A 112,544-nucleotide genomic window follows, 5' to 3' on the forward strand; every position below is an offset into this window, starting at 1 on the left:
GCCCCGCTCGGTGATCTGAGCGACCGCGTCACGCTTGAAGTCGTCGCTGAAAAAGCCTGTGCCCATCATGGCCTCCTTGCCTCAAAATTAGCAAAAAAGGCGGCCAAAAAACATGGGGCTATTAAAACAGCTATCCCAGCCAACTAGAATATTGTTCTCACCATGCGGCAATTTGCGCCTATTGTCAGAAGATAATCTCATATTTTCACGACCGGAAGAACATTGCTCCGTGGCCTGCCGTGCTCGAGCGAGTTTTCACACAGCCTCGGCCGCTCCTGCCGGATCCGGCCGGGGCGCGGGTTTCGCGCTTGGCGAATGTTCTCTTTTCGTGCTAGTCATGGAAAAAAGAAAAGGGGCAGGACATGCGGGTGATCGGCATAGACCCGGGGTTGCGCAACCTCGGCTGGGGGGTGATCGACGTCCATGGCGCAAGGATCAGCCATGTCGCGAACGGCATCTGCCATTCCGACAGCGGCACCGATCTGGCGCGCCGCCTGGCCGCGCTTCATGCCCAATTGACAGAGGTTTTCCGCCTTCATGCGCCCGAAGCTGCGGCGGTCGAGCATACTTTCGTGAACAAGGACGCGGTGGCGACGCTGAAGCTGGGCCAGGCGCGGGGGATCGCGCTGCTGGTTCCGGCGCAATTCGGGCTCGAGGTCGGGGAATATGCCCCCAATGCGGTGAAGAAGACCGTGGTCGGCGTGGGCCATGCCGCCAAGGTCCAGATCGACCACATGGTGCGGCTGCATCTGCCGGGCGCGCGGATCGCCGGGGCGGATGCCGCCGATGCGCTTGCCATCGCGATCTGCCACGCCCATCACTGCCAGAGCGCGGGCCGGTTGCAGGACGCGCTGCGGCGGGCGGCTGGCTGAGTGCGGCGGTCGAAGAGGACAACGGGGCGGAGGATGCGATGATCGGGCGGATTGCCGGGCGGCTGGACTGGAAGGGCCTCGACCATGTGCTGATCGACTGTCGCGGCGTGGGCTATATCGTCCATGTCAACGACCGCACGCTGGCGGGCCTGCCCCCGGTGGGCGAGGCGGTGGCGCTTTATACCGACCTTCTGGTGCGCGAGGATCTGCTGCAACTCTTCGGCTTTCCGACGCTGCTGGATAAGGAATGGCACCGGCTTTTGATGACGGTGCAGGGGGTGGGGGCCAAGGCCTCGATGGCGATCCTGGGCGCGCTCGGGGCCGAGGGGGTGGCGCGGGCGATCACGCTGGGGGATGCGCGCGCGGTCCAGGCCGCGCCGGGGGTGGGGCCGAAGCTCGCGCAGCGCATCATTCTGGAACTGAAGGCGCGGGCGCCCGCGGTCATGGCGATGGGGGCGGGCCTTGCCGCCGCCGCGCCCCCCGACGAGGTGATCGAACAGGCGCCGCCGCCCGCCCGCGCGCGCGCCGAAAAGGGCGCCGGAAAGGGGGGCCTCGCGCCCTCGCAGGCGCAGAAGCGCGCGGTGGCTTCGGCGGATGCGCTCTCGGCGCTTCTGAACCTGGGTTACGGCCAGGGCGATGCCGCCGAGGCGGTGGCCCGCGTGGCGGGCGAGCAGCCCGAGGCCGAGACCGCGACCCTGATCCGCCTTTCGCTGAAACTGCTCGCGCCGAGGTGAGGCGGGCCCCTTGTCTGGCGGCCTCCCCCTTGCTTGGCGGCACAGGGCCCACCACATCGCAAGGTGGAATCCGGGAAAGGGAGAACGGGCAGCCAGATGGGCCATATGCGCACTTACGTTCTGATGGCGGCGATGACCGCGCTTTTCATGGGGGTTGGCGCGCTGATCGGCGGCAGCGGCGGCGCGTTGGTCGCGCTGGCGATCGCCGGGGGCATGAACCTCTTCGCCTTCTGGAACTCGGACAAGGCGGTGCTGTCGATGGCGGGCGCGCGTGAGGTCGATGCCCGCACCGCCCCCGATCTGGTCGCCATGGTCCATGATCTGGCCGACCGCGCCGCCATGCCGCGCCCGAAGGTCTATATCATCGAGACCGACCAGCCCAATGCCTTCGCCACCGGCCGCAATCCCGAAAACGCCGCCGTCGCGGCGACCACGGGCCTCTTGCGCAGCCTGTCGCGCGAAGAGATCGCCGGGGTGATGGCGCATGAGCTGGCCCATATCCGCCACCGCGACACGCTGACCATGACGCTGACCGCGACCATGGCGGGGGCGATCACCATGCTGGCGAATTTCGGCCTGTTCTTCGGCGGATCCGGCCGCGACCGGCCCGGCGGGCTGATCGGCACGCTGGCGCTGATGGTGCTGGCGCCGATGGCGGCGGGGATCGTGCAGATGGCGGTCTCGCGCTCGCGCGAATATGAGGCCGACCGGCTGGGCGCCGAGATCTGCGGCCAGCCGGGCTGGCTCGCCTCGGCGCTGACCCGGATCGAGGCCCTGGCGAAGGGCCGGGTGAACCATCAGGCCGAGCGCAACCCCGCCATCGCCCATATGTTCATCATCAATCCCTTGAACGGGCAGGGGGCGGACAACCTGTTCTCGACCCATCCCTCCACCGCGAACCGGGTGGCGGCGCTGATGCGGCTGCAACCGGCGCAGGCGCCGCGGCGGGGGCCGCAACCGGCGGCGGGGCGCAGCAGCATCCCGCGCAGCGGCCGGACCTCGGGCCGCGGACCGTGGTAGGCTGATCCTGGCAGGCGGGTTCCGGTAGGCGGGTTCCGGTCACGGGGCCGATTTGGACGCTTCGGGGCGGCGCGCGGCCCGTCTCGGCGGCCCCTTGAACCTTCGTCCAAGGGGCCGCCGCAACGGCGCTTGCAAAGCGGGCCGCGTTCGGGGATTGTTCCGGCCATGATCCAGCCCGACCCCTCGCCCCGGCCCGATGCCTCTCTGAGGCCCGAGCGCCAGCCCGAAGATGCCGACCGCGCGCTGCGCCCGCAGGCGCTTGAGGATTTCGTGGGCCAGGCCGAGGCCCGCGCCAATCTGCGCGTCTTCATCGAGGCGGCGCGGATGCGGGGCGAGGCGATGGACCACACCCTGTTCCACGGCCCTCCCGGGCTGGGCAAGACCACGCTGGCCCAGATCATGTCGCGTGAATTGGGGGTGGGGTTTCGCATGACCTCGGGCCCGGTGCTGGCGCGCCCTGGCGATCTGGCGGCGATCCTGACCAACCTTGAGCCGCGCGACGTGTTGTTCATCGACGAGATCCACCGTCTTTCGCCGGTGGTGGAGGAAGTGCTCTACCCCGCGATGGAGGATTTCGCGCTGGATCTGGTGATCGGCGAGGGGCCGGCCGCGCGCACTGTCAGGATCGACCTTCAGCCCTTCACGCTCGTCGGCGCCACCACCAGGCTGGGCCTGCTGACCACGCCGCTGCGCGACCGTTTCGGCATCCCGACCCGGCTGCAATTCTACACCGAGGACGAGCTGTTCCTGATCGTCTCGCGCGGCGCGCGCCTCTTGGGGGTCGAGGCCGACGAGCCCGGTTGCCGCGAGATCGCCCGCCGCGCGCGTGGCACGCCCCGCATCGCCGGGCGGCTCTTGCGCCGGGTGGTCGATTTCGCCCAGGTCGAGACCGGGGGCAGGATCTCGCGTCAGCTTGCCGACCGCGCGCTGACCCGGCTGGGGGTGGACGGGCTGGGCCTCGACGGCGCCGACCGGCGCTATCTGACGCTGGTGGCCGAGAATTACGCCGGGGGGCCGGTGGGGGTCGAGACCATCGCTGCCGCCCTTTCCGAGCCGCGCGACGCCATCGAGGAGGTGATCGAGCCCTATCTGCTGCAACAGGGGCTGATCCAGCGCACCCCGCGCGGGCGGATGCTGGGGATGAAGGCCTGGCGCCATCTTGGCCTTACGCCCCCGCGCGCGCCCGGGCAGGACGATCTTTTCGCGGGCTGAGCGGGCGCGCGGGCCCTCTGGACGGCCCGCTTTTCACTGCCCCCCGGCTGGGTTGCACGGGCGCAAGGCCTCGGTGCCGGAAGAACCGGGCGCGGGAAGAACCGACAGGCGGGGCGGGCCTTGACAGGAGAAGGCCAGGGATTTTGCCGTCCTCAGCCTCAGCCTCAGCCTCAGCCTCAGCCTCAGCCTCAGCCTCAGCCTCAGCCTCAGCCTCAGCCGGGAGGCGGGGCGCGATGCGTCAGGCTGACCGGGCGGGGCGAAACGCCGCCACCGTCATGCGCCGGAGCCATGCGGAAAGGGCAGGATCCCGCATCTCGGGCAAGAGGCCCGCCCGATGCATCGACCGTCAGGGCATCGACGGCCAGAGCAATGCCGGAAGGGCAGGGGTCACGATCCCCGCCCCGCCGAAGGTTCCCGCATCAGGCGATTTCGGCCAGATCGGGCACGGCGTCGAGCAGCATCCTGGTGTAATCGGCCTGCGGGCGGTCGAAGACCTCGTCCACCGGGCCCGATTCCACCAGCCTGCCCCGATGCAGCACGCCCACATCGTTCGCCATCTGCCGGATCACCGCCAGATTGTGGCTGATCAGCAGATAGGTCAGGCCGAATTCCGCCTGCAATTCCGCCATCAGATCCAGCACCTGTGCCTGGACCGAGACATCTAGCGCCGAGGTTGGCTCGTCGCAGACGATGAACTCCGGCTGGCTCGACAGGGCGCGGGCGATGGCGATGCGCTGGCGCTGGCCGCCCGAGAATTCATGCGGGAACTTGCGCATGACGATGGGGTCGAGCCGCACCTTGCGCAAGAGATCGGCCACGCGGTCCTCGACCTCGGCGCCTTTCGCCAGGCCCAGCACCCGGATCGGCTCGGCGATGATGGAGCCGACGCGCCAGCGCGGGTTGAGGCTGGCATAGGGGTCCTGGAAGATCATCTGCACCGCGCGGCTGCGGGCGCGTTGCGCGGCGCTGACCGCCCAGACATTCATGTCCTTCACCGTCACCCGGCCCGCCGTCGGCCGGATCAGCCCGGCGATCATCCGCGCGCAGGTCGATTTGCCCGAACCGCTTTCGCCGACCAGGCCGTATGTCTCGCCCTTGCGGATGCGGAACGAGACGTCGTCGACGGCATGGACCAGCCGGGCCTCGCGCCCCAGCATCCGGTCGAGGATCGAGCGGGTGCTGCCGAAATCCTTGACCAGCCCCTCGACCCTGACGAAGGCCTCGCCCCCGCTATCGGCGACCGGCGCGCCGTCCTTGCGCGCGATGGTCGGGATCGAGGCGATCAGCTTGATCGTATAGGGCTCGCGCGGCGCGCGGATGACCTGGGCGACCGGGCCGGTCTCGACCACCTTGCCCGCGTTCATCACCATGATCCGGTCGGCGATCTGCGCGATCACCCCCATGTCGTGGGTGATCAGCATGACGGCGGTGCCGCGCCGCTTGCACAGGTCCTTCAGCACCTTGATGATCTGCGCCTGGACCGAGACGTCGAGCGCCGAGGTCGGCTCGTCGGCGATGACCAGCTCGGGGTCGGCGGCGATGGCCAGCGCGATGACCACCCGCTGCCGCATCCCGCCGGAAAACTGGTGCGGATAGGCGTGGATGCGGGCGCGCGCCTGCGGGATCCCGGCCTCTTCCAGAAGTGAGACGGCGCGCTCCAGCGCCTGGTCCTCGGTCAGGTCCATATGCTGGCGGATGGTCTCGACCAGTTGCTGGCCGATGGTGAACAGCGGGTTCAGCGAGGTCAGCGGATCCTGCATCACCATGCCGATCCTCTTGCCGCGCAGCGCCTGCAATTCGGGGCCGGGCAGGTCGTCGATCCTTTTGCCGTCCAGCATGACCTGGCCCGAGGTGATGCGGCCGGGCGGCTCCAGAAGGCCGATCACGGCGGCGCCGGTCATGGATTTTCCGGCGCCGGATTCGCCCACCACGCCCAGCACCTCGCCGGGGGCGATGTCGAAGCTGACCCCGTCGAGCGCGCGGAAATTCCCCCGCCGCAGCGGGAAATCGACCACCAGGTCGCGAACGGAAAGCACGGGATGGGTCATTTGCGCAGCCTCGGGTTCAGGGCGTCGCGCAGCCAGTCGCCCAGAAGGTTGACCGACAGGGCAAGCAGGATGAGCATGAGCGCGGGGAAGGCCAGGATCCACCATTCGCCCGAAAACAGGAAACGCTGGCCGATGCGGATCAGCGTGCCAAGGCTGGGCTGGGTCGGCGGCACGCCGACGCCCAGGAAGGACAGCGTGGCCTCCTCGATGATCGCCAGCGCCAGGCTGATCGTGGCGATGACCAGCACCGGCCCCAGCACGTTCGGCAGCACATGGCGGATCACGATGGCCAGCGGATGCCGCCCCAGAAGCCGCGCGGCCGAGACGTAGTCCTTGTTGCGCTCGACCATGGTGGTGCCGCGCACGGTGCGGGCGAATTGCGCCCAGTTCGACAGGCCGATGGCCAGGATCAGCACCCAGACCGCGGTGCGTTCCTGCTGGTTGGCGGGGATCAGCCCCTGCGCCACGCCGAAGATCAGAAGCGCGATCAGGATCGCCGGGAAGGAAAGCTGCACATCGGCCACCCGCATGATCACCGCGTCCAAGAGCCCGCCGCGATAGCCCGCCGCCAGCCCGAGCGCGATGCCCAGCGTCATGGCGAACAGCGTTGCCGAGAAGCCGACGAAAAGCGACACGCGAGAGCCATACATGATCGTCGACAGCAGGTCGCGGCCCTGGTCGTCGGTGCCCAGCAGATAGGTGTTGCCGGAAAAGCTTTCGCCGCCCGGCGGGGTGAAGCCGTCCATTAGCACGATCGTCGCCGGGTTGAACGGGGTATGCGGCGCCAGGACCGGGGCCAGCACCGCCATCAGGATCAGCACCACCGCCACCACCGAGGCGACCACCGTCACCGGCGAGCGGCTGTAGGAAAACCAGATGTCGCTGTCGAAGACCCGTTGCGCGAAGGTCTTGGGCGGGGTCGCCGGGGCGATCGGGCCAGTCGGTTCGCTCATCTCAATGGCCCCCGCTGCGGCCGTCCGCGCGCAGGCGCGGATCGACAAGGTAGTAAAGCACATCGACCACAAGGTTGATGACGACGAAGACGAAGGCGATGAACATCAGATAGGTCGCCATCACCGGCACATCCACCGCCTGCACCGAATTGATGAACAGCGACCCCACCCCCGGCCATTGGAAGACGGTTTCGGTCACGATGGCGAAGGCGATGACCGAGCCGAGCTGCAACCCGGTGATGGTGATCACCGGCACCAGCGTGTTCTTCAGCGCATGGCGGAAGTTGATGATCCGGTCGGGCAGGCCGCGGGCGCGGGCGAAGCGGATGTAGTCGCTGCGCAGGACCTCCATCATCTCGGCCCGCACCAGGCGCATGATCAGCGTCATCTGGAACAGCGAGAGCGTGATCGCGGGCAGGATCAACGAGCGCAGCCCGCTTTCGGTCAGAAAGCCGGTGCGCCACCAGCCCAGGCTGACCGTGGCGCCCCGCCCGTTCGAGGGCAGCCACTGCAACTCGACCGCGAAGACATAGATCAGCCCGATGCCGATCAGGAAGGTCGGCAGCGAGACGCCAACCAGCGAAAGCGTCATGACGACCCCCGACAGGAAGGAACGCGACTTCAGCGCGGTGAAGATCCCCATCAGCACACCCACGACCAGCGCCAGCGTGGCCGAAACCACCGCAAGCTCCAGCGTGGCGGGCAGGCGTTCGGCGATCAGCCGCAGCACCGGCTGTTGCAGCCGGTAGGAGATCCCGAACTCGCCCCGCAGCGCATTGCTCAGGAAGGTCCAGAACTGGACGTAGAAAGGGTCGTTCAGACCCAGCCGCTCGCGCATGATCTCCTGGTCTTCCAGCCGGGTGTCCACGCCGACCATCGAGACGATGGGGTCGCCGACATAGCGAAAGATCAGAAAGGCGATCAGCGCCACCACCAGCATCACGACAACGGACTGGAGAAGGCGCCTGAGAATGAAGGCTAGCATGGGTCTGTCCCTCGTGGATCCGCCGGATGGGGCCCCTTCTGGCGGAGGCGCCGCATGGCGGTGGCGGTCGGCCCGATCCGTTTCGAAAGGGCCGGGGTCGGATGGCAAAAGGCCTGCCGCCCCGGGGCGGGCGACAGGCCGGATCGCAGGACGCGCGCTTACTCGGCGAGCGAGACGTTTTGCATCAGCGGCTGGTCCTCGGGGTGGACCTCGATGTCGAACCGCTTGCTGGTCGCATAGGCGAGCTGCTGGTTGTGGATCGGCAGCAGCACGCGGTCGGCCTGCACCACCGCCCAGATCTCGGCGATGGTGGCGTTGCGGGCGTCGAGATCGACCTCGGTCTCCAGCGACCGGATCAGGGCGTCCAGCTCCGGGTTGGAATAGAGGCCGCCGTTGTAGGCACCGTAGGCCCCGTCCTTGGTATGGACCAGATCGTTGAAGATATAGGCGGAATCGAAGGTCGGCACGCCCCAGCCCAGCAGGTAGAAATCGGTCTCGTTCGAGGTGACCAGCGGCGAATGCTGCGCCACCGGGCGCGAGGCCAGGGTCACCTGCACGCCGATCCGGGCCAGCATGCCGACCACCGCCTGCGAGATCGCCTCGTCGTTGACATAGCGGTTGTTCGGCGTGTCGAGCGTGACGGTGAAGCCGTCGGGATAGCCCGCCTCGGCCAGAAGGGCCTTGGCGCGGTCGATGTCGACGGCGGGATAGGCGTCAAGCTCTTCGGTCCAGCCGTTCACGAAGGGCGGCATGGCGACGCCCGCCGGGAAGGAATTGCCGCGCATCACCACGCGCTGGATCGCCTCGCGGTCGACGGCCAGATGGATCGCCTCGCGCACCAGCGGATTGTCGAACGGATTGGAATCGGTGACGTTCGACGATTTCAGCGGCGCCTCGCCAAAGCGGTAGCCGAAGTAGATGATGCGGTTTTCCGGGCCGGTGGTGATGGTCACGCCGTCGCTGGTGCGCAGCCGCTCGATATCGGCGACCGGCACGTCCTGCACGAAATCGACTTCGCCCGACAGCAGCGCCGCTACCCGGGTCGCGGCTTCGGCGATGGGGGTGTAGACGATCTCGGTCACGGCGGGCTGATCGGCCCAGTGGCCCTCGTTCCAGGTCAGGACCGAGCGCACGTCGACTTCGCGCTCGGACAGCACATAGGGGCCGGTGCCGTTGGTGTTGCGCACGGCGTAATTGTCCTCGCCCGCCGCGTAATCCTGCACTTCGACGACATTGTTCGCGACCGACCATTCCTCATCCATGATGAAGGTGTTGGTCAGGTTGTTGGGATAAAGCGGCGCCGGGCCGATCATGTGGATCTCGACCGTATGGTCGTCGACCGCGATCACCTCGGCCACGCCCGCGTGAAGCTGGCGCATGTTCGAGGTTTCCGAGCGGGCGCGGTCCAGCGAGAACACCACGTCCGAGGCGGTGAAGGGCGCGCCGTCGTGGAAGGTCACGCCTTCGCGCAGCTTGAAGACCCAGACATTGGGCGCGCCGTCCTTGATGTGCCATTCGGTGGCCAGGCGCGGCGAGAGGCTGCCGTCGACCTCGCGCTCGACCAGGGTCTCGTAGATGTGGTGCAGGAAATTGTGGTTGGTGCCCAGGTTCTGGGAATGCGGGTCGAGCGTGGTCGCATCCGCGGCCTTGGCCCAACGCAGGGTTTCGGCCCCGGCGGTGCCCGCCAGAACGCTGGTGGAAAGCAGGGCCGCCCACATGACGCCGGTGCGATGTCGCATTTCAAACCTCCTAGCAATGTTTCGTGATCCGGCGGGAATCCCCACCGTGGATTGTCCGTTACATTGGAGGGAGTTTGGGCCGAGCGCAACCAGGGCCATGCGCCCGGCGCGGTTGACCCTGCGGAAGCGGCCCCGGCCATGGCGCGCGGCCTGTCCGTCGGGGCGCAAGCGGGCGCGGGTGGCGTCACGCCAGTCGGCGCAGGACCCGGGCCGCCGCGGCCTCGATGCGCGCGCGGTGGCGATGGCGTCCCTCCTGCACGAGATGCACGCCATGGGCCCAGGTGTCGCGGACCTTCAGGTCGCGGCCGAAGATCCAGCGGTCGAGGATCCGGTCGTCCGCCAGGTCCAGCTCCATCGGATCCCAAAGCGCCACCAGATCGGCGGGCGCGCCCGCCGCGATCCCGGGCGCGGGCGCGCCAAGCGCCTGTGCGCCCCCCCGCAGCGCCGCGCCGAACAGTGCCGCGCCCGTCGATCCGCCGGGGGTCATCACATTGCGGGCGCGCTGGCCGAGGCGCTGCGAATATTCAAGCTGCTTCAGCTCGCCCGCTACGGTGATCTCGACATTGCTGTCGGTGCCGATGCCGTAGACGCCGCCCGCGGCGAGGAAATCCGCGCCTGGGAAGATGCCGTCGCCCAGATTGGCCTCGGTCAGCGGGCAGAGCCCGACCACCGCCCCGGACGATGCGATCCCGCGCACCTCATCCGCCGTCAGGTGAGTCGCATGGATCAGGCAGCACGACGGCCCGAGCGGCATGTTCGCGGCCAGATATTCCACCGGACGCGCGCCGCAGAAGGCCAGGCAATCCTCGACCTCCTTCACCTGTTCGGCGATATGGATGTGGAAGGGGCGCCCGGGGAAATCGCGCCGCAACCGGTCGATCTCGGCCATCGTCGCGGCGCGCAGGCTGTGGGGGGCAAGACCCACGCGGTCCTGCGGCCGGGCCATGCGGTCGCAGGCCTCGACCAGCCGGGCGAAGGCGTCGTAGTCATGGGTGAAACGGCGCTGCCCCTCGCCCGGGGGCGTCGGGCCGAAGCCGCCATGGGCGTAGAAGACCGGCAGATGGGTGAGCGCGATCCCGCTGTCCGAGGCCGCCGCGAAGATCCGCGCCGACATTTCGGCGGGATCGGCATGGGGACGGCCATCGGGAGCGTGGTGAAGGTAGTGGAACTCGCCCAGCCGGGTGAAGCCCGCCTCCAGCATCTCGATGCAGGCCAGCGCGGCGATGGCCTGCATCTGGTCCGGCGTCAGGCCAAGGGCGAAGCGATACATCACCTCGCGCCAGGTCCAGAAACTGTCCCGCCCCGGCCCGCGCGATTCGGTCAGTCCCGAAAAGCCGCGCTGAAAGGCGTGGCTGTGCAGGTTGCTCATGCCGGGCAGCAGGATTTCGGCGCGGTGGTCCCCGGCCCGGGGCGCCGCGCCCGCCGAAAGCGCGCCGATCCGCCCGCCCTCCAGCGTGAGCCGGACATCCCGGGCCCAGCCCTCGGCCAGCAGCGCGGTTTTCGCATGGATCGCCATTCAAGCCTCCTGCCGATGGTCGGGAGAAATCACTTCCCATGATGCCTCATTATGTATATACATATTTGACGAGGATGGGAAGTGCCAACCGCCCGCGAAAGGCGGTGGCGCCGCCCCGGCTGGAAGAGAGGGCGCATGCCGACGACGCTTTACACCAATGTTCGCATCGTCACCTGCGACGGGGGCGTCGAGAGCGAGCCCCGGCCCGGCGCGCTTGAGGTCGAGACCCGGGGCGGCCGAATCACCGCCCTCGGCCCCCGGCTGCCGCGGGACGGGGCACGGATCGTCGATTGCGGCGGGCGGCTGATGACGCCCGCGCCGATCGACTGCCACACCCATCTGGTCTTCGGCGGCGACCGCGCCGACGAATTCGAGATGCGGCTGGACGGCATCGCCTATGAAGAGATCGCGCGGCGGGGCGGCGGCATCCGGGCCTCGGTCGCGGCGACGCGGGCGCTGTCGGTCGAGGAACTGGCGGCGGCGGCGCTGCCGCGCCTCGACCATCTGCTGGCCGAGGGGGTGACAACGGTCGAGATCAAATCCGGCTACGGGCTGGCGGTCGAGGCCGAGCTGAACATGCTGCGCGCCGCCCGTCGCCTGGCGCAGATCCGCCCGGTGCGGGTCAAGACCACCTGGCTGGCCGCCCATGCGGTGGCGCCCGAATATGCCGGTCGCGCCGATGACTATCTTCGCGAGGTCGCGATCCGGGGGCTGGAGGCCGCCCATGCCGAGGGGCTGGTGGATGCGGTCGATGCCTTTTGCGAGGGGATCGCCTTCACCCCCGCCCAGCTGGCGCCGCTGTTCGCGCGCGCCCGCGCCCTGGGCCTGCCGGTGAAGATCCATTCCGAACAGCTTTCGCACCTGGGCGGCACCGCCTTCGCCGCCCGCCATGGCGCGCTCTCCGCCGACCATCTGGAACATGCGACCGAGGCCGATGCCGCGCTGATGGCGGCCTCGGGCACCGTCGCCACGCTGCTGCCCGGGGCCTTCTACATGCTGCGCGAAAAGGTGGTGCCGCCGGTCCGGGCCTTCCGCGCCCATGGCGTGCCGATGGCGCTGTCGACCGATTGCAATCCCGGCACCTCGCCGCTGACCTCGATCCTCATGGCGATGAACATGGGCGCGACGCTCTTCGGCCTGACGGTGGCCGAATGCCTGCTGGCGGTCACCGCCCATGCCGCCCGCGCCCTTGGCCTGCAGGACGAGACCGGCCGGATCGCGCCCGGCCTTTCGGCGGATCTGGCGCTGTGGGACGCCGAAAGGCCGGCGCAGCTTGTGGCGCGGATCGGCTTCAATCCGCTTCACGCCCGCATTTTCAACGGAGAATGGCAATGATCGAAACGCTTGTCCCGGGCCGGGTGCCGCTGTCGCTTCTGCGCCGGATCTGGTGGGAGGGGATCGCCCCCGCGCTGGACCCCTCGGCCGATGCGGGCATCGCGCGTTCGGCCGCGCGCATCGCCGAGGTGGCGGCGGGGATGCAGGCGGTCTACGGCGTCAATACCGGCTTCGGCAAGCTGGCCTCGATCCGCATTCCGGCGGGGGATGTGGCGACGCTGCAAAGGAACCTGATCCTTTCGCATTGCTGCGGCGTCGGCGCGGCCCTGCCCGCGCCGGTGGTGCGGCTGGTCATGACGCTGAAGCTGATGTCGCTGGGGCGCGGCGCCTCGGGCACGCGGCCCGAGGTGGTGGCGCTGCTTGGCGCCATGCTGGCCGGGGGGGTGATCCCGGTGATCCCCGAAAAGGGCTCGGTCGGGGCCTCGGGCGATCTGGCGCCGCTGGCGCATATGGCCGCGGTGATGATCGGCGAGGGCGAGGCCTTCCACGGCGAGGCGCGGCTTCCGGGGCGCGAGGCGCTGGCGCGGGCGGGCCTGGCGCCGGTCACGCTGGCCGCCAAGGAGGGGCTGGCGCTGATCAACGGCACCCAGGTCTCGACCGCGCTGGCGCTGGCGGGGCTGTTCCGGGCCGAGCGCGCGCTTCGCGCGGCCATCGTCACCGGCGCGCTGTCGGCCGATGCCGCCATGGGCTCCACCGCGCCTTTCGCGGCCGAGATCCACGACTTGCGCGGCCATCAAGGCCAGATCGACGTGGCGCGCGCCTTGCGCGCCCTGCTGGAGGGCAGCCAGATCCGGCAAAGCCATGTCGAGGGCGACGAGCGCGTGCAGGATCCCTATTGCATCCGCTGCCATCCGCAGGTGACGGGCGCGGCGCTCGACATCCTGCGCCAAAGCGCCCGCACGCTGGAGATCGAGGCCAATGCCGCCACCGACAACCCGCTGATCCTGTCGGACGGCTCGGTGGTGTCGGGCGGCAATTTCCACGCCGAGCCGGTGGCCTTCGCCGCCGATGTGATCGCGCTTGCCGTCGCCGAGATCGGCGCAATCGCGCAGCGCCGGGTGGCGCTTCTGGTCGATCCGGCCCTGTCCTACGGCCTGCCCGGCTTTCTCAGCCCCAGGCCGGGCCTGAATTCGGGCATGATGATCGCCGAGGTGACCGCCGCCGCCTTGATGAGCGAGAACAAGCAGATGGCGCATCCGGCCAGCGTGGATTCCACCCCCACCTCTGCCAATCAGGAGGATCACGTCTCGATGGCCTGCCACGGCGCGCGCCGCCTTCTGGCGATGACGCAGAACCTTTACGGGATCCTGGGCGTCGAGGCGATGATCGCCGCGCAGGGCGTTCATCTGCGCGGCCCGCTGAAATCCTCGCCCCGGCTGGAGGCCGCCATCGGGGCGATCCGCGCCCGCATCCCCGCGCTGGACGGCGACCGCTTCATGGGCGGCGATATGGAGGCCGCGGGGGCGCTGATCGAAACCGGCGCGCTGGAGATCGCGGGCGCGGAGCTGCTGCCGGAGCTGGGCTGATGGCGCCCGCGCCTGTCGCCTCGCGCCCCGCCGGGGCCGCCCGCCACCCCCGTCAGAACTGTCCCCGCGCGGGCAGCAACCACGCCGCGCCCCGCAACATGCCGAGAGGTTTCCAATGGTCATGACCCGCCACAACATCCGCGACATCTACCCGCCCACCGGGCCGGAGATCAGTTGCAAGACCTGGGGCGCCGAGGCCGCGCTTCGGATGCTGATGAACAACCTTCACCCCGACGTGGCCGAGAATCCGCATGAGCTGGTGGTCTATGGCGGCATCGGCCGCGCCGCCCGCTCGTGGGAGGATTTCGACCTGATCACCGAGGCTTTGCGCGATCTGGAACCCGACGAGACGCTGCTGGTCCAGTCCGGCAAGCCGGTTTCCATCGTGCGCACCCATGCGGACGCGCCCCGCGTGCTGATCGCCAATTCCAACCTCGTCCCCCGCTGGGCGACATGGGAGCATTTCAACGCCCTCGATAAGAAGGGCCTGATGATGTATGGCCAGATGACCGCCGGGTCCTGGATCTATATCGGCGCGCAGGGCATCGTTCAGGGCACCTATGAGACCTTCGCCGAACTGGGCCGCCAGCATCACGGTGGCGATCTGACCGGCAAATGGGTGCTGACCGGCGGGCTTGGCGGCATGGGCGGGGCGCAGCCGCTGGCGGCGGTCTTCGCCGGGGCGTCCTGCCTCGCCGTCGAGGTGGACGAGACCCGGATCGACTTCCGCATCCGCACGAAATACCTGGATGCGAAAGCGCGCACGCTCGACGAGGCGCTGGCGCTGATCGCGGAATGGACGGCGAAGGGCGAGGCGAAATCGGTCGGCCTTCTGGGCAATGCGAGCGAGATCTTCCCTGAACTGCTGCGCCGCAAACTGGCGGGCGAGGCGCTGCCGAACAATGGCCCGGATATCGTGACCGACCAGACCTCGGCGCATGATCCGGTGCATGGCTATTGCCCGGCGGGCTGGACGGTGGGCGAATGGCGGGCGCGCCAGGAAATCGATCCGGCGGCGGTGGAGCGTGCCGCGCGGGCCTCGATGCGCGCCCATGTCGAGGCCATGGTCGGCTTCCACGACGCGGGCGTGCCCACGGTCGATTACGGCAACAATATCCGCCAGATGGCGCAGGAAGAGGGGTTCGAACGCGCCTTCGCCTTCCCCGGCTTCGTCCCCGCCTGCATCCGGCCTTTGTTTTGCCAGGGTATCGGCCCCTTCCGCTGGGCCGCCCTGTCGGGCGACCCGGAAGACATCGCCAAGACCGACGCCGCGATGAAACGCCTCTTCCCCGAGAACCGGCACCTGCACCGCTGGCTCGACATGGCGGCCGAGCGGATCGCCTTCCAGGGCCTTCCCGCGCGGATCTGCTGGATCGGTCTCGGCGACCGTCACCGCGCCGGGCTGATGTTCAACGAGATGGTCGCCTCGGGCGAGCTGAAGGCCCCCATCGTGATCGGCCGCGACCATCTCGACAGCGGCTCGGTCGCCAGCCCCAACCGCGAGACCGAGGGCATGATCGACGGCTCGGACGCGGTATCCGACTGGCCGCTCCTGAATGCGCTGACCAATACCGCCTCGGGCGCGACCTGGGTGTCGATCCATCACGGCGGCGGCGTCGGCATGGGCTTTTCGCAGCATGCGGGGGTGGTGATCGTGGCGGACGGCACGCCCGAGGCCGCGCGGCGGCTGGAGCGGGTGTTGTGGAACGACCCCGCCTCCGGCGTGATGCGCCATGCCGATGCGGGCTACCCGCTGGCGAGGGATTGCGCGCGCCTGCACGGGCTGCGCCTGCCCGGCATCCTGAAGTGACAGGGGTCTACCCGGTCCGGGGCCGGGTGTTCCGGCCCTGGAAGAACGGCGGCGGCGAGACGGCGGAGATCGCCGTCTCGCCCGCGGGCACCGGCTTCGATGGCTTCGACTGGCGCGTCTCGACCGCCTGGGTCGCCTCGGACGGGCCGTTTTCCAGCTTCCCGGGCATCGACCGCGTTCTGACCGTGATCGAGGGCGGTCCGATGGTCCTGGAGATCGACGCGAGCCGCATCACGCTCGACGCGGGCAGCCCACCGCTGGCCTTTGCGGGCGAGGCGCCGGTCATGGCGCTGCTCACCGGCCCGCCGCTGCTCGATTTCAACGTGATGTGCCGCAGGCCGATGCGCGCCCGGGTCGAAAAGGGCCCGTTGCGCCCGGATCATGCCGCGCGGCTGATCGGGGCCGAGGTCATCGCGGCGGGCTTTGGCTGAGGGGGGGCGCATCCTCGCCGCGCGGTTCGAACTGCGCGAGAAGCTGGTGGCGGGTGCCGGGATAGGTCTGGCGCACCACCGTCACCCACTGGCCCGAGATTTCGGTGCGCCGGGTCAGCTCAAGACAGGCCTCGCCGCTTGCCAGCCCGAGATCGCGGGCCACCCCCTCGGGCGCGTTCACCGCGCGGATCCGGTTCTCGGCCGAGGTCCAGGGGATCTGTCGGCGCAGCCAGTGGCCCGGCGCCTCCTGCGCGAAGTCCTGCTCCAGCGCGGCGGGGGCGGCGGCGGGGTTGATGATCCGCTCTTCCAGGCAAAACGGCTGGTCGTCCGCGAAATGCAGGCCGCGCAGGGCCAGCACATCCGCCAGAACGCCCGCCTGCGCGCCCTGGATCCGCGCCTCGCGGATGTCGTCGGCCAGGGGCGGCCGCAGGGCGCGCGAGATCAGGCGGAAGCGCCAGGCCAGGCCGAGCGCCCGCACCTCGGCCTCGACATCGGTGATCTCCATGACCGCGGATTGCGCGCGCGGCTGCGCGACGAAAGTGCCCAGCCTGCGGCGGCGGACCAGATAGCCCTCGCGCGTCAACTGGGTCAGCACCTTGTTCATCGTCATGCGCGAGACGCCATGGCTCTCGGCCAGGTCGGTCTCGAACGGCAGGCGCGCGCCCGGCGGCCATTCCTGGCGGGTGATGCGGTCGCGCAGATCGGCCAGGATGCGGTCGTGGTGGGTGCCCGGCGCGGGCGGAGGGGTGGACATGCTGGCTTCCCGCGATGCGTTGCCGGGGATGTTACGGAAACGGCAGGGAAAGGTCCACCGGCGCGCCGGGTGGCCAGGATCGGGCCGCGCTGGCGAGGGGGCCGGGCCGGGGCGCCCGTGTGATCCGGCCGTGTGATCCGGCCCGTGTGATCCGGCCCGTGTGATCTGGCCCGCGTGATCTGGCCCGCGCGGTTCGACCGGGCGCCGACCGCTTGGGGTCCCGGCCCGTGTAATCCGGCCCGCCGCCACCCTCGGGGCGTGTCGGCCTCCGCAGGGCGCGCCGGGAAGGACCGTCATGAAAGCGATGATTTCGCCCCGCTTCGGCCACAATCCTGCGCCATGAACGCATTATCGCCAGCCGCGGGGACAGTCGCATCATGATCGCAGCCAATCGAGCGACCACCTTTGCCGCAACCGGCCCGGCCGCCCGTCCAGTCCTGCGCCCGGTCCTGCTTCCGGTCCTGCTTCCGGCCGAGCGGGTGCTTCTCGCCATGGTCTTCGCCATCGGCGCGGCCGCGCTGGCGCTTGTCGCGGCCATGGGCCGGGTGGTGGAATGGGGCGGGTTCCTGCCCGGTCTTCTCGGCGCCGTCGCGATCATCGCCGTCGGGGTCTATGCGCGCGCCTGGCGGCGAATGAAGCGCCTTGGCGACGTGGCGGTCGGCATCGGGCTGTTCATGGGCTTCACCGCCATCGTCGCCCTGTTCATCTACGCGCTTTTCCCACTGCCTCGGCCGATGATCGACCACGAGCTGCTCGGGCTGGATGCAATGTTGGGCTACGACTGGGTGGCATTCGTCGAGGCGCTGGCGCGATGGCCCGCGATCGGCAGCTTCCTGGGCTGGCTTTACATGAGCTCGCTGGCGCAGATCATCCTTGTCATCGCGCTTTTGGGCGCCATGGGGCGGGAGACCGCCCTGCACCGTTTCCTGATGGTCGGCATGCTGACCATGATCCTCGCGGTCGCGATCTGGTGGACATGGCCCAGCGTCGGCCCCTCGGCCTGGAGGCTGCCCGACCCCGCGGCGGCCGAGCGCATCGGCCTCGTGTTCTCGCCGCGATATGGCGCGATCCTGCTGCATCTGGTGCAGGAGGGACCGGCGGTGATCCGGGTGGAGGAGATCATGGGCATGGTCGCCTTCCCCTCGTATCATATCGTCATGGCCTGGATGGTGCTGTGGTATGCGTGGCGCACCCCGCTTTCCCTGCCCTTCCTTGCCAGCGGCATCGCCATGGTTCCGGCCACGCTGTCGCATGGGGGGCACCACCTGGTCGATCTGATCGCCGGATCGCTGCTGTTCGGGCTTTGCGCCTGGCTTGCGGCGCGTATCGTGACGGAGCGTATCGTGACGGAGCGCGGGCCCGCCCCGTGACGGGCGGGGGGGCGAACCCCCGTCGAAACCCCGGGGGGACCCGACCGGCGGAAGACCCCGCGCCCGCCGCCCGGGTCCGGGCCGAGGCCGGGGTTGCCTCGCGCCCCCTTGGCGGTGTAAGGACCCCCACCACCGCAAATGCAAGGAAATGGGGCCATGGCAGGCCATTCGAAATGGGCGAACATCCAGCACCGCAAGGGCAAGCAGGATGCCATCCGCTCGAAGATGTTCTCGAAACTCTCGAAAGAGATCACCGTCGCCGCCAAGATGGGCGACCCCGATCCCGACAAGAACCCGCGCCTGCGCCTGGCCGTCAAGGCCGCCAAGGCGCAATCCATGCCCAAGGACGTGATCGACCGCGCGATCAAGAAATCGCAGATGGGCGATGCCTCGGACTATTCCGAAATCCGCTATGAGGGTTACGGCGCGGGCGGCATCGCCATCATCGTCGAGGCGCTGACCGACAACCTGAACCGCACCGCCTCGAACGTGCGCAGCTATTTCACCAAGGCGGGCGGCAATCTGGGCCAGACCGGCTCGGTCTCGCACAGTTTCGACCGTCTGGGCGAAATCTCCTATCCTGCGACGGCGGGGGATGCCGACAGCGTGATGATGGCCGCGATCGAGGCCGGGGCCGAGGATGTCGAAAGCGACGAGGACGGCCACTGGATCTATTGCCGGGTCGAGGATCTGTCCGCCGTTTCCGACGCGCTGGAAAAGGCGCTTGGGGAATCCACGGAATCCAAGCTGGTCTGGCGGCCGCAAAGCCGGACCGAGGTCGATCTGGACACCGCGCAGAAGCTGATGCGCCTGATCGACACGCTGGAAGAGGATGACGACGTGCAGACCGTCACCCATAATTTCGACGTGCCCGAGGATGTGGCGGCCAATCTCTGATCCGGGCCTTGCTGCCCGGGCCCGCCGCCGGGTCTTGCCGAATGCCTCACGCCCCCGGAGCCGCGCGTTCCGGGGGCGTTTGCATCGCATAGGGGGGGGCTGCGCATCCATCCGCGTGGCGCAGGCGTTCATCCGCGTGGCGCAGGCGTTCGTCTGGACCGGCCCGGGATCCTGGCGGAGAGGGGGATCCTGGCGGAGAGGGGGATCCTGGCGGAAAGCGGGCGAAAACACCGTGAGGGCGCATGGCGCCCTTTCCCCCTTCACAGCCAGACGAAGATTGCAAGCAGGACCACGGCAAGGGCCGCCAGAACGATCAGGACCGCGGCCCCGGGACCGGGACGGTCATGGTAATCGCCCTCAAGGGCCCGCTGCTCGCGGGCTGCCCGTTCCTCTTCCTCCATCGATCCCCCCAACTCCACTCTACACGTAATTTTAAAGTGGTTTGGTCGGGGCGCAACCCGTCGGGGAACTCCTGGTAAAGTTGACGTAACGGTATTTTGGCGCCTGCGACGTGCCGTAGGGGGCGGTGTCGGAAAAACCGCGCGCTGGCAGGGCGCAGGCGTGCGATCCGGGATCGGCGCGGCGAAGACGGGCATCGCCGGGCCAAGGGAACGGGGGCTCAGCCCTCCGCCTCTTCCGTGCCCGAAAGCTCCAGCTTCGGCGCCGCCACGCGCAGATCGGCGATGCCAAGCGGCGCCTGCGGGCGGCCGAGCCGGTTGCGCACCACCCAGTGCAGCCGGGTTTCCGCCCGGGTGATCGCCACATAGGCCAGCCGTTTCCACAGGGGCAGCCCCGCCTCGGACCGCCCGGTCTGCGCCGCCGCCCACAGGTCGGGCGCGAAGACCTGCACCTCGGGCCATTGCGACCCCTGGGCCTTGTGGATCGTCACCGCCGCGCCATGCAGGAAGGCCGCGCCCATGGTGGCGGCATGGGGGATGAAGGGCTCTTCCTCGCCCGGGCGCTCGATCTTGACGATCGAGGCGGCCGAGAGGCGCGGATCCTCGGCCCCGATCACATGCAGCTTGGCGAAGCCCGGCTTGACGCCCGGGCCGAGGTAGATCACCTGCGCGCCCTTGATCAGCCCGCGCGCCTCAAGGTCGATGCGGCGCTTGCGATGCTTGAGCGGCAGCTCGATCCCGTCGCAGATCAAGGGCTCGCCGGGCATCAGGTCGGTCTCGGGCGCGCCATGGGCCATGCGGAAGGCGGTGATCAGCTTGATCCGCGTCACATTGCGCCAGACCAGCACCGGAGAGCGCGCCATCAGATCGGCATTGACCCGTTCCGACCAGACCACCCGGTCGTCGGCGCGGGCCTTTTCCTGCACCAGCGCCTCGAAATCCTCGAAGCGCAGCCTGTCGTCGGCCAGCGCATGGGCAAGGTCCAGGATCGGATTGTCCTGGGTCTGGCGGTGGATGCGGTGCAGGTTCAGCCGCGCGGGTGCGGGCAGGCCCTCGAACACCATCTTGCCCGACTGGCCCACCGGGGCAAGCTGCGCCGGATCGCCGAACAGCACCAGCCGGGGGAAGATCTCGCGCAGGTCGTCGAACTGGCGCTCGTCCAGCATCGAGGCCTCGTCGACGAAGCCCAGGTCCAGCGGCTCGTCGCGCCGCTTCCAGCCGGTGATGAAATCCGACCCCCGCAGCCCCGCCGCCGCCAGCGCGCCGGGGATCGAGGCCACGCTCTGGTAGAAGGCATGCGCGCGGTCGAGGGCCTGTTCGCTCAGCCCCTCGGCGCCCAGCCCCTCGATCGAGGGGCGCGGCGCCTGGCCCGCCAGCCATTCGGCGATCCGTTCGTATTGCGGGTCGTAGACCGGGGTGTAGAGGATGCGGTGGATGGTGGTCGCGGGCACGCCGCGCATCCGCAGCACGCTTGCGGCCTTGTTGGTGGGGGCCAGGATGGCGAGGGTGCGGCGCTCCTTGCGGCGCTTGCCCTCCCAGTCGGCCGAGACGATCTCGACCCCGGCCTCCTTCAGGGCCTTGTAGAACTGGGCCAGCAGCAGGGTCTTGCCCGACCCGGCCTTGCCGGTGACGGCCAGGACCGAGGTCCGCCCCTCGCCCGGCGGGGTCAGCATGCCCTCGTCGAGGTCGATGCCCTGACCGGCCAGTTCGGCCGCGATCCGGTCCCAGGCCTCGGCCTGGTCGTCTGAGAAGAGGGGGGCGGGCGGCTGCATGGCCCCTGTCTAACCCCGCTTGGCGCCAAGGGCCAGTGCGCCTGCGGGAGGGGCGGGGGGACGGGCGAGGCAGGCAGGGGGTGGCGTGAGCGGTGGGAATGCTTTCCCCTGAAGTGGTTCGGATCCGATGGGGCCCGTATCCTGTCGTTTTGAGCCCAGAGCTGCCGGTGGCATCAGATCGTCCAACATATATGTTTCCATTTTGTTCCTGCCTGCTACAGTGGCCAGCATATCGAATGCGGAGGAAGCATGTCGGATCGGGAAACCAAATTTAGACGCCTCAAGGCCCTCCACGAAGGAGACCGGGCATTTGTCATTCCCAATCCGTGGGATGCTGGTTCCGCACGCCTGCTTACCAGCTTGGGGTTCGAAGCGCTTGCCACGACCAGTGCAGGATACGCCTTTTCGAAGGGCAAGCGGGATTCCTTCGCAGGCCTTGGCCGGAGCGAAATACTTGCGAATGCTGCCGAGATCGTCTTGGCAACAGAGCTTCCGGTTTCTGCCGACCTTGAGGATGGCTTCGGCGCGACACCGGAAATTTGCTCGGAGACCGTCCGTATGGCCTGCCAGACTGGCTTGGCGGGTGGGTCGATCGAGGATGCTACGGGAGATAAAGACGCCCCGATTTATGAGCTTTCACAGGCGATTGATCGCATACACGCGGCTGCGGAAGCGGCTCGGGAGAGCCCGTTTCTGCTGACGGCAAGGGCAGAGAACTACCTCTGGGGCAAACCCGATCTTGATGACACGATCAGGCGCCTTCAGGCTTTCTCCGAGGCGGGCGCAGATGTTCTATATGCTCCCGGTCTTCCGGATATCGAAGCGATCAGAGCGGTATGCCATGCGGTCGACAAGCCGGTGAACGTAGTGATGGGGCTGAAGGGCAAAACCTATACCGTCGCCGAACTGTCCGAGGCAGGAGTTCGTCGCATCAGCGTCGGGGGCTCTTTTGCGCGAGCTGCGTTCGGCGCGTTGATGCGTTCGGCGCAGGAAGTGAAATCGTTCGGAACCTTCTCCTACGCAGAAGACGCGATCCCCGATGCCGTCATGAGCCAGCTTATGTCTCAGGACAAATGCGCTGAACGGCTATGACCGCTTCGTCCGCAAAGCGGACGTCCACCGCCATCGCGCGTGGTATCACCGCTCACGCAGGGGGGCTATATGTCCAAGATGGAAGCTCCCCCGCGCGGGTCGCGGAATGGCCGTTGATTTCACCTGATCTTCAAGGCCGCCACTCAGGCATTTTCGCCTCCGGGCGCGTTCCGGTCGCCGGGGCGGATCGGCGCCTCAATGCGCGCGGCCGCCGCCCGAGGCATTGCCGTTGCCGGGCAGGTCGCGTTGCGCCGCGACCTCGGCCCGGGCGACCGCCAGGGTCTCTTCCGCCTTGGCGGCCACGGCGGGCAGGCCGTTGGCCAGCGCATAGTCGCGCAGGTCGCCCAATACCTCGAAGATCCAGTCGTGGCCCATGCCCGCACCCGCATACAGAATAATACGCAAAATTGTATCATTCTCCGAAGGGTAGAGAGTATCCACCGATCCGGCGACAGAGCCGGGGCATTGTTCGCGGATGCGAAACGCCCGCGCGGGTGTCGCGCGGGCGTCGTCGGCTTGTTGCAGGGGGGCTGGCGCCCAGCGGTCGGGGGTCAGCGGTTGCGGCTGGCCTCAAGCGTGTCCTCGAAGGTGCGCAGGCCGGTGCGCGGCGCCTGGACCAGCACCGACATGTTGCCGGGCTTGTGCTGGTTCTTCCACATCAGCGTATGGGCGCGCGGGATCTGGTCCCAGGGAAAGACCTCGGACATCGAGGGGTCGATCCGCCGCTCCACCATCAGCTTGTTGGCGGCGCTGGCCTGTTTGAGATGGGCGAAATGGCTGCCCTGCAGGCGCTTTTGATGCATCCACATGTAGCGCACGTCGAAGGTGCAGTTGAACCCCGAGGTGCCCGCGCAGATCACCACCATGCCGCCCTTCTTGCACACCAGCGAGGACACGGGGAAGGTCGCCTCGCCGGGATGTTCGAAGACCATGTCCACGTTCACGCCCTTGCCGGTGATGTCCCAGATCGCCTTGCCGAAGCGGCGCGCCTCTTTCAGCCAGTCGTTGTATTCTTGGGAATTCACCGTCGGAAGCTGGCCCCAGCATTTGAAATCGTTGCGGTTGATCACGCCCTTGGCGCCCAGGCCCAGCACGAAATCGCGCTTGCTCTCGTCCGAGATGACGCCGATCGCATTGGCGCCTGCGGTATTGATCAACTGGATCGCGAAGGAGCCGAGCCCGCCCGAGGCCCCCCAGACCAGCACGTTCTGCCCGGGCTTGAGGTCATGCGGCTCATGCCCGAAGAGCATGCGGTAGGCGGTGGCGAGGGTCAGGGTGTAGCAGGCCGATTCCTCCCAGCTCAGATGGCGGGGGCGGGGCATCAACTGCTGGGCCTGGACCTTGGTGAACTGGCTGAAGCTGCCGTCGTTGGTCTCGTAGCCCCAGATCCGTTGGCTGGGCGAGAACATCGGGTCGCCGCCGTTGCATTCCTCGTCGTCGCCGTCGTCCTGGTTGCAGTGGATCACCACCTCGTCGCCGACCTTCCAGCGTTTCACCGCCGATCCCACGGCCCAGACGATGCCCGAGGCGTCCGAGCCCGCGATGTGGTAATCCTGCTTGTGGCCGTCGAAGGGCGAGATCGGCACGCCAAGCCCGGCCCAGACCCCGTTGTAGTTCACCCCCGCCGCCATGACCATCACCAGGACCTCGTTCGAATCGAGCTTCCAGGTGTCGACCACCTCAAGTTGCATGGCCTGTTCGGGGGCGCCGTGACGCTCGCGCCGGATCGCCCAGGCATACATCCTTGCCGGGACATGGCCGAGGGGCGGGATCTCGCCGATCTCGTAGAGGTCTTTCTTCGGGGCGTCATAGGTCATGTTCGGGGCCTGCGTGTCCAATGCCATGGCGGAATCCTCATCCCTGGGGGCGCAATGCGGGAGTCGCCTGCGTCCGGCGGCAGGATTAGAATCCATTGCGCAATAATGCAATCAGAATGTGACTGTATTTATAATTTTATGTCCGCTGCGTTGCAGAAATTCGGATGGATGGGCGGAACGCCGCCTGGCTGGGGGCCTGTCGCCGGGGCAAGGCGGGCGGATTTGACCGAGTGAAACTCTCACCTTTACATTTCCGATGAATCTTGTCATCCATTGCGCCATGGCGCGGGATCCGCAACGACCCCGCAGCACCCCGCTTCTGGAGCAGATGCCGTGACGCTCTTTCCCCCTTGCCCGCTTCCCGCCGCCGACGGCCGCCGTGCCGCCCGGGGGCCGGTCTGCGGGCGGCGGCCCGGCCTCGGGGGGCGGAAATGATCGTCTGTTCCTGTCAGAACATCGCCGATCACGAGATCCGCGCGGCGGTGGACTGGATGCGCGCCTCGGACCCCGAAACCATCATCACCCCCGGCAAGGTCTATCACGCGCTTGGCAAGAAGGCCGATTGCGGGGGCTGCATGCCGCTTTTCCTCGACACGATGCGGGGCTGCGAAAGCTTCGGCGTCGCGGGGGCGCCGGCCCAGGCCCGCCCGCCCGTTCCGATGCTGCGGCGCCTGCGGGAAGCCCGTTTCAAGTAGAGTGTTTTCGTCATATTTAGAATTATTCTAAAAAATTTTCCCACCCCCATGGACAGGGGATTTTCGGGCGCTTACCTTGATGCCATCCGAAGCAGGCAGGTTCATTTTCCTGCGCAACGTATGGGGTTTGCCATGAAGGGCGACGCGAAAGTCATCGAATATCTCAATGCCGGGCTGCGGTCCGAACTGACCGCTGTCAGCCAATACTGGCTGCATTACCGTCTTCTGGACGACTGGGGCTATGGCAAGCTTGCCGCCAAGGCGCGCGCCGAATCCATCGAGGAAATGCAGCACGCCGACAAGTTCATCACCCGCATCATCTTCCTCGAAGGCCATCCGAATCTGCAAAAGCTCGATTCGCTGCGCATCGGCCAGAACGTCAAGGAAGTGCTTGAGGCCGACCTTGCCGCCGAACATGGCGCGCGAGAGCTTTACATCGAGGGCCGCCGCTATTGCGACCAGGTCGGCGATTATGTCAGTCGCGCGCTTTTCGACGAACTGATCGCCGACGAAGAGGGCCATATCGACTTCCTGGAAACCCAGCTTGGCCTTTACGAGGAACTGGGCCAGCAGGGCTATGGCCTGCTGAACGCCTCGCCCGCGAACGAGGCCGAGTGATCCCCGGTCGGCGCACCCGGGGCGGAAAGCGCCCGGCGCCCGGTCCCTCGCGGCGGTCCTTCCAGCCCCATGGCCTTCGACGCGGCGCCCTTCCGGGCGCCGCCTTGCTTTCTGGCGGACCCTGGGATTTCATGCGGGCGGGCGGCCTTGCAGTCACATTGACGCCATGGCGATGGACCATCCTTGGCATCTGCAATAGCTTCATCGTGAACCCGAGACATCAAGGCTTGCATGACCGATCCCATGGCCCAAGACAAAGCGGCAACCGACGACATGGCCTTCGGCCCGGCGCAATCCGCTCCCCCCGGCGCAGGCCCGGGCCTCGGCCCTGCGGCCAGCGGGGTCCGAAAGGCGCGCCGCCCGCTGCTGACCGACCTTTCGGCGGCGCGCTGGCTGCTGCTGGCGATCCTGGCGGCCTCGGTCTATTTCTTTCACGGCTTCCTGGTGCCGGTCCTTGCGGCCGGGGTGATCGCCCTGGCAAGCTGGCCCCTGCGCGAGCGCGCGATCCGGGGCCTGGGGCTGGGCCGCACCACGGCGGCGACGCTTCTGCTGCTGACGCTGGTCTGTTTCCTGGTCATCCCGATCATCCTGGCGCTGCTCTATGCCTTCCGTGAGTTGCGAAGCTGGATCTCCTGGGGGATCATGGTCAACACCACCGGCACCCCCACGCCGCAATGGATGACCGACCTGCCGCAGATCGGCCCCTGGCTGGACGAGCAATGGCTGAGCCATATCGGCCGCCCCGGCGCGATCAGCGAATATGTCCAGATCGTCAGCGGCGAGAATATCGGCGCGATCTATCGCGCGGCGCTGGCGACCGGGACCACGGTCTTCCATCTCGCGCTCAGCCTGGTCTTCATGCTGATCACGCTGTTCGTGCTCTACCGCGACGGCGACCGGCTGACCGCCCAGCTTGACCGGGTCGGCAGCCGGATCCTGCCCGAACGCTGGGACCGGCTGTCCAGGATCGTGCCCACCACCATCTCGGCCACGGTCACCGGCATGACGCTGATCGCCATCGGCGAGGGCGTGGTTCTGGGCGTGGCCTATTGGCTGGCGGGGGTGCCGTCGCCGGTCACCTTCGCGGTGATCACCGGCTTCATGGCGCTGATCCCGGGGGGGGCGCCGCTGTCGTTCACGCTGATCTCGATCTATCTGGTGGCCAGCGGCAGCCCGTTCGAGGGGGTGGCGCTGTTCGTCTGGGGCACGGTCGAGCTGTTCATCGTCGACAAGACCATCCGCCCGGTTCTGGTCGGCGGGCCGGTGCGGCTGCCGTTCCTGCCCACCTTCTTCGGGCTGATCGGGGGGGTGAAGACCATGGGGATCGTCGGCCTGTTCGTCGGGCCGGTGCTGATGGCGATCCTGGTGTCGATCTGGCGTGAATGGCAGCGCGAACTGGCCGAGATCCCGGCGCCGGGGGGGCCTGTCGGTGAGGGGCTCGTGGGTGCTCCCCCGGGATCCGGCTTCGCCCCCGCGCCGCCGCCGCCGGACCCGGTGGCCTGATCGCGCCGGTTTTTCCGTCGGTCTTTTCCGACCCGCGTGGGCCCCGATCGCCACCCGAGGCGCTGTCCTCCGCATGACGTTCCCCGGGGGGGCTGATCGGCGGATCCCGAGCGGCCTTGCAAACCGTCCGGCGTTTGCGTTCCGGGCGGGGTTTCGGCCTTGCGGCCATGGCGGGGCTCGGGCAGGGTCGCGCGCCGGAAACACGTTCGAAAGGTGGGAAGATGGCACCGAAATTCGGAACCTCGGGTCTGCGCGGGCTGGTGGTCGAACTGACGCCCGGGCTGGTCGCCGATTACACCCGCGCCTTTCTTGCGGCGGTGCCGTCGGGCGGCGGGCTGTGGCTGGGCCGCGACCTGCGCGAAAGCTCGCCCGCGATCGCGGATGCGGTGCGCGACGCCGCCCGGGCCGAGGGCGTTCCCGTCACCGATTGCGGCGCGCTTCCGACGCCCGCGCTTGCGCTGGCGGCGCTGCGGGCGGGGCAGGCGGCGGTGATGGTCACCGGCAGCCATATCCCCGCCGACCGCAACGGGCTGAAGTTCTACGCCCCCAGCGGCGAGATCACCAAGGCCGACGAGGCTGCGATCCTTGCCGCCCTTGGCCGCGCGCCCGCAAGGGGCGCGGCGCCGGTCGGCGACGGGACGGCGGCGGCGGCGGAGTATGTCGCCCGCTATGTCCGCGCCTTCGGCCCCGGGGCGCTTTCGGGCCTGCGGATCGGGGTGTGGGAACATTCCTCGGTCGCGCGCGAGGTCCTGGCCCGGGTGCTTGCCGCCACCGGGGCCGAGGTCGTGGCGCTCGGCCGTTCGGACAGCTTCGTCCCGGTCGACACCGAGGCGGTGGGGGCCGGGACCCGCGACCGGCTGGCGGATTGGGCGGCGCGGCACGGGCTCGATGCCGTGGTCTCGACCGATGGCGATGCCGACCGGCCCATGCTCGCCGATGCTTCGGGGCGGATCGTGCCGGGGGATCTGCTCGGCCCGCTGGTGGCCGGGTTCCTGGGCGCCGAGATCGTGGTCACGCCGGTATCGTCCAATACCGCCGTGGACCTGGCCGGGGCCTGCCGCGTGATCCGCACCCGCATCGGCTCGCCCTTCGTGATCGCGGCGATGGAGGAGGTTCTGGCGCAGGACCCCGGCGCGAAAGTGGCGGGATACGAGGCGAACGGCGGCTTTCTGCTGGGGTTCGAGGCCATGGGCCCCGCTGGCCCCCTCGCGCCCCTGATGACGCGCGACAGCCTGCTGCCGATCCTGGCGCCGCTTGCGGCGGCGCGGGCGCAGGGCATCGGGATCGCGGAACTGGCCGCCCGCCTGCCGGGCCGCTTCACCGCCAGCGACCGGCTGCAGGGGATCGAGGCCGGCCGATCCGCCGCCTTCCTGGCCCGGCTGGGCGCGGATCCGGGCGGTTTTCTGGCCCGGCTGGGCCTTGGGGCCGAGGTGGCGCGCGACGAGACCGACGGGCTGCGCCTGCATGTCGCGGGGCAGGAGGGGGCGGGGCAAGAGGGAGCGGGGGATGAGATCGTCCACCTGCGCCCCTCGGGCAATGCGCCCGAGTTCCGCGTCTATGTCGAGGCGGCCAGCCCGGCCCGGGCCGAGGCCCTGCTGGCGCAGGCGCTGGAGCGGGTGGCGCAGGCGCTGGAGGGCTGAGGCCGCGCGGCCCGGCCGGGCGGCTGCCGATTCCGTTCCGTTACCCGGGCGTCACCAATGCGTGATCCCCGCCCGCTAAAAGCCCGCCCAGGCAATCATCGCGTCCGGGGGATTTCGGGATGACGGATATGACCGCGACCATGGGCGGCAGCATGACCGGGACCGAGGCTTTCACCATCGCCGGGCTGGCGCTTGGCGATGTGGTGCCGGACCTGCCCGATTTCGCCGACCTGCGCCTGCCGCCGGTCTTCACCTATTCCCATCCCGGCCAATCCGCCTTTCGCCGCCGCATGATCCGGCTGGCCGAACTGGCCTTCGGCAGCGCGCGGCTTGAGCGGATCTATCGCGACTGGCGGCGGATGCCGCGCGACCCTTCCGCCTCGGTCTTCACCGAGGCGATGCGCATCCTTGAGATCGAGACCGAATACGCCGAGGGCTCGGCCGCGCGGATCCCCGCCACCGGCGGGGTGCTGGTGGTGGCGAACCATCCGTTCGGCATCGCCGACGGGCTGGCGATCGGCGATCTGGTGGCGCGGATGCGCCCGGATGTGAAGCTGATGGTGCATTCGCTGCTCTGCCGCCCGGTCGAGGCCCGCGACGTGCTGCTGCCGGTGGATTTCAGCGGTGCTGCGGGCGCGCGGCGCACCTCGGCCATGACGCGGCGGGCGGCGGTGGCCTGGCTTGAGGCCGGGCATGTGCTGGTGATCTTTCCGGCGGGCGGCGTCGCCACCGCGCCCCGTCCGCTGGCGCGGCGCGCCGCCGATCCGGCCTGGCATCCTTTCGTGGCGCGGCTGGCGGCGTCGAAGGGCGTCCGTGTGGTGCCGGTCTTCGTCCACGGCCAGAATTCGCGGCTGTTCCAGATGGCCAGCCACTTCTCATATCCGCTGCGGGTGGCGCTGCTGTTTCGCGAGACGCTCCGGCGCAGGCGGGGAAAGGTGCGGCTTTCGGTGGGCGAGCCGGTCTCGCTGGCGCCGGGCCGGGGGATGGCGGAGGATGCCCGTCCCGCCGCCGGGGAGGGCGCTGACCGGATTGGCACCCGCGCCATGGCGGGCGGCGCGGTCGAGCAGTTGCGGCGGATGACCTTCGCCATGGCGCCACGTCGCGGCCCGCGCGCCTCGGACGAATTCCGCTATCCCGATCGCCTGAAATGGTAGGTCGCCCGCGCCGCTGACGGGCGCGGGGGCCCCCTTGCCTTTCCCCGGGCAAAGGTATCTGGCTGTCGCCATGATCGGAAAAACGTGGACGGCCCGGAACATGACGCGCAAGCCCCTTCCCGCGGGCGTCCTCGCCGGTATCCTGTGGATGGTCGTCAGCACCCTGGCCATGGTCGGCGTGAACGGCGTCGTCAAGCATCTGGGGACCCAGATCCCCGCCGCGCAATCGGCCTTCATCCGCTTTCTCGTCGGCGTGGTGTTCTTCCTGCCGATGGTCCCGCCGGTCCTGCGCGCGCGCTATCCGGCGCGGATCTGGGGGCTTTTCGGGCTGCGCGGTGTTGGCCATGTGATCGCGGTGCTGCTGTGGTTCTACGCCATGGCCCGGGTGCCGGTGGCCGAGATGTCGGCCATCGGCTTCATCAACCCGGTGCTGGTGCTGGTGATCGGCGGGCTGCTTCTGGGCGAGCGGCTGGGGCCGCGCAGGTTCGCGGTGGCGCTGGTCGCCTTTCTGGGCGCGATGGTGGTGCTGCGCCCGGGGCTGCGCGAATTGTCCCCGGGCCATTGGGCGCAGATCGGGGCCACCTGCATGTTCGCCGTGACCTATATCGTGGCGAAGAGGCTGAGCGCTGAACTGCCCGCCGGGGTGATCGTCGCCACCCTGACCTTCACCGTGACGCTGGGGCTTTTCCCGCTGGCGCTGGCGGTCTGGCAGCCGGTGACCGCGGTGCAGGTTCTGTGGCTGGCGGGGGCGGCGGGCTTTGCCACCCTTGGCCATTACGCGATGACGCGGGCCTTCGCGCTGGCGCCGTTGGCGGCGACGCAGCCGGTGGGCTTTCTCCAGATCATCTGGGCCTCGCTTCTGGGGGCGATCGCCTTTCACGAGGCGGTGGACCCCTGGGTGCTGGCCGGGGGCGCGCTGATCGTGGGGGCGGTCAGCGTCAATACCCTGGCCGAGGCCCGGCTCGCCGCCCGGCCCGGCACCCAGATGGATCCGCCGGGACCCGAGCTTTGAGCCCGCCCGCGCCGAATCCCGGGGCTTTCCGTAAAAACTGGGCTTCCCGTTAAAATTCAATCCAATTCCGGGATAAAAGCCGGATCTTCGCCCTGAATTGTCCCCGCCCGGGAAACGCGCTCCCCCGATCCTGTGCCCCGGGGTCTTTCGGCCCGGGATCTTTCGAGGTGACGGGTCATGGTGACGATCAGGCAGATCGGTGTGCTGACGGGGCGGCAGTTCACGGCGGCGATGGAGCATGTGGGGTTTTCGCTGGACGCTTCGGGTCCGTCGCCGGTGGTGCGGGCGGTCAGCTTCACCACCCGCACCACGGTCTCGCTTTCGCTGGCCGAGGGCGCGCTGGCGGTCGAGGCCGGGGCCGAGGCGCAATCGCGCGGACGGATCGGCCTGACGGTCGACGGCGTCGCGGGGACGGTGGCGGCCGCCGCGGTCGAGGCCGCCCGGCTTGACGGCGCCGAGGGGCGCAGCACCCGGGCCTTCATCGGCGAGGGCGGCTTCCTGTTTCCCGGCGCGGTCGAACTGCTGGTCCTGCCCGGGGCCTCGGGCGACCTTCTGGTCGCCGCCCGCCCCGAGGGCCGGGGGATCGAGGTCTTCCGCCTGCCCGCAAGCGGCGATCCGGTGCGGATCCAGACCGTTGCCGATACGGTCTCGCTGCTGCTTTCGGGGGTGAATGCGCTGGCCTCGGCGCAGGTCGGCGCGGCGCGGCTGGTCTTCGCGGGCTCGCTCGACGAACACGGGATCACGGTGCTGCGGCTGGGATCGGACGGTCGGCTGACGGTGGTCTCGGACCTTGGCCCCGACGACTGGCTGCCGGTCAGCGGCATCACGGCGCTGCGCAGCGTGGAATACGGCGGCGCGACCTGGCTGATCGCCGCGGCCTCTGGCTCGTCCAGCCTGACCGTGTTCCGGGTCGGCGCCGATGGCGGGCTGACGGTGGCCGATCACCTGATCGACAGCCGCGACACCCGCTTTCAGTCCGTCCGCGCCATCGAGGTCATCGAGGCGGCGGGCCGGGTCTTCGTGCTGGCGGCGGGGGCGGACGACGGGCTGAGCCTGTTCTCTCTGCTGCCCGACGGGCGGCTGCTTCACCTGCAGAGCCTCGCCGACAGCGCCGAGACCGCGCTGTCGAACGTGACCGCGCTGCGCGCGGTGCAGCTTGGCGGCGTGATCCAGATCCTTGCCGTTTCCGGCGCCGAACCGGGGCTGAGCGTGCTGGAGATCGACCTTTCCGGCCTTGGGACGGTGGTCCAGGGCGGAGCGGGCCGGATCGTGGGGGGCGCGCGGGCCGACATGCTGATCGCCTCGGCCCAGACCACGGCGCTGGCGGGCGGGGACGGCGCCGATATCCTGATCGACGGCCCCGGCGCGCAGGAGATGAGCGGCGGGCGCGGGCAGGACGTCTTCGTGATGACGGCGGGCGGCGGCGCCAATGTGATCACGGATTTCGAGCCCGGGGTGGACCGTATCGACCTGTCCGGCTGGCGGATGTTCCGGGGGGCGGCGCAACTGACCTTCACCGCCACCGCGACCGGCGGAATCATCGAATTCGGTGCCGAGCGGCTGGTGATCCACACCAGCAACGGTCGCCCGCTGACCTCGGCCCAGGTCATGGCGATGGATTTCGGCGCGGGCGTGCAGCGGATCGAGGTGGTGCTGGCCCATGACTACGAGGAGACGGAAGAGGTCGTGGTGACGCCGCCACCCACCACGCCGACCCCCAGCCCGCCGCCGGCGACCCGCCATGACGGCACCTCGGGGGCGGATCTGCTGCGCGGCACCTCCGCCTCGGAATCCTTCTACGGCATGGCCGGAAACGACACTTTCGTCGGCGGCGGCGGGGCCGACAGCTTCTACGGCGGCGCGGGGTTCGACATCGTCAGCTACGAGGGCCTGGCCCAGGGCCTGGTGATCGACCTTGCCGAGCGGGCGCGAAGCTCGGCCGAGTTCCGTGACGACCTCTTCGACGGCATCGAGGGCTTTCGCGGCACCGCGCATGGCGACCGCTTCACCGGCGCGGCGGCGGGCGGCAACTGGTTCGACGGCGCGGGCGGCAACGACACGATCACCGGGCGCGGCGGGCGCGACACGCTTTACGGCGGCGACGGCAACGACGTGATCGCGGCGGCGGGCGGGGCCAATCTGATCTATGGCGGCGCGGGCAACGACACCATCACCGGCGGCACCGGCAACGACACGATCTACGGCGGGACAGGGCGCGATTCGATCTATGGCGGCGGCGGGAACGACCTGATCTACGGCGGTGGCGGCGGCTCGCGGATCGAGACCGGCGCGGGCAACGACACCATCCACGCGGGCAATGGCGGGGCGCGGGTCCTTGCGGGGACGGGCAACGATTCGGTGATCGGCGGCGATGGAAACGACGAGATCGTCCTTGGCGCGGGTCACGACTATGCCGAGGGCGGCGCAGGCAACGACAATATCGCGGGCGGCGCGGGCAACGACACGATCTATGGCGGCGCCGGCAACGATTCGATCGGCGGGGGCGAGGGTGACGACGTGATCTACGGCGGCGCGGGCAACGACACGATCGGCGCCGGGCCGGGCAACGACCTGGTCTATGCCGGGGCCGGGCGCGACGTGATCTCGACCGGGGCGGGGAACGACACGATCCATGCCGATGGCGGCGACAACCAGATCGGCGCCGGGGACGGGCAGGATCTGGTCCATGGCGGCTCGGGCCGGGACACCATCGGCGGGGGCGAGGGCCGCGACACCATCTATGGCGGCGGCGGCGACGACGAGATCGGCGCGGGTCCGGGGGACGATCTGGTCTATGGCGGATCGGGCAACGATTTCCTGGCCGGCGGGCCGGGCCATGACACGATCTACGGCGGGCCGGGCGACGACCGGATCAACGGCGGGCCCGGCAACGACGTGGTCTATGGCGGCGCTGGCGCCGATATCTTCATCTTCGCCGAGGCGACCCCCGGCGATACCGACCGCATCATGGATTTCGAGAACGGCATCGACCGCATCCGCCTGGGCGGTCTGGCAGGCGCCACCGCCCATGACCGTTTCGCCGCGCTTTCGATCCAGGACATCTCATATGCGGGTGACCGCGGCGCGATGATCCAGTATGGTGGCCAGAGGATCTTCCTGCCCGGAATATCGGCAAGCCTCCTGGATGTGAGCGATTTCATCTTCACCTGAGGCCGGGCATATTGCATCCGCCCGCCGTCGGTGGCCTGACGGGGCGGGTGTGTTTCGAGGTTGGACGTGCCAGGATTTGAATTCGGATTTGCCGGACCGCGGGCGGAATTGGCCCCTGGCGCAAGCCCCTTTGCCGTGACCATCCTGATGGGGGTCTACAACGGCGCCCGCCATATGGCGCTGCAACTGGAAAGCTTCGCGGCGCAGAGCCACCGCGACTGGTGGCTGGTGGCAAGCGACGACGGCTCCTCCGACGCCAGCCGCCGCATCCTTGCGGATTTCGCCGCCGCGCGCCCCGAGGGCCAGGTGAAGCTGGTCGACGGGCCGCGCTGCGGTTTCAGCGGCAATTACCTGTCGATGCTGCGCCATCTGCCCGAGGCGCCGGGCTGGCTGGCCTTTTCGGATCAGGACGACGTCTGGCTGCCCGACCGGCTGGAGCGCGGGATCGCCGCGCTGCGCGGGATCGAGGGGCCCGCGCTTTACTGCGGGCGGACCTGGGTCACCGACGATGCGCTGAACGGGCGGCGGCTGTCGCGGGGCTGTCCGCGCCCGACCGGCTTTCGCCATGCGCTGGTGCAGAATGTGGCGGCGGGGAACACGATCCTTGCCAATGCCGAGGCGGGCCGGATCCTGGCCGCCGCCGCGCGCCGCACCGAGGCGGTGGTGGCACATGACTGGTGGGCCTATCAGCTTATCACCGGCGCGGGCGGGCGGGTGGTTTTCGACGACCGGCCGACGGTGCTTTACCGCCAGCACGGCGGCAATGCCATCGGCGCCAACGACGGCTGGATCTCGAAGCTGCGGCGGCTGCGGCTTCTGGCGCAGGGGGTGATGGCGGAATGGACCGACACCAATATCGCCGCGCTTGAGGCCGCCGCGCCCTGGCTGACCGAGGAATCGCGCGGCCTCGTGCAAGAGCTTGCCGGGTTGCGCCACGCCTCCGGCCCGTTGCGGCGGGTCTCAAGGCTGCGGCGGCTGGGGCTTTATCGCCAGACCCGCTCCAGCACCGCCGCGCTTTGGGTCGCGGCGGCGTTCCGCAGGCTGTAGCGGCTTTTCGCTACCCGCTGCGGCCGGGGACTTTCCCTTGGTCCCCGGGCCTTCGAGCCGGGGCCGTCGCATCAGGGCCTGCGGGGTGCGGCGGCGGCGGATTTCACCCCGGCTGATCGGGGCGGCGTTCCGGGGCGCTGCGGATGTCCAGCCCGAAGACGTTCCCGACCCCCCTGATCGCCTTGACGAAATGCTCTTCGATCATGGCGCGGCGGGCGGGGGTGCGGCCGCCATCGGGCAGGTCGGTCAGCCGGTGGGCGGCGCGCCATTCGCGTGCGATCTCGCGGCGGGGCGCACCCGAGGCGATCAGCGCGGCGAGGCGCTCGCAATCCTCGATCCGCAGCGAGGGATTGGTCAGGTGATGCGGCACCGACCAGTTCAGATCCATCGCGCCGGTCAACTCCTCGAACACGCGGCGGATCTCGCGCGAGGAATGGACATGCAGCCGCGCCTGCGGGTTCTGGTCGCGCCAGAGCAGCAGGTAGACCTCGAAATGGAATTTCTCGGCATTCTGGCGGAAGAAGGCGTCGAAGCCAGGGATCTGCGGCGGCTCTGCCGTCCCGTCTTCTGGCGCCCCGTCTTCCGGCGCCCCGTCGGGCGTCCCATCTGCCGATTCGCGCTCGGTGGCCTCGGCGAAGGGATGCAGTCTTTGCTTCACCGTCTGCGAATAGGCGCCAAAGATCAGTTCCGGCATCGGCCGCAGGAAGGTCAGGAATTCAAGCTCCAGATCCATTTCGCGCGCAAGCCGGGACAGCCGCTCGACCCATCCGGGATGGGTCAGCAGATCCTCATGCGAATAGATCAGGGTATGGGCCTCGCCGAAGTCGCGCTCCAGCCGCGCGCGGTCCAGATCGGGCACCAGCATGCCATTCCCCGGATGGCCGGTCGGAGGCTCGGGATAGGCGATCGAGGCCCGGGCCAGCCGCTCGCGGTTCTGCAGCAGAACCCGCTGAAGGAAGGTCGATCCGCATTTCGGCGCGCCGTTGTGGACGATGACCCGCCGCCGCCCCTCGGGTCGCCGCAGCAGGGGCAGCGCCAGCGGGGCCAGTTCGCGCGCGGTGTCGACCAGCGTGGCACCCAGGGGCGCAAGGTCGATCCGGCGCTCGTCCAGGGTGGCCGGGCCCAGGTTCCAGGCGTTGGAAAGCGCGTTGCAAAGCGCATGGGCCTCGGGCGCGACCGACAGGATCGCGGTGGAAAGCCCCGACAGGTTCTTGCCGCCGAAAGTGTTCGTGACCACCCGCGCGCCCGCCGCCGCCATCTCCAGCGGCGGATGGCTGGGATGGGGCGAGAGCATCAGCGACAGCCCCACATCCACCCCGGCCAGATAGGCGGGATAATCCTCATAGGGCAGCTTGCCCCGGCTGATGACGACATGCCCGCCGTCCAGCCGGACCGGCGCGTGCCGCAGCCCGACCGATTCGATCACCACATCCTCGGGGCGGATCTGGGCGCGCTGGAGAAAGCGGTTGATCGCCTCGATGGCGGTGGGGAAAAGGTTGCGCGCCACTTCGGGGCGGCCGTAGATCGCGATGCGGCGCGGCGTCTGCGGGCTGCGCGCCATCCCGGCATAGCGGTCGATGTCGATCGAGGGGCGGAAGGTCAGGCTGTCGGGCCGGGCGAAGCCATAGCCCTGCGCCGCGAAATAGTCGCGCAGCAGTGAGGTGTTGAAGATCGGAACGAAATCAAGCGCGTAGCTGGCCAGCGCATCGGCGTGTTCGGCGCCCCAGGGGTAGAAGCCCGGCTCGAAATCCTGGATCAGGTAGAGAAAGCGGTGGCGCTGGTAGCCGTGCTCCTGGATCAGCCGCGTCGCGACCATGGCGGTCCACCAGGCGGTGGCAAGGAAGCGGTCGTCGCGATGCGCGGGGATCGTGGGCTCGGTCCGGCCGCAATGCAGCGTGATGCGCGCGGCGGCGCCGGTCGCGGCCTGTTCGGCCGTCAGGCGCGAGGTCAGGAACATCGACGAGACATTGGGCGCCGAGATCGGCAGGTCGGTGGCGATGAAGCGCACCCGCAGCCCCTCGGCCGCCAGCGCGAGGCCAAGGTCCACCGCCGTCGCGATCCCGGCGAAGATCTCGGTCGGGTTCAGCGTCGGCACCAGCACCACGACCGCGGGCGCCTCGGCGCTGAAATCGGGGGCGAAGGAGGGGGTCTTGCGTCCGTCGACCAGTTCCCCGAGGCCCATCGGCACGCGCGGGTCCGCCTCTGGCAGGGCCGAGGTCGGCTGCACCCCCGGCGACAGCGAGAAGAGCCGGGCGTCGAACTGTTCCGAGGCGCGGGTGATGCCATGGGTCAGCGCGTCGCGCAGGCTCCAGACCGCGCGGCCGGTGGCGACCAGCGCCGCGCCGAAGGCCAGCCGCGCCAGATCGGCATGGCCGGTGAACAGGTAGCGCAGCCCGTCGCCGATATGGCTTTCCGCGCCGCGCAGCCGCCGCATGTAGCGCCGCAGCGGGCGCAGTTTCGCGTTTTCCGCCGCCGCCCCATTCGACGCATGGGTCGAATTGAGCCGGTGCCAGGCACTCAGCGCCAGATAGCGCGACCGTCCATAGGCGGCGGCCTCGCGCCGGATCCAGGTCATGTCGGGCAGGCGCAGCCGGGTCTTGAGGCCGCGCCGGGTGCGGTCGACCGCGCCGATGGCATTGCCGCCGTGCTGGCGGTAATCGACCAGCGGCCGGTCGATCAGCGCGATGCCGCCGGTGGCCGAGGCCAGCAGCGCCAACCACAGGTCATGGTAGAAATGCACCCCGCTCTGGCGCGGGAAGGGCAGTGACAGTTCCACCAGCCGCCGCCGCATCAGCACCGCCATTCCCGTCACCGTATTGCGGTAGAGCAGGTCGTGGATCTTCGGATGCCGCAGCCGTCGCTCGAACCGGAAGACGGAAGGGTGGATTTCCCGGCCCGCGCCGTCGATCACCCGGGCGTCGGAATGCACCAGATCGGCGCCGCTGCGCTTCAACTCGGCCGCCCCCGCCGAAAGCCGGTCGGGGTGCCAGATGTCGTCCTGATCGGACAAGGCGAACAGCGCATCCCCCGGCATGAGGCCAAGCGCGGCCTGAAGGCCGAACTGGAAGGCGTTCACCGCCTCCAGCGGCGCGGCGGGCCGGGCGATGTGATGGGCGAGGCCGTGACGCTCCAGCCCCTCGCGCGCCAGCGTATCGCTCATGCAATCGGCGATCACCGCGACGACGAGTCCGGGGCGAAGCTCTTGCGCGGCAATCGAGGCGATCTGTGCGTCGAGAAAGGCGGGGTCCGGGCGGTAGACGGCCAGGACGACGCAGATCGTCGGGGAGGCAGGGAAGGATTGCGGCAAGACGGGCCTTCGGATGCTGAGGAAGCGTGGCGCCCCTGCGCATACTTGTCCGGAGGGGGCATGGCAAGCGGCGGGGGCGGGGGAAAACCGCTCAGGGTCGGGGTCTCGGGGGCGCGGGTGTCAGGGGACAGGACGGGGAAGCCTGCGCCGGAGGGGGCGGCGGGCGATCCGGGTTGCGGGCGGAGCCCGGGCTAGGCGAGTGGCCATCAGCGGGCGGATATCGCGATTAGGTCATCGCGAGGGGGGCTGCCTCTTGCGCCGGTGCGGAGGATGGGCGACCCGATTCTCGGCAGTCTCGGCAGTCTCGGCAGTCTCGGCAGTCTCGGCAGTCTCGGCAGTCTCGGCAGTCTCGGCAGTCTCGGCAGTCTCGGCAGTCTCGGCAGTCTCGGCGCGTTTTCGTGATCCTGAGCGATCGGGCCCGGCATTGCTTTCGCATCGCGCGGGGTGCGCGTGGTTCCGGGGCTGCGACGATCGAGCGGCTCTCATTGTTCCACGGCACGGATTGGGTGGGATCGCAGGGCCGTTCTTTCGGCCCTGTCTTGCCGTTCTCTATCTTGCCCCTGCGCCTTGTTTCCCCGTCCTGCCGCCGCCGGTCTTGCGGGCGGTCTCGCTCTGGTGTTCACTACTGGCCATCGGCCCCGGGAATGGTGCGCGGGACCGCGCGGGCGCGCGCAAGGAGGGAACCGATGCTCCGAAAGATCTTCCGCGCCGTCCCGCGCCTTTGCCCGCGCCCGTGGGGCCGGCGTCTCAGGCGGAGGGTGGTCGGCGGGGGTCTGGAAAACCGTATGGCGGAAAATCGGATGGCCGGGGGCCGGGAGAGCGGCGGGGCTTCGGGACGGGCGCGCGCCTTGTTTTCCGCGCTCTGGTTCGGTGCGCTCGCGGCCTGTATGGGGGCGGGCATGGGCGTGGGGGATGCGATGGGAAACAGGGTGGGAAGCGGAACAGGAGGGGGTGAGATCACCCTGGCCTGTGTCGCCGGGAATGCGAAGCTCCGCCTGCCGGAAGGACTTTGCCCGGTCCTCGCCGCGCGGCTGGTCGCCGCCTATCCGGGGACCGAGGTGCGGCTTGCCGCCGGGGATGCGCCCGCGACGGCGACCCTTGTGGTGACGCAGGCGGGCGGGCGGGCTCTTGCGGCCCGGCTGGACTGGGCGGGGGCACCACCCGGGGCGCCGCTTGCGATGGCACGGATGGACGCACCGCTGGATGCGGCCGCGTTCTCGGGCTTTCTCGACGATCTGATCGCGCAAACTCCGCGGCCCTGAGGGGGCCCTGCGCGCGGCTCCGGCTCTCGCGCAGGTCGCCCCTGGAGCGGGGCGACTTTGCCCTCGCGGGGAGTGCCTGGCCCGCCGCACCGCCTCCGGCCGCGCGCGCCTCTGGCCCGGGCCTTGCGAAGGGCGCCGCCCCCTTGCACCGGCCCGGGCTGGCCCTCCGATGGCTTCCCGGGCATTGAAGGCAATTCCCGTCTTGCCCCATCGCCTCCGGGCGTGTTCATGTGGCCCGGCAATGAAACGGGGCCGAAACCATGGTAATTCAACTGTCGAAGGATGCGTTTGCCGCAGCTACCTCTGCCGAGCCGGAGCTTGATCCGCTGTCGGGCGCCGTGACGGGGGTCGGCCCGCTCCTGCTGTCGCAGACCGTGGTCGAAAGCGGCGATGCGGCCGCCGGAACCTCGACCAACGCGCGGGTGAGCGTGGGCGACAGGTTCGACGGCAACCTGAGCAGCTTCAACGACCGCGACTGGATCGCCATCGACCTCGTGGCCGGGCAAAGCTACGTCTTCACCGCTTTCGGGCGCGGCGGCTCGTCCTCCGGGTTGACCGACCCGGTGCTGCGCGTGGTCGGGCCGAGCGGGCAGCAGGTGGCCTATTCCGACGATGTCTATGCCGCTTCCGGCTATTTACTGAGCTATTTCCCCGAGGTCGGCTTCACCGCCCGGACTACCGGAACCCATTATATCGAGGTCTCGGGCTACAGCGGTTCGGGGCGCTATACCGTCAGCACCGCGACCAATGTCTTCACGCCCGAGCAGATCGCCAGCTATCTGGTGGAATCGAGCTGGGGCGTGCCCTCGCCCCTGACCTTCGGCCGCACCTCGCTGACCTACAACATCGACGGGCTGACCGCCGCCGGGCGGCAGCTTGCCGAATGGGCCTTCGACGTCTGGGGCACGACGACAGGGCTCGTCTTCACCCGCACCAGCTCGGGCAGCGCCGATATCCGGCTGGAGGACAACGAATCCGGCGCCTTCGCCGGCCCGTATAGCTACAATCCGCTGACCGGGCAGATCAACTATTCCACCGTCAATATCGAGTCCGGCTGGCTGAGCGTCTACGGAACCAGTTTCGACAGCTATTCCTATCAGACCTATCTGCATGAGATCGGCCATGCGCTTGGCCTCGGCCATGCCGGGCCCTATGACGGCTCGGCCTCTTTCGCCCGCGACGCGCTTTACCTGAACGACAGCTATCAACTGACGATCATGTCCTATTTCGACGTCGAGTCGAACCCCAATGTCACCGGAGCGAACGGCCTGCCGCTGACGCCGATGATCGCCGATCTTGAGGCGATCGAGATGCTCTACGGCTCGATCGCGGCCAATACCGGCGATACGGTCTGGGGCCGGGGCTCCAATGTCGGGGGCGTGCTGGGGCAGTTGATGGCGGTGATCGCGGGCGAGAGGGCGGCGCCCGCAGGCTTCCTGGCCGGAGACCCGATCCTGCTGACGATCTCGGACACCGGCGGCAACGATCTGCTGGATGTCGGCTTTTCCACCGCGCATCAGCGCATCGACCTGCGCCCGGGCACCCTCTCGGATATCGACGGCGAGCGGAACAATGTCGCGATCTCGCTCGACTCGGTGATCGAGCGGGTGATTTCCGGGCGCGGCAACGACAGCATCACCGCCCATGACTTCGGAGCCCATATCACCGGGGGCGGCGGCAACGACACGATCATCGGCGGCGCTGGAACCGATACGGTGCGGATCGCGTCGCGGCGCGACGCCGCCACGGTGCAGCGCGACGGCGATTGGGTCGTGATCACCTCGGCCGATGGCATCGACCGGATCCGCAATGTCGAGTTCTTCCAATTCAACGACCGGACGCTGGCCCTGACCGATCTGTTCGCGACCACGCCGACTCCGACGCCCGAGCCGACCCCCGGCGGGGTGCGCCTGGACGGCACCTCGGGCAACGATACGCTTCAGGGCGGAGCGGGGCCGGATCTGATCTACGGCCATGGCGGCAACGACCGGCTGGTCGGGAATGCCGGAAACGATACGATCTATGGCGGCGACGGCAATGACAACATCATCGCCGGTGCGGGCGACGATCTGGTCTATGGCGGCGCGGGCAACGACAATATCGCGGGCGCGGCCGGCAACGACACGATCTATGGCGGCGACGGCAACGACAGCCTTGGCGGCGGCGACGGCAACGACCGGCTGTTCGGCGGCGCGGGCCGCGACGTGATCGGCGGCGGCGGCGGCGAGGATCATATCGAAGGCGGCGACGGCGACGACCTGATGTCGGGCGGCGCGGGCCGCGACACGCTCTACGGCGGCGACGGCAATGACCAGATCGGCGGCAGTTTCGACGACGACCTGGTCTATGGCGGCAATGGTCACGACGATCTGGGCGGCGGCGACGGCGCCGATACGATCTATGGCGGGGCGGGCAACGACAGCGTCGGCGGCGGCGGCGGGAATGACCTCATCTACGGCGAAGAGGGCGACGATTTCCTTGCCGGCGGCGCGGGCAACGACACGATCTATGGCGGACCGGGGGCCGACCGCATCAATGGCGGTCCGGGCAATGATGTGCTTTATGGCGGCTTCGGGCCGGACCGCTTCATTTTCAATGCCCTGACCCGGGGCGAAAACGATCGGGTGATGGACTTCCAGGACGGGCTGGACCGGCTTCAGATTAGCGGGTTGACGGGCAACGGGGCCGAGCGGTTCGCCCAGATCAGCATCACCCAGATCGGTGCCGATGTCTTGCTTGACGTGCTGGGCCATCGCATCACCCTTGTCGATATGCGGGTGGGACAGATCGACCAGAGCGATTTCATCTGGGTCTGAGGCGCGACCGGGACTGGGGCGCGGCTGGCCCGGCGATTAACTGCGCCGGGCCGGGCTCTCGCAGGGTGACGCCCGGATCGGGCAGGGCGCGCGGTTGCGAACTCCCACCCGGCGCCTGACCGGGCGGCATGGCGCGCGCGGGCCGGGGGCCGTTGCGCAGGGATCCCGGTCGGGTGGGGATCTCAGGGGTGCAGCCCCGCCGCCCGCAGCGGGCGCACGATCTCCTGGTGATGCAGGATCGCCTGGTTGATGTCGGTGTAATAGCTGATCCGCCCCTCCTCCAGCACGGCGCCGTGCTGGCAGGTGCGCTGGACGTAATGCAGGCTGTGGCTGACGATGATCGCCGCGCTTGCCGCGATCCTCTGGCGGAAGACCCGGTCGCTTTTCTCGCGGAACGAGGCGTCGCCGACCGCGCCCACCTCGTCCACCAGATAGGTGTCGAAGTCGATCGCCATCGAGATCCCGAACGCCAGGCGCGAGCGCATCCCCGAGGAATAGGTCCGCACCGGCAGGTTGAAATGCACCCCCAGTTCGGCGAAATCGCGCACGCTTTCGACCAGCTCGTCGCTGTCCACGCCATAGACCCGGGCCAGAAAACGGGTGTTCTGCACCCCGGTCAGCTCGCCGTGGAAACTGCCCGCGAAGCCCACCGGCCACGAGATCGTGCCGTCCGAGACGACCCGCCCGCGGTCGGGCCGCATGCTGCCCGCGATGATCTTCAGCAGGGTCGACTTCCCCGCCCCGTTGCGGCCCAGCAGCGCGACCGACACGCCGGTGGGAAAGGTCACGTTCAGATTGTCGGCCACCACCTTGTGCTGGCCGCGCAGGATGAAGGTCTTGCTCAGATCCTCCAGCCGGATCATTGCCGGTCCCGCACCGCGTAATAGGTCAGCGTGGCGATGGACCACAGCAGGAAGATCATCCCCGAGACCAGCGCGGTCCAGACGAACCGCTCGGGATATTGCGCCCGTTCCGCCAGCGTCGGCGGCATGTAGGAGGCCAGGAAGCGCGTCGTGCGGCTGGCGCGCGCGATGGCGGCGTCGAGATTGGCCTTGGCGGCAAGATAGGACTGGCGCGCGAATTCGGTTTCCAGCGCGAGCCTTTCATATTCGGCGACCAGCATCGCATAGCCCCCGTCCGAGCCATCGTCGGCGGTGCGGATGCGGGCGCGCTCGGCCTCGATCCGGCCGCCGATCACCTCGATCCGGCGCTCGGCCTGGCGGATGCGGGGATCGTCCTCGGCGGCGCCGTTGGCGATCAGCATGTCGCGCTCGATCATCGCCTCGGCCTGCTGCGCGAGAAGCGAGTTCAAAAGCCCCATCCGCCCGGCCAGGTCGGTGGCGGGATCGACGATCTGGGTGCGCGAGCGGAACGCGGTCAGCGCGGTCTGCGCCGAGGACAGCCGTTCCGAGGCCAGGGCAAGCTCGTCCCGGGCGAAGCGGGTGGCATCCTCGCGCGCCTTGTCGTTGAGTTGGTTCAGAAGCCGCGCGCTTTCCTCTTCGATCAGAAGCGCGATCTGCTGGGCATCCTCGGGGGTGAAGGCCCGCACGCGGATCTCGATCAGGCCGCTGCCGGAATCGAGCACGGCATTCACCATCCGCCGCCAATGCCGCTCGCGGTCCTCGATGGTGGCATCGGAGGCGAGCGAATAGAAGAAATCGCCCGGGCGGGTGAAGGCGCGCGCGGTGTCGATCCGCTCTTCGACCCGGATCAGCATGTCGCGGCTGGTGATGTATTTGTAAAGGATCTGCGGGTCCGAGCCGCTGCCGCCGCCCCCCATCCGCACCAGCCCGCCCAGAAGGTCGCTCGCGCTGCCGCCCTCTTCGGTCTGGACCGAGAATCCCAGTTCCGAGGCATATTGGTCCTCGGCCACGACGAAGAGATAGAAGGCGACCAGGAGCGAGGGCAGCACCACGCAGGCCAGGAAGGACAGCATCAGCATCCGGTGGCGCCGGTGCATCTTCGCCGGTCCCGCGACGCCGTGCTCGATGGGGCCGGGCGGCTCGGGCGCGGGCACCGCGGCGGGGGGCGGGGCGCTCACGGGGGCGCTCCCGGCGGCGGGGGCGGGCGACGGGACGATCTGAGGGGCGTTCGCCAAGATGGCTGCTCTTTCCATTTCTCGCGTAACGGATATGCTTACATCGCCCGAAGCGAAGTGCCAAGCGACCTCTGTCCGCGATGGGACATGCCCGCCCGCCCCTTCGGCGGGGATTGGCGCAGGAAAGACCAGATGAGCGAACAGGCCCGCACCCCGAACACCAACCGGCGCTTTCGCATGGCGCGCACGGTTCTCGCCCTGGTCCTGCGCGAGATCTCGACCAGCTATGGCCGCACCGCCATCGGCTATCTATGGGCCTTCATCGAGCCGGTGGCCGGGATCTTGCTGCTGACCATCGTCTTCATGATCGTCGCGCATTCGCCGCCGATGGGCACCAGCTTTTCCTATTTCTACGCCTCGGGGCTGCTGCCGTTCTTTCTTTACATGGACATTTCGGGAAAGATCGCTTCGGCCCTGCGGTTCTCGCAGCCGCTGCTGTTCTACCCGGGCGTGACCTTCATCGACGCCATCGTCGCGCGGCTTTTGCTGAACGGGCTGACGCAATTGATCGTGATGACGACCATCCTGGCGGGCATCATCCTGATGGAGCGGCTGGATGTCATCCTCGACCTGCCCGCGCTGCTGGTCGCGGTCATGATGGCGATCTGCCTTGGGCTGGGGGTCGGCACGCTGAACAGCTTCCTGACGGCGGTCTTTCCGGTGTGGGAGCGGATCTGGGCCATTCTGAACCGGCCGCTGCTTTTGGTCTCCTGCACCTTCTTCACCTTCGAATCGGTGCCGAGCGACTATGCCAAATGGCTGTGGTTCAACCCGATCGTCCATATCGTCGGCAAGATGCGCCAGGGGCTTTTCCCGTCCTATGACGGGGCCTATGTCTCGCCGCTTTATGTGTTCTGGGTCGGGTTGCTGACCACCTGCATCGGGCTGGTCATGCTGAGCCGCTACCGCAGCTACATCCTCAACGACGGCTGAGCGCCGGGCCTTCCGGTCCTCGAATCCCCGGCCCTCAGATCCCCGACCCTCAGAACCAGGCCCCGACCGCGATCACCCCGCCGCCGCGCGCCGCGGAAGCCTGGCTGGAGATCGCGCTCCAGCTCAGCGTGGCGCCGCTCGCCGTCACCGACCCCGCGAGGAGGCCGAGCGCCCCCGCCCGGACCGATGTGCTGACCACCGGGGCTGCGGCGAAGGCGGCGGCCCAGGTCACCGCCGTTCCCGCCGAGACGAACCCGCCTAGGGGCGCGGCGGTGGCGATGGCCACCGACTGGCTGAAATCGCGGGTGCAGATCTGGGTGCCGTCGGCGAAACGGGTATAGGCGCCATTGGCGTTGGTGCCGCGCTCGATCACCGCGCCCGAAGGGGTGCCGCCCGACTGGCTGACCGGGCCGACGATGTTGGTCCAGTCGAAAAGCCGCTTCCATCCGCCCCAGGCCGCGCCCGAGCGGCGGCGCAGCCAGAGCCCGCGATCGGCTTCGGCCGCGGCCTCCTCGGCCAGAAGGATCTGCATCTCGGCCTCGGGCCCACGGCGGTGGTGGAACAGATAGACCTGCGCCGCGCCCGCCAGCGCGGCGGGCAGGCCCGAGGTGATCGCGCCGCTCGACCCCGCCATCCATGCCCCCGGGGGCAGGCTGCCGTCGGTCGCGCCGATATTGGCCGGGGCGGCCAGCGGCGCGCCCAACAGGCCGCCGTCGCCGGTGCGCGTCAGCCGTCCCGGGGTGGTGTCCTGGGCGCTTTGGGTCACGGCGCTGCCGGTGATCTGGCCGGTGACCTCGGCCCCGTTGGGCAGGCGGGCGCGGCCGGTCGCGGGCAGGGCTTCGAGCGTGGTGTGGAAGCTGGCGCCGTCGGGGCTGACCTTGATCGAGAAGGCATCGCTTCCCGCGAGCCCCATTTCGGCCCGGCCCGACCACTGGCTCTGGAACAGCAGGCTGGCGGTATCGGTGCTGGCGGCCTTGTTCAGCTTGAGCTGGTGCCCGCCGCCGGCATGGTTGAGCAGCGTCGCGGGCGAGGAGACCGCCAGCCGGTTGGTCGCATCCGCCGCCGCATTGACGCCGATCTGCCCGAAGGCGGCGCCGTCCGACCAGCCGCCCGCGCCATAGGTCAGCATCCGCCCCTCAGCGGCGACCCAGGCGCGCCAACCCTCTTGCGGCGCCAGATGCAGCCAGGCTCCGGCCAGGAAGGTGGCGACGCTGTTCTCCTGTCCGACCCAGTCCCCGGTCGCGGTTCCGGTGGTGGCGACGAGATGGCGGTCGCCCTCGGCGGGGGTTTCGGGCGGGGCGTTGCGGTCGCGGTCCAGCACCGAAAGCTGGACCGTGATGTCGAGCATGCGCAAAGCCTCGTTATGGGTGACATGCTTTTGCGCCTGTGCGGGCAGAATCAGCGGCAGGCCGAGAAGCGGGGTGGCGTCAGACATTTCATCCTCCGGGGAGCGGGCTTTGCCGGGGAGGATATTGCGCCGGGGTTAACGGCGGCTGGGGGCGGCGCGCGGTGGGGGTGGGGCCTGATCGCAACGGGCTTGGTGGGTTTTTTTTGGGCTGGCCGGGGACGCTCCGCGGGGGATATTTTTGCAAAGAAGAAATGGGCTTTCCGCGGGGCTTGGCGGAAGGCCGGGGAGGGGGGCGCCTGATGGCACGGGGCCCGGCAGCAGGCGCATGCGGCGGGTCTGGTGGGCGGCGGGGTCAGCCGCGCAGGGTTTTGGCGAAACTGGCGAAGATCTGTTCGTTCGCCGCCAGGACCGAGCCGCTTTCCAGCGGATCCTGGCCTTCGCGCAGGCCCTCGACCAGTCCGCCCGCCTCTTTCACCAGCAAGATGCCTGCGGCGATGTCCCAGGCGTTCAGCTCGCGCTCCCAATAGCCCTCGTAGCGCCCGGCGGCGACCCAGGCGAGGTCGAGCGCCGCCGCCCCCATCCGCCGCACCCCCGCCGTGGCGGGCAGAAGCTGCGAGAAATCCTTCAGCGTGGCGGGGAGCGTGCGTTTCGCGCCGAAGGGCACGCCGGTCGCGAAGATCGATTCGTGCAGGGCGCGACGGCCCGAGACCCGCAGGCGGCGATTGTCGTTCAGCCAGCAGCCCGCGCCCTTTTCGGCGAAGAACATCTCGTCCTTGGCCGGGTCGTAGACCACCGCCGAGACGATTTCGCCCTTGTGCTCCAGCGCGATCGAGATCGCCCAATGCGGGATGCCGTGCAGGAAATTGGTGGTGCCGTCGAGAGGGTCGACGATCCAGCGCCGGGTCGGGTCCTGGCCCTCGGCGGTTCCGGTTTCCTCGCCCAGCCAGCCATAGGTCGGTCGGGCGCCGAGGAGTTCCTCCTTGATGATGCGCTCGGCCTCGCGGTCGGCCTTGGAGACGAAATCGCCCGGGCCCTTGGCCGAGACCTGGAGGTTCTCGACCTCGCGGAAGTCCTTGACCAGCGCGCGCGCGGCCTTGCGCGCGGCCTTGATCATCAGGTTCAGGTTGGCGCTGCCCTGCATGGGACTCTCCCGCGGCTGGTATCGGCTGGAACGGGCGGTTCCTACAGCCAAAGCGCGGGGAAGGGAAGCCTGCGGATCGCGGCGGGGCGATCTGTGCAAGGGGGGGGCTGCCAGTGTATTCCTTCGGAGGGAGCGAACCGCGATGCGCGAGGGCGGCAGATGAAGCGAGACCTGCAGACACCCACCGGGGACGAGCCGCCGACGGCCACGCTCGCCCCCCGGGCGGAGCTGGATTTCTACGACCGCGCGCTGGCGGAACTGTCGGCCGCCCTTACGGCACTGGAGGCCTGGAACCTGATGATGGCGGCGCCGCAGCCCCTGATGCGGCTGGCCTTCCGCATCCGCGACGCGATTTCATCGCGCTTCGGCGTGCGGCGGATCGGCGGCTTTTCGGGGCGGCGGCGCGAGACGGTGGCCGAGGGCGAGCGGCTGGATTTCTTCCTGGTCGAGCGCGCGGCGCCCGATCTTCTGGTGCTGACCGAGCGCGACCGCCATCTCGACGTGATGACGACCATTTCCACGGCGGGGCGGTGGATCGCGATCACCTCCTCGGTGGTGACGCACAACCGCTTCGGGCGGGTCTACATGCTGCCGGTCGGGCCGGCGCATCGCATCATCGTGCGGCGGATGCTGCGGCGGTTGAGGCGGCGGCTGGCCGGGTAGGGGCGGCCGCGGGGCGCCCGGCCCCGCGACCTTGCCGCTTTCGCGCCGGGGCGCGATCTGCCATGTTCCCTCCGCTGGCCGGGCCCCGTCCGGTGCCAGCGCCCTTGATCCCTCGATTCCGAAAGCGTCCCGAAATGCCCCAGGCCGATCTTTACTTCACCACCGACAACGACTTTTCCCGCGCCGAGACCCTGGCCGCGATCGAGGATCTGGTCCGCGCGTTCGACGCCGGGGCCGGGGTCTGCAAGGGCCGCGCCCATCCGGTGGCCGAGTTCCACCACAGCCATATCTTCCTGCGCCTGTCGCTGCTGCCCAAGCCGCACCGCGACGCGGAATATGCCGCCGAGCTTGGCCGCAGGCTGGCCGCGCTGCTGCGCCCCCGGGCGGCGGCGGAGGGGGCGGTCGCGGTGAACGTCAGTTTCGACCTGCTGCATTACACGGCGGCCTGATCTCCGCCCGACCCCCGCGCGGGCCCTAGTCGAGGATCACCGCGCGCATATTCTCCATCCCCCGGTTTGGACCATCGAGAACAGGATTTCCGCATTGGCGCGGCTGAGCCGGAGGCCGCCCGCCGAGGCCGGGCGGCCCAGTTTCGATTCCTGATCGGTGCCGTGGATGACGTAATTGCCGTCGTAGAAGATCGAAAACGGCATCGGCGCATTGTTGCAGAGGCTGGAGCGGTGGTATTCCGACAGGAATTGCGGCGCATATTCCCCGGTCGGCGTGGCATGGCCCGCCCGCGCGGTCGAGACCGGCCAGTCGCAAAGCTTGGCGCCGTCCTGGAAGGCCTCCATCATCTGCGCCGAGATCGAGACCCGGACTCGATCTTCCCGGCCGAGGCCATGCCCGCCGGGGCGAGGGCCAGGAAGGCCGCGAGGATCATCGCCGCGGCAGGGAGCGGACCGGAGGGGGGCTGATGGCCATCTTCTTCCATCCCATCGAGAATCCATCATCCGGGTTGCAGGTTTTCCGCCCGGGCCCCACGGTCAACGCCGCAAGCGTGAACAATCCGTTGCGCCTGTGCGTCATGGCGCCGCGACGGCGGTCCGCCGGTCGCGGATGTTCGACATGTGCAGGAAATCGCTGCGAAAACAGTCGCCCGCCCGCCTGCGGCCGGGGGCGGGCGCGAATCGCTCAGGGGATGCGCTGCAGCTTAACAGCCTCGACCCGGGCCAGGCGCAGGAAATGCGCCATGAAGGGTTTCGCGGCATCCTCGTCGCGGGTGGCGGCATACATCCGCTTTGAGGCGGGCGGATCCCCCAGCGGGCGGGTGACGTAACCGGCGCTGGTCCTGACCTCGCGCATCACCCAGTCGGGCAGGACCGAGACGCCGCGGTTCGATCCGACCAGCATCAGGATCACCGCCGTCAGCTCGGCGGTGCGGTGGCCGCGCGGCTCGACCTTGGCGGGGGTCAGCATCTCGGTGAAGACATCCAGCCGGTCGCGCCCGACCGGATAGGTGATCAGGATCTGGTCGCGGAAATCCTCGGCGGTGATGAAAGCCTTTTCGGACAAGGGGTTCTGGGTCGAGCAGACGAAGGTCGGGTGATAGTCGAAGAGCGGGTTGAAGGTGACCCCCGGCAGGTCCTTGGGATCCGAGGAGATCACCAGATCCACCTCTTCGCGGTTCAGGGCGGGCAGGGCGTCGAAGGCCAGGCCCGCGCGGATGTCGACATCCACCTCGGGCCAGGCGTGGCGGAACATCTCAAGCACCGGAAACAGCCAGTCGTAGCAGGCATGGCATTCCAGCGTGATATGCAGCCGCCCGGTCTTGCCCGAGCGGAGCGCGGCGAATTCCTCTTCCATGGCGTCGATCTCGGGCAGGATGCGCTCGGCGGCGCGCAGCATCCGGTGCCCGGCCGCCGAAAGCCGCATCGGTTTCGAGCGGCGGACGAACAGCTCCATCCCGGCCTGATCCTCAAGCCCCGCCACCTGATGCGACAGCGCGGACTGGGTCATGTTCAGGATCTCGGCCGCGCGCGCGAGCCCCCCCGCCTGGTGGATCGCGCGGATGGTGCGCAGGTGCTTGATCTCGACATACATGAGGTCTGCTCATTAAGATCGTGAGAATTATGAATTGGTCTCACATTCGAAAAGCTGCGACAAGGGGCCTGGAAAAGGAGACGGATCATGTCCAGGGCGCCGCGCATCTCGTTCGAGTTCTTCCCGCCGCAGACGCTGGACGCGTCGTTCCGCCTGTGGGAAACCGTGCAGGCGCTGGCGTCGGTGAAGCCGGAATTCGTCTCGGTCACCTATGGCGCGGGCGGCACCACGCGCAAGCTGACGCATGAGGCGGTGGCGACGATCCATCGCAACTACGGATTGAACGTCGCGGCGCATCTGACCTGCGTCGATGCTTCGCGCGCCGAGACGCTGGAAATCGCGCAATCCTATGCCGAGGTCGGCGTGACCGAGATCGTCGCCCTGCGCGGTGATGCGCCGAAAGGCGCCGCGTGCTGGACCCCGCATCCCGAGGGTTTCGCCTCTTCGGTGGAACTGGTCGAGGCGCTGGCGGCGACGGGGCGGTTCAGGATCCGCGTCGGCGCCTATCCCGAGCCGCATCCCGACAGCCCCACCACCGCCGCCGATGTCGATTTCCTCAAGCGCAAGATCGACGCGGGCGCGACCTCGGCCATCACCCAGTTCTTCTTCGAGGCCGAGACCTTCTTCCGGTTCCGCGACGCCTGCGCGGCCTCGGGGATCGACGCGCCGATCATTCCGGGCATCCTGCCGGTGATCTCGTGGGAGGGTACGAAGAAATTCGCCGCCCGTTGCGGCGCGAAGATCCCGCCCCGGCTGGACGAGGCCTTCACCCGCGCCGTCGGCGACGGTCGCGAGGGGGTTTATGCGCTGGCCCAATGCAGCCAGCTTTGCGAGCGGCTGATCGAGGGCGGGGTGGAGGATCTGCATTTCTACACCCTCAACCGCCCGCATCTGACGCGCGAGGTGGTGCGCGCCCTTGGCCTTCAGCCCGCGCTGGAGCATGTCGCCTGATTTCGGCTGCGGGCCCGCCTCCGGCCGGGGCCGTGTCGAAACGTGACGGGTGGACGCAAGGCCGATAAGCACGTTCTTCGAAGCCCGGGGCATCGCCAGCCTCCCTCCCGGTGCCGGTGAGGATAGCCGCGGGGGGCGCTGTTCGCGGGCGAGGCTCGAAATCCGGGTTTGCGCACAGTCCCGGCCCGCCAACGGTCAAGGAACTGCGCGCATTTCCCCTCCGACCCCCTTGCCCCGCCGCGCGAGGGCTGTTCGCATCGGCGCATCGGCGCATCGGCGCATCGGCGCATCGGCGCATCGGCGCATCGGCGCATCGGCGCATCGGCGCATCGGCGCATCGGCGCATCGGCGCATCGGCGCATCGGCCTGCCGGGCGGCGGCGGGACTTGTCCGCGCCGGGCAATCCTCTATCGTCGCGCCATTCCTTGAGGGACTGCTGCCGATGACCAAGCTGATCACCTTCCTGAACGGCCCCAACCTGAACCTGCTGGGCAGGCGCGAGCCGGAAATCTACGGCGCCGAGACGCTTGACGACGTGGTGGCCGCCGCCTCTGCCCTGGCGGCCGAGCTTGGGCTTGCGCTCGATCCGTTCCAGTCGAACCACGAGGGCGCGCTGGTCGACCGCATCCAGGCCGCGCGCGAGGGGGCGGCGGGGATCATCATCAATCCCGGCGCCTATTCGCATACTTCCGTGGCGATTCTGGACGCGCTGAACGCTTTCGAGGGGCCGGTGCTCGAGGTGCATATCTCGAACATCCACCGGCGCGAGGCCTTCCGCCACCATTCCTTCGTCTCGGCCCGGGCCGAGGGCGTGATCGCGGGCTTCGGCACCCAGGGCTATCTGCTGGCGCTGCGGCGCATGGCGGCGCTGGTGTCGGCATGAGCGCGCCGCACCCCCTGCCGCCGAACGGCTTCAAGCGCGCCCTGGCCGAAGGGCGCAGCCAGATCGGCATCTGGTGCACCCTTCCGGGCGGGGTGACGGCGGAATTGCTGGCCGGGACCGGCTTCGACTGGATCCTGCTCGACACCGAACATGCGCTGACCGATCTGCCCGACATCCATGGCATGCTGCAGGCCGTCGCCGCCTCGCCCGTCGCGCCGGTGGTGCGGGTGCAGGAGAACTCGGCCGTGCTGATCAAGCGCGCGCTGGACATGGGCGCGCTGACCCTTATGGTGCCCTATGTCCAGAGCCCCGAAGAGGCCGAGGCCGCCGTGCGCGCCATGCGCTACGCGCCAAGGGGGATCCGGGGCCTTGCCGGCCTGACGCGGGCCAGCCGCTATGGCGCGGTCGCCGATTACATCGCCCGCGCCGAGGAAGAGCTGTGCCTGATCGTCCAGGTCGAGACCGCCGATGCGGTTGCGCGGATCGAGGAGATCGCCTCGGTCGATGGCGTCGATGCGGTCTTCATCGGGCCCGCCGACCTCTCGGCCTCGATGGGTCTGGCGGGGCAGACCGGGCATCCGGCGGTGGTGGCCAAGATCGAAGAGGCGATCGCGCGGCTGCGCGCCATCGGCAAGCCCTCGGGCATCCTGACGCTGGACCTCGATTTCGCGCGCCGCTGCATCGGCCTGGGCACGCGGTTCACGGCGGTCGGCGTCGACATGGCGCTTTTGCGCCGGGCGGCCCTGGGGCTGGCGGCGGAATTCTCGGGCTTTTCCGGGTCTGCGGGCCCCGCCGGGGAAGATGGCTGAGCCCCGGTTTCGCTGGCACCCCGAGGCCCGGGCTTTCGGCCCCGAGGGCGCGGAGGTGCATCCCCTTGGCGAGGCGCTGCAGCCGCAGCCCTTGCCCGCGCCCGAGCCCGCGCCGCTTGCGCTTTGCCATGCGCTGGCGCTTGGCCGGGGCTTTCGCATCGGTGGAACCGGCGCGGCCCCCGCGCGGGGGTTCGAGACCCTGACCTCCGGCTCCACCGGCCGCCCGCGCCGGATCGCGCGCGGCGTCGAAAGCTGGACGGCGGGTTTCGCGGTCAATGCCGGGCTGTTCGGCCTGGGGCCGGGGCGGCGCGTGGCGGTTCTGGGCGGTCTGGTGCATTCGCTGTCGCTTTACGGCGCGCTGGAGGCGATGCATCTGGGGGCCGAGACCCATCTGCTGGGCGGTCTGCGTCCCGACCGGCAGGGCCGCGCGCTGGCCGCGCGCCGGGTCGATGTGGTCTATGCCACGCCCGCGCAATTGCGCGGGCTGGACCATCCGCTGCCGGACCTGCGGCTGGTGCTGGTCGGGGGATCGAAGCTCGACCCCGGCTTGCGCGCGCATCTGGCGCGGCTGGCCCCGGGGGCGGCTTTGCGCGAATTCTACGGCGCCGCGGAGACGAGCTTCGTCACCCTCGCCGATGCCGCCACCCCGGCGGAATCGGTCGGCCGCCCCTATCCGGGGGTGGAGATCGAGATCCGCGCCGGTGAGGTCTGGGTGAAAAGCCCTTACCTTTTCGACGGATACGCCCTTGATCCGGGTGAGGCGCCGCCGCTCTCGGGCCAGGCGCGGCGCGCGGGCGACTGGCTTTCGGTGGGCGAGATGGGCCGGATCGAGGGGGGCTGCCTCTATCTCTCGGGCCGCAAGGGGCGGATGGTCACCGTGGCCGACCGCAATGTCTTTCCCGAAGAGATCGAGGCTTTCCTTGAAACCCTGCCCGGGCTGGCCCGCGCCGCCGTGCTGGCCGAGCCGGATGCGCGGCGGGGCCAGCGGCTTTATGCCGTGGTGATGGGCGATCCGGGGCAGGAGGGCGCGATTCTGGCCGCCCTGCGCGCGCGCCTGGAGCCGCTGGTGGCGCCGCGCCGCCTGGTGTGGCGGCGGGACTGGCCCGAGACCGCCTCGGGCAAGAGCGATCTTGCCGCGCTGGCGAAGGGGGCGTGAGGATGGTCGCGCGCATCATCGCGGCGCGGCGCAGCGCGGTGGTGCCCCGGGGCGGGGCCTTCGCCGGGCTGCGGATCGAGGACCTGGCCACCCCGGTCGTGACGGCGCTTCTGGCCGATGCCGCGTCGGTCTGCGGGATCGGATCCGCCGATGTCGACGAGCTGATCGTGGCCGAGGCCGTGGGACTGGGCGGCAATCCGGCGCGGCGCATCGCCCTGGCGGCGGGCCTGCCCGGACATGTCGCGGGGCTGTCGATCGACCGGCAATGCGCGGGCGGGCTGGATGCCATCGCGCTTGGCGCCGCGCTGATCGCGGCGGGGCGGGCGCGAGTGGTGATCGCGGGCGGGGTGGAAAGCGCCTCGCGCCGCCCGCAGCGCGCGGCCCCCGACGGGGCGGGGGGCTTCCGGCCCTACGACCAGGCCCCGTTCACGCCTTGGCCCGGGCGTGATCCCGGGATGACCGAGGCCGCCGCTGCCCTGGCCGAGGCCCATGCCGTCTCGCGCGATGCGCAGGATGCCTGGGCGGTGGAAAGCCATGCCCGCGCCCGCGCCGTGCCGGGCGGGCTCAGGTCGGGCGGCCCGAACCCGAGGGAATCGGACCCGAGGGAACCGGACCCGGATTGGCCCGAGATCGTGGTCATCGCGGGCCAGTCGCGGGACCCGTTCACCCGCCGCCTGACCCCCGCCATCGCCGCCCGCGCGCCCTTGCTGCGGGGCAGCGTCAGCGCCGCCAATGCGGCGGTGGCGGCGGATGGCGCGGCCTTCGTGCTGCTGGTCGCCCGGGATCTTCTGCCCCGGGGCCGGGGCGCGCGGGCGTTGCGGGTGGCCGGGGCGGCGACGCGGGGCGCGGCGGATCCCAAATGGCCCGGGCTGGCCGCCATCCCCGCGATGCGGGCGGCCATGGCCGAGGCCGGGATCGCCGCGCGGGATCTGGCGCAGGCCGAGATCATGGAGGCCTATGCGGTGCAGGCGATCCTGACCGCGCGGGCTTTGCTGGAGGGGGAAGCGATGCCGAGCGTCCAGAGCGGGTCTCTGGCCGAGCAAGCCCGGACTGTGCTTGCCTCGGCTCCGCCTGTCCCGATTGAGGGGCCTCTGGCGGCGCGCGCGCTGCCGGAGGGAGAAGGGCCGATCCCCGACTTCGTCAATCCCCGGGGCGGCGGGCTGGCGCGCGGCCATCCGATCGGGGCCTCGGGCGCGGTGCTGGCGGTGCGGCTGTTCCACGACCTGCGGCCAGGCGGGGGCCCCGGCCTTGCCGCCATCGCGGCGGCGGGGGGGATCGGCTCGGCGCTGGTGCTTGCCCCGGCCTGAGGCTGGCGCCAGGGCTTTGGCCCCGAGCCTTGCCGCCCCCGAGAGCCTTGCTGCCCTGAGCCTTGCCGCGCGCCGCGCCCGATCCGTTCCGGCGCCCGGGGCTTGCCCGGGCTGGGATGCGACAGGCTCCGGCATCTTTCCCGGGGGCGGCGAGGCGGGGCCCGGTGATCGGCCCCCGCCGGACCGGGCCTCAGGCCCGCGACAGCACCGCGCCGGGGCGCATCCGGGTCAGCGCATGGGTGACGAAGCCCGCCAGCACCGCCTTGATCATGTCGCCGGGCAGGAAGGCGGCGGCCAGATAGGCGGCCTCGGCGAAGGTCTTGTCCAGCATCACCGACATGCCCAGGATCCCCAGCAGGTTCAGCACGCCGACGCCGCCGATCACCGCGCCCGCCCCGGCGGCGATCCCCACCGGAAGCGTGGTCTTCTCGACGATCCAGCCCGCGACGAAGGCCGCGACCGGGAAGCCGATCAGATAGCCCACCGTGGGCGACAGGAACACCCCGAGCCCACCGCGCCCGCCCGCCAGCAGCGGCAGGCCCGCTGCGACGAGTGCAAGAAACAGCAAGACCGCCAGCGCGCCGCGCCGCGCGCCCAGAACCGTGCCGCACAGCATGATGGCCAGCGACTGCGCCGTGATCGGCACGCCGAAATGCAGGTTGATCGCCGGGATCAGGCCAAGAATGGCGATCAGCGCGGCGAAAAGCGCGATATAGGTGATGTTGCGTTCCATGAGGTGCTCCTGTTTGCGCGGCGGACCTTAGTCCGCGCCACCGCGCGCGCGCAAGGCTTCGGCCGCCTGTTCGGCCCCGTCGAGCGCGGCGAGCACCCCGGGGACGAGGATGCGCCAGCCCGGCCTGCGCGGGCTGCGGGCGCTCCAGGATTCGCGGATCCGGCCCAGGGCCTCGGCCATGGTCGGGATGAAGCGGATCGTCAGCGCGAAGGCCAGCGCGAGGCGGCGCGGCGGGATCAGGGGCGAGAGCGGGCGGCACAGCCGCTCGATCACCGCCAGCATGTCGGAAAGCCGCGTCGTCATGGTGACCAGATTGGCCGCCGCCACCGCCGTCACCATGCGCAGCGCGATGGCGGCGCCGCTGCGGGTCTCGCCCGTCCACAGATGCCACAGGACCACCACGGCGATGAAGGGCCAGATCGGGCGCAGCATGGCCAGCGCATGCCGGGCGAAGCGCATCCCCCCCGGCAGATGCAGCGCGGCCACCGCCGCCAGCGCCGCCGCCAGCAGGCGCGGGTCCTGCAGCGCGAAGAGCCCGATGGTGCCCGCGCAAAGCGCGGCCAGCTTCCAGCCCGCCTTGACGCGGTGGAAGGGCGTCTCAACCGGCGAGGTCAGTGTCAGCATCGCACGCGCCCAGTCGTTCCATTTCCCGGGTGAAGGCGGGCAGGATCTCGCCCGCGGATCCGTCGCCGACGATCCGCCCGGCCTCGATCCACAGCACCCGCTCCATCCCCGCCATGGCGGAAGGGTCGTGGCCGATGGTGACCAGCCGCTGCGGCAGCGCGGCCAGCCGCCGGGTCAGCCGGTGGATCGTCGGCAGGTCGAGCCCGGCGAAGGGCTCGTCCAGCAAGAGCGTGCCGGGCGCCATCGCCAGCAGCGACATCAGGCAAAGGTAGTGCTTCTGCCCGCCCGACAGCGAACTGACCGGCGCGCGCGCCCAATGCGCCCGCCCCTCGGTTTCCAGCAGCGCATTGGCGCGGGCCAGCGCCTGTACCTGGGGCAGGCCCTGCTGGCGCAGGCCGAAGGCCAGCTCCTCCTCGCAGGTGGGGAAAAGGATCTGGTGCTCGGGGTTCTGGAACAGGATGCCGATGCGCGACAGCGCGCCCTTGCGGTCCTTGAACGGGTCGATGCCGTCGATCCGCACCTCGCCCGTCTTCGGCGCGACGAGGCCCGCGAGCAGCCGCAGGAAGGTGGTCTTGCCCGAGCCGTTGCGCCCGACGATGCCGATGCGCCGCTCGGCCAGGGTGAGCGAGATCGGCGCCAGCACCTCGCGCCCGGCGATCACCACCGGGCCGGTCCGCAATTCGAACCCGCTGGGGCGGGCGTCTGGTGAGGGGGTCATGGCAGGGGCCGGGGTGGAGGACACCCGCGCGTCATAAGATGCGAGGGCGGCGCTGCCAAGGTGCAACCGGCAGGGGGCGCGGCTTCGGAGGCGTGGCGTTGGGGCGCCTGCCGTGGCGGAGGGGCGGCCGGAGGGGGCGCTTTCCGTTCGATGCGAGGGAGCGGAAAATGCGCGGGGGCGATGAAAAGGCGTTCGGCGCCGCGCTGGAGAAATCAGTCGCCCAACGGCTGGAAAGGCGCAGATGCACGCCGGGGGTCGTGATGGCGATCAGGGGAGGTGGGTCGTTCAGAAGCTGGAAGTGCGCGGGGTTCGGGCCGAAACTGGGCAATGCAGGCAGGATTTCCGGCTCGGAACCCGCTCAAGCGCCTTTTCCGCAGCCCGGTTGAAGCCACCGAAATCGAGCCCGGGGGACGATGAGGCAAGGTCTAGCCCGCCCTGCCGAACAGGGCCGACGATGGCGTCGGCCCTGCAGGCTCGGGCCCCGGGTCTAAGGTCAACAGCTGGCGATATAGGTGCCGCCGCGGCCGTCGGCATAATAGCACTGGCCGCGGGTGTTGGTCTGGCCGACCATGGTGCCCGCGACGGTGCCGACGACGGCGCCCAGCATCGCGCCCTTGGTGCGGTCGGAATCCGACGAGACGGCGGCGCCGACGGCGGCTCCTCCGAGCGCGCCGATGGCGGCATTCTGTTCGGTCTGGGTGCAAGCCGACAGGCCGAGGGCCGCTGCGGCGAAGAGAACGAGAACGGGTTTCATGATGACCTCACATCTTTCGGGGTTCGGCAGTCAACGCCTCCGGCCGCTTCGGGTTCCACGAAGCGCAGAGCTTCAGGTTCCATGAAGCCAGCGGAGGCGTCAACCTTCCGGCAGGCTCTGGATTTCACCCCTTGCGCGCCGCCGCCACCGATTCCTGAAGGATCGCCAGCGCCTCGGCGAAATGTGGCTCGGGGATCGTGATCGGCGCCAGGAAGCGGATCACGTTGCCGTTGATGCCGCAGGTCAGCAGGATCAGGTTGCGCTTGAGCGCCTCGGCCACGATCCGCTGGGTCAGTGCGGCATCGGGGGCCTTGGTGCCGTCCTTGCCGAATTCCGCCGCGACCATGAAGCCCTGGCCACGGATGTCGATGATCTCGGGCGTGGTGGCGCGGATTTCCTCAAGCTTCTGGCGCAGGCGCGAGCCAAGCTCGGTCGCGCGGGCGCAGAGGTCCTCCTCCTCGACCACGTCGAGGACGGCATTCGCCGCCGCCACCGCCAGCGGATTTCCGGCATAGGTGCCGCCCAGGCCGCCGGGCTGGCTGGCATCCATCAGATCGGCCCGGCCCGTCACCGCCGAGATCGGCAGCCCGCCGCCCAGGCCCTTGGCCATGCAGGTGATGTCGGCGGCGACGCCATGGGCCTCCATCGCGAACAAAGTGCCGGTGCGGGCGATGCCGGTCTGCACCTCGTCCGCGATCAGGACGATGCCGTGATCGTCGCAAAGCTGGCGCAGCGCCTTCACGAAATCGGTGGGGGCGGGGTAGAAGCCGCCCTCGCCCTGCACCGGCTCGAAGATGATCGCGGCGACGCGGTCGGGATCGACATCGTTCTTGAACAGTTTCGCGATGCCTTCCAGCGCATCCTCGGTGGCGATCTCGTGAATGGCCTGCGGATAGGGCACATGGAAGACCTCGGGCATCATCGCGCCGAAGCCCTTCTTGTAGGGCATGACCTTGCCGGTCAGCGTCATCCCCATGAAGGTGCGGCCGTGGAAGGCGCCGCCGAAGGCGATGATGGCGTTGCGGCCGGTGGCGACGCGGGCGATCTTGACGGCGTTTTCAACGGCTTCGGCGCCGGTGGTGGCGAAGATCGTCTTCTTCGCGAAATCGCCCGGCACCTTTTCGTTCAGCCGCTCGGCCAGACGGATGTAATTCTCGTAGGGCATGACCTGGTGGCAGGTATGGGTGAAGCGGTCCAGTTGCGCCTTCACCGCCTCCATCACCTTGGGATGGCGGTGGCCGGTGTTCACCACCGCGATTCCGGCGGCGAAATCGAGATAGCGGTTGCCCTCGACGTCCCAGACCTCGGCGTTCAGCGCGCGGTCGGCATAGATCTGGGTGGTCATCCCCACCCCGCGCGAGACCGCTTCCACCCGCCGGTTGGCGATATCGGAATTCTTCATCACTGGCTCCATCAGCTTTGCGGGGCGCGCCCTGTCGCGCCGCGTCGAGACGGCCTTAGCATCCTTGGGCCAGGGGCGGGTAAATCCAGAAGGGGCGGCTCGCTATGTCCAGTTGCGACGGCGGCGGACCTTCCGGCGGCGGTCGCGGCGTTTTCCGGGATTGGGGCAGGGATTGGGGCCGGGGCGATTCAGATTCTGTTAACCAGCGCCGTGCAATAACCGACTCGCGAATGAGGCGAGGGCGGTATGGCGGACGGTCAGCTTTCGAACACCCCACACCCCACCCCACCCCGTGCGGAGGAAGACCGGCTGGACTGGCTTCGTCTCATTCGTTCCCGCCGCGTCGGCGCGGTGACCTTCCACCGGCTGCGGGCTGAACATGGATCGGTCCGGGCTGCGCTGTGCGCCCTGCCCGGGATCGCGGCGGCGGCGGGTCTGCGCGACTATCACCCCTGTTCGACGGCGGCCGCGCGCGATGAGATGGCAAGGGCCCGCGCGCTCGGGGCGCGGCTGGTCTGTTTCGACGATGCCGATTATCCGGCGCCGCTGCGCGAATTGCCCGATGCGCCGCCGCTTTTCTGGGCAAGGGGCGAGCTTGGCCTGCTCCGGCGCCCGATGGTGGCGCTGGTGGGGGCGCGCAACGCCTCGTCGCTGGGGCTGCGGATGGCGCGCAGGCTGGCCCTGGGACTGGGCGAGGCCGGGTTCGTCGTGGTCTCGGGCCTTGCGCGCGGGATCGATGCGGCGGCGCATCGGTCGGCGCTCGACAGCGGCACGGTGGCGGTGCAGGCGGGCGGCGTCGATGTGGTCTATCCCGACGAGAATGCCGCGCTGGCGGGCGAGATCGCGGCGCGCGGCCTGTGCCTTTCCGAACATCCCCCCGGCACCGCCCCGCAGGCGCGCCATTTCCCGCTGCGCAACCGCATCGTCTCGGGCCTGTCGCGGGCGGTCGTCGTGGTCGAGGCCGCGGCGCGGTCTGGCAGTCTTCTGACGGCGCGGATGGCGCTTGACCAGGGGCGCGAGGTGCTGGCGGTGCCCGGCCATCCGTTCGACGCCCGCGCGGCGGGTTGCAACATGCTGATCCGCGACGGCGCGACGCTGGCCCGCGACGCGGCGGATGTGCTGGAGGCGATCGGCGGTGCGGGCCATGTGGTTCACGGACCCGGATACGGCGGGGAAGGGGCTCGGCCCGATCCCTTGCCGGGCGACCGGCCCGCCGCGATGGTCCGGGCCCCGGAAAGCGCCTCCGAGGATGCTTCGGGGGGTAACGGGTCGGGCTCCGCTCCGGGCTGCCGGGGGATCGCGCCCCGGGGGGTGCCGGAGCGGAGGGTTCGGGAAGGAGTCGGCGTAGATTCCGCCGTTTCCGCGCAGAATGTCGCCGCCGCAGGCCAGGATGCCTCCGCAGGTCGGCTTTCCGCCGCGGCACGGCCCGCCGCGCCATCGTCCGCCGCGCTGGCGCCCCGGGCCGCGTTACCGGCGGCACCCTTTCCAGCGGCCGAGTCGCCTGCCGCAGTGCAGCCCGTCCCCTCGCCCTCCATCCCCTCCCCATCCGCCCGTCCGATGATCGAGACGGCTGCGCTTCATCGGCTGATTCTGGACCGGCTCGGCCCCAGCCCACTGGCCGAGGATCAATTGATCCGCGACCTCGACCTGCCGGCGGCGCGATTGTCCTGCGAGCTTCTGATGCTCGAGCTGGAGGGCCTGATTCAGCGCCAGCCCGGCGGGCTGCTGTCGCGGCTTTAGCGGATCGCTGAAAACGTGGTGGGGCCAGCAAGCCTAGTGATGAAGACCGGGAAGTCGCTGCGGCAGCGACCGGAAATGTGCAGGAACTCGGCAAATTCAGGCAGAATCCCGGCCCTGATGCAGGCTCGGATCCTTTTTCGGCGACCGGCTCAGGGGGCTTTCAAGGGGGCTTGCGGAAAAGGCACCGGGGCGGCTTGGGCGGTCCGGTGCCTGTGCGGCCGAGCCGATGCTACCCGAGGCGCTGCGACACGGGCCGATACGACCCGAGCCGATGGGGCACTGCGACACGGGGCACTGCGACACGGGGCACTGCGACACGGGGCACTGCGACACGGGGCACTGCGACACGGCCTTGTGTGCCCCGGATCCGGGCGCACAGATCCGGGTAAAGGGTGATCTTTTCAGGCCCGATCGCGGCTCGGCGCGCCTTGGGTGGTCGGGTCGGCCTTCCGCCTTTCGGAACCGGGTCGAGGCGGTTCGGCACGTTCGCGGCCGCCTGTCGGGCCCGCCCCAACCGGCGCCGGATCCCCGGCGGTTGCCCGAAAAACGCAAGCGTGAGCGGTCGCGCAACCGCTTCGGCCTTGCCCATGGTTGACAAGCCCCCGCCTTCGCCCACATCTAGCCCCGCCAGTTGATCGTGGTCCGGGAAGGGATTTCATGCCTGTCGTCGTTGTGGAGTCGCCCGCCAAGGCCAAGACAATCAACAAATATCTCGGCCCGGGCTTTACCGTGCTGGCCTCATACGGCCATGTCCGAGATCTGCCCGCCAAGGATGGTTCCGTCGATCCCGAGCATGATTTTTCCATGAAATGGGAGGTCGCCGCCGAATCCCGGAAACATGTCAAGGCCATCGCCGAGGCGCTGAAATCCGATGACACGCTGATCCTTGCCACCGACCCCGATCGCGAGGGCGAGGCGATCTCTTGGCATCTCAAGGAGGCGCTGGCGCCTTCGCTGAAAAAGGGCAAGACCGTCGCGCGGGTCACCTTCAACGCCATCACCCGCGATGCGGTGACCAAGGCGATGAAGGAACCGCGCGAGGTCGATGGCGCCCTGGTCGACGCCTATCTGGCGCGGCGCGCGCTGGATTACCTGGTGGGGTTCACCCTGTCTCCCGTGCTCTGGCGCAAGCTGCCGGGCGCGCGCAGTGCGGGCCGGGTGCAATCGGTCTGCCTGCGCCTGATCGTCGAGCGCGAGATGGAGATCGAGGCTTTCAAGGCGCGCGAATACTGGACGGTGAAAGCTGTCTTCACCACGCCGCGCGGCCAGGAATTCGAAGCGCAACTGGTCACCCTCGGTGGCACGAAATTGCAGAAATTCGATATTCCAACCGTTGAGGCGGCGGAAATTGCCGTCAAGGCTGTCACTTCTCGCAGCTTCTCGGTCGCGGCGGTGGAATCGAAGCCCGCCAGCCGCAACCCCTGGCCGCCCTTCATGACCTCGACCCTGCAGCAAGAGGCCAGCCGCAAGTTCGGCATGGGCGCGAAACAGTGCATGAACGCGGCGCAGCGTCTCTACGAGGCGGGCCATATCACCTATATGCGGACCGACGGCATCGACATGGCGCCCGAGGCGGTCATGGCCACCCGCGCCGAGATCGAGCGCCGCTTCGGCAAGGATTACGTCCCGCAAAGCCCGCGCATCTACAAGAACAAGGCCAAGAACGCCCAGGAAGCGCATGAATGCATCCGTCCGACCGACATGGCGCTGGACCCCGGCCGGATCCGCGTCGAGGAGGACCAGCGCCGCCTTTACGACCTGATCTGGAAGCGCACCATCTCCAGCCAGATGGCGGCGGCGCGGCTGGAGCGCACGGCGGTCGATGTCGCCAGCCCCGACGGCCAGGTCGCGTTGCGCGCCAACGGCCAGGTGGTGCTGTTCGACGGTTTCCTCAAGGTCTATGATCAGGGCCGCGACGACCAGGGCGCCGAGGGCGAGGACGAGGGCCGCCTGCCGCAGATCCATCAGGGCGAGGCGATCAGCCCGGCCCGGGGCGCGCTGAACGAGGCTTTCGCCAAGATCGCCGCGCGCGCGCCGGGCGATTCGTCGGCCGGAGAGCGCATCGCCGCGGCGGTTCTGGGCGAGGGCGGGGGCGTCCTGGCCAGCCAGAGCTTCACCCAGCCGCCGCCGCGCTATACCGAGGCCACGCTGGTCAAGAGGATGGAGGAGCTGGGGATCGGCCGACCTTCGACCTATGCCTCGATCCTGACCACCATCGTCGACCGCGAATATGTCAGGAAGGACAAGAACCGCCTGATCCCCGAGGACAAGGGGCGGCTTGTCACGGCCTTTCTGGCCAATTTCTTCCACCGCTATGTCGAATACGATTTCACCGCCGATCTGGAGGGGGAACTCGACGACGTCTCGGCCGGAGAGCGCGACTACAAGGAGGTTCTGGCCCGGTTCTGGCGCGACTTCTCGGCCGCCGTGGCCGAAACCGCGGATCTGCGGATCGGCGAAGTGCTTGACAAGCTGGACAATTTTCTGGCGCCGCATCTTTACCCGCCCCGGGCCGACGGTGGCGATCCGCGCGTTTGCCCGGTCTGCGGCGCGGGTCGGCTGCATCTGAAGACCGCGCGCTCGGGCGGGGCCTTCATCGGCTGCGGCAATTACCCCGAATGCCGCTACACCCGCCCCATCGCGGGCGATGCCGAGGCGGCGGGCTCGGACGGGCGGATCCTGGGCCAGGACGAGGCGGGCAACGAAATCTCGCTTCGGGTGGGGCGGTTCGGCCCCTATGTCCAGCGCGGCGAGGCGAGCGAGGCCCAGCCCAAGCCCGACCGCGCCAGCCTGCCCAAGGGCTGGTCGCCCGACATGCTGACGCTGGAGCGCGCGCTGGACCTGCTGTCCCTGCCGCGCCAGATCGGTCCGCATCCCGAGGATGGCGCGCCGGTGGAAACCGCGATCGGGCGCTTTGGCCCCTTCGTGAAATGGAACAAGACCTATGCCAATCTGGCCGATGCCGAAGAGGTGTTCAGCCTTGGCATGAACCGGGCGGTGGAACTGCTGGCGCAGAAGCTGGCGCGGGGGCCGGGCCGGGGTGCGGCGGCCGAGCCGTTGAAAACCCTGGGCGAGCATCCCGATGGCGGCGAGATCCAGGTCATGCCGGGCCGCTACGGGCCCTATGTGAAATGGGGCAAGGTGAATGCGACCCTGCCCAAGGAGATCGCGCCCGAGGCCGTGACGGCGGAACAGGCGCTCGCGCTGCTGGCCGAGAAGGCGGGCAAGGCGCCGAAAGGCCGCAAAGCGGCGGCGAAGAAGGCGCCCGCGAAGAAGGCCGCCAAGGCGGAGGCGGATGCCTCGGCCACGAAAGCGCCCGCCCCTAAAGCAACCGCCAAGAAGGCTTCGGTCAAGAAGGTGGCGGCGAAGCCGAAGGCGGCTGCGAAGAAGGCGCCCGCAAAGGCCGCGCCAGCCGAGGATTGACAGAACAGGCAGGCGCCCGTTCCGGCCTGCGGTGTGCAGGTGCAGGCTTGACCGGCGCGGCGGTCCTTGCTGGTCGAGGGTCGAGGGTCGAGGGTCGAGGGTCGAGGGTCGAGGGTCGAGGGTCGAGGGTCGAGGGTCGAGGGTCGAGTTGCGCCCCGGCCCGGCCCGCATCCCCTCGGGACACGCGCCGCTCAGCCGCCGCGCGGGTTCAGCAGCCGCGCCAGCACGCCGTCGGCGCGGATCGTGCCGATCCGGCGCCCGGCTTCGACCACCGCCAGCGCGCCGGTGCCGCTCGCCAGCGCCTCCATCACCGCGCGGACCGGGGTTTGCGGCGCGATCTCGCGACCGGCGGGGGTGGCGATCTCGCCCGCGGCCATCACGTCGCGCGCGGTCAGCACGCCCAGCGGGTTCATCTGCGCCACGAAATCGGCAACGTAATCCGAGACCGGATTGGCGATGATCTCGCGCGCGGTGCCGCATTGCACGATGCGCCCGCCCTCCATCAGCGCGATGCGGTTGCCGATCTTGAAGGCCTCGTCGAGGTCGTGGCTGACGAAGACGATGGTGCGCCGGAGCCGGGATTGCAGTTCCAGCAACTCGTCTTGCAGGCGGCTGCGGATCAGCGGGTCGAGCGCCGAGAACGGCTCGTCCATCAGAAGGATCGGCGCCTCGGTGACGAAGGCGCGGGCCAGGCCCACGCGCTGCTGCATGCCGCCGGACAATTCGCCGACCTTGTGCTCGGCCCATTGGGTCAGGTTCACCAGTTCGAGCTGGCGGTCCACCCGGGGGCGGCGCGCCTCGGCCGGAACCCCGGCGAGTTCGAGGCCGAGGCCGACATTCTCGCGCACGCTGCGCCAGGGCAGCAGGCCGAATTGCTGGAAGACCATGGCGACGCGTTCGGCCCGCAGCCGCCGCAGGGTGGCGGGATCGGCATGGGTCACCGAGACCATCCGCGCGCCGTCGTGCAGCCGCACCTCGCCCCGCACCACCGGGTTCAGCGCATTGACCCCGCGCAGAAGCGTCGACTTGCCCGAGCCCGAAAGCCCCATCAGCACCAGGATCTCGCCCCTCGCGACCGTGAGCGAGCAGTCGTGAACCCCCAGCACCTGGCCGGTGGCCTCCTGCACGCGGGCGCGCGAGGCGCCCTGGTCCATCAGCGGCAGGGCGCGCTCGGGATCGTCGCCGAAGACGATCGAGACGCGGTCGAATTCGACCGCGATGTCGTCGGGGGCGATGCTGGCGGGCGTGATGTCGGTTGCGGCCGTGGTCATTTCTTTCTCACCCGCAGCATGCGGTCCAGGATGATGGCGACGACGACGATGACGAAGCCCGATTCGAAGCCGAGGGCGGTGTTGCCCTGGCCAAGAGCGCGCACGACCGGGATCCCCAGCCCGTTCGCCCCCACCATCGCCGCGATCACCACCATGGAAAGCGAAAGCATGATGGTCTGGTTCAGCCCGACCATGATCTGTGGCAGCGCCCAGGGCAGTTCCACCTTGACCAGCCTTTGCCAGCCGGTGGCACCGAAGGCGGTGGCGGCCTCGGTCAGCGCGGTCGGGGTCGAGGCGATCCCCAGCGTGGTCAGCCGGATCGGCGCGGGCAGCACGAAGACCACGGTGGCGATCAGCCCCGGCACCATGCCCAGCCCGAAGAACACCACCGCCGGGATCAGATAGACGAAGGTCGGCAAGGTCTGCATCAGGTCCAGCACCGGCGCCAGCGCGGCGCGCAGCCGGGGCCGATGGGCGCAGGCGATGCCGATGGGCACGCCAAGCGCCATGCAGATCATGCAGGAATAGAACAGCAGCACCAGGCTTTCGGTGGTGGCCTTCCAATAGCCCTGGTTGATGATGAAGAGAAAGCCCAGGAAGACCAGCAGGCAGATCTTCCACGACCTTTGCAGCCACCAGGTCAGCGCGACGAGGATCAGCACCACCACGATCTCGGGCGGGGCCTGCAAGAGTTTCAGCGTCTGGCCGATCAACCCGCCCAGGCCCTCGCTCAGCGTGTCGAAGACCCCGCCGAGATGGCGCTTCAGCCAGTCGACCACGGTCCTTGCCGTGGCGCCGACCGGGATCTTGGGAATGTCGAGCCAGTCCATACCTGCCTGCCTTGGGTGGGGGCGGGGCTTGGTGCCCCCGCTGCGCGCGGCGGGGCGCGCACCCCGCCGCAGCATGTCCGGGGCGGGGGCGCCCGGCCGCGCGGATCAGTTCAGCGCGGCGGCGACGGCGGCCACGGGATCCGCGCCATCCTTGGTGGTCACGCCCTCAAGCCAGCCCGCCCAGGCCTCGGGATTGGCGGCGAGCCAGGCCTTCGCCGCCTCGGCCGGGTCGGTCTCGTCGTTCAGGATCGCGCCCATGATCTCGTTCTCCATCGCCAGGCTGAATTCCAGGTTTTCCAGGAATTTCCCGGTGTTGGGGCATTCGGCGACATAGCCCTGGCGGGTGTTGGTCGCCACGATCGCGCCGCCGAAATCGGGGCCGAAGACCTCGTCCCCGCCCGCCAGATAGGTGATCTCGAAATTCGCATTCATCGGATGCGGCTCCCATGCCAGAAAGACGATGGGCTTCCCGGACCCGGTGTTGCGCGCGACCTGCGCCAGCATCCCCTGTTCCGAGCTTTCGACGATCTCGAACCCGCCAAGGCCGAACTGGTCGCCCTCGATCATGTCGAGGATCAGCCGGTTGCCGTCGTTTCCGGCCTCGATGCCGTAGATCTTGCCCTCCAGCGGGCCCGATTGCGCGGCGATGTCGGCGAAATCCGCGATGCCGAGCGCGGCGCCCGGCGCATTGGTCGCCAGCGTGTATTTGGCGCCGGTCAGGTTGGTGCGGACGGTTTCGACCGTGCCCGCCTCGCGGTAGGGGGCGATGTCGGCCTCCATCGTCGGCATCCAGTTGCCAAGGAAGATGTCGATATCGCCGTTCGCCAGCCCGGCATAGGTCACCGGCACCGACAGCACCTTGGTCTCGGTCTCGTAGCCAAGCGCCTCAAGCACCAGCACGGTCGCGGCGGTGGTGGCGGTGATGTCGGTCCAGCCGACATCCGAGAAGATGATCGTGTCGCAACCGGCGGCAAGCGCGCCGCCCGCGCAGCCAAGGGTCAGGGTGGTGGCGAGGAGGGGGGCGCGAAGGGTCATGGAGAGCTTCCTGTCGGCTGTGGCGGTTTTTGTTGATTGACGAGTCAGTAAACTTCGTGCTTCGTCGGGTTTGCAAGAAAAATGAGTCCGACAGATGCCGAAGCTCGGGATGGAGCCTATAAGAAAGGCGGCGCTGGTCAAAGCCACGATCGTCGAGATCGGGCGCACCGGCACGCTTGACGTGACCGTCAGCCAGATCGCGAAGCGCGCGGGCATGTCTTCGGCGCTGGCGCATCACTATTTCGGCAGCAAGGAGGGGATGTTCGTGGCCGCCATGCGCCATGTGCTGACGCTTTACGGCGCCGAGGTGCGCGGCGCGCTGGCGGCGCTGCATGGCCGGGACGATCCCCTGGCACGGCTGCGGGCGGTGGTCACGGCCTCGTTCGGGCCGGGCAATTTCCGGCGCGAGGCGGTGGGGGCCTGGCTGAACTTCTGGGTCATGGCCCAGACCCAGCCCGAGGCGCGGCGCCTGCTTGCGATCTATCAGCGGCGGCTGCGCTCGAACCTGCTGGCGGGGCTGCGGCCGTTGGCGGGGGCGCGGGCCGAAAGGATCGCCGAGGGGCTGGGCGCGCTGATCGACGGGCTTTACCTGCGCGAGGTGCTGAAATCCGGCCCACCCGATGGCGTGGCCGCGGCGGCGATGGCGCTGGATCATCTGGATTCCGAATTGAAGGGGGGCGGGCCATGAAGGCGCAGCCGAAGGCAAGCCATTTCGTCGACGGCGCATGGCTGGAGGACGAGGCCGGGGCCACGGTCGAGGTGCTCTACCCCGGCACCGGCGAGGTGATCGCCCGCCTGCACGAGGCGACGCCCGGGGTGATCGAGGCCGCGCTGGCCTCGGCCGCGCGCGCCCAGGCGGAATGGGCGGCGCTGCGCCCGGTGGAACGGGGCCGGGTGCTCGCCCGCGCCGCCGCGATCATCCGCGAGCGGGGCGAGGCTCTGGCGCGGCTCGAAACCCTCGACACCGGCAAGCCGATCCAGGAGACCCGGGTCGCCGACTGGCCCTCGGGCGCGGATGCGCTGGAATATTTCGCGGGGCTCGCCCCGACGGTGACGGGCGAGACGATCCCGCTGGGCACCGACATGGTCTATACGATCCGCACGGCCCTGGGGGTCTGCCTGGGGCTTGGCGCCTGGAACTATCCCAGCCAGATCGCCTGCTGGAAATCCGCCCCCGCGCTGGCCATGGGCAATGCGATGGTCTTCAAGCCCTCGGAACTGACGCCGCTCGGCGCGCTGGAACTGGCCGCGATCTATGTCGAGGCCGGTCTGCCGCCGGGGCTTTTCAACGTGGTGCAGGGGCGCGGCGCGGTGGGGGGGGCGCTGGTCGCGGACCCGAGGGTGGCGAAGGTCTCGCTGACCGGATCGGTGCCGACCGGGCGGCGGGTCTATCAGGCGGCGGCGGCGGGCATCCGCCATGTCACCATGGAACTGGGCGGCAAGTCGCCGCTGATCGTCTTCGACGACGCCAGCCTTGAGGATGCGGTCGGCGCGGCCATGCTGGGGAACTTCTATTCCGCCGGCCAGGTCTGCTCCAACGGGACGCGGGTCTTCGTGCAAAAGGGGCTGAAAGCGCGTTTCCTCGCCCGGCTGGCCGAGCGGGCGGCGGCGATCCGGCTTGGGGATCCCCTGGACGAGGGCGTGCAGATGGGCCCGCTGGTCTCTGCCGCGCAGGCCGAGAAGGTGCGGGGCTTCATCGAACGCGCCCGCGCCGAGGGCGCGCGGCTGGTCACCGGCGGCGGCCCGGAGGGCGCGCGCCCGGGCGGCTGGTTCGTCGCCCCCACGGTCTTCGCCGACGTGAGCGACGGGATGGAGATCGCCCGCGAGGAAGTGTTCGGCCCGGTCATGGCGGTGCTGGATTTCGAGACCGAGGAAGAGGTCGTCGCCCGCGCCAATGCCAGCGCGTTCGGGCTGGCGGCGGGGGTGTTCACCCGCGATCTGGCGCGCGCGCATCGGGTGATCGCGCGGCTGGAGGCGGGAACCTGCTGGATCAACGCCTATAACCTGACGCCGGTCGAGGCGCCCTTCGGGGGCGTCAAGGCCTCGGGTGTGGGGCGCGAGAACGGCCGCGCGGCCATCGAGCATTATAGCCAGGTGAAATCGGTCTATCTGGGCCTCGGCCCGGTCGATTCGCCTTACTGAGACCCGCCCCGGCCTGCCTCCCGCCCACCCACCCCGGGGCGCTGCGTCGCGCGGAGGGCTGGTCGTGGTTTGGCGGGCAGGACGGGTTCTTGCCGGTTTCCGGGGGCGGCGCGCCCATCAACAGATACAGGGATGCAAGGCATGCAGGCGGATTACGTCATCGTCGGTGCGGGTTCGGCGGGCTGCGCGCTGGCCTATCGGCTGGCCGAGGCCGGAAAGCGGGTGACGGTGGTCGAGTTCGGGGGCTCGGACATCGGGCCCTTCGTCCAGATGCCGGGCGCGCTGTCCTATCCGATGAACATGCCCCTCTACGACTGGGGCCTGAAGTCCGAGCCGGAGCCCGGTCTTGGCGGGCGCGTCCTTGCCACGCCGCGCGGCAAGGTGATCGGCGGGTCTTCCTCGATCAACGGCATGGTCTATGTCCGGGGCCATGCCCGCGACTTCGACACCTGGGCCGAGATGGGCGCCACCGGCTGGTCGGCGGCGGATGTGCTGCCCTATTTCCGGCGGATGGAGCATGCGCATGGCGGATCGGGGCCGGAGTATCGCGGCACCGACGGGCCTTTGCATGTCACCCGGGGGCCGCGCGACAATCCGCTGTTCGATGCCTTCATCGCGGCGGGCCGCGCGGCGGGCTATCCGGTGACCGAGGATTACAACGGCCACCGGCAAGAGGGTTTCGGCCCGATGGAGGCCACGATCTGGAAGGGGCGGCGCTGGTCGGCGGCCAATGCCTATCTGCGGCCCGCGCTGGCCACCGGGCGGGTGCGGCTGGTGCGGGGCCTGGCCCGGCGCGTGGTGATCGAGGGCGGCCGCGCCACCGGGGTCGAGCTGCAGACCCGCCGGGGGATCGAGGTGATCGGGGCGGGGGCCGAGGTGGTGCTCGCCGCCTCGTCGATCAACACGCCGAAGCTCTTGATGCTGTCGGGGATCGGCCCGGCGCGGCATCTGCGCGACCACGGCATCGAGGTGGTCGCCGACCGGCCCGGAGTGGGGGAAAATCTCCAGGACCACCTTGAGATCTACATGCAGTTCGCCGCCCGCCAGCCGGTCACGCTCTACCGCTACTGGAATCTCTTCGGCAAGGCCTGGGTGGGGGCGCAATGGCTGTTCCTGCGGCGCGGTCCGGGCATGTCGAACCAGTTCGAATCCTGCGGCTTCATCCGCTCGCGCGCCGGGATCGAATATCCCGACATCCAGTATCATTTCCTGCCGATCGCGGTGCGCTACGACGGCCGCGCGGTGGCCGAGGGGCACGGCTTCCAGGTCCATGTCGGGCCGATGCGGTCGAAATCGCGCGGCACGGTGCGGCTGCGCGGCCCCCGGCCCGAAGAGGCGCCCGAGATCCGCTTCAACTACATGTCGCAGCCCGAGGACTGGGCCGAATTCCGCGCCTGCGTCCGGCTCACGCGCGAGATCTTCGCCCAAAGCCCGATGGCGCCCTTCGTGAAGCACGAGATCCAGCCCGGCGCCGGGGTCGAGACGGACGACCAGATCGACGCCTTCATCCGCGAACATGCCGAAAGCGCCTATCATCCCTGCGGCACCGCGCGGATGGGTCGCGCCGACGACCCGATGGCCGTGGTTGATCCCGAATGCCGCGTGATCGGGGTCGAGGGGTTGCGGGTGGCCGATTCCTCGATCTTCCCGCGCATCACCAACGGCAATCTCAACGCGCCCTCGATCATGACCGGCGAAAAGGCCGCCGATCACATCCTTGGCCGGACCCTTCTGCCGCCGTCCAATCTTCCGGCATGGATCAACCCGGAATGGCGCGAAAATCAGCGGTGAATTGATAGAGGTCAAAGCGGTATCTGAAACCTGCTTTAACCTCTCACGGGTAACGTGGAAGGAGAACCCCGATGTCGAACACGCCGCATACGCTGCAAGAGGAATTCCCGGGTGAGGCCGACGCCATCACTGCGCTGAAAACCTCGAATGCGCGCTTTGCCAAGCTGCTCGAGGAATATGACGAGGTGAATGACAAGGTTCACCGGGCCGAAAGCCGCATCGACGCCGTCTCGAACGAGCATGAAGAGGGGCTGCGCCGCCAGCGCAGCCGGTTGAAGGACCAGATCTGGTCGATGATCAAGGTGGGCTGACGCCCTGACTGTCGGGTTGTGCGCTTAACGAGTGCGGGGCGGGCCTTTGGGTCCGCCCGTTTCGTTTGTCGGGGGCGGGGTCAGCCCGAGATCGCATAGGGCAGCAGGTCGCGTTGATTCGGATCGACCCGCAGCCGCCGTTCCAGCGGCGGGACCGAGCGTTGATGGCAGTTCGGGCGTTCGCAGATGCGGCAGGAAATCCCGATCGGCTCGAACCGGCCGCGGGCGTCCAGCCCGTCGGAATAGACCAGATCGCTTGCGTGCTGCACCTCGCATCCCAGCCCGATGGCATAGCGGCGGACCGGCGCGAGGAAGGCGCCAGCGGGCTTCGAGACCTCGCGCGCCAGGCACAGGTAGCGCACGCCGTCGGGGGTCTCGACGAACTGGCGCAGGAACTGGCCCGGGGTCTCGAAGGCGCGATGCACGACCCAGAGCGGGCAGGCCCCGCCGAAGCGCGCGAATTGCAGCCTGGTGGCGGAATGGCGCTTGGTGATCGTGCCGGCCTGGTCGACGCGGACGAAAAAGAACGGAATGCCCTTGGCGCCCGGCCTTTGCAGGGTGGAGAGGCGATGCGCCACCTGTTCGATCGAGGCGCCGAAGCGGTCGGCCAGCCGCTCGAGGTCGTGGCGGGTCTCGCGCGCGGCCTCCAGAAAGCTGCGGTAGGGCAGCAGCGCCGCCCCGGCGAAATAGTTCGCCAGCCCGATCTTGGCGATGCCGCGTGCCTCGGGGGTCGAGAAGCGGGCAAGGTCGAGCGTGGCCTCCAGCAGGTCGTTCTGGGTCAGCAGCGCAAGCTGGTGCAAAAGCTGGAACCGCTTCGTCGGCCCCTGCAGCCGAGACGAGATCACCAGCCGCCGCTGGCCCGGATCGAACTGGCGGATGCCATCGATATCGCTTTGGACCAGGGTTATCCCGGAGCGGCGCAGGACCTCTTCGGCCAGCGCGCCGATATCGCGGGCGCCGCCGACAGGGCTGGCGAAGCGTTCCGCCGCCCGGTCGATGGCATCGAGGTAATTGTCGCAATAGTGAAAGAAATCGCGCACTTCTTCCCAGGGAGAGGGCTTCAATGTCGTATCTTCACGACCCAACGCCTCATCCAGCGAGGCAAGCCTTTCGTGGCTCTGGCGATAGGCGCGGTGCAGATCCAGGAAGGCGCGCGCCAGCGCGGGCGCGTTCGAGGCCGCCAGCCGCAGGTCCGCCAGCGGCGGCGCCGAGGCGGTGAAGACCGGATCGGCCAGCGCCTCGCGCATGTCCGAGACCAGGCGCTCGCTTTCGCCCACGGTCAGCTCGGTCACGTCCAGCCCGAATTCCTGCGCCAGCGCCAGCACCACCGCCGCCGAAACCGGCCGGTGGTTGTTCTCCATCTGGTTCAGATAGGGCAGCGAGACGCCCAGCTTCTCGGCGAAGCTCTTCTGGGTCAGGACCAGCCGGGTGCGGATCTCGCGCAGCTTGACCCCGGCGTAGAGCTTTTGCGTGGGCATGGCGGCCTCCGTTTTTGCAAAGCCAGAAGATTGCTTTGCATAGCCGAGGTCAAGGGGCTGGAGAAGGGCGCCGGGCTTGTGTCGCGCAGGATCGGAAGGCGGGCGATGGCGATCGGGTGGCACCACGGCGAAGGTGCCGCCGCCCGCATGCCCGGCCGCAGACGCACGGCCCGGCCCCCGGGCGCGGCCCGTCCCGGGTGGCAAGGGAAACGGCGCCTCTCCGGCGCCGCCTGATTGTGCTTGAGGGGGCCTTGCGCGGGCCCCTCCTGCCCTTCGTCATGGACATCCCGGGCCGGATCCGGCCGTTCCGCCCTCGATGCGGCGCGAGCCCGCCGAACCGTGGCGGACCCGGCTCAGGTGCCGATCCGCCAGCCCGCCACCTTAGCGCGGTGGTTCCCGAGGCGTGCGTGAAGACCGCCCTCGGCCAGAAGCTCCCCGTGGTGGCCGCGTTCGGTGATGCGCCACTGGTCCAGCAGTGGCCTTGTTGCGCAATTCGGATTGAGGCGGCAGGTCTCCCTTTCCCGGCTGTCTTCAGCGCATTCGGACAGTCTCGGGCGTGCCGAGGGATGTGAAGCGGTTCATGTGGAGCAGGTGAACGCCATTGGTTCGAGAGAACCCGCGACCCGATGCGGATCTGAGCCTCTGCATGCTGCCTGTCGAAGTCTCTGGCCATGATGCGCTCGCCGAGGAATTCGAGGCATCTCATCCTGGCCTCCACGCGGGGCTTCGTCGGTGATATCCGGACCATTTCTTCCAGCTCGCCCGGCCGAAGCGCTTGCAGGCGCGCAGGGCCTCGTTGCGGGCCTGCAGGCCGGGATCGTGGCCCTTCCAGGCCCTGGCATTGCGTCGTGGTGGCATGATGGCATCGGCACCCCGGGCCGCGATGGCGGCATGGCAGCCCGGGGTGTCATAGATGGCATCGGCGGTGACACTGCCGATCCGCTCTTGCATCGGGATCTGCGCCAGCAGGCCGGGCGGAACGGGCGCATCGCCGATGCGGTTGCTGGTCATCTCGACGGCGCGCACCTCGAGCGTTTCAGCATCGATACCGATGTGGATCTTGCGCCATTGCCTGCGGCGGCTGGCTCCATGCTTGCGGACTGGCCACTCGCCTTCGCCCGAGAACTTGATGTCGGCGCTGTCCACCAGCAGATGCAGCGGCCCGGATGCGGCACGATACGGGATCTGCACCTTCAGGTGCTTCTGCCGGCGGCAGAGCATCCGTGTCGTCCGGCACGGACCAATCGAGCCCGCTCAGAGCCAGCAGGCTCTCCACGAACCCTGTCGTCTGCCGCAGTGGCAGCCCGAACAGAACCTTGATCGAGAGGCAGAACTGGATGGCCGCCGTCGAAAACCCCTCTGGATGACCTGCCTTGCCGCTCGGGGCCGCGAACCATGACATCTGCGGGTCAAGCCATACCAGCAGCAAGCCGCGGCGCTTCAGAGCCTGGCCGTAGCTGGACCAGTTCGTCGTGCGGAAAAGGAGGACGGGCTTGCTCATGCAGTCAATCTAACCCGCTGACTCACAGACATGAATCCGCCACTCAGAGGGATAGCGCAACAAAGCCCCCATGGTGTATGCACCGAGGGAATATCTGGCAACATGGCGGACGGGGACCGATGGCGCATTCCGGAGGATTTCGAGAGTCGCGCCGCCGCCTATGATGTCGGCCGCACGAGGCAGGCCTGCGTCGGCGTCCTCTCGACCTTCGATCTGGAAAAGCAGGTTGGCGCGGACGGGGTGACTTGGCTGGACCGTCCATGACGGTTTGCTGTTCGAGATCTCGGAAATGCAGGAGCGCAGGATCACAAGGATCCTGGTGCAGGACCAGACAACTGATTTTGGTCAACACTCCGCAATGAGCGGGCGATGAACGGCGCTCAACAGGGTTGTTCATGCTCTGTCGATCACTATTTCGACGACGGCACCAGCATCCGACGACTGGTCGAGCAGAGCCCTCCCGGTGAAAGGCGGCACAACGTCCGCCGCCGGGAATGGCACCGAAGGCGACCCCGCCAATGCCGGTATGCGCCGCGAGCCGGAATTGCCGGAGCATGAGGAAATCGTCGCGCCGCTACCATCGCCCGAACAGGAGTTCGAGTTTCTGGACGACGAGCCGGACGTTGACGCCGCCAAGGCCCGCGCCATGCGCCAGCATATGCGGATGGTGGCCCGGCAGGTGGCGATGAACCCCGATGACGGAATCGACCTTTGAGGAACACGCCCATGACAACGAGAACCCGCCTGAATCTTTATTTCGACCCCGCGCTCATGCCGCAGATCGAGTCGCTGGCACTGCGCCGCAAGGTCTCGAAATCCGCCATCGTCGAGGCGGCGGTCATGTCCTACCTGTCCGGTGATTCCGCCGATCAGCTTGAAGCGGCCATGTCGCGTCGCCTCGACAAGCTCGGCCGCCAGATCGGCGCGCTCGACGAAGATCTCGCGACCTTCGGCGAGACCGTCGCGCTGTTCATCCACTTCTGGCTTACCATCACGCCGCCATTGTCGGAGAGGTCGAGCACAACAGCAACGTAAAGCCAGCCCTCCGCGGTCCAGATGTAGGTAAAGTCGGCCAGCCACTTCTGGTTCGGCCTGTCGGCCTGGAAGTCCCGGTCGAGAATGTTCTTAGCGATCACCGACCGTTCCCCATCATCCCTCGGCTTTCCCCGACGCCTGGGTTGTGCTCGCAAGGCATTGGTCCGCATCAGCCGTTCGATCCGGTGAAGTCCGCAGGCCAGTCCTTCCTCCAAGACATCGCGCCAGACGCGGCGGGCGCCATAGGTCCGGTCGCTGATCTTGAAGCTCGTCTCGATCGCTGCGACGAGCTTCGCGTCATGGATCTCACGGGTGCTGGGTGGGCGGCTGAGCCACGCGTGAAAGCCGGACCGCGAACCTCAAGAACCTCACAGAGCCAGCTGACCGGCCAGATGTGGCGGTGTTTGGCAATGAAGGCGAACCTCATATCGCCTCGCGCGCGAAAAAAAGCTGCGGCTTTCTTCAGGATGTCACGCTCCGCCCGGAGCCGGGAGACCTCTTTCTTCAGAGCCGAAACCTCGGCCAGATCGGCCCGCATCTGCCCGTTCCCAGGAAACGCAACCGCCGACGTGGCTGCAAGCTCCCGCATCCACCGAGGCAGCACGCTCTCCGCAACGTCAAGGTCACGGGCCGCCTGCGCTACCGCTACGCCACGGGCCGTCACCAGCCTCACGGCCTCGACTTTAAACTCGCGGCTGAACTTCCGTCTCGTCATATCCACTCTCCAGTTCCTTGGTCACGATCTTATCTTCGTGTCCGCGAAACCGGCAGCAGCTCATTGCGTCTATCTGCACGCCTGGGAAACAGGATCGCAGGCCCGGGCCGACATCGGGCGGTGGATCACCTTCTACAACCACCGTCGCCCACATACTGCCCATGGCGGACAGCCGCCCGCCGTGGTCTACTTCAACGCAACCCAAACCGATCAGCAGGTGCAGGCAGTAGCTTAAATCACCCTGAAATCTGTCCAAGAGTTGGGGAGTAGCTCAATGTTGCTATCCCGCGCGCGATCCGGCCTTCATCATTGTCAGGGCGAGATCCTCGATCATGTCCTCCTGCCCGCCGACCATGCCGCGTCGGCCCATTTCCATCAGCAGGTCACGCGCCGGGATGCCGTAGCGCTTCTCTGCCCGTTCGGCGAAGAGCAGGAACGAGGAATAGACCCCGGCATAGCCGAGGATCAGCGAACTGCGGTCGACCCGGATCGGGCGTTCCATCATCGGCACGACCAGATCCTCGGCGGCGTCCAGCACCTTGAACAGATCGACGCCGGTCTCCACCCCCATCCGGTTGAAGACGCCGACGAGCTGCTCGGTCGCGGCATTGCCCGCGCCCGCGCCGAGGCCCGCCAGCGCGCCGTCGATCCGGTTCGCGCCCGCCGCCACCGCCGCCACGGAATTGGCGATCGCCATCCCGAGGTTGTGGTGGCCGTGAAAGCCCACGCCGGTTTCCGGCCGCAGCGCCGCGCGTAGCGCCTCGACCCGCGCGGTCACGCCCTCGGGCAGCAGATAGCCGGCGGAATCGGTGCAATAGACCGTGGTCGCGCCGTAGCTTTCCATCAGCAACGCCTGTTCGACCAGCTTTTCAGGGCTGGCACGATGGGCCATCATCAGAAAGCCGACGGTGTCCAGCCCGGTCCTGGCGGCATGGGTGATGTGCTGTTCGGCGCAGTCGGCCTCGGTGCAATGGGTGGCGATCCGCACACCGGCGATGCCGCAATCCATCGCTTCCTTCAGCGTGTCGACGGTCCCGATGCCCGGCAGCAACAGGGCCGAGATCCTGGCGCGCTTCATCCGGGGCACCACGGCGCGCAGATAGTCCATGTCGGAATGCGCGGCGAAGCCATAGTTGACCGAGGATCCGCCCAGACCGTCGCCATGGGTGACCTCGATCCAGGGCAGGCCGGCCTCATCCGCGGCCGTTGCCACGGCCACCATCTGTTCAAGCGACATCTGGTGGCGGACGGGGTGCATGCCGTCGCGCAGGCTCATCTCGTGCAGGGTGACCTCGCGGCCCTTGATGTTCGTCATGTCGGTTCTCCCCTCAGCCCCGTGTCGGCAGCACGAAATTGCCCTTGTCCGCCTCTTCGGCGAACAACTCGGCGGTGCGCAGCGCGGCCGCCGTCATGATGTCCAGGTTGCCCGCGTATTTGGGCAGGAAATCCCCGAGCCCCTCGACCTCCAGGAAGATCGAGACCCGGTTGCCGTCGAACACCGGCCCGTTCACCAGCTTGTAGCCGGGAACATAGGTGCGGACATCCTCCAGCATGGCATGGATGCTTTCGGTGATCTTCGCCTCGTCCGGTGTGCCTTCTGTCAGCACATGGACGGTGTCGCGCATCAGCAGCGGCGGCTCGGCGGGGTTGACGATGATGATCGCCTTGCCCTGTTTCGCGCCGCCCACGGCCTCGATGGCGCGGGCGGTGGTGCGGGTGAACTCGTCGATGTTCTTGCGCGTGCCCGGCCCCACCGATTTCGACGAGACCGAGGCGACGATCTCGCCATAGGCGACGGGCTGCACCCGGCTGACGGCGGCGACCATCGGAATCGTGGCCTGGCCGCCGCAGGTGACCATGTTCACGTTCATCCGCAACTCGCGCGCATGTTGCGCCAGGTTCACCGGCGGGACGCAGAACGGCCCGATGGCAGCGGGCGTCAGGTCCACCATCACCACGCCCAGCTCGTTCAGCTTGCGCGAGTTTTCGGCATGGGCATAGGCCGAGGTCGCGTCGAAGGCCACGCGGATGTCATCGGCGAGGATATGCTCCAGAACCCCGTCCACCCCGGTGGCGCAGGTCTTGACGCCCATCGCCTCGGCGCGTTTCAGCCCTTCGGAGGCGGGGTCGATCCCCACCATCCAGACCGGCTCGATCCAGTCCGAACGCTTCATCTTCATCAACAGGTCGGTCCCGATATTGCCGGGGCCGATGATCAGCGCCTTGAGTTTTCTGCGCATTGGCGGTTCCTACAGATTACATGCCGAAGAGGGCGGGAAGCCCCAGCGAAAGGGCGGGGACATAGGTGATCAGCAGCAGCAGCAGGATCATCACCCCAAGGGGCGCGAAGGCCCCCCGGACGATGATTTCCAGCGGATGCCCCGAAATGCGCGAGGCGACGAAGAGGTTCACCCCGACCGGCGGCGTCACCATGCCGATGGCAAGGTTGACGATCATCACGATGCCGAAATGTTCGGCATTGATGCCAAGGGCTGTGGCCAGGGGCAGCAGGATGGGGGTCAGGATGATGATCGCGGCGATGGTTTCCATGAAGGTGCCGACGATCAGCAGGATCACGTTGATCGCCAGCAGCAGGAGCCAGGTCTGCGTGATGGTCGCCGTTATGGCGTTGGAGAGCGCCATCGGGACGCCTTCGATCGCAAGGGCGCGCCCGAAGATCGTCGCGGTGCCGACGATCAGCATGATCGTGGCCGATGTCAGTGCCGATCCGGCAAGAATGCGGTAGAGCGAGCCGAGCGAGATTTCGCGGTAAACGAAGGCGCCGACGACAAAGCCGTAAAGCGCGCCGACCGCCGCGGCCTCGGTGGGGGTGAAGATACCGCCATAGATGCCGCCCAGAATGATGACCGGCACCAGAAGCGCCCATTTCGCCTCGTTCAGGATGGCGAGCTTTTCGCGCCCGCTGAACCGCTGGGCCGAGGGGCGCACCCCCTGGCGGCGCGCGTCGAACCAGGCGTAGAGGATAAGGGCCAGCCCGATCAGCAGTCCGGGGACGACACCCGCCATGAACATCTTCGAGACCGAGACATTGGCGGAGGTGGCGTAGATCACCATCGGGATGGAGGGCGGTATGATGACGCCCAGCGACCCCGCGCTGGCGACGAGGCCGGCCGATCTGCCGGGTTTATAGCCGTCCTTGACCATGGCGGGCAGCAGGATCGTGCCGACGGCGGCGACGGTGGCGGGGCCCGAGCCGGAGATGGCGGCGAAGAACATGCAGGTGACAACCGAGATGATCGCCAGCCCGCCGGTGTAGCGGCCGAAAAACATCCTCCCGACATCGACCAGGCGCTTCGACAGGCCGCCCTGGCCCATCAGGTCGCCCGCGAGGATGAAGAACGGCACCGCCATCAACGGGAAACTGTCGATGGAGGTGACAAGGCCCTGGGGCACGTAGGAACTCGAGACCTTGCCCGAGACGAGCAGCGCGACGGTCGAGGCGATCCCGAGCGAGATCGCGATCGGAACCGAAATCAGCAGCAGCAGGATCAGAAGCCCGAAAAGGATCAGCGAGATCATGCTGTCCCCTCCTTGCCCATGGCGCGCAGGTCGAGGACGACGCGCTGGGCCAGCCGCAGAACGACGAGAGCGAAGCCGGTCAGCGGCGCCAGATAGACGTAGCCCATCGGAATGCCCAGCGAGGCCGATTTCTGACCGAAGCGGAAGGTTCTCTCCACCATGAACCAGCCCTGATACATGACATAGGCGGCAAAGGCGCCGAAGATGACATGGGTCAGGATACGCATCATCAGGCGGCCGCGCGGCGGCATGATGTCTGTCAGCATGGTCACCCGGATATGGGCTTCCTGCCGGACCGCATAGGCGATGCCGAGATAGGTCGCCCAGATGAAGAAATAGCGCGACAGCTCTTCCGACCAGGACAGCGATGCACCCATGACATAGCGCATGAAGATCTGTAATCCGATCAACAGCGACATCGCCGCCATCAGGAGGACGACGATCGCCTCCTCGAAATGTTCGTCAACAAGCTTGATCATGTCACCTCCCAAATCCATGGCCGCGCCATGGGCGGGCGGCGCCTGAACGGGAACGGCCCCAGCCATGACCGGAGCCGTTCACGGATGTCAGTTCTTGCCGGTCGCGGCCAGCAGGCGGTCGACCAGTTCGGCCCCGGCCTTCTCGCGCACCAGATCGACGATCGGCGCGACCTTGGCGGCGAAGGCTTCCTTCGCGGCCGGTTCCAGGTCGATGAAGGTGACATCGGTCATCGCGGCCTCGGCGGTGTCGTCGGCCTCGGCCGCCAGCCCGCGCTGGTAGGCGGTGGCTTCGATCACGGCCTGGTCGAAGATCGCGCGATCCTCGGGCGAGAGCAGGGCCAGCTTCTCCGGGCTCGCCAGCAGCGGCCAGGGCGAATAGATGTGGTTGGTCTTGACGATATAGTTCTGCACCTCGTTGAACTTCATGTCGTAGAACAGGTTGATCGGCCCTTCCTGCGCGTCGAAGGTGCCTTGCTGCAGTGCGGTGAACAACTCGTTGAAGGCCAGCGGTGCGGGATTGGCGCCGATGGCGCGCCAGGCGGCGATATGGACCTCGTTCTCCATGGTCCGCATCTTGACCCCGGCCAGATCCTCCGGCGAATGCACTTCCTTGTTGCCGGTGGTCAACTGGCGGAAGCCGTTTTCCCAATAGGCCAGCCCGACGATGCCCGAGCGTTCCAGCCCGGCAAGGATTTCCTGCCCGATCTCGCCGTCCAGCGCGGCATAGGCCTGCGCGCGATCATCGAACAGGAAGGGGATGTCGAAGGCGAAGAAGGCCGGTGCGAAGGACGCGACCGGGGCCGAGGACACGAAGGTCAGGTCGATGTTTCCGAACTGGATATTCTCGACCGCCTCGCGTTCGCCACCCAACTGGGCGCTGGGAAAGATTTCGAGACCGATGCGGCCCTCGGTCTTTTCACGCAGTTCCTTGTCCAGGAATTCCAGCGCCAGATGCCCGGTCGAGGACGGCGCCGAGGCATGGGCCGCACGGAACAGGATATCGGGATCTGCCAGCGCCGGAGCTGCGGCCAGCCCGGCCAGAGCGGCAATCGACAAGGCTGCGGACAGGGCGACGCGGTGCGGAGACCGCACGGAAATGAAGATCGACATTTTATCCTCCCAAGGCGGGGTGTCCGGCCTTTCCGGCGCGCCCCGCAGACAGACTGTGAGAGATTTGCGCCTGCCCGGCTTGCCCGTGCATGCTCCTCCTCCCGGCAATGATTCATGGGGGAAGGCGCGGATGATGTCAAATATTACAAATTATTTGCAGTATTTGAAAATAAATGCCATGACCGCAAATGATCGCATCGAGGAGGAAATCATGTCTGAAAATGATTTAATCATTTTTCTTGAGCGGCTTGCACAAGCCGTCGCCCCGGCTCCGATCCTTGTCGGCGACGAGATCCCGGAATCATCCCTGCATGACTGGAGCGCCGAGGTCGGTGGTCGACCGCTCGCGCTGGTTGCGCCCCCCGATACGGAACGAGTCGCCTCCGTCCTGCGGCTTTGCCATGAAGTCGGCGTGCCGGTCGTTCCGCAGGGCGGCCGCAGCGGGCTTGCCGGCGGCGCGGTGGCGTCCGAGGGCGCGGTCCTGCTGTCGCTTGCCGCGATGAACCGGATCGAGGAAATCGACACCGCCTCGGGGCTGATGGTGGTGGAGGCCGGCTGCGTGCTACAGACCCTGCAAGAAGCCGCCGTTGCGCATGGTCGGAGCTTCCAGCTCGACCTGGGCGCACGCGGCTCGGCACAGATCGGCGGCAATATTGCCACCAACGCCGGCGGCAACCGGGTGATCCGCTACGGTATGGCGCGCGATCTGGTCTTGGGCCTGGAGGTGGTGCTGGCCGACGGCACGGTTCTTTCGATGCTGAACCGGATGCCCAAGAACAATGCCGCGCTTGACCTGAAGCACCTCTTCATCGGTTCCGAGGGCACCCTCGGCGTCGTCACCCGCGCGGTTCTTCGCCTGCATCCGGGGGTCGGGGGGGCCAATGCGGCATTGGTCGCGTTGGCGGGTTTCGACCAGGCGGCCGGTCTTCTGGCCCATGCGCAGAAATCCCTTTCCGGGCGGGTGACGGCATTCGAACTGATGTGGGCCGACTATTACCGCGCCGTTCTGGCGGAAACCGGTCGCCGCCCGCCTCTTGCCCAGGGCCATCCGCTCTATGCCCTGATCGAGATGCAAGGCGCCAATCCCGATCACGATCGCGACGATTTCCAGTCGATGCTGGAAAGCGCTTTCGAAGAGGGCCTGGTAATCGATGCGGCGCTCGCCATGTCCGGGCGCGAGGTCGAGGATTTCTGGAGCCTGCGCGATGGCGTGGCCGAAATCCTGTCCCGCTGGGCGACGACGATCAATTTCGACGTATCCGTTCCCCTCGCCCGGATCGGCGATTGCGTCGGGACCATCCGCGCCGCCCTGGCTGCGCGCTTCCCCGATCTGCAATTCATCTTTTTCGGCCACGCCGGGGACAGCAACATCCATCTTGTGGCCGGCCCCATCGAGCAGGTCGATCCGACAGGTCACGGCATCGAAGCCATCGTCTATGACATCATCCGCGACTTTGGCGGATCGGTTTCGGCCGAACACGGGATCGGGTTGCACAAGAAGCCCTGGCTCTCCTACAGCCGCACGGCGGAAGAACTGGATCTGCTGCGCCGCATGAAAGCCATGCTGGACCCCAAGGGAATCCTGAATCCCGGCAAGGTTATCTGACCGGAACCCTCAACCCCGGGGCCCATGATAACCCAGGTTCGCCGAGATTCCGGCGGCGGCGCTCCGAACCTCGTCGACAAGGGCGCGCATCCGCGTCTCGTCCATGTAATCCACCGTGGAAGAGACCGAAATCGATGCGATGATCCGGCGTGTGGCGTCGCGAACCGGCGCCGCGACGCATCGGATCGAGGCTTCGTCCTCGCCAAGGTCGAAAGCGTAATCCCCGGTTCGATAGGACTCCATTCGCCGGGACCATTCCTCCAGGGGAATCGGATAGTTCATCAGGTGATGGTCGCGGCGATACATTTCGGTCAACTGCGCATTGCTGCGGTCGAGGATCAGCGCCTTTCCGACCCCGGTCGAGATCGCGGGCTTGCGGCCGCCGATGCGCGACGAGATTTCCACCGCGCGCGTCCCGCTCAGCTTGTCGAGATAGCTGACCTCTCCATCCTCAAGCCTGGCCAGATGGATCGTGTCGCGGGTTTTTCGTGCCAGCGTCTCAAGCCAGGGCCGGGCCTGCCTTACCAGATCCATCTGGGCATGTGCGGCAAAACCCAATTCGATCAGGCGCGGGCCAAGCGCAACCAGGCGCGCGTCCGTGGTCTTGAGATATCGCTGCTCGACCAGGACCGAGACGATCCGGTGAACGGTCGCATAAGTCAGCCCGGTCGCCATGGCGATCTCGGCAATACTCGCCGGGGCATCGGCCACGGCATTGACGATGTTCAACCCGCGGACAAGCGTCTGGCTGCGCGTCGGCGTTTCGGCGGCATCGCTTTTTCCAGAGGGTCTGTGTTCGGGCTTGGTATTCTGCATGATGAACTGGGCCGGTTTCCCTCATCTTACGGGGGCTGGTGGCAGGAGCCAAGTGGTCTTCCCCGCCGCGCCGGACGCGGTTCAAGCTGCGATGACCTCGTACCATGTGGCCCGGCCCGAGGCCGGGCCCGGTTTGCCCAAAGTCGCCATCCAAAGCCGATTTCGCTTTCTTCATCGGGCTCTTGCCTGCGGGGGTCGAGGGCGGGCGCGGGTCGGAAAGCCGCGCGACGCCCGCTCCCGGCCCTTGCCTTCGTCCGTCGCGCCTTCAAGAAGGGCCGATGGGCGGGCGGAGCCGGGTTTGCCCGTCGGGCATATGCGACAGGGAGATCATCGGGTGGCGGACAGGCCGGAACTGCATCATCAGGGTTCAGTATAACGAGCAACGCCCCTGGCGGGATCACAGCATCTGCATTCTGCGCGGCCTCGGGGGTGCTGGTCGCACTCGTGGTCTATGCGCTGCTGGGTGGGGCGGAAGGGCTGAGCGCCGACGCCCGCGCAGTCGCAGCCATCGCGACGCTGATGGCGATCTGGTGGATGACCGAGGCGATCCCCCTTGCCGCAACCTCGCTGATCCCGATCATCCTCTTCCCCGCACTGACGGGGATGAGCGTGGGCCAGGCGACCAGCGCCTATGCCAATCCGATCGTCTTTCTGTTCCTCGGCGGCTTTCCCATCGCGATCGCCATGGAGAAATGGAACCTGCACCGCCGCATCGCGCTTCTGACCATCGCCCGGATCGGCGTGCAGCCGCGGCGGATCATCCTCGTTCTGATGTTCATCCTGCCCGCCGAGGGCAAGACCCGCATGATCCTGACCTGGAAGGACGCCGAGGACGGCCTGCCCTGGGGCGTCCTGCTGCTGTTCGGGGGCGGGTTGAGCCTTGCGGCGGCGGTGGGCGCATCGGGGCTCGACGACTGGTTCGGGGCCCAGGTCGCCGGGCTCGGCGTCCTGCAGAGCATTCTGTTGGTGGCCGCAGTCATCGGCATCATCCTGTCCCTGACCGAGGTCACCTCCAACGCAGCCACGGCAGCGACCTTCGTGCCGATTCTGGGCGGTGTGGCGATGGGGATCGGGGTGGATCCGCTGATGCTGGCCGTTCCGGCGGCGCTGGCGGCGACCTGCGCCTTCATGCTGCCCGTCAGCACGCCGCCGAATGCCATCGTCTTCGGATCGGGCGCGGTGACCATCGGGCAGATGGCCAGGGGCGGCGCGGTGCTGAACGTGATCGGGGTTCTGCTGATCACCGCCACCATCTATCTGCTGGGCGGGCTCGCGCTCGGCATAAGCTTCTGACAATCTTCCCGGCCAGGAAACGGTGCTGGCCGGTGCCCGGGGCCGCTTCAGTCGGCCTCCGGTGCGGCCCAGGGCCCCAGCGACATGCGAAGGTTCTCGGCGATGGCGGCGTAAGTCGGGCCGCGCGCCGAATTGTGCCGCCAGATGAGCGAGATATGCCTGACCGGCACACGGGCCGACATCGGTCGGGCGACGACGAGTTGTTCGCGTATGACCTCCGATCGGACGTAAAGCGCGGGCAGCAGCGATACCCCCATGCCGAGCGCGATCATCTGGCGCAGCGTATCCAGCGTGGTGCCTTCGTAGTCGCGCGCGTGATGGGCGCCGACATCCGCGCAAAGCCGGACGATCTGATCGTGAAGGCGGTGGCCGCGTTCCATGGTCAGGATGGTCTCTCCCGCAAGGTCTTCGGGTGCGATGCTCCCCTGCCCCGCCAGACGATGATCGGCAGGCAGCACCACCATCAGCGGCTCGCACAGCAGCCGGTGGCACTCCAGATCCGGGCGCTCGACCTCCTCGGGCAACAGGATCACGTCATGAACGCCATCGGCGAGCTGCCGCAAAAGGGTGTCGCGGCGCTCCTCGCGCACATGGATCCTCATATTGGGAAAGGCCCGCCGCAGGCCGGGCATGGCGACGGAGAGGACATAGGCGCCCACGGTCTGGACCACGCCGATCTGCAGCACGGCCTGGGGCGCGGCGGGATCGTCGCGGCGCGCGATCTCGCGGATGTCGTCGAGATCGGCCAGCATCGCGCGCGCACGCTTGGCCACCTCCTGGCCGATCGGGGTCACGATGACCCGCGCGCGGGTCCGTTCCACAAGGCGCGCATCGAGCCGGGTTTCGAGTTCCTTGAGCTGGATGCTCAGCGTCGGCTGGGCGACGCGGCAGATCTCGGCGGCGCGACTGAAGCTCAGCGTGTCGGCGATGGCGACCAGATACCGCAGTTGCTGAAGGGTGGGCATGCGGCGGTCTTATATCTGATAGCTATAACCGGCAATATGATTTTCTATTTCTGTTTCGTATCACGGATGTGTAACCAAGTCGGAGCGGTCTTTGCGGCCCGTGTGCACTGGCAGGAAACCTGATGATATCCGAGACTTCTGGACCACCTGCCGGTCGGGCATGGGGATATGGTGCCGCCTTGGTGGCCCTTGCGCTGGTGATTGCATTTGCCACCTGGCTGCCGCAGGTGCAGGCGGGCGAGCCTGCACTTGTCACCTGGGGCTGGGCGCCGTCTCTGGGCATTTCGCTGGGGTTCCTGATCGACGGGCTGTCGCTGATCTTCGCGCTGCTGATCGCAGGCGTCGGGGCGCTGATCTTCCTCTATGCCACCGGATACATGGGCGATCACCCGCAGTTCGGGCGGTTCGTGCTGTTCCTGTCCGCCTTCATGCTGTCGATGCTGGGGCTGGTGCTGGCGCGCGACCTGATCACGCTTTTCGTGTTCTGGGAGCTGACCTCGGTCACCTCCTATCTGCTGATCGGCTTCAACCATGAGAATCCGCAGGCGCGGCGCAATGCGTTGCAGGCGATGCTGGTGACCGGGGCAGGGGGGCTGGCGCTGCTGGCGGGGTTCATCCTGATGGGCACGGCCTCGGGCAGCTACGATCTGGCGCAGATCCTGTCGGGCGAGGGGTTGCAGCGGCACGCGCTCTACCTGCCGGTCCTGATCCTGGTGCTGCTGGGCGCCTTCACCAAATCCGCGCAGGTGCCATTCCATTTCTGGCTGCCGAACGCCATGGCCGCGCCGACGCCGGTCTCGGCCTATCTGCATTCGGCGACGATGGTGAAGGCCGGGGTCTATCTGCTGGCGCGACTGCATCCGGCGCTGGGCGATACCGCCGCCTGGACGGTCATGCTGACCACGGTGGGGCTGGTGACGGCGGTGATGGCTTCGGTTCTGGCGCTGCGCCAGACCGACCTGAAGACGGCGCTGGCCTATACGACATTGATGGCGCTGGGGACCATCACGCTGTTTCTGGCGGGCGGGACGCCCTATGCGCTGACGGCGGCGGTCAGTTTCCTGATCGTGCATTCGCTTTACAAGGCGGCGCTGTTCATGGTGGTCGGCGCGATCGACCATGGCACCGGCACCCGCGACGTGGCGCTGCTGGGCGGGCTGCGCCGCGCGATGCCGCTGACGGCGCTGGCGGCGGCGCTGGCCGGGGCCTCGATGGCCGGGTTGCCGCCGATGATCGGCTGGATCGGCAAGGAGTTGCTCTATGCCGGATCGGCCACGTTGGCGCCTTCGGTGCTGGTCACGGTGGGCGTGGTGGCGGCCAATGCACTGATGTTCGCGGTGGCGGGCGTGGTGGCGCTGCGACCCTTCTGGGGGGCCGAGGGCAAGACCCCGCATGCGCCGCACGAGGCCGGGTGGCAGATGCTGACGGGACCGCTGGTTCTTGGCGGGCTGGGGCTTGTCTTTGGCCTTGGCGCGGGGCTGGTGCAGCCGATGGTGGATGCGGCGGTGACGGGCAGCCTCGGCCAGCCGCGCGCCGCCGCGCTGCACCTCTGGGCCGGGGTGAACCTGCCGCTGGTCCTGAGCCTTGCGACCTTCGCGCTCGGCACCCTGATCTATCTGGCGCGGGAACGGCTGCGCGGCGGGATCGCCGCCCTGCTGGCGCGGCTTCCCGCGTTCGATCCGGGCTGGGACCGCTTTCTCGACGCCTTCCGGGCCTTTGCCTGCTGGCAGGCGCGGCTGATCCAGACCGGGCGGCTGACGCAGTATCTGGCGGCCAGTTTCATCGTGCTGGCGCTGGTGCTGGGCGCAACGCTGGCGGTGAAGCGGCCGGTGCTGGCGCTGGATCTCTCTGCCTCGCTGCTGGTCTGGATCATCGCGGGCTTCATCGTCGCCGGGGCGGCGCTGGCCATGACGCCGCATTCGCGCATCGCCAATATCGGCGGCATCGGCACCGTCGGCATCGGTGTGGCGCTGATCTTCATCTTCTTCGGCGCGCCGGACGTGGCGACCACGCAGCTGATGGTCGAGACGCTGTCGGCCGTCCTGTTCGGCATCGCCATGCTGCGCCTGCCGGGCATCGTGGAGCGCCGGACCGGATCGCAGCAGTTGCGCCATGCGGTGATCGCCGGGGCGGTGGGGCTGTGCATGACGCTGACGGTGCTGGCGATCACCGTGCATCCGCTGGACCGCCATATCACCGGCTATTTCGAGGAAAACTCCTATCTGCTGGCGCATGGGCTGAACATCGTCAACGTGATCCTGGTCGATTTCCGCGCCTTCGATACCTTCGGCGAATTGACCGTGGTGCTGCTGGCCTCGCTCGGCGCCTATGCCGTGCTCAAGCGCAGGTCGGGGAGGGCGCGGCGATGAAATCCCTGATCCTGTCCACCGGCGCGCGGCTCCTGATCGCGCTGTTTCTGATCTTTTCGCTCTATGTCCTGCTGCGCGGCCACAACGCGCCGGGCGGCGGCTTCATCGGCGGGCTGATCGCGGCCTGCGGCTTTGCCATCCATGCCTTCGCCAGCGGCGTGGCCGAGGCGCGGCGCGCCCTGCATGTCGATCCGCGCACCATCGGCACGCTGGGGCTGGTCTGCGCGCTGGCGGCAGGGCTGATGGCGCTGCCGCTGGGTGTCGAGCCTTTCGCAGGCATCTGGGGCGAGATCGCGGGCTACAAGATTTCCAGCGTCCTGCTCTTCGACATCGGCGTCTATCTGGCGGTGGTGGGCGGCATCCTGACGCTGGTTTTCGCGCTGGAGGAGACGCTCTGATGGAAACCGTTCTCGCGCTCCTGTCCGGGATCCTGACCGCCTGCGCGGTCTGGCTGATGCTGTCGGGGAACCTCTTGCGCTTTCTCTTCGGGCTGCTGCTCCTGTCGAACGCGGTCAACCTCGCGATCTTCGCCGCCGGGCGTCTGACCGAGGGCGCGCCGCCGTTGCTGGAGGCGGGCGGCGCCTTGCCCGGCCACGACATGGCCAATTCCCTGCCGCAGGCGTTGCTCTTGACCGCCATCGTGATCGGCTTTGGCCTTTTCGCCTTCGCCTTGGCGCTGACGATCCGGGCCTATCGGAGCTTCGGCCATCTGGAGGTGGACCGCATGCGGCTGGCCGAACCCGAAGAGGGCGAGAGATGAGCTGGACCCTTGCTCTGCCGATCCTTGCGCCGTTCGTGACGGCGGCGCTGGCCTTTATGTTGCGGGGCCGCCGGGGGTCGGGCTGGATCTCGGTCGCGGGCGCGGCGGTCTCTCTGGTTCTGGCGGTCCGGCTCCTGCTGGTCGTTCTCGACAACGGGGTTGTCGCCACACAGATGAGCGCATGGGCCGCGCCGTTCGGCATCACGCTGGCGGCCGATTATCTGAGCGCGGCGATGGTGCTGATCACCGCGATCATCGGTCTTGCCGTCGCGGTCTGGGCCATGGCAGAGGTCGGCCAGACCTCGCGGCGCATGGGCTGGCACGGGCTCTTTCAGACGCTGATCGGCGGCGTCACCGGCGCCTTCCTGACGGGCGACCTCTTCAACCTCTATGTCTGGTTCGAGGTGCTGCTGATCTCGTCCTTCGGCCTCCTGGTGATCGGCGGGCGGAAAAAGGCCATCGACGGCGCGGTGAAATACGTCACGCTGAACCTGATCTCGACGGTGCTTTTCCTCTGCGCGGCGGGGCTCACCTATGGCGCGACCGGCACGCTCAACATGGCCGATCTGCGCGGCGCGGTGGCCGCCCATCCCGATCAGGGGCTGATGACCGTGATCGCGATGATGTTCATGATCGGCTTCGGCCTGAAGGCGGCGGTCTTTCCGCTGTTCTTCTGGCTGCCCGCCTCCTACCACACGCCGCATTACGCGGTCTCGGCGGTCTTCGCCGGTCTGCTGACCAAGGTCGGCGTCTATGCGCTGATCCGGGTCTTCACGCTGATCTTCGTCGGAGATCAGGGCTGGACGCATGAGATCCTTTTGTGGACCGCCTGCCTGACCATGATCACCGGCGTGCTGGGCGCCGCGGCGCAGAGCGACTTCCGCAAGATCCTGTCCTTCCACATCGTCAGCCAGATCGGCTACATGGTGCTGGGGCTGGCGCTGATGACGCCGCTGGCACTGATGGGGGGCGTCTTCTACCTGCTGCACCATATCATCGTGAAGGCCAACCTTTTCCTGATCGCGGGCGTGTCGCGTCGGCTGACGGGCAGTTCCGACCTCTATGCCATCGGCGGGCTCTATCGTTCTGCGCCGCTGCTGGCGGTGCTGTTTCTGATCCCGGCCTTTTCGCTGGCGGGCTTTCCGCCGCTGTCGGGCTTCTGGGCGAAATACGTGCTGGTCAAGGCCTCGCTGGATCTGGGCCTGGGGCTGGTGGCCTTAGCGGCGCTGCTGACCGGGCTCCTGACCATCTATTCGATGACCAAGATCTGGGCCGAGGCGTTCTGGAAAGCCCATCCCGATGGCCGCGCGCCCCGGCTGTCCGAGATCCCGGCCCGCCCCCGCTGGCTCATGCTGGCGCCGATCATCGCGCTGGCTTTGATGACGGTGCTGATCGGGCTGGCCCCCGAACCCTTCGTCACCTTCGCCACCATCGGCGCCGAGCAGTTGCTGGATCCCTCGGCCTATGTCGCAACCGTGCTGCGGGGGGATGCGCCATGACCTTCCTTGCCATGAACGTGCTTTTGGCCATCGTCTGGGGCGCGCTCTGGGGCAGTTTCGCGCCGCTCGACCTTCTGGGCGGGTTCCTGTTCGGTTTCGCCGCCCTGTGGTTCGCCCGTAGGCTGGTCGGCAACGAAGAGGAGGCGCGCTATTTCCGCGCCTTGCCGATGGCCGTGGTGCTGTTTTTCTATTTCCTCAAGGAGCTGGCGAAATCCTGCCTGATGGTGGCCCGCGATTGCATCGCGCGCGAACCCGGGTTGCATCCGGCCATCGTGAACCTGCCCATCGGCCCGAAAAGCGATCTGGAAATCTTCGTCCTCGCCAATCTTATCACGCTGACGCCCGGCACGCTGACGCTGGACGTGGCCGAGGACAAAAGCTTTCTCGTCATCCATTCCATCTATGCCGAAGACGCCGAGGCGCTGATCGCCGACCTGCAATCCGGCATGGAGCACCGCGTGAGGGAGGTTTTCCGCTGATGAGCCCGTCCGACTTCCTTGGCCACAGCCTGAACATCGGCCTGACCCTGATCGCCGTCGCGATCGTGCTGGGCTTCGTGCGGCTCTGGCGCGGCCCCAGCCTTGCCGACCGGGTGGTTGCGCTCGACATGATGACCTCGGCCATCATCGGCTTTTGCGGGCTTTTCGCCGTGCGCGCGCAGGTCGAGGGCTATCTCGACATCGCCGTGGCGCTGGCGCTGGTCAGCTTCGTCTCGGTCGTGGCGCTGGCGCGCTATGCCGAGCGCCTCGCCCGCAGGAGCGACCGCGATGATTGAGGTGATCACCGGCATCCTCGCCCTGCTGGCGGGCGGCTTCGCACTGGTCGCGGCGGTGGGCGTGCTGCGCTTCCCCGACGTGCTGACCCGGATGCATGCGTCCTCCAAGGTGGCCTCGTTCGCGGGGGCGCTGGCGCTTGTGGCGGCGGCGGTCGATATCGGACATGTCAGCGCGGTGACGCGGGCCGTCTTCGCGATCCTCTTCATCTTCCTGACCGCCCCCATCGGCGCGCATCTCCTCGGACGTGCAGCGGCATGGCGGAGCGGGGTGGACAGGGAATGACGCCGACCGACTGTGTTGCCCAAATCGGCTGAGGGTCAGACTTTCACTTTCCCCGGCCTGGCCTATCCCGCGACCATCCGTGATGGGTGTGCCGAGCGCGGTGAAGCTGTTCAGGATGGCGACGCGAACTTGGAACTCCGCGACCTGACGATCGAAGTCCCGCGCGGACAGGCGCTGTCCCAGCAGCTTGTGGCATCTAACCCATCAGCAATGCGCCAACTGGATGCCCGGTCCGCTGCGATCAGGCGGTTGTATCCGGCATAACCGTCGGCCTGCAGGATGCCGCCAAAGCCCTGCAAGATCCGTTCAGCATGTTGCCCGCCCCGACCGGGGGCGTAGGTGGAGCTTCGCTTGGCGCCTGATCAGTCCTGAGGCCCGCAATCCGCCCCCTCCCGTGGTTCCTACCGCGCCCAGAACGTATGCGGGGCGGGGTAGCACAGGGTTCGGTCGCTTGAGGTGTTTTGGTCAGAAAAGCCAGGTAGCAACCACTCGCCGAAGGAAACAAAGCCACCGCCCCCTCGGCCCGTTCCAGCGCCGCCATGCGATCTTCCACCGCCCTGACGGTGGGGTTCGACCGGCGGGCGTAGGTATAGCATCCGCGATATTCCCGAGTTCGGCGGCCGAAAACGCACCCTCGTCGGCAGTGACCAGATGGTTCACCGACATCGAGATATCCGGTCGGCCTTTCTGTGTCCGATCAGCGGGTTCCGGAATCACGATCCGACGGAGGTGGTTTCCCAGCGAGACGCCAAGGAGCTCGCCTACGGAGGAGCCATCCCAACTTGCAGCCCGTCGACGGTAGCCGCGCCTCTGCCGGACCGCGGCAGAGGCGCGGGGTGTCAGGCCCGCCGGGTTTCCTTTTCCAGTAAGCCTTCCAACAGCGCCAGGCGATCCTCGCTGAAGTCGCCCGGGCACAGGGTGAGCCCCTTGATGGCTCGGACGAAGAACTGGCGGAAGTCGTTGCGCTCCTCGCACCAGGCCAGCAGCTTCACCCCCTGCGGCGGATGCACCAGTGCCAGAGGCAGGGCCCTGCGTGCCGTCTCGTTCCCGGACAGGTCGGTGTAGCCGAACGATACCGGCTGGCACGCACGGATGGCCGCGTGCAACGCGGTAAGGTCGGCCTCAGCTGCTTCGGGTACGCTCTCCGGCCAATACTGCGCCGGGCGCACATCCAGCGCCTGGTAGAGTCTGGCGAGAATCGCGCCCTCGGGATCGGTCTGCGACAGCCGCTCGATGGCCGCATTGGCTGCGGCGGCAACGACGGGGTCGCCGCGATGGCCCGCAAGCGCCAGACCTCGCAGGGCCGCATCGCGCAGATCGAGGTCGAGGAGCGGCACCGGGTTCGCCAAGGTGCTGGCCGCGGCACCGCTCCCAAAGCTGATCGCAGCGGCGGCACCGGCAAGCCGGGTGCCGAGAGCGCGGCGCGTCAGGGTCAGGGACTGGGTGTGGGTGCGACCGGGTCGCATGGCGATTCCTCCATCAGATAGAAAAGGTGGCCTTGGTTGCATGGCACTGCCATTCTGGTCCAGCAATTTGAATTCCCGCGTGCCATTTCCCGTTGGCGTGTTTCAGCTTTGTCATTCCTGCATGCGGCGCCTTCCATGATCTTTCCATCTAGGGCGTGTTGACAACCAGGCTTCCAGTGCTCGTCGCCCTGTGATTCAAGATCATCTCTGGATGGGAGCTGATCTTGGCGCGCAATCTGATATCCGACGACGAGTCGGCCTTCTTCGAGCGGGTCATCCGTGCGGTCCGGCATCCGAATGAGCGCAAGTGCTCCAATCATCATCTTGTTCTGGATGGAGTTTTCTGGATCTCGAGAACCGGCGCGCCGTGGAGGGATCTCCCGGAGGAGTTCGGCAAGTGATCGTCGGTCTACCGCCAGTTCCGCCGCTGGACCCTCGCGGGGCTGTGGGAGGACATCCTGGATGCGCTGAACCACGCTGGGGTTGCGCCGGACAAGTTCTAGATGGTCGATAGCACAGTGATCCGCGCCCATCATCATGCGGCGGGCGCAAAAGGACGTCGCTTGCATCAGGCTATGGCTACGCCATTTGTTAACATGACCTAGGGGTGAGATACGGGTCTCCACAAACCCCGTCGTTTGACGGAGCGGCAGCCCGAACAGCACCTTGATCGAGAGGCAGAACTGAATGGCCGCCGCCGAGAACCTCTCAGGATGACCCGCCTTGCCGCTCGGGGCCGCAGACCATGACATCTGCAGGTCAAGCCATACCAGCAGCAAGCCGCGGCGCTTCAGAGCCTGGCCGTAGCTGGACCAGTTCGTCGTGCGGAAAAGGGGGACGGCCTTGCTCATATGCCTATCCTAAACCCCTGACCCAAAAACATGATTCCGCAAGTCAGAGAAATAGCGCAACAAAGCCGCCTTGATAGATCCGCTCGACCCCGATCCGCTCGAAGAGCCGGTACGCCTGCGCATTGCCGAGCGTGGTTAGATGATCGGCAGATGCGCCGACATCTCGCTCCCCCCGCCGCTGAAGTCGAACATGGCGCTGTCCAGGATGGGGGCAGATGGTCTTCGGGAAAGCCGGTGCGTTCGGTCCGCTTGGGTTTGGTGAAGCCATGGACGGAAATGGGGACGAAGATCCGATCCAGGACCATCATTCTGCCCTGGGCGCTCGACGATCAGTATTTTCAATATGTTCCAGACCGTTCACAATAGAGGATCCGGGGAGGCGCATCATGGATCATCTCGACCGAAAAATCCTCGCGATCGTCCAGAGGGATTGCGCGAGCAAGGCCGAGGCCATCGCCGAAACGGTGGGTCTGTCGGCATCCGCGGTCCAGCGCCGACTTCGGGCGCTGCGCAGCGCAGGCGTCATTCGTGCCGAGGTCGCGGTTATTGATCCCAAGGCGATTGCGGGGACGATGACCTTTATCGCCGGGCTGGAGATCGAGCGCGAAAACTACGGGGCCTTGCAGAAGCTGAGGCGGTGGGCAGAGGGCTGCGATCATGTCCAGCAGCTCTATTATGTGACGGGCGGCTTCGATCTGGTCGCGATCATCCTTGCCTCGGATGTCGAGGCCTACGACATGATCGCCGCGGCCCTGATGCGGGACAATCCGCTGATTCGCCGGATGACCACCAATGTGGTTCTGCGCGCCGAGAAGGTGGGGCTCGAGGTTCCCCTGGCGGAAGAATGATCCGTTTCGCGGCGGAAGTGGATGCCGCAACGCGGCCATCGGTCATTCCGGGCGCGGGATACGCCGTCTGGCGGCATGGCATCCGGGCTATCCCGGGGGAGAACCCTCAGGAACCACGCAATGCCCCCACCGCCGAACCTGCCCGAATCCGCGCGTCCTGCCACGCTTGCCCTCGACGCGGGGCTGACCATTCCGCCGCAGACCCGCTCGATCCAGCCGGATATCTCCATGTCGGTGAACCATCTGGTCACCCCCGGCGAGGGCGCGTTTTCGGCCGCCGAACTGGGGGATATCGCGGATGAGCCCTATACCTACGCCCGCTGGTCGAACCCCACCGTCAGGGCGCTGGAAGATCGCATGGCGGCGCTGGAGCGGGCCGAGGGGGCGGTGGCTTTCGCCACGGGCATGGCCGCGATCTCGGGGGTATTCCTGACGCTGCTCAAGGCGGGCGACCATCTGGTGATCAGCGACGTGACCTATGCGGGCGCGGCCGAATTGGCGCGTGGAATCCTGCCCGATCTTGGAATCGAGGTGACGCCGGTGAACCTGTCCTGCCCGCATGCGCTGCGGGCGGCACTGCGGCCGAATACGAGGCTGGTGTATTGCGAGAGCCCCTGCAACCCGATCCTGCGGCTGACCGATCTGGCGGAGGCGGCCCGTATCGCCCATGATCATGGCGCGCTGGTCGCGGTGGACAGCACATTGGCGACTCCGGTCGCCACCCGTCCGCTGGATCTGGGGGTGGATCTGGTCGTCCACTCGCTCACCAAGTTCATCAACGGGCACGGCGATGCATTGGGCGGCGTCGTCGCCGGATCGAAGGCGTTGACGGCGCGGATCCGGGGCCGGGCGGGGGTCTATTTGGGCGGGGCGCTGTCGGCTGCGAACGCCTGGCTGATCCTGCGCGGCATGGACACGCTGTTTCCGCGGATGCGGCAGATCAATGCGAGCGCCTTGAGGATCGCGGCCTTCCTTGAGGCTCTTCCCGCCGTGAAGGCGGTGATCTATCCGGGCCTGCCGTCGCATCCGCAATATGCGCTGGCGCGGCGGCAGATGGACCTGCCGGGCGGGGTGATCGCCTTCCGCACGGCCGATCCCCAGGCGATGGCGCGGCAGTTGGCGGCACGGTTGAAGGTGGTGCATTACGCCTTTTCCCTTGGCCACCAGCGCAGCATCGTGACCCTTCTGGACACGGAAGAGATGATCCGGGGCACCTATCGTCTGACGGGCGAGGGGTTGGCCGATTACCGACGCTTTGCGGGTGACGGGCTCTTCCGCCTCTCGGTCGGGCTGGAGGCGGAAGAGGATCTGATCGCCGATTTGGGTCAGGCGCTGGCGGGCTGATCGTCCGGGCTCTGGGCCAGGTGATCGGCGAGGTGGTGGATATGTTCCGTGCCGATGCCGCAGCAACCGCCGATGATGCTAGCGCCCTGCGCGGCCCAGCCTTTGGCCCAGCCGCAGTAATGCGGCGGATCAAGGTCGGCGCGGATGGTGGAGACGGTCTCGTTGGCCGCGCCATCCTCGTCCTGGGATTCGTCAAAGGCATTGGCATAGACGCCAAGGGGCAGATCCGGTGCAACGGCACGCGCTGCGGCGAGGGCCGCGCCCATGACCTCGGGGCGGGAACAGTTGAAGAGCATGGCCTCGGCCCCCAGCGCCTGCGCCAGAAGGGTCGCCTCGACCACTGTCTGGCCGGAGCGGAGCTGCGGTTCAGGCATGTCCCGGGGGTCGACATCGTCGCGCAAGGTGAAGGAGATCCACAAAGGCTTGCCCGTCGGGGCGGCGGCCAGGGCGGCGGCGCGGGCCTCTTCCAGGCTGCTTTGGGTTTCGGCCAGCCAAAGATCGACATGCGGGGCCAGACCGCCCACCAGAACCGACAGGTAATCCTGTGCCAGATCGGCGCGGAAAAGTTCCGGCTGGTAGGATCCGAAGACCGGCGGCAGGGATCCCGCGATCCGCACATCGCGGCGCTGCCCCACCGCCTGGCGCGCCATGCGGCCCGCCAGATCGGCCAGCCGCGCGCCATCGCTGCGGAAGCGATCCTCGCCGATGTGGAAGGGCACCAGCGCATAGGAATTGGTGGTGATCACCTGCGCCCCGGCGCGGATATAGCTTTCATGGACGCGAGCCACGGTCTCGGGCGCCTCGATCAGCGCAAGGGCCGACCATTCGGGTTGGCGGAAGGGGGCGCCGCTGCGTTCCAGTTCCCGGCCCATGCCGCCGTCAAGAAGGGTGATTTTCGTCATTGGGCCTTTCCTGCCGTCAGGCTGTGGAAGCCCGCGACATCCTGAGCGATCGAATAGTCGATATGGTCCCGCACCGCGCGTTCGGCCTGATCGGGGCTGCCCTTAAGCAGCGTCTCCAGCAGCGGCTGGTGTTCGTCCACCAAGGGGTTGCGGCATGGCCAGTGGCTTTCCGACCAGCGGTAAAGCCATTCCATCTTGTCGGCCAGCAGCCCGTGCCGACGGATGAGATGCTGATGCCCGGTCTGGGCGACGAAGCTGCCGTGGAAGCCCAGATCGGCCTCTAGACGCGCATCGGTGCCGCCGTCATTCGCCCCCTCCAACCCGGCAAAGGCGGCGGTCACCATATCGGTGCCCAACTCGGCGCGGCGTTCCGCAAGGATGCGCGCGGCCAGCCCTTCATAGGCGGCGCGCAGGGTGTAGATCTCCCAGATCGCCTGCGCATCCAGCACTGCGACCTTCCAGTTGGAATAGGGCGTGCGGGTGACCAGTTCCTGCGCCTCCAGCGCGAAAAGCGCGGAGCGCACCGTGCCACGGCCGGTGCCGATCTGCTCGGTCAGCGCCTGTTCGGTCAGTGTGGCACCCGGCGCCAGATCGCCCCGGATCACCGCCTGGCGCAACCAGTCGGTTGCCTGATCCTGCAGGCTCTTCCTCTCGATCGGCTGGCGCATAACGCGGGCTCCTCAGCGGTTGCGGTCGAAATGGCTGGCGAGGAAGGCGCGCGCCCGGTTCGACTTCGGGGCGCCGAAGACCTCGGACGGGGTGCCGTCTTCCTCGATCCGCCCTTGATGTAGGAAGACCACGCGAGAGGAAACCTCCCGCGCGAAGCCCATCTCATGGGTGACGATCAGCATGGTCCGGCCCTCCTCGGCCAGGTTGCGGATCACCTTCAGAACCTCTCCCACAAGCTCTGGATCCAGGGCGGATGTCGGCTCGTCGAAGAGGATCGCGCGCGGGTGCTGGGCCAGCGCCCGGGCGATGGCGACGCGCTGCTGCTGGCCGCCCGACAGATGCGCGGGCCAGGCATCGCGCTTTTCCGCAAGGCCGACCTTTTCCAGCAGGGCCTCGGCCTCTTCGACCGCCTCGGCCTTGCTGCGGCCCTGAACGAAGAGAGGGGCCTCGATCACGTTTTGCAAGACGGTGCGGTGGGGCCAGAGGTTGAAGTTCTGGAAGACGAAGCCCAGATGCCCGCGCATGCGTCGGGCGGTAGCGTCTTCCGCCCGGCTCAGGCGTCCACCCTGCGGCGACAGGCTGTCGGCGCCAACGGCGATGGTGCCGTGATCGGGCACTTCCAGCATGGGGATGCAGCGCAAGAGTGTGCTTTTCCCCGAACCTGATGCCCCGATCATCGAGATGACATCGCCATCATGGGCGGCAAGATCGATGCCGCGCAGCACCTCGTTGGCGCCGAAACGCTTGCGCAGGCCGGTGATGGCAATGGCGGGCGTGGTCACGGCGTCGTCCTTCCGAATTGCCAGGGCGAAAGGCGGCGCTCCGCCCAGATGCCGAGGCGTGTCACCAGCATCGAGATCGCCAGATAGATCACGGCGGCGCAGAGCAGGATCTCCACCGCGCGCCAGGTTTCCGAGATGGCCGCCCGGGCGATGCCGGTCATATCCATCAGCGTGATGGTCGAGACCAGCGCCGTGGCCTTCAGCATCGAGATCACCTCGTTGGAATAGGCGGGCAGGGCCTGGCGGATCGCGATGGGCAGGGTGATGCGGCGCAGGATGGTAAAGCCCGACATGCCCGCAACGCGACCCGCCTCGACCGCGCCGTTCGGCACAGCGCGCAGCCCGCCGCGCAGGATTTCCGACGTATAGGCGGCATCGTTCAGGATCAGGGCCAGCAGCCCGCACCAATAGGGTTCGCGCAGGAAGGGCCACAGGACGCTTTGCCGGATGAAGCCAAAGCTCGCCAGCCCGTAATAGATCATGAAGATTTGCACCAGAAGCGGCGTGCCGCGGAACAGGAAGACATATGTCCCGGCGATGGCATTGCCCACGCGGCTTCGCCGCAGCAAATTCAGGAGCAGCGCAAGACACCCCCCGCCGATGAGCGAAAGCACCCACAGGTTCAGGGTCAGCGGCAATCCGTTCAGGATGCTCAGGAATATCGAGGAAAGGAAGCTCAGGTCCATCTCAGACCCCCGCGCCCGGATGGCCGCGCAGCGACCGTTTCTCGGCCAGCCGGAACAACTGGTCCGACAGGGTGGTGATCACCAGATAGATCCCGCCGCCTGCCGCGTAGAACAGGAAATGCTCCTGCGTGGTGCCCGCCGCCACAGAGACCTGGCGCATGGTTTCCACCAGCCCGGTGACCGAGACCAGCGCGGATTCCTTGATGACGGATTGCCATTGATTGCCCATCCCGGGCAAGGCGGTGACCATGGCCTGCGGCGCGATCACCCGGCGGAACAGGGTCAGCCTGCCCATGCCGACGACCCGCCCCGCCTCGATGGTTCCCTTGGGCACCGCCTGATAGGCGCCGCGCAGGACCTCGGACTGGCCCGCCGCCGAGATCAGGCCGATGGCCAGCATCCCGGCGACGAAGCCCGAGATGTCGAAGGGGCCGGGAAAGCCGATCGCGGTGCCGATGGCCGTCACCACCTGACGGCCGCCGAAGTAAAAGAGATAGATGACAAGGATATCGGGCACGCCGCGCAGCACGACGGTATAGCCCTCGGCCAGCGCCCGGACCGGCGCATTGCCCGCGATCCGGCCCCAGGCGACCAGCGTGCCAAGGGCGAGCCCGCACAGGAAGGCCGCGACCGAGACCGCCAGCGTCATGAGCCCCGCCCTGAACAGGACGAGGCCCCAGCCGTCGGGGCCAAAGCCCAGAAGTCCGATGTCGCCCATGCCTTACAGCTTTGGCGTGACGTTCATGCCGAACCACTGGTTCGACAGCGCCTCAAGCGTGCCGTCCTCCGACATGGATTTCAGCGCCGCACTCAGCTTGTCGGCCAGTTCGGCATTGCCTTTTTGCACGACGAATGCGGCGCCGCTGCCCATGACGCCGCCCGCGAAGACCGGCCCTGTCGTCTTGGCGGTATCGGCGTTCTTTTCCAGGAAGGCCGCGATATTGGTGCCCGAGGCCATCGCCGCGTCCAGCCGCCCGTTCGACAGGTCCTGATAGACATCCGGGCCGTTGGGATAGGTGCGGATCGTCACCCCGTGAGGCGCCAGATACTGCTCCAGGAACGCGGACTGTATGGTCGAGACATGCACGCCCACGGTCTTGCCTTTCAAGGCTTCGGCGACTTCCGCGATCATGGCCTCGGCAGCCGCCTCGTCGTTCAGATCGACCGAGGATCCGACGCCAGGCAGCTCCAGCCCGCTCTCTGTCATCACCGCGAAGGTCGAGCTGCTGACGGTATAGGGCAGCGAGAAATCCACCACTTCCAGACGCTTGTCGGTGATGGTGACGGAATCGACCACGGCGTCATACTTGCCGTCGATCACACCTTGGATCATGCCATCCCAGGCCTGGCTGATCAGCTCATATTCGAAATCCGCGCGTTTTGCGATTTCGGCCAGCATGTCCATCTCGAAGCCGTAAAGCGTGCCATCGGGTTTGGTCATGTTGAAGGGCGGGAAGGATCCCTCGGTGGCGAAGACATATTTCTTGCCCTGCGCCAGCAGGGGCGCGCCGGTGGCAAGGGTGGTCGCGGCGGCAAGGCCGGCGCGCAGGAAGGTGCTGCGGGTGATGTTCATCTGGTTCCTCAAGCTGTTCAGGACAGGAATTCGACGGCCATGCGCGTCAGGGCGATGGCACTTTGGGCGATGCAGGCCTCGTCGGGCTGGTAGTCGGAGTTATGTACACGGTCGTTGCGTCCCGGCTGACCCGATCCGATGAAGATCTGGACAGAGGGGATGCGTTCGGAGAAATACGAGAAATCCTCGGCCCCGAAAGTGCTGCCCGGTTCCACCAGAACTGGCGCGCCGAATTGCAGGCCCAGGGTCGCGGCGGTGCGGTCGATCATCGCATCATCATTCATCAGAGGTGGTGCACCGCGCGTGTAATCGACCTCGGCCCGCACATTTAGGGCGAGGGCGGCCCCTTCGCAGATCCGCCGGAACGAGGCCTCGGCCATATCGCGCGACTCTGGTGATCGGCAGCGCATCGTGCCCTCGAACATGCAGGTATCGGGGATGATGTTCTGGGTGGCCCCGCCTGCAATATGCCCCACCGTCAGCACCGCCGAGAGGGAAGGGTCCATCTCGCGCGAGATCACTGTCTGCAGCTGGGTGATGATATGGGCCGCTGCAACGATCGGGTCGATCGCGGCATGTGGGCGGGCGGCATGGCCGGATCTGCCACGCACCGTCACCTTGAACTCGTCGCTTGAAGCCGTGCTCGCACCCCGGTTCAGCGAGATTATCCCGGCAGGATGCTCGGGGCGATTGTGGAAGGCGATGGCCATATCCACCCCATCCGCCGCGCCGTCTGCGACCATGGCGGCGGCCCCGCTTTCCTGGGTTTCCTCAGCGGGTTGAAAGATCAGCCGCACGGTGCCCGCCAACTGAGGTGCGATCTGCAGCAGCGCCCCGGCAGCCCCCAGAAGCGCCGCGGTGTGCAGGTCATGGCCGCAGGCATGCATCTTGCCCGGAACGGTCGATGCGAAAGGAAGGCCGGTTTCCTCATGGATCGGCAGCGCATCCATGTCGGCGCGCAGGATCAGGCAGGGGCCCGGACGGCCGCCCGCGATCTCGGCAACAACACCCGTGCGCCCCACGCCGGTCCTGGGTTCCAGGCCGAACCCCGTCAGCTCCCTGGCGACGATGGCCGCGGTTCGAAGGGTGTCGAACCCTGTTTCTGGGTGGGCGTGAATGTCCCGGCGGATTTCGATCAGGCGCGGTTCGAGGTCTTGCACCAGGCCATGGATCACCGCTGCGGGGTCATTTGAAAGATGTGGCATGAGACCTCGTCACAAATGGGGCATGTCGCGATGCAACGCAGGTCTGATGCGTCATGCAATTGTCACCACGAGTCAATGTTCGAGGATCGACAATCGATCAAAAAACGGTCGGCATCGGCCCTGTTGCATCAATCCGGTGATCCGCATCAGGGGATTCATGGGGATTCAGGCCGCTGATCCACCATGTTCGGCTGGATGGCATGAACGATCCGGCGCCTCCGCGCGATGGGACGAGCAACCGGGCAACCTGCATAGATGCCCAATCGGCGGGGGCGGCGCCTGACCCCATAGCCCATGGACGCCCGGGCTGCCGCCAAGGGTGTCTTTGCCGTGCCGACAGGCGCCGCAGGCAAGAGCCGGTTCCATCGCCACCGGGCTTCGGCCTGGTCACGCCTGCACCGATTTCGATCACGCTGATTTGTGTCGGATTGCGGCTTTCATCGGTCTGTCTTCCGCCCGATTGGTCGCATTCGCGCATTCGCGCATTCGCGCATTCACGCATTCGGCCCGGCGTCGGCCTTGATCGGGATCAGGTCGCGGCCGTTTTCACCCCTGCCGCGCGAAATCCGCCGTCCGCGCGACCAGCGCATCCTCGGGCCGCACGCCGCTATAGAGGACGAACTGCTCCACCGCCTGCAACGCCGCGACCTCGGCCCAGGTGATGACCGGCTTGCCCAGGACGCGGGCCAGCCGGATCAGTGTCGTTTCGACCGGCAGCGCGACCACGTCGAAGACGGCGCCCGCCCGTTACATCGCCTCGGGCACGAAGGCCACAAGGTCCGCCTCGGGCGCCCCCGCAATGCCCAAGGGGGCGGCGTTGATCAGCCGCGCGCCGTCGGTGTCGCCGCCCGTCTCGGTCCGCTAGCCGTAGCCCAGGCCCTGCGCCAGGTCGCGGCCGACGGCTTCGTTGCGCGCGACGATGGTCCCGGCGGGGTAGCCTGCGTCGCGCAGCGCACGGGCCACGGCCTTGGCCATGCCGCCGATGCCGCGCAGCACCACATGGGTGGCCTTCGGCGCTTGACGCGGGGCAAGCAGATGCGCCACCGCGATATAGTCGGTAATGCAGGCCCTGAGCCGACCGTCGTCGTTGACGATGGTGTTGACCGAGCGGATCGCCTTGGCCGGGGGAGCCATCTCGTCGGCGAGGGGGATCACCGCCTCCTTGAACGGCCTCGAGACGGCGCAGCCGCGGATGCCCAGCGCCCGGATCCCGCCCACCGCCGCCGGAAGATCCGTGGTGGTGAGCGCCTTGTAGACATGATCGAGGCCGAGCGCGCGATAGAGGAAGTTGTGGAACCGCGTGCCGAAGTTTCCCGGCCGCCCCCGGCCAGGGACATGCAGAGCTGCGTGTCGCGGCTGATTGCGGGAGCCTCAGGCACCGGCCGAGACCGTTGCGGTCGCGGATCGCTTGAGCGCCCCAAGTGCCGCGACCGAGACCGCCGTCCCCACGACAAGCGCGATGACGAAGCCCGTAAGGTTGCCTACCGCATTGGGGATCGGCAGCACGAAGATCCCGCCATGGGGCACCTGCAACCGGACCGACAGCGCCATGCAGATCGCCCCCGCCACCGCGGAGCCCGCGATCAGGGACGGGATCACCCGCAAGGGATCGCGCGCGGCGAAGGGGATCGCCCCTTCGGTGACGAAGGCCAGGCCCAGCACGAAGGCCGCATTGCCCGCCTCGCGCTCGTCCGGGGTGAAGCGCGCGGGGAACAGGCGGCAGGCCAGCGCCAGCGCCAGCGGCGGCGTCATCCCCGCGCACATCACCGCCGCCATGGGCTCGGTGACGCCCGAGGAGATCAGCGTCACGCCGAACGCATAGGCCGCCTTGTTGACCGGCCCGCCCATGTCGACCGCCATCATCCCGCCCAGGATCAGCCCCAGCACCGCCGCCGAGGTCCCCTGCATCCCTTGCAGCCATCCCGTCATCGCCGCCAGCAGCCGCGCGGTGGGCGCGCCGACGACATAATACATCAAAAGCCCCGTCGCGGCCGTGGCCAGCAGCGGCAGGATCAGCACCGGCATCAGCCCGGCAAGCGTCTTCGGCAGCCGGATCGCGCGGTTCAGCGCCTGCACCGTGTAGCCGGCGATGAAGCCCGCCGCGATCCCGCCGATGAAGCCCGCGCCGATGCCGACCGCGATCATGCCGCCGACCATCCCCGGCGCGATCCCGGGCCGGTCCGCGATGGAATAGGCGATGTAGCCGCCCAGCGCCGGCACCATCAGCGCGAAGGCCCCGGCCGAGCCGATCTGGAACAGCGTCCAGCCCAAAGTTCCTTCGTTCTCATAGACATAGATGCCGCCCAGCGCGAAGGAGATGGCGATCAAGAGTCCCCCCGCCACCACGAAGGGCAGCATGAACGACACGCCGGTCATCAGGTGCTTGTAGACGCCGACATTCTCGGCGCCGGTGGTGGCCTCGGCCTCCGGCGCGGCGGCGTCCTGCCCCTGCACCCTGGCCTCGGCCAGGGCGCGGGTGATCAGCCCGGCGCCATCGGTGATCGCGGGTTTGGTTGGCGAGAGGAAGACGCGCTTGCCGGTGAAACGGGCAAGGTCGACCTGCTTGTCGGCGGCGATGACCACCAGATCGGCTTCGGCGATCTCGGCGGGTGTCAGCGCATCCTGCGCGCCGACCGATCCTTGGGTTTCGACCCGGATCGCATGGCCCAACGCGGCCGCGCCGCCCTGCAAGCCTTCGGCCGCCATGAACGTATGCGCGATCCCGGTGGGACAGGAGGTGACGGCGACGATCCTCAGCGGGCCGGTGCCCGGGGCCTGCGCCACCACGTCAAGCCGGGCCAGAACGCCCGCGGGATCGGCCAGAACCTCGTCCAGCGTGGCCCGGTGGAGGGTGAGCCCGGCAAGACGCGCATCTTCCGCGCCTTCGCCCACGATCAGCACCGTTTCCGCCGCGCCCAGCCGGGCGGGATCGAGCGGATCGCGCACCGATCCGGCGGTGCGCAATTCGATCTCGATGCCAAGGTTGGCCGCGGCCGCGGCCTGCCGCAGCGCCTCGCGGGCCAGAACCGCATGGGTTTCCCTGTCGCCCCCTTCGACGATGGCGAGAATGTCCGACATCTTCAGCCTCCCTATCGATTGGCGGCGGCCGGTGTGGGGTTTCCCGCCCAGTCCGCCGCCGGAATGATCGTCACCCGGCGCATCAGCGCCTCCACCTCGGCCCGCGCGGGCAGGTTGGGGCCGGTAAGCGTCAGCTTGGCGGCGGCGAAGGCGGTGCCCTGCCGCGCCACGTCCTCAAGCCCCTTGCCCTCGGCCAGCGCCGCCGCGATCCCGGCCACCATCGCATCGCCCGCGCCGACGCTGCTGCCGCCGCCGACCACCGGGAGCCGGGCGTGGAGCGCGCCCTCGGCGCCGCAGAACAGCGCGCCCCCGGCGCCGAGAGAGACCACGACCAGCCCTATTCCGCGCGCGCGCAGCCCCTCGGCCGCCGCGAGGATCTCGGTCGGACCGGCGAGCGGATGCCCCGCCCAGTCCTCAAGCTCATGGCGGTTGGGCTTGACCGCATCGGGCAGCGCGGCCGCCGCCAGCGCCCGGGCTAGCGGCGGACCGCTGGTGTCCAGCACCACCCGCGCGCCTTGCGCGCGCAGGCCTGCGACCAGCGCCGCGCAGGTCTCGGCCGGAAGCCCGCCGGGCAGGCTGCCCGAGACCACCGTCACATCGCCCGGCCCCGGGTCCTGGAGGCGGGCGCGAACCTCGGCCAGCGCCGCGTCGTCGGCGGCAAATCCGGGCAGGTTGATGTCGGTGGTGTCGCTCTCCGCCACCAGCTTGATGTTCGTCCGGGTCTCGCCCGGCACCCGGACCATGCCGTCGGTGATGCCCTTGGCGGCAAAAAGCGCCTCGAACGCCGCCGGATTGTCGTCCCCCAGCAGCCCCAGCGCCTCGATCCGCGCCGCGCCCCCGAACCAGTCGGCGAGGCAGGAGGCGACGTTCACCCCCTTGCCGCCCGCGTTCCGGCGAACGGCCTGCGCGCGATGCACCGCGCCCGGCACCAGCCGGTCCAGCGTGACGGTCTGGTCGATGGCCGGGTTGAGCGTGACGGTCCGCAGGATCATGCCGCCGCCTCGATCCGGGGGCGGTCCAGCGCCCGCACCTCGGCCGTGCTGTCGCAATCGAGCGCGCGGGCGGCGAGGTCTTTCAGTTCCGCCAGTTCGCCGTCGCGCAGCCGCGCCTTGACCGCCGGGATGTCGCGGGGCGTCATGGACAGCTCGTCCACCCCCAGCCCGGCCAGCAGCGCCGCGCCGAACGGATCGCCCGCGATGCCGCCGCAGACGCCCACCCAGCGGCCATGCACCGCCGCCCCCTCGACCGTCGCGCGGATCAGCCGCAGCACGGCGGGGTGCAGGCTGTCGGCCTCGGGCGCCAGCACCGGGTTCTGCCGGTCGATGGCCAGCGTGTATTGCGTGAGGTCGTTGGTGCCTATGGAGAAGAAGTCCACATGCCGGGCCAGCGTCGCGGCCATCAGCGCGGCGGCGGGCACCTCGATCATGATGCCGATTTCGACCGGCGGCGCGCCGATCTCCGTGCGCACCCGTTCGCATGCGGCGCGCAGCGCCTCGACCTCGGCCAGCGAGGTGATCATCGGGAACATGATCGACAGCTTCGCGCCCGTCTTCGCCGTGGCATAGAGCGCGCGCAACTGCGGCTCCAGCAGGTCCGGGCGACGCAGCAGCAGCCGCGCGCCCCGCACGCCCAGGAAGGGGTTGTCCTCCTTCGGCAGGTCCAGATGCGCCACCTGCTTGTCGCCGCCGATGTCCAGCGCGCGGATGATCAGCGGACGGCCCTCCATGGCCCGGGCCATGGCGCCATAGGCGGCGGCCTGCGCGGCCTGGTCGGGCGTGTCGCCGCGTTCGAGGAACAGGAATTCGGTCCGCATCAGCCCCACGCCCTCGGCCCCTTGGGCGATGGCGAAACCGGCCTGATCAGCGGTGTTGATGTTCGCGCCGATCGACACCTGATGCCCGTCGCGGGTGCGGGCGGGCAGGGCGCGGGCCTCGGCCTCTCGGGCGCGCCGGGTCTCCTCCTCGGCGATGAAGGCGCGTGCCGCGGCGATGTCCTCGGCGCCCGGATCCAGCCAGAGCCGCCCGGTATTGCCGTCGATGATCGCGGTCATCCCCTCGGGCAGCGCCAGCAGCCCCGCGCCGCCGCCGACCATCGCAGGCAGGCCCAGCGTCCGCGCCAGGATCGCGGTATGCGAGGTGGGGGCCCCCAGCGCGGTGGCCAGCCCCGCGACCTTCGCGGTGTCGAGCCCGGCGGTGTCCGAGGGCGCAAGATCGGTGCCGATCAGGATCGCGCCGTCGGGCAGATCGCCCAGGCCCCCGGTGCGCAGTTGCGGGTCGATCTGCGCCAGCACCCGGCGGCCCACGTCGCGCAGATCGGCCGCCCGCCCGGCCAGGACGGCATTGCCCAAGCCCGCGATCCGCGCCGCCGTCTCCTCGACCGCCTGGTGCCAGGACCAGGCGACGCCATGGCCCTCGACCATCCTGCGCGCGGCGAGGCCGATCAGGTCGGTGTCGTCCAGCAGCGCCGCATGGGCGGTGAAGATCGCCGCATCCGCCGCGCCGAGCCTGCGGCCGGTCTCGTCCGCCACGGCCTTCAACTGAAGCCGCGTGCGGCTCAGAGCGTCGTGCAGCTTCGCCGCCGCCTCGGTCAGCGGCACCGGGCGGTCGGGGATCTGCGGCTCGGCCTCGGCCAGCCGGTGCAGGATGCCGACGGCCAGCCCGGGCGCCGCCGCCACGCCGTCCAGCGACTGGAGCGGTTCGCGCGGGGTCCAGCCATGGGCCGACAGGGCGGGGGAGGGGGCGGCGGGCTGGGCCGCGGCCATGGCGGCCTGCGCCTTCTCGCCCGCCGAAAGCCCGGTCATCACCGCCCGCAGCGCTGCCAGCGCCGCGCCCGCATCCGGCCCCTCGGCCGAGACATGCAGGCTGTCGCCCGCCGCGACGCCCAGTTGCAAAAGCCCGATCAGGTTGCGCGCATCCGCGGTTTCCGTTCCCTTGCGCACCCGCAGCGCGGCGCCGAAGCCCTTGGCGGTATCGGCCCAGCGGGCGGCGGGACGGGCGTGGAGGCCGGAGGGATAGTCCAGCACCCAGTCGAAGCCCTGCGCGAAATCGCCCGCCGGGGCGGTCGGCGGCGCCGGATCCTCGGACAGCGCGGCGACCAGATCGCGGGGATCGTCGGTCACCGCCAGTTGCGCCAGCCGCGCCTCATCCTGGATCAGCCGGGTCAGGCGGCGCAGCACGCCGATATGCGCCTCCGACGTCGCGGCGATGACCACGACGAAGCGGGCGATCTGGCCGGGGTTCCATTCCACCCCGCCGCGGACCTGCAGGATGGCGATGGCGGTCTTGCGGATCATGCCGCGGTCCTCGACCATCCCGTGCGGGATGGCGACACCCTTGCCCAGATAGGTCTCGGAGACGGCCTCGCGGCGCAGCACGCTCTTCTCGAATCCGGGGTTGACCGAGCCCGCGGCGACAAGAAGCGCCACGGCCTCATGGATCGCGGCCTCTTTCGAGGCGGGGCGCGCGTCGAGGCGCACCAGTTCCAGCGGGACCAGCTCTGCCGCGTCGATGGATGACATTCCTTCCCCCTCCTCCAAGGTTGGCCAGAGCTATGGAAACGTTTCCACACAACCTTGTCAAAAGGAATCTGCCGACCCGGATGGCATCGGCGTGGGAGTTGCGGCAGGATCGCTGGTTTTTGCCAGAACGATGCGGAAGAGTTCGGACTTATTTCATGGCTTTACGCGCAAATTTCGGCAAACTTTCCGGTCGCGGCCTGAAATCCGCTTGAGCGGCGCGACAAAGCGGCGCATCCTCGATCCGAGATGAAAACGTTCTTTCTCAGATGACGGTCAGCATCAAGGATGTGGCACGAGTCGCCGGGGTCGCGCCCTCGACGGTGTCGCGCGCGCTGGGCAAGGGGCCGGTCAGCGACGAGGTGCGCGCGCAGGTGCTGGCGGCGGTCCGGGCCACCGGCTACCGGCCGAACCTTGCCGCGCGGCGGCTGCGGTCGCGGCAGACCGGGACCGTGGGGCTGATCCTTGCGGATATCCGCAACCCCTTCTTCACCGCCGTCAGCCGCGCGGTCGAGGATGCGGCTTATCGCGAGGGGATCCGCGTCATCCTGTGCAACACCGATGAGGACCCCGAGCGCGAGGCGATGTATCTTGGCCTGATGGCCGAGGAACGGGTCAGCGGCGTCATCCTCGCCCCCACCCGGCGCGGGGAGGAGCGGCTGGGGCTGGCCGCGCCCCTGGGTTTTCCGGTGGTTCTGCTGGACCGGGCCGAGCTGCGCGGCCATGACGCAGTGGTGCTCGACAACGCCCGGGCGGTCGGCGATCTGGTCGATCATCTGGTGTTGCAGGGCTACCGGCACATCGGCGGGTTGTTCGGCGCCACCTCGGCCACCGGCGCCGAACGGCGGGCGGGCTACCTTGCGGCGATGGCGCGCCACGGGCTGCCCGCGGAGGCGCGGACCGCGCCGCCCTCGGTCGCCAGCGGCATCGCGGCGATCGGCGGCTGGCTGGACGAGGCGGCACGGCCCGAGGCCCTCGTCGTTTCCAACGGGCTATTCCTGGAGGCGGCGGTGAAGGCTGCGCGCGAGCGCGGGATCGCCATCCCCTCGGGCCTCGCGCTTGCGGGTTTCGACGACGAGACCTGGACCTCGCTCGTCGAGCCGGGGATCACGGTGATCCGCCAGCCCGTCGAGGCCATGGGCACCGAGGCCATGGCGCTGTTGACCGCGCGGATCGCCCGGCCCGATGCGCCTGCGCGGACGGTGACGCTTGCCGGGCGCTTCGTCCCCCGAGGCTCGACCGCGCCGCGCCAGTGAAAGCCGCGCCAGTGAAACCGGCGTGCGGTCGATGCCTGCGAAGCAGCGCAGTTGCCCTAAGCCGCCGATCATGGTGCCGCGGCAGGATAAAGGCGTTTCGCGCGCGGCACCGCGAAGGCGGAGTTCACATTTTCCAATGTAGTCAGGGATCCGGCCGACAGCTTTGTCCGGCATTAGCCGCGTGCTTTGTCGCCCTGTTCGAACGGTTGTTTCGGGGAAATGCGGCGGCACATGACGGGCGATGCCAGGCGGGAGATCGGCCCGCACCCTGCAGCCGCCAGGCCCGCCGGATTGTCGGAGCGGCCAGCATTCGAGACCCTCTTGGAAAGCGCCCTGGCCGCCCTAGCCTTCGTTGTGCAACTCCAGATTCTCCGCTTCGTTCTGGCGCCGCAAGGCCTTGGCGTCATCCTTGCGCAGCTTGTCCAGGTAGTCGAGATAGTCCCGATCCACGTCGCGGGTCACATACATGCCGTCGAAGACCGAGCAGTCGAACTGCGTTATGCCGGGATTGTTTTCGCGCACGGCGTCGACCAGATCGCCCAGATCCTGGAAGATCAGCGCATCCGCGCCGATCATGTCGCGGATCTCTTCGACATTGCGGCCATGCGCGATCAATTCGTCCGCACTGGGCATGTCGATGCCGTAGACATTCGGGAAGCGAACCTCGGGCGCGGCCGAGGCCAGATAGACCTTCTTCGCCCCCGCGTCGCGCGCCATCTCGACGATCTGCTGCGAGGTGGTGCCGCGCACGATGGAATCGTCCACCAGCAGCACGTTCTTGCCCGCGAACTCGATGCGGTTCGCATTCAGCTTGCGGCGCACCGAGGCGCGGCGCACCTGCTGGCCCGGCATGATGAAGGTCCGCCCGACATAGCGGTTCTTCACGAAACCCTGCCGGTAGGGCTTGCCGATGATCTGAGCGATCTCCAGCGCGATGTCGCAGGAGGTTTCCGGGATCGGAATGACCGCGTCGATATCCAGATCCTGCCAGGCCTCGGCGATCCTCTTGCCCAGCTTCTGGCCCATCCGCATCCGGGCGCTGTAGACGGAAACGCCTTCCATCCGCGAATCCGGCCGCGCGAAATAGACATATTCGAAGATGCAAGGGGCCAGCGTCGAGCTTTCGGCGCATTGGCGGGTGAACAGCGCGCCGTCGGTGGTCACATAGACCGCCTCGCCGGGGGCGACGTCGCGCATGAATTCAAAGCCCAGCGTGTCGAGCGCGACGCTTTCCGAGGCGACCATATATTCGATCAGCCCATCCTCCAGCGCGCGCTGGCCGATCACCAGGGGGCGGATGCCATGCGGGTCGCGGAAGGCGAAAAGCCCGTGGCCGATGATCATGCCGACGCAGGCATAGGCGCCGCTGATGGTCCGATGCGTCGCGGCCACGGCGGAGAAGATGTCGTCCACCGTCAGGGGGTAGCGCTGGAAACGGTCGAGCTCGCTGGCGAAGACGTTCAGCAGCACCTCGGAATCCGAGGTGGTGTTCACATGCCTGCGTCCGCGCTCGAACAGGCCTTTGCGCACCTTG

Annotated in this window: 96 protein-coding genes and 8 pseudogenes (1 of these 104 running past the window's edge); 52 read left to right on the top strand and 52 right to left on the bottom strand. The window is 68.3% G+C overall.

The features are described 5' to 3' along the window. Positions 1-362: 362 nt before the first annotated feature. The 4 genes from ruvC (at position 363) to ruvB (ending at position 3,838) form a co-directional block, all read left to right on the top strand. Positions 363-872 (top strand): crossover junction endodeoxyribonuclease RuvC, encoded by a 510-nt coding sequence (gene ruvC / locus ABNX41_RS04190; RefSeq protein WP_438668474.1) that lies wholly within the window; start codon positions 363-365, stop codon positions 870-872. A gap of 38 nt (positions 873-910) precedes the next feature. Beyond that, complete coding sequence (ruvA, locus tag ABNX41_RS04195) at positions 911-1,606, top strand: Holliday junction branch migration protein RuvA (RefSeq protein ID WP_438668475.1); 696 nt, start codon at positions 911-913, stop codon at positions 1,604-1,606. 96 nt (positions 1,607-1,702) lie between these two features. Next, positions 1,703-2,626: a zinc metalloprotease HtpX gene (htpX, locus tag ABNX41_RS04200; protein ID WP_438668476.1), complete on the top strand. Its 924-nt coding sequence runs from the start codon at positions 1,703-1,705 to the stop codon at positions 2,624-2,626. Positions 2,627-2,791: 165 nt separating this feature from the next. Next, positions 2,792-3,838 (top strand): Holliday junction branch migration DNA helicase RuvB, encoded by a 1,047-nt coding sequence (ruvB, locus tag ABNX41_RS04205; RefSeq protein WP_438668477.1) that lies wholly within the window; start codon positions 2,792-2,794, stop codon positions 3,836-3,838. Positions 3,839-4,257: 419 nt separating this feature from the next. On the opposite strand, the gene ABNX41_RS04210 is transcribed toward ruvB, so the two are convergent. The 5 genes from ABNX41_RS04210 to ABNX41_RS04230 all read right to left on the bottom strand — a co-directional run bounded on the left by ABNX41_RS04210 (position 4,258) and on the right by ABNX41_RS04230 (position 11,079). After that, complete coding sequence (locus ABNX41_RS04210) at positions 4,258-5,886, bottom strand: ABC transporter ATP-binding protein (protein WP_438668478.1); 1,629 nt, start codon at positions 5,884-5,886, stop codon at positions 4,258-4,260. Further along, positions 5,883-6,839, bottom strand: a complete 957-nt coding sequence (locus ABNX41_RS04215; protein WP_438668479.1) for an ABC transporter permease — start codon at positions 6,837-6,839, stop codon at positions 5,883-5,885. Before ABNX41_RS04215 ends, ABNX41_RS04210 begins: the two co-directional genes overlap by 4 nt. Position 6,840: 1 nt before the next feature. Beyond that, on the bottom strand, positions 6,841-7,824 hold the full coding sequence (locus ABNX41_RS04220) for an ABC transporter permease (protein WP_438668480.1): 984 nt from the start codon (positions 7,822-7,824) through the stop codon (positions 6,841-6,843). Between the two features lie 158 nt (positions 7,825-7,982). Continuing rightward, positions 7,983-9,563, bottom strand: a complete 1,581-nt coding sequence (locus ABNX41_RS04225) for an ABC transporter substrate-binding protein (protein WP_438668481.1) — start codon at positions 9,561-9,563, stop codon at positions 7,983-7,985. Positions 9,564-9,747: 184 nt separating this feature from the next. After that, positions 9,748-11,079 carry a formimidoylglutamate deiminase gene (locus ABNX41_RS04230; protein WP_438668482.1) on the bottom strand — a complete coding sequence of 444 codons (1,332 nt, stop codon included), beginning with the start codon at positions 11,077-11,079 and terminating at the stop codon, positions 9,748-9,750. A gap of 135 nt (positions 11,080-11,214) precedes the next feature. Between ABNX41_RS04230 and hutI the strand changes: the two genes are divergently transcribed. The 4 genes from hutI (at position 11,215) to ABNX41_RS04250 (ending at position 16,181) form a co-directional block, all read left to right on the top strand. Continuing rightward, the gene (gene hutI / locus ABNX41_RS04235; RefSeq protein ID WP_438668483.1) at positions 11,215-12,414 is read left to right on the top strand and encodes an imidazolonepropionase; all 1,200 of its coding nucleotides are present in this window, start codon (positions 11,215-11,217) and stop codon (positions 12,412-12,414) included. After that, positions 12,414-13,940, top strand: coding sequence for a histidine ammonia-lyase (hutH, locus tag ABNX41_RS04240; RefSeq protein WP_438668680.1), 1,527 nt, complete (start codon positions 12,414-12,416; stop codon positions 13,938-13,940). The genes hutI and hutH overlap by 1 nt, the downstream gene beginning before the upstream one ends. 115 nt (positions 13,941-14,055) lie before the next feature. Beyond that, positions 14,056-15,750 (top strand): urocanate hydratase, encoded by a 1,695-nt coding sequence (hutU, locus tag ABNX41_RS04245; RefSeq protein WP_438668484.1) that lies wholly within the window; start codon positions 14,056-14,058, stop codon positions 15,748-15,750. Next, positions 15,747-16,181, top strand: a complete 435-nt coding sequence (locus ABNX41_RS04250) for a HutD/Ves family protein (protein WP_438668485.1) — start codon at positions 15,747-15,749, stop codon at positions 16,179-16,181. Before hutU ends, ABNX41_RS04250 begins: the two co-directional genes overlap by 4 nt. Here the strand turns inward: ABNX41_RS04250 and hutC are convergent. After that, complete coding sequence (hutC, locus tag ABNX41_RS04255; protein ID WP_438668486.1) at positions 16,159-16,935, bottom strand: histidine utilization transcriptional repressor HutC; 777 nt, start codon at positions 16,933-16,935, stop codon at positions 16,159-16,161. The two genes, ABNX41_RS04250 and hutC, sit on opposite strands and share 23 nt — an antisense overlap. 377 nt (positions 16,936-17,312) lie before the next feature. Here hutC and ABNX41_RS04260 point away from each other — a divergent pair, with 377 nt between their 5' ends. Both ABNX41_RS04260 and ABNX41_RS04265 read left to right on the top strand, forming a co-directional pair. Beyond that, positions 17,313-18,305 carry a phosphatase PAP2 family protein gene (locus ABNX41_RS04260; RefSeq protein WP_438668487.1) on the top strand — a complete coding sequence of 331 codons (993 nt, stop codon included), beginning with the start codon at positions 17,313-17,315 and terminating at the stop codon, positions 18,303-18,305. 156 nt (positions 18,306-18,461) lie between these two features. Then, positions 18,462-19,202, top strand: a complete 741-nt coding sequence (locus ABNX41_RS04265; RefSeq protein ID WP_438668488.1) for a YebC/PmpR family DNA-binding transcriptional regulator — start codon at positions 18,462-18,464, stop codon at positions 19,200-19,202. A 260-nt stretch (positions 19,203-19,462) separates the two neighbouring features. Here ABNX41_RS04265 and ABNX41_RS04270 read toward each other — a convergent pair whose 3' ends face one another. Further along, positions 19,463-19,603: a hypothetical protein gene (locus ABNX41_RS04270; RefSeq protein WP_438668489.1), complete on the bottom strand. Its 141-nt coding sequence runs from the start codon at positions 19,601-19,603 to the stop codon at positions 19,463-19,465. 218 nt (positions 19,604-19,821) lie between these two features. Next, positions 19,822-21,372 (bottom strand): ATP-dependent DNA helicase, encoded by a 1,551-nt coding sequence (locus ABNX41_RS04275; protein ID WP_438668490.1) that lies wholly within the window; start codon positions 21,370-21,372, stop codon positions 19,822-19,824. A gap of 249 nt (positions 21,373-21,621) precedes the next feature. On the opposite strand from ABNX41_RS04275, the gene ABNX41_RS04280 reads away from it, so the two are divergent. After that, on the top strand, positions 21,622-22,464 hold the full coding sequence (locus tag ABNX41_RS04280) for an isocitrate lyase/PEP mutase family protein (RefSeq protein WP_438668491.1): 843 nt from the start codon (positions 21,622-21,624) through the stop codon (positions 22,462-22,464). Positions 22,465-22,659: 195 nt separating this feature from the next. Here ABNX41_RS04280 and ABNX41_RS04285 read toward each other — a convergent pair whose 3' ends face one another. Beyond that, complete coding sequence (locus ABNX41_RS04285) at positions 22,660-22,869, bottom strand: hypothetical protein (RefSeq protein WP_438668492.1); 210 nt, start codon at positions 22,867-22,869, stop codon at positions 22,660-22,662. Between the two features lie 146 nt (positions 22,870-23,015). Beyond that, entirely contained in the window at positions 23,016-24,308 is a 1,293-nt protein-coding gene (gene ccrA / locus ABNX41_RS04290) for a crotonyl-CoA carboxylase/reductase (RefSeq protein WP_438668493.1), read from the bottom strand. Between the two features lie 404 nt (positions 24,309-24,712). Here ccrA and ABNX41_RS04295 point away from each other — a divergent pair, with 404 nt between their 5' ends. The 8 genes from ABNX41_RS04295 (at position 24,713) to ABNX41_RS04330 (ending at position 35,121) form a co-directional block, all read left to right on the top strand. Continuing rightward, positions 24,713-24,976, top strand: a complete 264-nt coding sequence (locus tag ABNX41_RS04295) for a (2Fe-2S)-binding protein (RefSeq protein ID WP_438668494.1) — start codon at positions 24,713-24,715, stop codon at positions 24,974-24,976. A 132-nt stretch (positions 24,977-25,108) separates the two neighbouring features. Then, entirely contained in the window at positions 25,109-25,594 is a 486-nt protein-coding gene (gene bfr, locus ABNX41_RS04300) for a bacterioferritin (RefSeq protein ID WP_438668495.1), read from the top strand. Positions 25,595-25,837: 243 nt separating this feature from the next. Further along, positions 25,838-27,097 carry an AI-2E family transporter gene (locus tag ABNX41_RS04305; protein ID WP_438668496.1) on the top strand — a complete coding sequence of 420 codons (1,260 nt, stop codon included), beginning with the start codon at positions 25,838-25,840 and terminating at the stop codon, positions 27,095-27,097. Between the two features lie 221 nt (positions 27,098-27,318). Next, positions 27,319-28,737, top strand: a complete 1,419-nt coding sequence (locus tag ABNX41_RS04310) for a phosphohexomutase domain-containing protein (RefSeq protein ID WP_438668497.1) — start codon at positions 27,319-27,321, stop codon at positions 28,735-28,737. A 119-nt stretch (positions 28,738-28,856) separates the two neighbouring features. Further along, complete coding sequence (locus ABNX41_RS04315) at positions 28,857-29,891, top strand: lysophospholipid acyltransferase family protein (protein WP_438668498.1); 1,035 nt, start codon at positions 28,857-28,859, stop codon at positions 29,889-29,891. Between the two features lie 100 nt (positions 29,892-29,991). Next, on the top strand, positions 29,992-30,903 hold the full coding sequence (locus tag ABNX41_RS04320; protein ID WP_438668499.1) for a DMT family transporter: 912 nt from the start codon (positions 29,992-29,994) through the stop codon (positions 30,901-30,903). Positions 30,904-31,080: 177 nt separating this feature from the next. Beyond that, on the top strand, positions 31,081-34,074 hold the full coding sequence (locus ABNX41_RS04325) for a hypothetical protein (protein WP_438668500.1): 2,994 nt from the start codon (positions 31,081-31,083) through the stop codon (positions 34,072-34,074). Between the two features lie 135 nt (positions 34,075-34,209). After that, positions 34,210-35,121, top strand: coding sequence for a glycosyltransferase (locus ABNX41_RS04330; RefSeq protein WP_438668501.1), 912 nt, complete (start codon positions 34,210-34,212; stop codon positions 35,119-35,121). A 103-nt stretch (positions 35,122-35,224) separates the two neighbouring features. Here ABNX41_RS04330 and ABNX41_RS04335 read toward each other — a convergent pair whose 3' ends face one another. Beyond that, complete coding sequence (locus tag ABNX41_RS04335) at positions 35,225-38,428, bottom strand: rhamnosyltransferase WsaF family glycosyltransferase (RefSeq protein ID WP_438668502.1); 3,204 nt, start codon at positions 38,426-38,428, stop codon at positions 35,225-35,227. An 800-nt stretch (positions 38,429-39,228) separates the two neighbouring features. Between ABNX41_RS04335 and ABNX41_RS04340 the strand changes: the two genes are divergently transcribed. Continuing rightward, complete coding sequence (locus ABNX41_RS04340) at positions 39,229-39,690, top strand: hypothetical protein (RefSeq protein WP_438668503.1); 462 nt, start codon at positions 39,229-39,231, stop codon at positions 39,688-39,690. A gap of 260 nt (positions 39,691-39,950) precedes the next feature. Next, the gene (locus ABNX41_RS04345; RefSeq protein ID WP_438668504.1) at positions 39,951-42,506 is read left to right on the top strand and encodes a M10 family metallopeptidase; all 2,556 of its coding nucleotides are present in this window, start codon (positions 39,951-39,953) and stop codon (positions 42,504-42,506) included. A 182-nt stretch (positions 42,507-42,688) separates the two neighbouring features. Here the strand turns inward: ABNX41_RS04345 and ABNX41_RS04350 are convergent, their stop codons facing one another. Then, the gene (locus ABNX41_RS04350; RefSeq protein ID WP_438668505.1) at positions 42,689-43,369 is read right to left on the bottom strand and encodes an ABC transporter ATP-binding protein; all 681 of its coding nucleotides are present in this window, start codon (positions 43,367-43,369) and stop codon (positions 42,689-42,691) included. Continuing rightward, positions 43,366-44,547, bottom strand: a complete 1,182-nt coding sequence (locus tag ABNX41_RS04355) for a KpsE/RkpR family capsule polysaccharide export protein (protein WP_438668506.1) — start codon at positions 44,545-44,547, stop codon at positions 43,366-43,368. The genes ABNX41_RS04350 and ABNX41_RS04355 overlap by 4 nt, the downstream gene beginning before the upstream one ends. A gap of 189 nt (positions 44,548-44,736) precedes the next feature. Between ABNX41_RS04355 and ABNX41_RS04360 the strand changes: the two genes are divergently transcribed. Next, positions 44,737-45,537 carry an ABC transporter permease gene (locus ABNX41_RS04360; RefSeq protein ID WP_438668507.1) on the top strand — a complete coding sequence of 267 codons (801 nt, stop codon included), beginning with the start codon at positions 44,737-44,739 and terminating at the stop codon, positions 45,535-45,537. 49 nt (positions 45,538-45,586) lie between these two features. Here ABNX41_RS04360 and ABNX41_RS04365 read toward each other — a convergent pair whose 3' ends face one another. Together ABNX41_RS04365 and ABNX41_RS04370 are read right to left on the bottom strand one after the other, a co-directional pair. After that, entirely contained in the window at positions 45,587-46,972 is a 1,386-nt protein-coding gene (locus ABNX41_RS04365) for a DUF2793 domain-containing protein (protein ID WP_438668508.1), read from the bottom strand. A gap of 265 nt (positions 46,973-47,237) precedes the next feature. Further along, entirely contained in the window at positions 47,238-48,026 is a 789-nt protein-coding gene (locus ABNX41_RS04370; protein ID WP_438668509.1) for an inositol monophosphatase family protein, read from the bottom strand. 159 nt (positions 48,027-48,185) lie between these two features. On the opposite strand from ABNX41_RS04370, the gene ABNX41_RS04375 reads away from it, so the two are divergent. Continuing rightward, positions 48,186-48,689: a DUF2867 domain-containing protein gene (locus ABNX41_RS04375; RefSeq protein WP_438668510.1), complete on the top strand. Its 504-nt coding sequence runs from the start codon at positions 48,186-48,188 to the stop codon at positions 48,687-48,689. A gap of 134 nt (positions 48,690-48,823) precedes the next feature. Beyond that, complete coding sequence (locus ABNX41_RS04380) at positions 48,824-49,138, top strand: hypothetical protein (protein WP_438668511.1); 315 nt, start codon at positions 48,824-48,826, stop codon at positions 49,136-49,138. 36 nt (positions 49,139-49,174) lie between these two features. On the opposite strand, the gene ABNX41_RS04385 is transcribed toward ABNX41_RS04380, so the two are convergent. Both ABNX41_RS04385 and ABNX41_RS04390 read right to left on the bottom strand, forming a co-directional pair. Further along, positions 49,175-49,642, bottom strand: a complete 468-nt coding sequence (locus tag ABNX41_RS04385; RefSeq protein ID WP_438668512.1) for a L,D-transpeptidase — start codon at positions 49,640-49,642, stop codon at positions 49,175-49,177. A 181-nt stretch (positions 49,643-49,823) separates the two neighbouring features. Further along, positions 49,824-50,732 carry a LysR family transcriptional regulator gene (locus ABNX41_RS04390; protein WP_438668513.1) on the bottom strand — a complete coding sequence of 303 codons (909 nt, stop codon included), beginning with the start codon at positions 50,730-50,732 and terminating at the stop codon, positions 49,824-49,826. Between the two features lie 87 nt (positions 50,733-50,819). Between ABNX41_RS04390 and metF the strand changes: the two genes are divergently transcribed. From metF to ABNX41_RS04415, 5 genes are all read left to right on the top strand, one after another. Then, positions 50,820-51,683: a methylenetetrahydrofolate reductase [NAD(P)H] gene (gene metF / locus ABNX41_RS04395; RefSeq protein WP_438668514.1), complete on the top strand. Its 864-nt coding sequence runs from the start codon at positions 50,820-50,822 to the stop codon at positions 51,681-51,683. A gap of 442 nt (positions 51,684-52,125) precedes the next feature. Continuing rightward, a complete protein-coding gene (aroQ, locus tag ABNX41_RS04400) occupies positions 52,126-52,566 on the top strand; it encodes a type II 3-dehydroquinate dehydratase (protein ID WP_438668515.1) in 441 nt (146 codons plus the stop codon). Continuing rightward, positions 52,563-53,375 carry an HpcH/HpaI aldolase family protein gene (locus ABNX41_RS04405; RefSeq protein WP_438668516.1) on the top strand — a complete coding sequence of 271 codons (813 nt, stop codon included), beginning with the start codon at positions 52,563-52,565 and terminating at the stop codon, positions 53,373-53,375. The genes aroQ and ABNX41_RS04405 overlap by 4 nt, the downstream gene beginning before the upstream one ends. Further along, entirely contained in the window at positions 53,368-54,531 is a 1,164-nt protein-coding gene (locus ABNX41_RS04410; protein WP_438668517.1) for an AMP-binding protein, read from the top strand. The genes ABNX41_RS04405 and ABNX41_RS04410 overlap by 8 nt, the downstream gene beginning before the upstream one ends. A 2-nt stretch (positions 54,532-54,533) precedes the next feature. Then, positions 54,534-55,838 carry a thiolase family protein gene (locus ABNX41_RS04415; protein ID WP_438668518.1) on the top strand — a complete coding sequence of 435 codons (1,305 nt, stop codon included), beginning with the start codon at positions 54,534-54,536 and terminating at the stop codon, positions 55,836-55,838. A 190-nt stretch (positions 55,839-56,028) separates the two neighbouring features. Here the strand turns inward: ABNX41_RS04415 and ABNX41_RS04420 are convergent, their stop codons facing one another. From ABNX41_RS04420 to ABNX41_RS04440, 5 genes are all read right to left on the bottom strand, one after another. Continuing rightward, complete coding sequence (locus ABNX41_RS04420; protein WP_438668519.1) at positions 56,029-56,571, bottom strand: biotin transporter BioY; 543 nt, start codon at positions 56,569-56,571, stop codon at positions 56,029-56,031. Between the two features lie 27 nt (positions 56,572-56,598). Continuing rightward, a complete protein-coding gene (locus ABNX41_RS04425) occupies positions 56,599-57,195 on the bottom strand; it encodes an energy-coupling factor transporter transmembrane component T family protein (RefSeq protein ID WP_438668520.1) in 597 nt (198 codons plus the stop codon). After that, positions 57,170-57,913 carry an energy-coupling factor ABC transporter ATP-binding protein gene (locus ABNX41_RS04430; protein ID WP_438668521.1) on the bottom strand — a complete coding sequence of 248 codons (744 nt, stop codon included), beginning with the start codon at positions 57,911-57,913 and terminating at the stop codon, positions 57,170-57,172. The genes ABNX41_RS04425 and ABNX41_RS04430 overlap by 26 nt, the downstream gene beginning before the upstream one ends. A 493-nt stretch (positions 57,914-58,406) precedes the next feature. After that, positions 58,407-58,667 carry a YMGG-like glycine zipper-containing protein gene (locus ABNX41_RS04435; protein ID WP_438668522.1) on the bottom strand — a complete coding sequence of 87 codons (261 nt, stop codon included), beginning with the start codon at positions 58,665-58,667 and terminating at the stop codon, positions 58,407-58,409. A 124-nt stretch (positions 58,668-58,791) separates the two neighbouring features. Continuing rightward, positions 58,792-60,069, bottom strand: coding sequence for a 4-aminobutyrate--2-oxoglutarate transaminase (locus ABNX41_RS04440; RefSeq protein WP_438668523.1), 1,278 nt, complete (start codon positions 60,067-60,069; stop codon positions 58,792-58,794). A gap of 246 nt (positions 60,070-60,315) precedes the next feature. On the opposite strand from ABNX41_RS04440, the pseudogene dprA reads away from it, so the two are divergent. From dprA to topA, 3 genes and pseudogenes are all read left to right on the top strand, one after another. Next, positions 60,316-61,329: pseudogene (gene dprA / locus ABNX41_RS04445) on the top strand (DNA-processing protein DprA); the annotation flags it as partial. Between the two features lie 294 nt (positions 61,330-61,623). Further along, a pseudogene (locus ABNX41_RS04450) lies at positions 61,624-61,809 on the top strand (DprA-like winged helix domain-containing protein); the annotation flags it as partial. A 657-nt stretch (positions 61,810-62,466) separates the two neighbouring features. Then, on the top strand, positions 62,467-65,232 hold the full coding sequence (topA, locus tag ABNX41_RS04455; RefSeq protein WP_438668524.1) for a type I DNA topoisomerase: 2,766 nt from the start codon (positions 62,467-62,469) through the stop codon (positions 65,230-65,232). Positions 65,233-65,423: 191 nt separating this feature from the next. Here topA and choV read toward each other — a convergent pair whose 3' ends face one another. The 3 genes from choV to choX form a co-directional block, all read right to left on the bottom strand. After that, positions 65,424-66,503, bottom strand: a complete 1,080-nt coding sequence (gene choV / locus ABNX41_RS04460) for a choline ABC transporter ATP-binding protein (protein ID WP_438668525.1) — start codon at positions 66,501-66,503, stop codon at positions 65,424-65,426. Continuing rightward, a complete protein-coding gene (choW, locus tag ABNX41_RS04465) occupies positions 66,500-67,333 on the bottom strand; it encodes a choline ABC transporter permease subunit (protein WP_438668526.1) in 834 nt (277 codons plus the stop codon). Before choW ends, choV begins: the two co-directional genes overlap by 4 nt. A 105-nt stretch (positions 67,334-67,438) precedes the next feature. Next, positions 67,439-68,368: a choline ABC transporter substrate-binding protein gene (gene choX / locus ABNX41_RS04470; RefSeq protein ID WP_438668527.1), complete on the bottom strand. Its 930-nt coding sequence runs from the start codon at positions 68,366-68,368 to the stop codon at positions 67,439-67,441. Between the two features lie 94 nt (positions 68,369-68,462). Between choX and betI the strand changes: the two genes are divergently transcribed. The 4 genes from betI (at position 68,463) to ABNX41_RS04490 (ending at position 72,612) form a co-directional block, all read left to right on the top strand. Further along, positions 68,463-69,056, top strand: a complete 594-nt coding sequence (gene betI / locus ABNX41_RS04475) for a transcriptional regulator BetI (protein ID WP_438668528.1) — start codon at positions 68,463-68,465, stop codon at positions 69,054-69,056. Then, a complete protein-coding gene (gene betB, locus ABNX41_RS04480) occupies positions 69,053-70,510 on the top strand; it encodes a betaine-aldehyde dehydrogenase (RefSeq protein ID WP_438668529.1) in 1,458 nt (485 codons plus the stop codon). Before betI ends, betB begins: the two co-directional genes overlap by 4 nt. Before the next feature lie 141 nt (positions 70,511-70,651). Next, positions 70,652-72,301, top strand: coding sequence for a choline dehydrogenase (betA, locus tag ABNX41_RS04485; RefSeq protein ID WP_438668530.1), 1,650 nt, complete (start codon positions 70,652-70,654; stop codon positions 72,299-72,301). 71 nt (positions 72,302-72,372) lie between these two features. Next, positions 72,373-72,612 (top strand): HP1242/YdcH family protein, encoded by a 240-nt coding sequence (locus ABNX41_RS04490; protein ID WP_438668531.1) that lies wholly within the window; start codon positions 72,373-72,375, stop codon positions 72,610-72,612. Between the two features lie 80 nt (positions 72,613-72,692). Here the strand turns inward: ABNX41_RS04490 and ABNX41_RS04495 are convergent, their stop codons facing one another. Together ABNX41_RS04495 and ABNX41_RS04500 are read right to left on the bottom strand one after the other, a co-directional pair. Beyond that, the gene (locus ABNX41_RS04495; protein ID WP_438668532.1) at positions 72,693-74,090 is read right to left on the bottom strand and encodes a helix-turn-helix domain-containing protein; all 1,398 of its coding nucleotides are present in this window, start codon (positions 74,088-74,090) and stop codon (positions 72,693-72,695) included. 531 nt (positions 74,091-74,621) lie between these two features. Continuing rightward, a pseudogene (locus ABNX41_RS04500) lies at positions 74,622-75,591 on the bottom strand (IS5 family transposase). Positions 75,592-75,693: 102 nt separating this feature from the next. Between ABNX41_RS04500 and ABNX41_RS04505 the strand changes: the two are divergent. Both ABNX41_RS04505 and ABNX41_RS04510 read left to right on the top strand, forming a co-directional pair. Beyond that, on the top strand, positions 75,694-75,855 hold the full coding sequence (locus tag ABNX41_RS04505; protein WP_438668533.1) for a DUF3363 domain-containing protein: 162 nt from the start codon (positions 75,694-75,696) through the stop codon (positions 75,853-75,855). A gap of 199 nt (positions 75,856-76,054) precedes the next feature. Beyond that, positions 76,055-76,306 (top strand): hypothetical protein, encoded by a 252-nt coding sequence (locus tag ABNX41_RS04510; RefSeq protein ID WP_438668534.1) that lies wholly within the window; start codon positions 76,055-76,057, stop codon positions 76,304-76,306. A 196-nt stretch (positions 76,307-76,502) separates the two neighbouring features. On the opposite strand, the pseudogene ABNX41_RS04520 reads toward ABNX41_RS04510, so the two are convergent. After that, positions 76,503-77,341 (bottom strand): annotated as a pseudogene (locus ABNX41_RS04520) (IS3 family transposase); the annotation flags it as partial. Positions 77,342-77,378: 37 nt separating this feature from the next. On the opposite strand from ABNX41_RS04520, the gene ABNX41_RS04525 reads away from it, so the two are divergent. Then, complete coding sequence (locus ABNX41_RS04525; protein WP_438668535.1) at positions 77,379-77,576, top strand: integrase core domain-containing protein; 198 nt, start codon at positions 77,379-77,381, stop codon at positions 77,574-77,576. 45 nt (positions 77,577-77,621) lie between these two features. Here the strand turns inward: ABNX41_RS04525 and dmpG are convergent, their stop codons facing one another. The 5 genes from dmpG to ABNX41_RS04550 all read right to left on the bottom strand — a co-directional run bounded on the left by dmpG (position 77,622) and on the right by ABNX41_RS04550 (position 82,470). Then, complete coding sequence (dmpG, locus tag ABNX41_RS04530; RefSeq protein WP_438668536.1) at positions 77,622-78,656, bottom strand: 4-hydroxy-2-oxovalerate aldolase; 1,035 nt, start codon at positions 78,654-78,656, stop codon at positions 77,622-77,624. 13 nt (positions 78,657-78,669) lie between these two features. Then, positions 78,670-79,581 (bottom strand): acetaldehyde dehydrogenase (acetylating), encoded by a 912-nt coding sequence (locus ABNX41_RS04535; RefSeq protein ID WP_438668537.1) that lies wholly within the window; start codon positions 79,579-79,581, stop codon positions 78,670-78,672. Positions 79,582-79,597: 16 nt separating this feature from the next. Next, complete coding sequence (locus ABNX41_RS04540; RefSeq protein ID WP_438668538.1) at positions 79,598-80,881, bottom strand: TRAP transporter large permease; 1,284 nt, start codon at positions 80,879-80,881, stop codon at positions 79,598-79,600. Beyond that, positions 80,878-81,360, bottom strand: coding sequence for a TRAP transporter small permease (locus ABNX41_RS04545; RefSeq protein ID WP_438668539.1), 483 nt, complete (start codon positions 81,358-81,360; stop codon positions 80,878-80,880). The genes ABNX41_RS04540 and ABNX41_RS04545 overlap by 4 nt, the downstream gene beginning before the upstream one ends. Positions 81,361-81,447: 87 nt before the next feature. Next, a complete protein-coding gene (locus tag ABNX41_RS04550; RefSeq protein ID WP_438668540.1) occupies positions 81,448-82,470 on the bottom strand; it encodes a DctP family TRAP transporter solute-binding subunit in 1,023 nt (340 codons plus the stop codon). On the opposite strand from ABNX41_RS04550, the gene ABNX41_RS04555 reads away from it, so the two are divergent. After that, positions 82,457-84,076 (top strand): FAD-binding oxidoreductase, encoded by a 1,620-nt coding sequence (locus ABNX41_RS04555; protein ID WP_438668541.1) that lies wholly within the window; start codon positions 82,457-82,459, stop codon positions 84,074-84,076. The genes ABNX41_RS04550 and ABNX41_RS04555 overlap by 14 nt on opposite strands. Positions 84,077-84,085: 9 nt before the next feature. On the opposite strand, the gene ABNX41_RS04560 is transcribed toward ABNX41_RS04555, so the two are convergent. Further along, positions 84,086-84,892, bottom strand: coding sequence for an IclR family transcriptional regulator (locus ABNX41_RS04560; protein WP_438668542.1), 807 nt, complete (start codon positions 84,890-84,892; stop codon positions 84,086-84,088). Positions 84,893-85,321: 429 nt separating this feature from the next. On the opposite strand from ABNX41_RS04560, the gene ABNX41_RS04565 reads away from it, so the two are divergent. After that, entirely contained in the window at positions 85,322-86,185 is an 864-nt protein-coding gene (locus ABNX41_RS04565) for an SLC13 family permease (protein WP_438668543.1), read from the top strand. Between the two features lie 47 nt (positions 86,186-86,232). Here ABNX41_RS04565 and ABNX41_RS04570 read toward each other — a convergent pair whose 3' ends face one another. Beyond that, positions 86,233-87,150, bottom strand: coding sequence for a hydrogen peroxide-inducible genes activator (locus tag ABNX41_RS04570; protein WP_438668544.1), 918 nt, complete (start codon positions 87,148-87,150; stop codon positions 86,233-86,235). Positions 87,151-87,332: 182 nt separating this feature from the next. Here ABNX41_RS04570 and mbhE point away from each other — a divergent pair, with 182 nt between their 5' ends. From mbhE to mnhG, 7 genes are read left to right on the top strand one after another with little or no spacing between them, the layout of a single operon-like run. After that, a complete protein-coding gene (mbhE, locus tag ABNX41_RS04575; protein ID WP_438668545.1) occupies positions 87,333-89,519 on the top strand; it encodes a hydrogen gas-evolving membrane-bound hydrogenase subunit E in 2,187 nt (728 codons plus the stop codon). Further along, positions 89,516-89,917: an MnhB domain-containing protein gene (locus ABNX41_RS04580; protein ID WP_438668546.1), complete on the top strand. Its 402-nt coding sequence runs from the start codon at positions 89,516-89,518 to the stop codon at positions 89,915-89,917. Before mbhE ends, ABNX41_RS04580 begins: the two co-directional genes overlap by 4 nt. Beyond that, positions 89,917-90,279 carry a Na+/H+ antiporter subunit C gene (locus ABNX41_RS04585; RefSeq protein ID WP_438668547.1) on the top strand — a complete coding sequence of 121 codons (363 nt, stop codon included), beginning with the start codon at positions 89,917-89,919 and terminating at the stop codon, positions 90,277-90,279. The genes ABNX41_RS04580 and ABNX41_RS04585 overlap by 1 nt, the downstream gene beginning before the upstream one ends. Further along, the gene (locus ABNX41_RS04590) at positions 90,276-91,778 is read left to right on the top strand and encodes a Na+/H+ antiporter subunit D (RefSeq protein WP_438668548.1); all 1,503 of its coding nucleotides are present in this window, start codon (positions 90,276-90,278) and stop codon (positions 91,776-91,778) included. The genes ABNX41_RS04585 and ABNX41_RS04590 overlap by 4 nt, the downstream gene beginning before the upstream one ends. Beyond that, positions 91,775-92,257, top strand: coding sequence for a Na+/H+ antiporter subunit E (locus tag ABNX41_RS04595; RefSeq protein ID WP_438668549.1), 483 nt, complete (start codon positions 91,775-91,777; stop codon positions 92,255-92,257). Before ABNX41_RS04590 ends, ABNX41_RS04595 begins: the two co-directional genes overlap by 4 nt. Beyond that, positions 92,257-92,553 carry an MrpF/PhaF family protein gene (locus tag ABNX41_RS04600; RefSeq protein ID WP_438668550.1) on the top strand — a complete coding sequence of 99 codons (297 nt, stop codon included), beginning with the start codon at positions 92,257-92,259 and terminating at the stop codon, positions 92,551-92,553. The genes ABNX41_RS04595 and ABNX41_RS04600 overlap by 1 nt, the downstream gene beginning before the upstream one ends. Beyond that, a complete protein-coding gene (gene mnhG, locus ABNX41_RS04605; protein WP_438668551.1) occupies positions 92,546-92,836 on the top strand; it encodes a monovalent cation/H(+) antiporter subunit G in 291 nt (96 codons plus the stop codon). Before ABNX41_RS04600 ends, mnhG begins: the two co-directional genes overlap by 8 nt. A gap of 66 nt (positions 92,837-92,902) precedes the next feature. Here mnhG and ABNX41_RS04610 read toward each other — a convergent pair. The 3 genes and pseudogenes from ABNX41_RS04610 to ABNX41_RS04620 all read right to left on the bottom strand — a co-directional run. Continuing rightward, positions 92,903-93,037 (bottom strand): annotated as a pseudogene (locus ABNX41_RS04610) (IS5/IS1182 family transposase); the annotation flags it as partial. A gap of 29 nt (positions 93,038-93,066) precedes the next feature. Next, positions 93,067-93,177: pseudogene (locus ABNX41_RS04615) on the bottom strand (IS66 family transposase); the annotation flags it as partial. A gap of 498 nt (positions 93,178-93,675) precedes the next feature. Beyond that, a complete protein-coding gene (locus ABNX41_RS04620) occupies positions 93,676-94,302 on the bottom strand; it encodes a helix-turn-helix transcriptional regulator (protein WP_438668552.1) in 627 nt (208 codons plus the stop codon). A 218-nt stretch (positions 94,303-94,520) separates the two neighbouring features. Here ABNX41_RS04620 and ABNX41_RS04625 point away from each other — a divergent pair. Then, positions 94,521-94,802, top strand: a pseudogene (locus ABNX41_RS04625) (transposase); the annotation flags it as partial. Between the two features lie 99 nt (positions 94,803-94,901). Here ABNX41_RS04625 and ABNX41_RS04630 read toward each other — a convergent pair. Next, positions 94,902-95,153, bottom strand: a pseudogene (locus ABNX41_RS04630) (transposase); the annotation flags it as partial. Between the two features lie 386 nt (positions 95,154-95,539). Here ABNX41_RS04630 and ABNX41_RS04635 point away from each other — a divergent pair. Both ABNX41_RS04635 and ABNX41_RS04640 read left to right on the top strand, forming a co-directional pair. Further along, complete coding sequence (locus ABNX41_RS04635; RefSeq protein ID WP_438668553.1) at positions 95,540-96,001, top strand: Lrp/AsnC family transcriptional regulator; 462 nt, start codon at positions 95,540-95,542, stop codon at positions 95,999-96,001. A 120-nt stretch (positions 96,002-96,121) separates the two neighbouring features. Further along, a complete protein-coding gene (locus ABNX41_RS04640) occupies positions 96,122-97,345 on the top strand; it encodes a trans-sulfuration enzyme family protein (RefSeq protein WP_438668554.1) in 1,224 nt (407 codons plus the stop codon). Here the strand turns inward: ABNX41_RS04640 and ABNX41_RS04645 are convergent. The 12 genes from ABNX41_RS04645 to ptsP form a co-directional block, all read right to left on the bottom strand. Beyond that, positions 97,327-98,247 (bottom strand): homocysteine S-methyltransferase family protein, encoded by a 921-nt coding sequence (locus ABNX41_RS04645; protein ID WP_438668555.1) that lies wholly within the window; start codon positions 98,245-98,247, stop codon positions 97,327-97,329. The two genes, ABNX41_RS04640 and ABNX41_RS04645, sit on opposite strands and share 19 nt — an antisense overlap. After that, positions 98,244-98,915: a GntR family transcriptional regulator gene (locus ABNX41_RS04650; protein WP_438668556.1), complete on the bottom strand. Its 672-nt coding sequence runs from the start codon at positions 98,913-98,915 to the stop codon at positions 98,244-98,246. Before ABNX41_RS04650 ends, ABNX41_RS04645 begins: the two co-directional genes overlap by 4 nt. Before the next feature lie 12 nt (positions 98,916-98,927). Beyond that, a complete protein-coding gene (locus ABNX41_RS04655) occupies positions 98,928-99,698 on the bottom strand; it encodes an ABC transporter ATP-binding protein (RefSeq protein WP_438668557.1) in 771 nt (256 codons plus the stop codon). Then, positions 99,695-100,384, bottom strand: coding sequence for an ABC transporter permease (locus tag ABNX41_RS04660; protein WP_438668558.1), 690 nt, complete (start codon positions 100,382-100,384; stop codon positions 99,695-99,697). The genes ABNX41_RS04655 and ABNX41_RS04660 overlap by 4 nt, the downstream gene beginning before the upstream one ends. A 1-nt stretch (position 100,385) precedes the next feature. After that, positions 100,386-101,102: an ABC transporter permease gene (locus ABNX41_RS04665; RefSeq protein WP_438668559.1), complete on the bottom strand. Its 717-nt coding sequence runs from the start codon at positions 101,100-101,102 to the stop codon at positions 100,386-100,388. 3 nt (positions 101,103-101,105) lie between these two features. Further along, on the bottom strand, positions 101,106-101,957 hold the full coding sequence (locus ABNX41_RS04670) for a transporter substrate-binding domain-containing protein (protein ID WP_438668560.1): 852 nt from the start codon (positions 101,955-101,957) through the stop codon (positions 101,106-101,108). Positions 101,958-101,974: 17 nt separating this feature from the next. Further along, positions 101,975-103,162: a M20 metallopeptidase family protein gene (locus ABNX41_RS04675; RefSeq protein ID WP_438668561.1), complete on the bottom strand. Its 1,188-nt coding sequence runs from the start codon at positions 103,160-103,162 to the stop codon at positions 101,975-101,977. 546 nt (positions 103,163-103,708) lie between these two features. Then, complete coding sequence (locus tag ABNX41_RS04680; protein WP_438668562.1) at positions 103,709-103,888, bottom strand: hypothetical protein; 180 nt, start codon at positions 103,886-103,888, stop codon at positions 103,709-103,711. A gap of 135 nt (positions 103,889-104,023) precedes the next feature. Then, on the bottom strand, positions 104,024-104,503 hold the full coding sequence (locus tag ABNX41_RS04685; protein ID WP_438668681.1) for a hypothetical protein: 480 nt from the start codon (positions 104,501-104,503) through the stop codon (positions 104,024-104,026). A gap of 30 nt (positions 104,504-104,533) precedes the next feature. Beyond that, the gene (locus ABNX41_RS04690; protein ID WP_438668563.1) at positions 104,534-106,240 is read right to left on the bottom strand and encodes a PTS fructose transporter subunit IIC; all 1,707 of its coding nucleotides are present in this window, start codon (positions 106,238-106,240) and stop codon (positions 104,534-104,536) included. Positions 106,241-106,251: 11 nt separating this feature from the next. Next, the gene (locus ABNX41_RS04695; RefSeq protein WP_438668564.1) at positions 106,252-107,232 is read right to left on the bottom strand and encodes a 1-phosphofructokinase family hexose kinase; all 981 of its coding nucleotides are present in this window, start codon (positions 107,230-107,232) and stop codon (positions 106,252-106,254) included. Then, positions 107,229-109,757 (bottom strand): phosphoenolpyruvate--protein phosphotransferase, encoded by a 2,529-nt coding sequence (gene ptsP, locus ABNX41_RS04700; protein ID WP_438668565.1) that lies wholly within the window; start codon positions 109,755-109,757, stop codon positions 107,229-107,231. The genes ABNX41_RS04695 and ptsP overlap by 4 nt, the downstream gene beginning before the upstream one ends. A gap of 266 nt (positions 109,758-110,023) precedes the next feature. Between ptsP and ABNX41_RS04705 the strand changes: the two genes are divergently transcribed. Continuing rightward, positions 110,024-111,010, top strand: coding sequence for a LacI family DNA-binding transcriptional regulator (locus ABNX41_RS04705; RefSeq protein ID WP_438668566.1), 987 nt, complete (start codon positions 110,024-110,026; stop codon positions 111,008-111,010). A gap of 342 nt (positions 111,011-111,352) precedes the next feature. On the opposite strand, the gene purF is transcribed toward ABNX41_RS04705, so the two are convergent. Continuing rightward, positions 111,353-112,544, bottom strand: the 3' portion of a protein-coding gene (gene purF / locus ABNX41_RS04710) for an amidophosphoribosyltransferase (RefSeq protein WP_438668567.1). It continues 326 nt past the right edge of the window; the window shows 1,192 of its 1,518 coding nt (coding positions 327-1,518); its start codon lies off the right edge, out of view — the gene reads right to left on this strand; its stop codon occupies positions 111,353-111,355.

It is taken from the genome of Pseudogemmobacter sonorensis (assembly GCF_042762395.1).
GTDB lineage: Bacteria > Pseudomonadota > Alphaproteobacteria > Rhodobacterales > Rhodobacteraceae > Pseudogemmobacter > Pseudogemmobacter sonorensis.

What these genes read in the sequence shown, in the direction of transcription:
- ABNX41_RS04340 (WP_438668503.1), top strand. Translation starts at nt 39,229, where the DNA reads ATGGCCGGGGGCCGGGAGAGCGGCGGGGCTTCGGGACGGGCGCGCGCC.
- ABNX41_RS04295 (WP_438668494.1), top strand. Translation starts at nt 24,713, where the DNA reads ATGATCGTCTGTTCCTGTCAGAACATCGCCGATCACGAGATCCGCGCG.
- hutI (WP_438668483.1), top strand. Translation starts at nt 11,215, where the DNA reads ATGCCGACGACGCTTTACACCAATGTTCGCATCGTCACCTGCGACGGG.
- ccrA (WP_438668493.1), bottom strand. Translation starts at nt 24,308, where the DNA reads ATGGCATTGGACACGCAGGCCCCGAACATGACCTATGACGCCCCGAAG.
- ABNX41_RS04585 (WP_438668547.1), top strand. Translation starts at nt 89,917, where the DNA reads ATGGAAACCGTTCTCGCGCTCCTGTCCGGGATCCTGACCGCCTGCGCG.
- choX (WP_438668527.1), bottom strand. Translation starts at nt 68,368, where the DNA reads ATGACCCTTCGCGCCCCCCTCCTCGCCACCACCCTGACCCTTGGCTGC.
- ABNX41_RS04210 (WP_438668478.1), bottom strand. Translation starts at nt 5,886, where the DNA reads ATGACCCATCCCGTGCTTTCCGTTCGCGACCTGGTGGTCGATTTCCCG.
- ABNX41_RS04540 (WP_438668538.1), bottom strand. Translation starts at nt 80,881, where the DNA reads ATGATCTCGCTGATCCTTTTCGGGCTTCTGATCCTGCTGCTGCTGATT.
- ABNX41_RS04275 (WP_438668490.1), bottom strand. Translation starts at nt 21,372, where the DNA reads ATGCAGCCGCCCGCCCCCCTCTTCTCAGACGACCAGGCCGAGGCCTGG.
- ABNX41_RS04490 (WP_438668531.1), top strand. Translation starts at nt 72,373, where the DNA reads ATGTCGAACACGCCGCATACGCTGCAAGAGGAATTCCCGGGTGAGGCC.
- ABNX41_RS04620 (WP_438668552.1), bottom strand. Translation starts at nt 94,302, where the DNA reads ATGCGACCCGGTCGCACCCACACCCAGTCCCTGACCCTGACGCGCCGC.
- aroQ (WP_438668515.1), top strand. Translation starts at nt 52,126, where the DNA reads ATGACCAAGCTGATCACCTTCCTGAACGGCCCCAACCTGAACCTGCTG.
- htpX (WP_438668476.1), top strand. Translation starts at nt 1,703, where the DNA reads ATGGGCCATATGCGCACTTACGTTCTGATGGCGGCGATGACCGCGCTT.
- ABNX41_RS04230 (WP_438668482.1), bottom strand. Translation starts at nt 11,079, where the DNA reads ATGGCGATCCATGCGAAAACCGCGCTGCTGGCCGAGGGCTGGGCCCGG.
- ABNX41_RS04705 (WP_438668566.1), top strand. Translation starts at nt 110,024, where the DNA reads ATGACGGTCAGCATCAAGGATGTGGCACGAGTCGCCGGGGTCGCGCCC.
- ABNX41_RS04555 (WP_438668541.1), top strand. Translation starts at nt 82,457, where the DNA reads ATGAAGATCGACATTTTATCCTCCCAAGGCGGGGTGTCCGGCCTTTCC.
- ABNX41_RS04390 (WP_438668513.1), bottom strand. Translation starts at nt 50,732, where the DNA reads ATGTATGTCGAGATCAAGCACCTGCGCACCATCCGCGCGATCCACCAG.
- ABNX41_RS04580 (WP_438668546.1), top strand. Translation starts at nt 89,516, where the DNA reads ATGAAATCCCTGATCCTGTCCACCGGCGCGCGGCTCCTGATCGCGCTG.
- ABNX41_RS04430 (WP_438668521.1), bottom strand. Translation starts at nt 57,913, where the DNA reads ATGACCCCCTCACCAGACGCCCGCCCCAGCGGGTTCGAATTGCGGACC.
- ruvC (WP_438668474.1), top strand. Translation starts at nt 363, where the DNA reads ATGCGGGTGATCGGCATAGACCCGGGGTTGCGCAACCTCGGCTGGGGG.
- ABNX41_RS04560 (WP_438668542.1), bottom strand. Translation starts at nt 84,892, where the DNA reads ATGCAGAATACCAAGCCCGAACACAGACCCTCTGGAAAAAGCGATGCC.
- ABNX41_RS04305 (WP_438668496.1), top strand. Translation starts at nt 25,838, where the DNA reads ATGGCCCAAGACAAAGCGGCAACCGACGACATGGCCTTCGGCCCGGCG.
- ABNX41_RS04590 (WP_438668548.1), top strand. Translation starts at nt 90,276, where the DNA reads ATGAGCTGGACCCTTGCTCTGCCGATCCTTGCGCCGTTCGTGACGGCG.
- ABNX41_RS04640 (WP_438668554.1), top strand. Translation starts at nt 96,122, where the DNA reads ATGCCCCCACCGCCGAACCTGCCCGAATCCGCGCGTCCTGCCACGCTT.
- ptsP (WP_438668565.1), bottom strand. Translation starts at nt 109,757, where the DNA reads ATGTCATCCATCGACGCGGCAGAGCTGGTCCCGCTGGAACTGGTGCGC.
- ABNX41_RS04645 (WP_438668555.1), bottom strand. Translation starts at nt 98,247, where the DNA reads ATGACGAAAATCACCCTTCTTGACGGCGGCATGGGCCGGGAACTGGAA.
- ABNX41_RS04320 (WP_438668499.1), top strand. Translation starts at nt 29,992, where the DNA reads ATGACGCGCAAGCCCCTTCCCGCGGGCGTCCTCGCCGGTATCCTGTGG.
- topA (WP_438668524.1), top strand. Translation starts at nt 62,467, where the DNA reads ATGCCTGTCGTCGTTGTGGAGTCGCCCGCCAAGGCCAAGACAATCAAC.
- ruvB (WP_438668477.1), top strand. Translation starts at nt 2,792, where the DNA reads ATGATCCAGCCCGACCCCTCGCCCCGGCCCGATGCCTCTCTGAGGCCC.
- ABNX41_RS04310 (WP_438668497.1), top strand. Translation starts at nt 27,319, where the DNA reads ATGGCACCGAAATTCGGAACCTCGGGTCTGCGCGGGCTGGTGGTCGAA.
- choV (WP_438668525.1), bottom strand. Translation starts at nt 66,503, where the DNA reads ATGACCACGGCCGCAACCGACATCACGCCCGCCAGCATCGCCCCCGAC.
- ABNX41_RS04425 (WP_438668520.1), bottom strand. Translation starts at nt 57,195, where the DNA reads ATGCTGACACTGACCTCGCCGGTTGAGACGCCCTTCCACCGCGTCAAG.
- metF (WP_438668514.1), top strand. Translation starts at nt 50,820, where the DNA reads ATGTCCAGGGCGCCGCGCATCTCGTTCGAGTTCTTCCCGCCGCAGACG.
- ABNX41_RS04635 (WP_438668553.1), top strand. Translation starts at nt 95,540, where the DNA reads ATGGATCATCTCGACCGAAAAATCCTCGCGATCGTCCAGAGGGATTGC.
- ABNX41_RS04545 (WP_438668539.1), bottom strand. Translation starts at nt 81,360, where the DNA reads ATGATCAAGCTTGTTGACGAACATTTCGAGGAGGCGATCGTCGTCCTC.
- ABNX41_RS04415 (WP_438668518.1), top strand. Translation starts at nt 54,534, where the DNA reads ATGGTCGCGCGCATCATCGCGGCGCGGCGCAGCGCGGTGGTGCCCCGG.
- ABNX41_RS04350 (WP_438668505.1), bottom strand. Translation starts at nt 43,369, where the DNA reads ATGATCCGGCTGGAGGATCTGAGCAAGACCTTCATCCTGCGCGGCCAG.
- hutC (WP_438668486.1), bottom strand. Translation starts at nt 16,935, where the DNA reads ATGTCCACCCCTCCGCCCGCGCCGGGCACCCACCACGACCGCATCCTG.
- betA (WP_438668530.1), top strand. Translation starts at nt 70,652, where the DNA reads ATGCAGGCGGATTACGTCATCGTCGGTGCGGGTTCGGCGGGCTGCGCG.
- ABNX41_RS04375 (WP_438668510.1), top strand. Translation starts at nt 48,186, where the DNA reads ATGAAGCGAGACCTGCAGACACCCACCGGGGACGAGCCGCCGACGGCC.
- betI (WP_438668528.1), top strand. Translation starts at nt 68,463, where the DNA reads ATGCCGAAGCTCGGGATGGAGCCTATAAGAAAGGCGGCGCTGGTCAAA.
- ABNX41_RS04505 (WP_438668533.1), top strand. Translation starts at nt 75,694, where the DNA reads ATGGCGGACGGGGACCGATGGCGCATTCCGGAGGATTTCGAGAGTCGC.
- ABNX41_RS04405 (WP_438668516.1), top strand. Translation starts at nt 52,563, where the DNA reads ATGAGCGCGCCGCACCCCCTGCCGCCGAACGGCTTCAAGCGCGCCCTG.
- ABNX41_RS04365 (WP_438668508.1), bottom strand. Translation starts at nt 46,972, where the DNA reads ATGTCTGACGCCACCCCGCTTCTCGGCCTGCCGCTGATTCTGCCCGCA.
- ABNX41_RS04280 (WP_438668491.1), top strand. Translation starts at nt 21,622, where the DNA reads ATGTCGGATCGGGAAACCAAATTTAGACGCCTCAAGGCCCTCCACGAA.
- ABNX41_RS04385 (WP_438668512.1), bottom strand. Translation starts at nt 49,642, where the DNA reads ATGATGGATTCTCGATGGGATGGAAGAAGATGGCCATCAGCCCCCCTC.
- mnhG (WP_438668551.1), top strand. Translation starts at nt 92,546, where the DNA reads ATGATTGAGGTGATCACCGGCATCCTCGCCCTGCTGGCGGGCGGCTTC.
- ABNX41_RS04270 (WP_438668489.1), bottom strand. Translation starts at nt 19,603, where the DNA reads ATGGAGGAAGAGGAACGGGCAGCCCGCGAGCAGCGGGCCCTTGAGGGC.
- hutU (WP_438668484.1), top strand. Translation starts at nt 14,056, where the DNA reads ATGGTCATGACCCGCCACAACATCCGCGACATCTACCCGCCCACCGGG.
- ABNX41_RS04225 (WP_438668481.1), bottom strand. Translation starts at nt 9,563, where the DNA reads ATGCGACATCGCACCGGCGTCATGTGGGCGGCCCTGCTTTCCACCAGC.
- ABNX41_RS04345 (WP_438668504.1), top strand. Translation starts at nt 39,951, where the DNA reads ATGGTAATTCAACTGTCGAAGGATGCGTTTGCCGCAGCTACCTCTGCC.
- ABNX41_RS04600 (WP_438668550.1), top strand. Translation starts at nt 92,257, where the DNA reads ATGAGCCCGTCCGACTTCCTTGGCCACAGCCTGAACATCGGCCTGACC.
- ABNX41_RS04695 (WP_438668564.1), bottom strand. Translation starts at nt 107,232, where the DNA reads ATGATCCTGCGGACCGTCACGCTCAACCCGGCCATCGACCAGACCGTC.
- ABNX41_RS04535 (WP_438668537.1), bottom strand. Translation starts at nt 79,581, where the DNA reads ATGCGCAGAAAACTCAAGGCGCTGATCATCGGCCCCGGCAATATCGGG.
- ABNX41_RS04595 (WP_438668549.1), top strand. Translation starts at nt 91,775, where the DNA reads ATGACCTTCCTTGCCATGAACGTGCTTTTGGCCATCGTCTGGGGCGCG.
- ABNX41_RS04360 (WP_438668507.1), top strand. Translation starts at nt 44,737, where the DNA reads ATGAGCGAACAGGCCCGCACCCCGAACACCAACCGGCGCTTTCGCATG.
- ABNX41_RS04265 (WP_438668488.1), top strand. Translation starts at nt 18,462, where the DNA reads ATGGCAGGCCATTCGAAATGGGCGAACATCCAGCACCGCAAGGGCAAG.
- ABNX41_RS04420 (WP_438668519.1), bottom strand. Translation starts at nt 56,571, where the DNA reads ATGGAACGCAACATCACCTATATCGCGCTTTTCGCCGCGCTGATCGCC.
- ABNX41_RS04325 (WP_438668500.1), top strand. Translation starts at nt 31,081, where the DNA reads ATGGTGACGATCAGGCAGATCGGTGTGCTGACGGGGCGGCAGTTCACG.
- ABNX41_RS04435 (WP_438668522.1), bottom strand. Translation starts at nt 58,667, where the DNA reads ATGAAACCCGTTCTCGTTCTCTTCGCCGCAGCGGCCCTCGGCCTGTCG.
- ABNX41_RS04220 (WP_438668480.1), bottom strand. Translation starts at nt 7,824, where the DNA reads ATGCTAGCCTTCATTCTCAGGCGCCTTCTCCAGTCCGTTGTCGTGATG.
- bfr (WP_438668495.1), top strand. Translation starts at nt 25,109, where the DNA reads ATGAAGGGCGACGCGAAAGTCATCGAATATCTCAATGCCGGGCTGCGG.
- ABNX41_RS04370 (WP_438668509.1), bottom strand. Translation starts at nt 48,026, where the DNA reads ATGCAGGGCAGCGCCAACCTGAACCTGATGATCAAGGCCGCGCGCAAG.
- ABNX41_RS04675 (WP_438668561.1), bottom strand. Translation starts at nt 103,162, where the DNA reads ATGCCACATCTTTCAAATGACCCCGCAGCGGTGATCCATGGCCTGGTG.
- ABNX41_RS04670 (WP_438668560.1), bottom strand. Translation starts at nt 101,957, where the DNA reads ATGAACATCACCCGCAGCACCTTCCTGCGCGCCGGCCTTGCCGCCGCG.
- ABNX41_RS04495 (WP_438668532.1), bottom strand. Translation starts at nt 74,090, where the DNA reads ATGCCCACGCAAAAGCTCTACGCCGGGGTCAAGCTGCGCGAGATCCGC.
- choW (WP_438668526.1), bottom strand. Translation starts at nt 67,333, where the DNA reads ATGGACTGGCTCGACATTCCCAAGATCCCGGTCGGCGCCACGGCAAGG.
- dmpG (WP_438668536.1), bottom strand. Translation starts at nt 78,656, where the DNA reads ATGACGAACATCAAGGGCCGCGAGGTCACCCTGCACGAGATGAGCCTG.
- betB (WP_438668529.1), top strand. Translation starts at nt 69,053, where the DNA reads ATGAAGGCGCAGCCGAAGGCAAGCCATTTCGTCGACGGCGCATGGCTG.
- ABNX41_RS04660 (WP_438668558.1), bottom strand. Translation starts at nt 100,384, where the DNA reads ATGGACCTGAGCTTCCTTTCCTCGATATTCCTGAGCATCCTGAACGGA.
- ABNX41_RS04215 (WP_438668479.1), bottom strand. Translation starts at nt 6,839, where the DNA reads ATGAGCGAACCGACTGGCCCGATCGCCCCGGCGACCCCGCCCAAGACC.
- ABNX41_RS04550 (WP_438668540.1), bottom strand. Translation starts at nt 82,470, where the DNA reads ATGTCGATCTTCATTTCCGTGCGGTCTCCGCACCGCGTCGCCCTGTCC.
- ABNX41_RS04690 (WP_438668563.1), bottom strand. Translation starts at nt 106,240, where the DNA reads ATGTCGGACATTCTCGCCATCGTCGAAGGGGGCGACAGGGAAACCCAT.
- ABNX41_RS04380 (WP_438668511.1), top strand. Translation starts at nt 48,824, where the DNA reads ATGCCCCAGGCCGATCTTTACTTCACCACCGACAACGACTTTTCCCGC.
- ABNX41_RS04440 (WP_438668523.1), bottom strand. Translation starts at nt 60,069, where the DNA reads ATGAAGAATTCCGATATCGCCAACCGGCGGGTGGAAGCGGTCTCGCGC.
- ABNX41_RS04570 (WP_438668544.1), bottom strand. Translation starts at nt 87,150, where the DNA reads ATGCCCACCCTTCAGCAACTGCGGTATCTGGTCGCCATCGCCGACACG.
- ABNX41_RS04315 (WP_438668498.1), top strand. Translation starts at nt 28,857, where the DNA reads ATGACGGATATGACCGCGACCATGGGCGGCAGCATGACCGGGACCGAG.
- ABNX41_RS04410 (WP_438668517.1), top strand. Translation starts at nt 53,368, where the DNA reads ATGGCTGAGCCCCGGTTTCGCTGGCACCCCGAGGCCCGGGCTTTCGGC.
- ABNX41_RS04665 (WP_438668559.1), bottom strand. Translation starts at nt 101,102, where the DNA reads ATGGGCGACATCGGACTTCTGGGCTTTGGCCCCGACGGCTGGGGCCTC.
- ABNX41_RS04650 (WP_438668556.1), bottom strand. Translation starts at nt 98,915, where the DNA reads ATGCGCCAGCCGATCGAGAGGAAGAGCCTGCAGGATCAGGCAACCGAC.
- ruvA (WP_438668475.1), top strand. Translation starts at nt 911, where the DNA reads ATGATCGGGCGGATTGCCGGGCGGCTGGACTGGAAGGGCCTCGACCAT.
- ABNX41_RS04260 (WP_438668487.1), top strand. Translation starts at nt 17,313, where the DNA reads ATGATCGCAGCCAATCGAGCGACCACCTTTGCCGCAACCGGCCCGGCC.